Raw genomic sequence first — 110,654 nt, 5'->3', positions numbered from 1 at the left:
CTCGCGACTGGGTTTCACCGACCTGGACCGGCGGCTGCTGGGGCTGATCGCGCCGCGCGTGGCCAACGGCGAAGTGCGTCTGCTGGCCGTGCTGACCAAGTGCGACAAGCTCAACCGCCGCGAGGCCGATGCCGCGCTGGCGGGCGCGCAGCAGGTGCTCGGCGAGATCGCGACCGAGAACGCCGAGATCGGCGTCGTGCTGTTCTCGGCGCTGTCGCGGCGCGGTCTGGACGACGTCGCGACGACGCTGCGTGGCTGGATCGCGCCCGCGCCCTAACCGAGCTGGAAGGACCGCCGCATCACGCGTTTGGCGGCGGAGCGCACCAGCGAACGCGGCTTCAGCGTCGCCAGCAGGCCCTCGGTGCGCAGCGTCAGCAGCGCGCGCCGGCGCACGGCCCAGGTCTCGGGGCTTTCGGCGTCGCCGACGAGCCAGAGTTCGCCCAGTTCGCCCGGCCACAGCACCTGGGCCTTGACCCAGCGGCCCTGCAGGAAGACGTGCAGCCAGTCGGCGGGGCGCCGGGCCTGCAGCCAGGCCTGGGCGTCGCGGGGTTCGCCGGGGCCGTCGGCCGGCATCAGGTCGGCGGGCACGGTGTCGAGCTGGGCGATGTCGAGCGCGCCGCCCAGCGTCGAGGGCGGCGCGGCCGACGAGCACAGCCGTTCCTCGATGCGCTGCAGTTCGGCGATCTGCGCCGCGGCATCCGTGCAGCGGCGCGCGAAGCGGTGCTGGGCCTGGTGCTGCAGGCGCTCGCTGGCCCACTCGAACAGCGATGCGTTGGGCGCCGGTTCCGCCGCCAGGTGCTCGACCAGGCCTTGTGCGAAGCGCAGCGTCTGGCCGCGCTCCGGCTGGCCCGACGGCGGCAGCACCTCGCCGAGGTGGGCCAGATCGTCGAAGAAGCGCCACATCGTGTGCCCTTCGTCCTCCAGCGCCTTGGGTTCACGCAGCACCAGCCGCGTGGCGACCGATTGCAGCCGCGACAGCATCAGCGCGATGTCCTGCGCGATGCGGCGATCGGCCAGCATGGCGTCGAACAGGCCGGTGAGCAGCTCGATCGCGCGGCGTTCGGCGGGCGGCGCGTCGGTGGCGCCGGGCGGCACCGAGAGCGCGGGTTCGAGCGCGAGCGCGGGGGCGTCGTCGAAGCCCAGTTCCGCCGCCGGCGAGACCGCCGAGCGCACCAGGTCCAGCCCGGCGCCGAGGCTGATCTCGGGGCGGCGCGAACGCCGTGCACCCGAGGGCAGGATCATCGTGCGGTACGCCGCCGGCGTGACGCCCTGGCCCTCCAGGCGCGACGACGAGGCGGCGTAGGCCCGTCGCAGCGCCGCGGCCAGCGCCGGCGCGGCGTTGCGCATGAACAGCAGGTGGTGCCCGCGCGACAGCGGCAGGGCCTGCGCCGCGGCCCACAGCGCGCGTGCGTGCTGCGCCGGCCCGAAGGGGTTGTGGTCGCGTGCCAGGTCCATGTCGCCGACCAGCGCGGCGGTGAAGGTCTGCAGCTCGCGCAGCTCGTATTCGGCGGTGCTGCGGATCAGCTCGATGACGTGCGAGATCTCGACGTCGATCGCGACCGAGTCCTCGTCGACCAGCGACAGCGTGGCCGGCAGACCCGCGCCGCCCGCCGCCGAGCCGGTGGCCGAACGCTCGGCGAGCTGGCGCCTGAGCGAACGCAGGTAGTAGTCGGTGAGCGCGTCGCGCTGCGTGCCGATGGCCTGCAGCACGTCGGCGGCCGAGGCACGCGGCTGCGGCGAGAGCGTCGGCAGGCTCTGGCGCAGGTGGTCGACGGTACCGTCGATCGTCTGGTCGACGACCAGCGGCATGCGCAGCAGTTCATCGTCGATGAACTGCTGGAGCTCGGCTGGCGGGTTGAGGAACGGCATCTCTTGGAGATTATCGGCCGGCTGCGCCTGTGCAATAAGCCCGGGGCGGGGCCGAAATCCGGCTGGAAATGAAAAAAACCCGCCTCCTTGCGGAGACGGGTCCGGGTCCGGGGCGACAGACGCGCCACCGGCCGAGGCCGGCGGCGGCCGGTCGATACGGCGCACGAGGCGCCGTATCGCCGACTTACATGTCCATGCCCATGCCGCCCATGCCACCCATGCCGCCGCCGGCGGGCATCGGGGCTTCTTCCTTCGGCGCTTCGGCGACCATGCACTCGGTCGTCAGCATCAGGCTGGCGACGGAGGCGGCGTTCTGCAGCGCGGTACGGGTCACCTTGGTCGGGTCCAGGATGCCCATCTCGATCATGTCGCCGTAGGTGTCGTTGGCGGCGTTGTAGCCGAAGTTGCCGGCACCTTCGAGGACCTTGTTGATCACGACGCTGGGCTCGCCACCGGCGTTGGCGACGATCTCGCGCAGCGGCTGCTCGACGGCGCGCAGCACGATCTTGATGCCGGCGTCCTGGTCGTGGTTGTCGCCCTTCAGGCCACCGGCCACGGCGGCGCGGGCGCGCAGCAGCGCGACACCGCCACCGGCCACGATGCCTTCCTCGACGGCGGCACGGGTGGCGTGCAGCGCGTCTTCGACACGGGCCTTCTTTTCCTTCATCTCGACTTCGGTGGCGGCACCGACCTTGATGACGGCAACACCGCCGGCCAGCTTGGCCACGCGCTCTTGCAGCTTCTCGCGGTCGTAGTCGGAGGTCGCTTCCTCGATCTGGACGCGGATCTGCTTGACACGCGCCTCGATGTCGGCGGCTGCACCGGCGCCGTCGATGATCGTGGTGTTTTCCTTCGCGACTTCGACGCGCTTGGCCTGGCCCAGGTCGGCCAGCGTGGCCTTCTCGAGCGTCAGGCCGACTTCCTCGGCGATGACCTTGCCGCCCGTCAGGATGGCGATGTCCTCGAGCATGGCCTTGCGGCGGTCACCGAAGCCCGGGGCCTTGACGGCGACGACCTTCAGGATGCCGCGGATCGTGTTGACCACCAGGGTGGCCAGCGCTTCGCCTTCGACTTCCTCGGCGATGATCAGCAGCGGGCGGCCCGCCTTGGCGACTTGCTCGAGGATCGGGAGCAGGTCACGGATGTTGCTGATCTTCTTGTCGAACAGCAGGACGAACGGGCTCTCGAGCACCGCGACCTGCTTTTCCGGGTTGTTGATGAAGTACGGCGACAGGTAGCCGCGGTCGAACTGCATGCCCTCGACGACGTCGAGTTCGTTGTTCAGGCTCTTGCCGTCTTCGACGGTGATGACGCCTTCCTTGCCGACCTTGTCCATCGCGTCGGCGATGATCTTGCCGATCGACTCGTCGCTGTTGGCGGAGATCGAGCCGACCTGGCCGATTTCCTTGCTCGTCGTCGTCGGCTTGCTGGCCTTCTTCAGCTCTTCGGTCAGGGCCGTGACGGCCTTGTCGATGCCGCGCTTGAGGTCCATCGGGTTCATGCCCGCGGCGACGAACTTCATGCCTTCGCGCACGATCGACTGCGCCAGAACGGTCGCGGTCGTGGTGCCGTCACCGGCGTTGTCGCTGGTCTTGGAAGCGACTTCCTTGACCATCTGCGCGCCCATGTTCTGCAGCTTGTCCTTGAGCTCGATCTCCTTGGCGACCGAGACACCGTCCTTGGTGACGGTGGGGGCGCCGAACGAGCGCTCCAGGACCACGTTGCGGCCCTTGGGGCCCAGGGTGACCTTGACGGCGTTGGCGAGAACGTTCACGCCTTCGACCATGCGGTGGCGCGCGTCGGCGCCGAAAACCACGTCTTTAGCAGCCATGTGCTACCTCTTCGAATTCTGGGGGGAGGGGGATTACTTCTCGACGACGGCGAAGAGGTCTTCTTCGCGCATCACGAGCAGTTCGTCGCCGTCGACCTTGACGGTCTGGCCGCTGTACTTGCCGAACAGCACGCGGTCGCCGACCTTGATGTTCAGCACGACGAAGTCGCCCTTGTCGTTGCGCTTGCCCGGACCGACGGCCAGGACTTCACCCTGGTCGGGCTTCTCGGCGGCGTTGTCGGGGATGACGATGCCGGAGGCGGTCTTGGTCTCGTTCTCGAGACGCTTGACGATCACACGATCGTGCAGCGGACGAAGCTTCATTCACATCTCCTTGGGAGTCACGTTATGGCACTGGAGCGCCGCGCAGGCAGCGCTCGCTGACATGCGGCAACCGGGGGGCAGCGAATCTGCCTCGGTCGTTAGCACTCACCTGTGGCGAGTGCTAGCAGATGGATTATAGGGGCCGGTTCCGGCGCTTCAAGAGGCGGGAAATCGAGCCCCCACGCACGCGTCGGGGCCATGGCGGCGCGGCGCGCCGGCTTTAGAGCTTGCGCACCTCGATGCGGTGCTTCTGCAGCGCGTAACCGAGCTGGCGCGGCGTGATGCGCAGCAGCCTGGCGGCCTTGGCCTGCACCCAGCCGCACTGCTCCATCGCCCAGATCAGCCGCTCGCGTTCGCCGTCGGGAGCCGGGCCGGCCAGGCGCGAGACCGGCGGCGGCAGCTGCTGCGTCGGGCCGATGCGCGTGACGCCGTCGTGCACGATCTCGTCGTGCGCGCCGTCGGCCAGCGGTGGCGCCGGCGGTGGCGCCGGCGCCGCCCAGGACGCCTCGGGGGCCGGCGCCGCGTGGCCGTTGGTCGGCGGCAGCGCATGGCCGTTGAAGCCGTGGCCCGCGGCCGAGGCGGCCACGGCGTCGGCCTTGTCCAGGAAGTGCAGCGTCTGCGTCAGGCAGCGGTTGTTGCGGCAGGGGAAGGCGAGGTCGCGGATCAGGTCGCCCTGGACCATGGTCGCCGTGCGTTCGATGCAGTTCTCCAGTTCGCGCACGTTGCCCGGCCAGTAGCAGGCGGTCAGCACCTTCATCGCCTCGGGCGTGACCTTCAGGTTGCGCCGGTTCTCCTTGTTGAAGCGCTCGATGAAGTGCGTGACCAGCGGCGGGATGTCGCTGCGGCGCTCGCGCAGCGGCGGCAGGAAGATCGAGACGACGTTGATGCGGTAGTACAGGTCGGCGCGGTACTCGCCGCGCTGCACCATCTTCTCGAGGTCGCGGTTGGTGGCGCAGATCAGGCGCACGTCGACCTTGATCGGCTTGTTGCCTCCCACGCGCTCGAACTCGCGCTCCTGCAGCACGCGCAGCAGCTTGGCCTGGAAGCCCGGCGACACGTCGCCGATCTCGTCGAGGAACAGCGTGCCGCCGTGCGCGAGCTCGAAACGGCCCTTGCGCTCGCCGACGGCGCCGGTGAAGGCGCCGCGTTCGTGGCCGAAGAGTTCGCTCTCCAGCAGCGACTCGGTCAGCGCCGCGCAGTTGACCTTGACGAAGGCTGCGTCCTTGCGCGGCGACAGGAAGTGGATCGCGCGGGCGATCGCCTCCTTGCCGGTGCCGCTCTCGCCGCGCAGCAGCACCGTCGCGCGCGAGGGCGCGGCCTGGTGCACCTCGGTGAACACCTGCTGCATCGCACGCGACTCGCCGACCACGTTGTCCAGTGCCAGCCGGCCACGCGGCTCGCGCGCCAGCGCCTTCTGCAGCCGCGTCGTCTCCTGCAGCAGGCGCGAATGCTCCTCGGCCACCGCCAGGTGCAGCGCGGCCGACTGCGCCAGCAGCGTCGCGACCATCGTCAGCAGCCGCTGGTCGTCGGTGAGCCGCGCGCCGTCGTCCATCTCGCGCTGCGCGGCGAGCACGCCGACGGTGGCGCGGTCGGTCTTCATCGGCACGACGATGAAGGCCAGCGGCCGGTCGCCACGGGCGCCGAAGGCGCCGGTGCGGTCGAGGAACTCGGGCGAGTCCTGCACGTCGGGCACGACGGCGGCCATGCCGCTGGCGTAGACGCGGCCGATGACGCCTTCGCCGCTGCGCCAGTGGCCCCGTGCCGCCTGGTCGCGGTCCAGGCCGATCCAGCTGTGGATGCGCAACAGGTTGCCGCCATCCTCGGCCGGCATCACGACCATCGCGCGCTGCAGCCCGAGCTGCGACGCCAGCGTGTTCAGCGCCACGCGGAACGTGCGCGCGATGTCCAGCGACGCGCCCAGGACGCGGCAGACCTCGTAAACCGTGCTGAGCTGAACCTGGTAGCGCTCGCTCAGCGCCGTGCGACTCGACATCACGCACCTCCTGCGTCTGACGGGCGGGGCGAGGCGGTGCGGCGGGCCACCTCGGGGCGCCCGGCGCATCCTTGTCGGGCATTGCCCGCCATGCCGCCGCCGGTCGAGGATGCCAGTGCAAGAAGCACGCCGAATCGCGCCGACAGTCGAGGGAGGCCGTCGGTCGCTTGATGCAACGCAAAACGCCCGCGTCTCGTGCGCGGGCGAGGCTCAGCGGGCGGCGGCAGCGGCGAGCTTTTCCAGTTCGGCGACGTGCTGCGCCTCTTCGGCGGCGAACTCGCCGGCCAGTGCGCGCAGCTCGGCGTCGGTGCTGATCGCCGCGATCGCGGCGTAGAAGGCGTGGCCGCGGCGCTCGCTGTCCAGTGCCAGCGCCAGCGCGTCGGCGGCGCCCATCATCGGGTCGACGCCGGCCCAGTCGGCGGTCTCGGGCGGGATGCCGTCGGGCCACTCGAACTCGGCGGCCGACAGCTCGGGCAGCGTGCGCCAGCCCGCGCGCGCCTGGGCCTCGGCCAGGTGCAGGCGCGAGAAGTGCGCCATGCGGGCGAAGAAGGCACGCAGCTCGGCGTTGCCGTCGGTGCCCATCGAGGCCGCCAGGTCTTCGTAGCGGCGCGCCGCGTCGCGTTCGAGCGCGACGGCGTGGGCGAGGAATTTCTCGACGTCGTTCATGCCATGGGTCTTTCTGCTGTCACCGTCGGCGCACCCACCCCTTCGGGGACAGGTCGCCGCAGGCGACCAGGGGAGCGGCGTCGCCGGCGCGGGCCGGGCCCGATCCGGGTCCCCCGGTCGGGGCCGGTGCCCCCTCGGGGGGCGGCCGCCAGGCGGCCGGGGGCGAAATCATCCAAATTTGAAGAGGATGCCGTAGCCGCCGCGCGGCCAGTCCCACTCGACATTGGCGTGCTCGGTGCAGATCACGCGGCAACTGCCGCATTCCAGGCAGCCGTCGGTGATCAGCGTCACCGTGCCGTTGCCTTCGGCCTTGTAGCAGCTGGCCGGGCAGACGTAGGTGCAGGCCTGGGTCTGGCAGGTGTTGGCGCAGACCTCGGGCTTCCTGATCCGGATGTGCGGCCGGCCGTGGTCGACCTTGTAGCGGTTCTGGAACAGCTTCTCCTCGACGTTGACGACCGTCGTGCTCATCGCATCGCCCTCCACAGCTTGAACGCGTCGCCGAACAGCCCGGTGACGCGGCGGGCGGCCTTGAAGCTGCCCAGGATCTCGCGCTGCTTGGTCGACTTGTCGACGCCGTCGACCGTGAAGTAGGTCTTGGCGGCGCGGTTGACCAGCGCGGGGTAGGTGTCGAAGAAGTGCGGGCTGCGCTCCAGCACCTCGGGCAGGTGCTTGTACTTCTTCAGGTCCTTCATGACGAAGCTGGCGTCCAGCGCCGCCTTGTAGGCCGCGAGCGTTTGCGCCGTCATCGCCTTGCCGGCGGCCTTGGCCGCGGCGACGGTCTCGCCGGCCAGGCTGCCGCTGGTCATCGCCAGGTTGGAGCCTTCGCGGTGCACGGCGTTCACGAAGCCGGCCGAGTCGCCGACGATGAGCCAGCCGTTGCCGTAGAGCTGCGGCACGGCGCGCAGCCCGCCTTCGGGGATCAGGTGCGCGGCGTATTCCTTCATCTCGCCGCCTTCGAGCATCGGCGCGATGCTCGGGTGCTTCTTCAGCTTGTCCAGCAGCGCGTACGGCGTGGTGCGCTTGTCGTTGGCCTTGAAGTCCGACAGCAGGCAGCCGACGCCGATCGTCAGCGAGTCCTTGTTCGTGTAGAGGAAGCCGGTGCCGACCATGCCTTCGGTGACGCTGCCGACCATCTCGATGACGACGCCTTCCTCCTCCTTGACGTTGAAGCGCTGCTGGATCACCTCCTCGGGCATGAAGAGGATCTCCTTGACCGCCAGCGCCACGTTCTTGGCCTGGATCTCGCCGTGCAGCCCGGCCTTGCGCGCCAGCACCGAGTTGACGCCGTCGGCGAGCACGACGACGTCGGCGAAGACCTCGCCGCCGATGCGGTCGCAGCGCACGCCGACGCAGCGCTCGCCGTCCATCAGCAGCTCCTCGACGGTGGTCTCGCAGATCACCAGCGCGCCGGCTTCGCGCACCTTGGAGCTGAACCACTTGTCGAACTGGGCGCGGATGATCGTGTAGCGGTTGTAGGGCGGCTTGTTGTAGTCGTCGCTGCGGTAGTGGCTGCCGACGAAGCTGTTGTCGTCGAGCACCCACATGCGCTGCTCGATGATGTGGCGCTCCAGCGGCGCGTCGTCGCGGAAGTCGGGGATCAGCTTCTCCAGCGCGTCGGCGTAGAGGATCGCGCCCTGCACGTTCTTGCTGCCGGGGTATTCGCCGCGTTCGATCTGCAGCACCTTCAGCCCGGCCTTGGCCATCGTCAGCGCGGCCGCGTTGCCGGACGGGCCGGCGCCGACGACGATGGCGTCGAACTTCTCGTGGGACATCACTGCTCTCCTTGATCGTTTGACGGGCCAGGCGATGCCTGCACCGTCTGGCCTGAGCAAGCAGGCGCCGTGGAACCGGCTCTGCCGGGCCACTGGCGTCGCCCCCCTGGGGGGGAGGCGCCGAAGGCGCTTCGGGGGGGATTCATGCCACGCGGCGGACGCGCTTGGCCAGGTGGTTGCGGAAGACCTGGGTCAGCACCGGCAGCACCTGCATCGCGTTGCCGACGATGCCGTGGTGGGCGAAGTCGAAGATCGGCGCGTTCGGGTCGGTGTTGATCGCGACGATGCAGTCCGAGCTCTCCATGCCGACGCGGTGCTGGATCGCGCCCGAGACGCCGGCGGCGATGTAGAGCTTGGGCCGCACGGTCTTGCCGGTCTGGCCGACCTGGCGTTCGGTCTCGCACCAGCCGGCCTGGGTGACGGCGCGCGTGGCGCCGACCTCGGCGCCGAGCACACGCGCCAGCTCCCAGACGAGCTTGAAGTTCTCCGCCGTCTTCAGCCCCTTGCCGCCGCTGACGATGATGTCGGCGTAGGCCAGGTTGACGGTGTTGCGGCTGGCGTCGGGGATGAAGTCGAGCAGCTTGGTGACGATGTCGGTCTCGACCATGCCCAGCGCCATCTCGACGATGTCGCCGCTGCGCGTGTCGTCGCGGCGCGGCATGGCCATCACGCGCGGGCGCACGGTGGCCATCTGCGGGCGGTAGGCCAGCGTCATGATCGTGCACAGCAGCGAGCCGCCGAAGGTCGGCCGCGTCGCGGCCAGCGCGCGGCCGTCGATGCGCAGCTCGGTGCAGTCGGCGGTGAGGCCCGTGCCCAGCGTCGTCGCGACGCTGCCGGCGAGGTCGCGGCCCATCGTCGTCGCGCCCAGCAGCAGGATCTCGGGCTGGTGGGTGTTGACGAGGTCGGTCAGGCCCTTGGTGAAGGGCTCGTTGCGGTAGCCCTGCAGCACCGGGTCGCGCATGACGTAGCAGCGGTCGGCGCCGTAGGTGTAGGCCTCTTTCGCGTAGCGCTCCAGGTCGTCGGCCGGGCCGCCCATCAGCACGCCGCTGACGCTGACGCCCAGCGTGTCGGCGAGTTTTCGCGCCTCGCCCATCAGCTCCCAGCTGACGCTGTGCACGTGGCCGCGGTCGTGTTCGATGAAGACCCAGACGCCTTTGTAGGCCTTCAGGTGTTCGGGCAGTTCGGTGTTGCGCCCGGCGCGACCGGCCGGCTTGGCGGGCGCGGGCTTGGCGGCTTCGCTCATCTCGCGACTCCTTCAGGCAGACAGGCGCTCGACGGTCTCGTCTTCGAGCGTCGGATGCGTGGTGAAGATCTTCTGCAGCAGGTTCAGGCAGACGTCGTTGACGCTGGAGTCGGCGACGACCTGCATCTCGGCCTTGGTGGCGCGCGGCGTCGGGCCGAAGACCTTGCTGACGACGGTCGGCGAGCCCTTCAGGCCGATCTTGGAGACGTCCTCGATGCCGGCGTCGTCCTTGTTCCAGCGCCGCACCGGGCAGCGGCCGGCGCGCAGCATGTCGGCCATCGTCGCGAAGCGCATCTCGTTCGTGCCTTCGAGCATCGTGATCAGCGAGGGCAGCGACGTCTGCAGCAGCTGCACGCCGCCCTCGGCGCGGCGCTCGACGCGGATGCGGCGGCCGTCGAGGTCGACCTCGACGATGCGGCTGACGTAGGTCAGCAGGTTCACGCCCAGGCGTTTGGCGATGCCGGGGCCGACCTGGGCGGTGTCGCCGTCGATCGTCTGCTTGCCGGTGAAGATCAGGTCGACCGCCTGCTCCTGGCCGATCTTGCGGATCGCCGCGGCCAGCGCGTAGCTGGTGGCCAGCGTGTCGGCGCCGGCGAAGGAGCGGTCGGTGACCAGGATCGCGTCGGTGGCGCCGAAGCTGATGCACTTGCGCAGCGCGTCCTCGGCCTGCGGCGGGCCCATGCAGAGCACGGTGACGCGGCCGCCGAACTGGTCCTTCAGACGCAGCGCCTCTTCCAGCGCGAACAGGTCGTACGGGTTGACGATCGCCGGCACGCCCTGGCGCATGATGGTGTTGGTCACCGGATGGACGCGGATCTGCGCCGAGTCCGGCACCTGCTTGATGCAGACGACGATGTGCATGGCTGCTCCTTCGGTTTCAGACGCCGGCGCTGCGGCGCTCGGCCAGGCTCTGGCGCAGCGAGGCCAGCGGCACCGCGCGCACGCCTTCGGCGTCCTGGAAGACCTTGAACACCTTCTCGCGCTGGGCGCTGGAGGCGACGAAGTCGGCGTAGGCCTGCGTCAGCAGCTCGCGGTAGCGGCGGAAGGTCTCGAGTTCGTCGAGCCCCGCCAGCCCGGGCGTGGCGTTCAGGTACTGGTGGAAGCGCTTGAGGATGTGCAGGCGGTTCACCTGCACGACGCGCTCCTCGTAGGCGACACCGAAGAAGCGCAGGAAGTCCTCGGCGCTGGACAGGTGTTGCAGGCGATGGGTGAGGCTGATCATCGGCGTCTCCTCGGAGCGGTCAGGCATGGGCGTAGGCAGGCGTGTCCTCGCACAGGTCGAGGTAGAAGCGCGCCAGGTCGTCGGCGCTGGGTTCGAGCTTGGTGCAGGCGACGTGGGCGCGGATGCGCGCCAGCAGCCGCGGCACCTGGCGCGGCGCCACCGGCAGCCCCAGGCGCGCGTAGCGTTCGATGACCGCGGCGCTGCCCGAGTGCTTGCCCAGCACCAGGCGGTGCGTGCGGCCGAGTTCCTCGGGGGCGAAGTTCTCGTAGTTGCGGCGGTCTTTCAGCAGGCCGTCGACGTGGATGCCGCTTTCGTGGCTGAACACCGCGTCGCCGACGATGGACTTGCCCGGCGCCACCGGCCGCCCGGAGGCGTGGGCGACGAGCGCGCTGATCGTCGGCAGCGTCTCGGTGCGGATGCCGCATTCGATGCCGTGCACGTGGCGCAGCGCCATCACCACCTCTTCCATCGCCGCGTTGCCGGCACGTTCGCCCAGGCCGTTGACGGTGGTGCTGGCGTGCGTGGCGCCGGCCATCGCCGCGGCCAGCGTGTTGGCGGTGGCCAGGCCCAGGTCGTTGTGGGCGTGGATCTCGATCTCGAGGTCGACCTCGGCGCGCAGCGCGGCGATGCGCAGATGCGTCTGGAAGGGGTCGAGCAGGCCCAGCGTGTCGGCGTAGCGCACGCGGCGCGCGCCCGCGGCCTGGGCCGCGGCGGCGGCCGCGGCGAGGAAGCCGCCGTCGGCGCGCGAGGCGTCCTCGAAACCGACGCTGACCGAGACGCCGCCGTCGGCCAGACGGGTGACGTGGTGGCGGATCGTCTGCAGCACCCAGGCGCGGTCGCGCGCCAGCTTGCGCTCGATCTGCACGTCGGACACCGGCACCGAGACGTGCACGATGTCGGCGCCGCAGCGCAGCGCGGCGGCGATGTCGCTGTCGGCCATGCGCGCCCAGACCATGCTGCGTGCATGGCGCAGCGAACTCGCGATGTCGCGGATGAGTCCGACTTCGTGTTCGCCCATGGCCGGAATTCCGACTTCCAATTCCGGGACACCCGCCGCGTCCAATGCCGCTGCAATCGCGAGCTTTTCAGCGTCGGTGAACGCGACGCCGGCGGTCTGTTCGCCGTCGCGTAACGTTGTGTCATTGATGATGAGGCGCCCGGGCGCCAGCCTTGGCTGCATAGCGTGCTCCGACGATGTCGGGGCCATCGTCGCAAGCGCCGTGCCACTACCGCGGATGTTCCAAGTGATTGTTTTTTAAGAATATTTCTCCTCGTGAAATCCGGTGTTGGCCTCTTTGTCGCGTTGTCGACAGATCTCGGCGGCCGGCTGTCGGTCGTCGTCCGTGGGGCGCCTGCGGCCGTGAGACTGCCAAATAGCGGCGGAAACGGGCTGTTTTCTGCCCATGTCTGCCATGTCTGGGTTGCGTTGCGCGCATAGACTTCGTCCAGATCCTCCGTCAGAAATGAACGCCCACGTTCGAATGCCAATGCCGCGTCGCGCGGCATTGGCCGGCCGATTGGCGTCGCAGACCGAATAAAGAATGACGAACGACTCGCCCAACCACAGTTACCGACTCGTCTGGAACGAAAGTTCCCATTCCTATCAAGCCGTCCCCGAGACGGCACGCGGACGCGGCCGGTCCAGCGGAGGCCGCACGCGTCGCGCCCAGGGGGTCGCACTCGCCGCCGCTGCGGCGTTGGCGAGCAGCGCCTGGGCCGGGCCGACAGGCGGCAGCATCAGCGCCGGCAGCGGCAGCATCCACCACAGTGGCAACTCCACCACGGTGACGCAGGGCAGCCAGAATCTGGCGATCAACTGGACGAGTTTCAGCATCGGGGCCGGCGAGAGCGTCAGGTTCGTCCAGCCCAACAGCAGCGCCATCGCGCTCAACCGGGTCACCGGCCGCGAGAGTTCAGTCATCGACGGCGCGCTGACGGCCAACGGCCAGGTCTGGCTCCTCAACGCCAACGGCGTGCTTTTCGGCAAGACCGCGAGCGTCAACGTCGGCGGGCTGGTGGCCTCGACGCTGAGCCTCAGCGACGCCGATTTCATGGCCGGCAAGACCAGCTTGCGCGGCGACGGCAGCCAGGGCAGCGTGGTCAACCGAGGCAGCCTGACCGGCGGCTATGTGGCCCTGCTGGGCAAACAGGTCAGCAACGCCGGCACCATCACCACTAGGGGCGGCACCAGTGCACTGGCTGCGGGTGACGCCATCACGCTGAGCTTCACCGGCAACAAGCTGCTGTCCGTGCAGGTGAACGCCGGCACCTACAAGGCCCTGGCCGAAAACAGCGGCCTGATCCAGGCCGACGACGGCTCGGTGCTGCTCAGTGCCAGCGCCAAGGACGCGCTGCTCGACACGGTGGTCAACAACACCGGCGTGATCCAGGCGCGCGGCATCAGCACCGCCGGTGGGCGCATCGAGCTGATGGGCGGCTTCAACGGCGGCACGGTGAAGGTGGCCGGCACGCTGGATGCTTCCTCCACGGCACACGACGGCGGCTTCATCGAGACCAGCGGCGCCCATGTCTTGATCGGCGACGACGCCAAGATCAGCACCTTGTCCGCCACCGGCAAGACCGGCACCTGGCTGGTGGACCCGACCGACTTCACCATCAGCAGCGGCAGTGGCGCGCAGACGGACAGCGGCATCGGCGCCACGACACTGAGCAACAACCTGGCCAGCAACAACGTCACGCTGGTCACGGACAGCACGACCGGCAGCGACGTCGGCAACATCAACGTCAACGCCGCCGTCAGCTGGAGCGCCAACACCACGCTGACGCTCAACGCCTACAACAACATCAACGTCAACGCCGCCATCACCGCCACCGGCGCGAGTGCCGGGCTGGTGCTCAACTACGGCAACTACGCCACGGCCGGCAGCGTCACTTCGGGCACCGACTACAACATCGCCGCGCCCATCACGCTCAGCGGCGCAAATGCCAGCCTGTCCATCAATGGCAGCAGCTACACGCTGATCCACAGCATGGCGCAACTCGACGCCATCGACAGCACCGGCCCGTCGGGCAAATACGCGTTGGCGGAGGATCTGGACGCCTCGGGCACCACCTACTCGGAATCGGTGGTCTCCGGCACCTTCTCGGGCACCTTCGCCGGCCTCGGGCATACGGTGTCCAACCCGACCATCGTCGCGCCCACTACAGGGGACGTGGGCCTGTTCAGCATCAACTCAGGCACGATCCGCGACCTGGGCGTGGTCGGCGGCAGCGTCTCCGGTGCCAGCCGTGTCGGTGCGCTGGTGGGCAGCAGCACGGGCAGCGGCAAGCTGACCCACGTCTTCGCCAGCAGCGCCGTGCAAGGCAACGGCGCTGCCACCGCCATCGGTGGCTTGGTCGGCGCTCTCCAGGAAAGCAGCAGCTTGAGCGACGCCTACGCAACCGGAAACGTCAGCGGGAAATTGAACGTGGGAGGTCTGGTCGGCGCCTCCCAGAACGCCACGCTCAGTCGCGTTTACGCGACGGGTGCGGTGACCGCCCTATCCGAAAGCGCCGGCGGCCTCATCGGCTACATCCGCGCGAGCACCATCAGCAACGCCTATGCCACCGGGCAGGTGACTGCCAGCTCGCGCGCCGGTGGCCTCATCGGCAACAGCTACAGCGGTACCGTCAGCAACAGCTACTGGGACAGCAGCACGACCGGCAAGACCCAGGCTTATGGCAGCAGAAACAGCGCTAGCTTTACCAACGTCAGCGCCGTCACCAGCAGCAGCGCCTACAGCCATGCCAGCTACAGCAGCCTGGGCACCTGGACCCAGACCGTGACAGGCTCGGATGCGGACACCAGCTCGGGCGTGTGGGTGGCCACGGACGGCAGCGGCACCAAGCAATGGGTGATGATCGAAGGCTCGACCCGGCCCTTCCTCTACAGCGAATACAGCACCAGCATCAGCAACGCGCACCAGTTGCAGCTGATGGCGGTCAACCTGGGCGCCAGCTACACGCTCAGCCGCAACATCGACGCCAGCGAGACCAATGGCAGGAACGCCAGCGGCATGTGGACCACCCTGGGCTTCTCGCCGGTCGGCAAGGAGAATGCGATTTTCAGCGGCAGCCTGGACGGTAACAACCATACGGTCACGGGCCTGACGATCCATCGCATCGACAGCTCGAACTCCAACTACCTATTTACCGGCCTGTTCGGCAAGAGCTCGGGCAGCATCAGCAACATCGGACTGCTGGGGGGCAGCATCGCGGGTGGATGGGCCGTTGGCGCCCTGGTCGGCTGGAACGAAGGCAGCGTCAGCAATGCCTACGCCACGAGCGATGTCTCGGGTGTCGTCAATTACGTTGGTGGGCTGGTCGGCGGCAACAGCCGCCCTGGCAGCATCAGCAACTCCTTTGCGACGGGCAACGTGTCAGGTAGCGGCGTCGGCGGGCTGGTCGGCGGCAGCGACGGGAGCATCAGCAACTCCTATGCGACGGGCAACGTCACGGGCAGCGGCGACTACGCCGGCGGGCTGGTCGGCGACAACGAAGGGAGCCTCAGCAACGCCTATGCGACGGGCAGCGTCTCAGGCAGCGGCGACTACGTTGGCGGGCTGGTCGGCACCAACACCAGCACCGGCAGCATCACCAACGCCTATGCCACCGGCAGCGTCACGGGGGCTGGCGCCCATGTGGGCGCGCTGCTGGGCACCAATGATGGCGCTCTTGGTTCCTCGTTCTGGCTCACCTCGGTCTCCAGCACAGGCGTCGGCGGTGGAACCGGCACGATCGACACCGCCAGCCGCGGGCTCAGCGCCGCAGAAGCCAGCACGGCCAGTACCTTCAGCGACGCCGGCTGGAGCATTGCCAACGCAGGCGGCTCGTCCTCGATCTGGCGCATCTACGACGGCTACACGACGCCCTTGCTGCGCAGCTTCATGACCTCGCTGACCGTCGTGACCGACGATGTCAGCAAGACCTATGACGGCACCACCAGCCTCAGCGGCACAGGCTACCGCTACGGTGACACGAGCGCGGACACGAGCCTGATCTATGGCGCTGCCGTCACCAGCAGCACCAGCAGCAAGAACGTCGGCGACTACACGATCAGCACCAGCGGCCTGTACTCCGGCCAGCAGGGCTACGACCTTCAGTTCGTCGACGGCACCGCGACGATCACCGCGGCGACGCTGACTCTGAGCGGCACGACGACCGCGGCCAGCAAGGTCTACGACGGCACGACCACGGCCACCGTCAGCGGCGGCAGCCTCAGCGGCGTCATCACGGGCGACTCGGTCACCTTGACCCAGAGCGGCAGCTTTGCCGACAAGAACACCGGCACCGGCAAGACGGTGAGCTACACCGGGATGCTCTCGGGCGACGATGCTGGCAACTACGTGCTTAGCGGCGGCGCAGGCACGACGACAGCATCTATCACGGCCAAGGCGATCAGCGGCGCCATCGTGGCCGACGGCAAGGTCTACGACGGCACGAGGACGGCGGCGACTTCGGGCACGCTGTCGGGTGTGGTCGATGGCGACAGCGTGACGCTGGCGACCAGCGGCAGCTTTGCCGACAAGAACGCCGGTGCAGGCAAGACGGTCAACGTCGCCGCCGACCTGAGCGGTACCGACGCCGGCAACTACACGCTGAGCACCAACGCCACGACGACGGCGACGATCACCGCCAAGGCGATCAGCGGCGCCATCGTGGCCGACGGCAAGGTCTACGACGGCACGAGGGCGGCGGCGACTTCGGGCACGCTGTCCGGCGTGATCGACGGCGACAGCGTGGCGCTGGCGACCAGCGGCAGCTTTGCCGACAAGAACGCTGGTGTCGGCAAGACGGTCACCGTCGCCGGTGAACTGAGCGGCAACGACGCCGGCAACTACACGCTCAGCAGCACCAACGCCAGCACGACGGCGACGATCACCGCCAAGGCGATCAGCGGTGCCATCGTCGCGAACGGCAAGGTCTACGACGGCACGACGGCGGCGACGACCTCGGGCACGCTGTCCGGCGTCATCGACGGCGACAGCGTGACGCTGGCGACCAGCGGCAGCTTCGCCGACAAGAACGCCGGCGTCGGCAAGATGGTCAACGTCGCCGGCAGCCTGTCGGGCAGCGACGCCGGCAACTACACGCTCAGCAGCAGCAACACCACGACGACGGCGACGATCACGGCCAAGGCGATCAGCGGCACCATCGTCGCGGACGGCAAGGTCTACGACGGCACGACGGCGGCGGCGACCTCGGGCACGCTGTCCGGCGTCATCGACGGCGACAGCGTGACGCTGGCGACCAGCGGCAGCTTCGCCGACAAGAACGCCGGCGTCGGCAAGACGGTCAACGTCGCCGGCAGCCTGAGCGGTGGTGATGCCGGCAACTACACGCTGAGCAGCAACACCACGACGACGGCGACGATCACCGCCAAGGCGATCAGCGGTGCCATCGTGGCGAACGGCAAGGTCTACGACGGCACGACGTCGGCGACGACCTCGGGCACGCTGTCGGGCGTCATCGACGGCGACACCGTGGCGCTGGCGACCAGCGGCGCCTTCGCAGACAAGAACGCCAGCGTCGGCAAGACGGTGACGGTGTCGGGCAGCCTGAGCGGCAGCGACGCTGGCAACTACACGCTCAGCAGCAGCAACACCACGACGACGGCGACGATCACGGCCAAGGCCATTACCGGCGCCATCGTCGCCGACGGCAAGGTCTACGACGGCACGACGGCGGCGGCGACCTCGGGCACGCTGTCGGGCGTGATCGACGGCGACAGCGTGGCGCTGGCGACCCGCGGCAGCTTTGCCGACAAGAACGCCGGCGTCGGCAAGACGGTCACCGTCGCCGGTGAACTGAGCGGTACCGACGCTGGCAACTACACGCTCAGCAGCAGCAATACCACGACGACGGCGACGATCACGGCCAAGGCGATCAGCGGCACCATCGTCGCGGACGGCAAGGTCTACGACGGCACGACGTCGGCGACGACCTCGGGCACGCTGTCGGGCGTCATCGACGGCGACAGCGTGGCGCTGGCGACCAGCGGCAGCTTCGCCGACAAGAACGCCGGCGTCGGCAAGACGGTGACGGTGTCGGGCAGCCTGAACGGCAGCGACGCCGGCAACTACACGCTGAGCAGCAACGCCAGCACGACCGCCACCATCTCGCAGGCGTCCTTGACGATCACCGCCAACGACGCGCAGAAGACGGTCGACGGCCAGCCGTACGGTGGCGGCAACGGCATCACCGTGAGTGGCCTGGTGGGCGGCGACACGACCGGCGCCCTGGACGGCAGCCTGGTCTACGGCGGCAGTTCGCAAGGCGCGACGGCGGCCGGCAGCTACACGATCGCCGCTTCGGGCCTGAGCTCCGGCAACTACAGCATCCGCTACGTCGACGGCGTGCTGACGATCGAGTCGGCTGCGCCCACCGCATTGAGCGAGGCCCAGCAGCGGACCGTGCAACAGAATGCCGCGCCGCAGGCCGACGCGACCCTTGCCTCGACCGAACGGGTGTCCCGGGAGACCGACGGCAGCCTGCAGTTCTCCAACAGCGGCCGCCGTCTGCTGCGCATCGCCAACGGCGGCGTCGCGGTTCCTGCTGCCAACTGATCCGCCAGCCGGCACCGCGGCCGCCGCGGGGTGGCCGCGCCGTGCCGGCGCAGGGCCTCATCCACCGACATCGAACCTTGCCCAACGTGCACCGTCTCAAACCCCTCAACGACGCACTGATCGCCGGCGCTCTCGCGCTGGCTGCCGCCCAGGCCTGTGCCGCGACGCCCGATGCCGGCCAGATTTCGCGCGAGCCGCGCTCGCCGGTTCCGCTGGCTTCCCCGTCGTCGCCGGCGCTCAAGGTCGACAAGCCCACGACCGACTCGGTCCCCGAGGGCGGGCCCACGGTCGTGGTCAGCGCCTTCGAGCTGCAGGGCAACACCGTCTTCGACACGCCGACGCTGCAGGCGCTGCTGGCTGACGAACTGGGCCGCCCGCTCACCTTTGCCGACCTGACCCGCCTGGCCGCGCGCCTCACGCGCCACTACCGTGACGCCGGCTACCTGGTGGCCCGCGCCTATCTGCCGGCGCAGGAGGTCAACGACGGCGTGCTGCGCATCGCCGTGCTCGAAGGCCGGCTGAGCCAGGTCGAACTGATGAACGCCGCCGGCCTCAAGCCTTCGGCGCTGGCCGCGCTCGGGCAGCTGCCGGCCGATCAGCCGCTGCAAGCCCGGGTTCTGGACCAGACCCTGCTGACGCTGGCCGACCTCCCGGGATCCCAGGTGCAATCGACGCTGCGCCCGGGCCAGGCGCTGGGTGCGTCGGAACTGCTGGTCGAGGTCTCGAGGACGCGCGGTGTCGAAGGCAGCGCCGACCTGGACAACTTCGGCAGCACCTACACCGGCGAGTACCGCGCCGGCAGCAGCCTGTACTGGAACAACCCGCTGGCCCTCGGTGACCAACTGAGCCTGCGCGTTCAAGTCAGCAACGATCATCTGAACTACGAGCGTCTGGCCTACCAGCTGCCGCTGGGCGTGTACGCCACGCGGCTGGGGGTGGCGGTCTCGAACATGAGCTACCGGCTCGGCAAGGACTTCTCCTCGCTCGACGCCGACGGCCGTTCGCAGGTCAGCAGCGCCTATCTGCGCCAGGGCCTGCTGCGCAGCATCGACGCCAACTGGTACGGACAGTTGCAGTTCGACGCCAAACGCTTGCGCGACAGCGTCGACAGCACCGACACCACCACCCACCAGCGGCTTCGCAACTGGGTGCTGGGGCTGAACGGCGACTGGCGCGACGGCCTCGGAGCCGGCGGCAGCAACACGCTGCTGCTCAACCTCACCGTCGGCAAGCTGTCGCTGGATGCCGACAGTGCCGCGCTCGACGCCGTCAGTGCCCAGACGGCCGGCGACTTCAACAAGTTCGAGCTGGCGCTGCAGCGCGTGCAGTTCCTGAGACCGGGCTGGAGCCTGGCGCTGAACCTGCGCGGGCAAGCGGCCGACCACAACCTGCCCTCGGTAGAGAAGTTCGCGCTGGGCGGCAGCCAGGGCGTGCGCGCCTACCCGCAAGGCGAGGCGCTGGGCGACAGCGGTTGGCTGGCCAGCGCCGAGCTGCGCTGGAACCTGGCGCCGGGCTGGCAGCTGCAGGCCTTCGGCGACGCCGGCGGCGTCAAGCTGAACCGCCAGCCCTGGCTGGACGAGGACAACTTCCGCCACCTGTCGGGCCTCGGCCTGGGCGCGAGCTGGGGCACGCCGCGTCTGGCGGTCTCGCTCAGTTCGGCCTGGGCGACGAGCAGCGAGTCGTCGACGTCCCAGCCCGACCGCCGCCCGCGCCTGTGGGCGCAGGCGTCTTACGCGTTCTAGCCGGCGTCGCGAGGGAGCTCAGCGCTCTCTCGCGTGGTTCTTCGAGTAGCGCGGCAGCTCGATGATGAGTTCCGGCCCGCCGACCTTCACGCAGCACGACAGCCGCGAATCGGCTTCCAGCCCCCAGGCGTCGGAGAGCTGCTCGTCCTCGTCGTCGTCGACCGGGTTCACGTGTTCGGCGCCCTGGCGCAGGTAGACGTGGCAGGTGGCACAGGCGCCGACCTTGTCGCAGGCGTGTTCGATCGCGATGCCGTTCATCAGCAGCTCGTCGACCAGCGAGTTGCCGGCCTCGGCCTCGAAGCTGAGGCCGTCGGGGCAGAGCTGGGCGTGCGGCAGGACGGTGATGCGGGTGGTGTTGTCGTCGCTCATTCGGGCATCCTTAGTCCTGCGGCCGGTCCCGCCACGCGGGAATGAGCGCCGGACAAGTCCTGAGCGCTCACTGGAGCACCCTTCGGCCTGGCGGCCGGTCCCGCCAGGCGGGAATGAGCTCCGGACAAGTCCTGAGCGCTCATGCGGCCATCTGTTCGAGCGTGCGACCGGACAGCGCACTGCGCACGCGCTCGTCCATTCGGCGTGCCGCGAACGGCGTCGTGATCCGGTTGAGCTCGTCGCCCGCACGACGCAGGCGCTCTCGCAGCGCCCGGTGGGCTTCCGGCGTCGTGCCTTCACCCTCGGCGCATTCTGCCAGCGCGTCGATGACGTCCTGCATCGCACGCAGGATCTGGAACAGCTCGGGGCTGGACAGCAGGCGCTCGCCGTCTTCGTGCAGCGCGGCCTCGGTGGCGTCGAGCAGGCGGCGGGCGTCGATCTCGGCTTCGCGCAGCGCGCGTGCCGCGGCGTCCTCGGCGGCGTGGCCCAGCGCCTGCTGCAGCATGCCGGCCACCTGGGCGGTGTCCAGGCCGTAGCTCGGCTTGACCTCGACCTGGGCGTGCGCGCCCGAGGTCTGCTCGACGGCGCTGACCGACAGCAGCCCGTCGGCGTCGATCTGGAAGGTGACGCGGATGCGCGCCGCGCCCGCCACCATCGGCGGGATGCCGCGCAGCGTGAAACGCGCCAGCGACCGGCACTCGCTGACCAGCTCGCGCTCGCCCTGCACGACGTGCAGCACCATCGCCGTCTGGCCGTCCTTGAAGGTCGTGAAGTCCTGGGCGCGTGCCGTCGGCACGGTGCTGTTGCGCGGGATGATCTTCTCGACCAGCCCGCCCATCGTCTCCAGGCCCAGCGACAGCGGGTTCACGTCCAGCAGCAGCAGGCCGTCGGCGCCGCGGTTGCCGGCCAGCTGGTCGGCCTGGATTGCCGCGCCCAGCGCCACCGCCTCGTCGGGGTCGATGCCGGTGTAGGGCTCGCGGCCGAACAGCGAACCGACGGCGGCGCGCACCGCCGGCATGCGCGTCGCGCCGCCGACCAGCACGACGCCGTCGACCTCGGCGGGCTTGAGCTTCGCGTCGCGCAGCGCGCGTTTGACCGGGCCCAGCGTGCGTTCGACCAGCGGCCGCGTCAGGGTCTCGAACTGCGTGCGCGTGATCGTCGCCGTCGCCGGCGTGCCGTCGGCGCGCAGGCAGTGCATCACCACGCGGTCCAGCTCGCTCAGCGTCTCCTTGGCGTGGCGCGCCGCGGCGTGCAGCCGCGCCAGGTCGCCGGGGTGCCAGCCGCCGGTCTCGCCGGCGAACCACTGCGCCAGCGTGTGGTCGAAGTCGTCGCCGCCGAGCACCGCGTCTCCGGCGGTCGCGACGACCTCGAAGACGCCGCGCGACAGCCGCAGGATGCTGACGTCGAAGGTGCCGCCGCCCAGGTCGTAGACGACGTAGAGACCTTCGCTGGCCGACTCCAGCCCGTAGGCGATGGCCGCGGCGGTCGGTTCGTTGAGCAGCCGCAGCACGTTGATCCCGGCCAGCGCCGCGGCGTCCTTGGTCGCCTGGCGCTGGGCGTCGTCGAAGTAGGCCGGCACGGTGATCACCGCGCCGACGAGCTCGCCGCCCAGCGAGGCCTCGGCGCGTTCCTTCAGCACCTGCAGCACCTCGCCGCCGACGTCCACCGGGCTCTTGATGCCGGCACGCGTGCACACGCCGACGGCGCTGTCGCTCAGGCGCTCCAGCGCATAGGGCAGGGTGCCGGCGGCGATGTCCTCCAGCGCACGGCCGATCAGGCGCTTGGCCGAGGCGATGGTGTTGTGCGGGTCGGCGGCGGCAAAGGCCTTGGCCGCGGCGCCGACCGTCAGCACGCCGTCCTCGCCGTAGTGCACGACCGAGGGCACGAGGCGCCGGCCGTCGGCGTCGGGCAGCACGACGGCCTGGCCGCTGCGCACCGTGGCGACCAGCGAGTTCGTCGTGCCCAGGTCGATGCCGACGGCCAGCCGGTGCTGGTGCGGCGCGGCGGCGCGGCCCGGTTCGGCGATCTGCAGCAGCGCCATGGCGTTCTCAGACGGCGAACGACTCGCCGCAGCCGCAGGTGGCGGCGGCGTTGGGGTTGTCGAACTTGAAGCCTTCGTTCAGGCCTTCGCGCACCCAGTCCAGCCGCGTGCCGTCGAGCAGCGGCAGGCTGTGGGCGGCGACGAAGAGCATCACGCCTTCGGACTCGAAGCTCAGGTCCTCGGGCTCGGCAGCATCGGCGAACTCCAGTGCGTAGGCGTAGCCCGAGCAGCCGCTGGTCTTGACGTCCAGCCGCAGCCCGACGCCGCTGCCGCGTTTGTCCAGCGCCTTGCGGATCTGGGCCGCGGCCTTGGGGGTGACGCTGATGGCCATGGTCAGACCGAGAAGGACGAGCCGCAACCGCAGGTGCTGGTCGCGTTCGGGTTGCGGATGACGAAGCGTGCGCCGTCCAGGCGGTCCTCGTAGTCGATCTCGGCGCCGACGAGGTACTGCAGGCTCATCGCGTCGACGACAACGGTGATCGGCTCGCGCGCCACCTGCACGTCGTCTTCCTTCAGTTCGTCGTCGAAGGCGAAGCCGTACTGGAAGCCCGAGCAGCCGCCGCCGGTGACGTAGATGCGCAGCTGCAGGCTGGGGTCGCCTTCTTCGGCCAGCAGCTCGCTGACCTTGGCGACGACGGCGTCGCTGATGCGGATCGGCTGCTCGCCTTCGGGCAGCAGCGGCGGCTCGGCGCGCGGCACGAGTTCGGACGGGGCGACGTTTCCTTGGGACTGGCAGGCCATCGTGGACTCCTGGTGGTCGGCGCGGCGCTTCAGGCCGCTTCGCTGTGCTGTTGATCGGGCGACGAAGGCGAGCAGGCGCGCTCCTCGATCAGCCCGCCCGGGCCGGCGTGGCGCTGGCGGTAGTCGGCCACCGCGGCCTTGATCGCGTCCTCGGCGAGGATGGAGCAGTGGATCTTCACCGGCGGCAGCGCCAGCTCCTCGGCGATGGCGGTGTTCTTGATCGCCAGCGCCTGCTCCAGCGTCTTGCCCTTGACCCATTCGGTGACCAGCGAGCTCGACGCGATCGCCGAGCCGCAGCCGTAGGTCTTGAAGCGGGCGTCCTCGATGACGCCGGTGCTCGGGTCGACCTTGATCTGCAGCTTCATCACGTCGCCGCAGGCCGGCGCGCCGACCATGCCGGTGGCCACCGTGTCGTCGCCGGCGGCGAAGCCGCCGACGTTGCGCGGGTTCTCGTAGTGGTCGATGACCTTCTCGCTGTACGCCATGTCGGCCTCCGGGTGTGCAAGGAATTCAGTGCGCTGCCCACTGCACGGCGGCGAGGTCGACGCCGGCGCAGTGCAGGTCCCACAACGGGCTCAGCTCGCGCAGGCGCTCGACGGTGCGGCGCGTCTGCGCGACGGCGGCGTCGATCTCGGCCTCGGTCGTGAAGCGGCCGACGGAAAAGCGGATCGAGCTGTGCGCGATCTCGTCCGACAGGCCCAGCGCCCGCAGCACGTAGCTCGGCTCCAGGCTGGCCGAGGTGCAGGCCGAGCCCGACGAGACGGCGATGCCCTTCAGACCCATCAGCAGCGACTCGCCTTCGACGAACTGGAAGCTGACGTTGAGGTTGTGCGGCACGCGCGCTTCGAGCGAGCCGTTGACGCGGATCTCGGGGATGTCCGACAGCCCGGCCAGCAGCCGGTCGCGCAGCACGCGGATGCGTTCGTTCTCGGCGGCCATCGACACGCGCGCCAGGCGGTAGGCCTCGCCCATGCCGACGATCTGGTGCGTGGGCAGCGTGCCCGAGCGCATGCCGCGCTCGTGGCCGCCGCCGTGGGTCTGGGTCTCGATGCGCACACGCGGCTTGCGCCGCACGACCAGCGCGCCGATGCCCTTGGGGCCGTAGGTCTTGTGCGCCGACAGGCTCATCAGGTCCACCGGCCAGGAGGCGAAGTCGATCGCCACCTTGCCGGTGGCCTGGGCGGCGTCGACGTGCAGCAGCACGCCGCAGGCGCGGCAGATGCGGCCCAGCGTGGCGATGTCCTGCACGACGCCGATCTCGTTGTTGACCAGCATCACCGAGGCCAGCACGGTGTCGGGCCGCAGCGCGGCCTCGAAGGCCGCCGGGTCGACGAGGCCGTCGGCGCCGACGTCGAGGTATGTGACCTCCCAGCCGGCGCGTTCGAGCTCGCGCATCGTGTCCAGCACCGCCTTGTGCTCGGTCTTCACGGTCACGAGGTGGCGGCCGCGCGAGCGGTTGAACTGCGCCGCGCCCTTGATCGCGAGGTTGTTGCTCTCGGTGGCGCCAGAGGTCCAGACGATCTCGCGCGGGTCGGCGCCGACGAGCGCGGCGACGTGTTCGCGGGCGATCTCCACCGCCTCTTCCGCGGCCCAGCCGAAAGCGTGGCTGCGCGAGGCGGGGTTCCCGAACTGTTCATACAGATAGGGCAGCATCGCCTGCACGACACGCGGGTCGACCGGCGTCGTGGCCGCGTAGTCCAGGTAGATCGGCTTGGCGCTGGGATCCATCACGAGGCTCCGGCGGAAGTGGGCGAGGCATCCCCATAACGCAGGGACCGTGCCAACCCTCGGCGCGGGAAAAAGATGATCTGGATCAGACACTTGCGCCTTGCCGGGCCGATCGTCGGAACTGCGGTGCAAGAGGCTGCACCTGTCGGATTTGTCGCCATTGCGACGCGCGGCGCTGGCACCCGCCGTGCTTTCCTTGTCCCGCCCCGCCAGGGTGAACGCAGGAGATCGCAGATGAACCTGTTCACCGGCGTCGCGTCCGACGCCTTCTTCGGCGGCCCCGTGCCCGCCTCGCTCCACGGCCTGCTGCGCCAGGCCGCGGTGGCCGGGCCGGCGCAGCGCGGCGCCCTGCTGTGGACGGCGCAGGCCATCGCGCCGCAGACCCTGGTGCTGTACTTCGCGCTCGTCAAGCACCATGCGCAGCGGCGCGAGTTCGAACTCGCCGAGCGTGCCGCGCTGCGCGGGCTGCTGGAGGCGGGGCATGCCGCCGGCCTCGACGGCGATGGCCAGGCGCTCGACGGCTCGCCGCCCCCGGACTTCAACGCCGACGGCCCGGCGCGTTTCTGGCTCTTCATGCACAAGGCGCTGGCCTTCATCGCACTGCGCGCCGGCGACCTGGACACGGCGCGCGAGCACCTGGAGCTGATCGAACGTGTCGCGCCGGACGCTCGGCTGGGCGACGAGGTCGTCAGCGCGCTGCTGCGCGCCGCGCCCGACGAATGACTCAGGGCCGGTAGTCGAAGAGCTGCGGCGCCTCGCGCCGGTACAGCTTCAGCCAGCCCAGCGTGGCCGGCAGCAGCGAGATGGCGGCGAACCAGGCGGTGTCGTCGGCGCCGGGGCCGTCGTCGAGCACGGCGCGGGCGACGACACGCCAGCCGTCGAGGTCGATCTCGGGCATCGCGCTGCGCGCCTCGGGTGGCAGCGCGTCCAGCGTGCGGGCGACGACGAGCAGCAGCCGGCGTACCTCGGCGCGTGTCAGTCGCGAGTGCCGGAACTCGGGTTCATCGAGGCCGTCGACGAGGATCAGCACGCCTTCACCGGACTGCTGCACCAGGTCCAGCAGCGCGGCGGTGAACATCGCAGCCGGCTCAGGCGACCGCGGCCACGGCGCGGCGCGCGCCGTCCTCGGGGCCGAAACACAGCGCGTGGTCGCAGCAGACGGCGCAGCTCGGCGCCTTGCAGACGAAGAGCTGCTCGCGCTCGCACAGCTGCTTGTAGAGGAACTTCTTCCACTTCATGTCGGCGCTGTTCCTGCGCACCAGCGCCGGGAACCACCAGGTCATCAGCGCCGACAGCTCGGCGCGCGAGGCGAGCTGCAGGTCCTGCCAGAGGTGGTTGTCGCCCAGGCAGGCGACGGCCAGCGTCTCGGCGACGGCGGCCGCGGCTTCGCGCGGGCCCTCGGCGTGGTCGAGCAGCAGCGCGACCAGGTCCTCGACCTCGTCGGCGCGCGCCGCGCGTCGCGCCAGCGCCTCGGGCACCGGCCGCGGCGCCATCAGGCGGCCACCGGGGCGTGCGTGTAGCACTTCTTCGGGCAGATCTTCGAGCAGGCGGTGCAGCCGATGCACAGCTCGCCGTGCGCGATCGTCATGACCTTCTTCTCGTACTCCTCGTCGTCGTCGCCGTCCGGGTCCAGCGCGACACGCTCGCCGTCCTCGTCCAGGCCGATCAGCTCGAGCACGCCACGCGGGCAGACACGGAAGCAGCGGCCGCAGCCGATGCACTTGCCTTCGTCGATCTTCTGCACGAAGGAGGGCGTCCAGGTGGCGCCCGAGGGCAGGGTGATGCTGTAGTGGGACACGGTGTTCTCCGTCAGGCGGCCTGGGCCGCGGCGAGCTGCACGCGTGCGGCGACCAGCGCCGCATGCGCCTCGTGGGCGACCCGGGCGACCTCAGGGATGCGCTCCCAGTTCGTCGGCAGTTCCTCCGACAGGTCGTGCAGGTCCATCTTGGCCTGCGTCGCGCGGGCGTTGAGCTTCTTGATCTCGGCCTTCAGGGCTTCGAGGTCGGCCATCTCATGCTCCCCAGGTGGCGACGTCGCGGTGCTGCTCGATCATCGACACCCCCTCGGTGACCAGCTTGTTGCCGGCCTCGGCCAGCTTGGCGAGGCTCGGGTAGCCGAAGCGGTGCACGTCGCGCAGGTGGCGGTTGACGACGACCAGCCGGCCGGCGGTCAGCACCGTGCGGCCGAAGCCTTCGTGGCTGATCTTCGTCATCGGGCTGACCATGACGCCGGTGGCGCGTTCGATCGCCAGGCCGACGGCGTTGTGGAACAGGTCCAGCCGCCACAGCGTGTCGGGGTCGGGGTCGCCCATGATCGGCAGCGCGCGGCGCTGCTCGGCGCTGAGGATGAAGGGTTCGAGCAGCGTCGTGTCGCTCTTGCCGTCCCAGGTGCCGTGCGTGTCCTGGGCGCGGATCTGCTTGATCAGCTCGCGCACGAAGCCGTCCTGCAGCGCGGCCTCGTCGGCCACGGGGCTGTCGACGGCGGCGCTCATCGTTTCACCTCGGCATCGTCCTCGAAGTCGAAGGACCGTTCCTGGCCCTTCATCAGCGCCTTGCGCAGCCACGGCGGCGGCGTGCCGCGCAGCACGTTCTGCAGCTTGTCGAGGATGTCCAGGATGGGCTCGGGCTGCGTCACCTTGACCGGGTGGATGCGGCTGGCGACGACCCGCGCCGCCGCCGAGCCGCCGATCGCGGCGACGTAGACGATGGCGCAGTCGGCGATCGCGGCGAGCTTAGGCGTCAGCTTGTCCTCGTCGCCGTCTTCGTCCAGGCCGTCGCCGAAGGCGAAGTCCTGCACGAAGGCATAGCCCTCGGGGGTGACGTCGTAGACCGCCAGGTGCGGGGCCCAGCCGAAGTGCGCGTCGACGCGCTGCTGGTCCTGTGTGGCGAAGGCGACTTTCATGGTTCGCTCCGGGAAGTGACGGGATCGGTGGCCGCCGGGCGGCGGCGCGGGATGACGGCGCTGACGTGGGCGACGGCCGGCGGCACGGCCTGGGCGGCGGCCAGGCTGGCGGCCGGCAGCGGCCAGTCGTCGGGGCCGTGGTGGGCGATGCACTCGATCAGCGCATTGCCGACGGCGTTGACGAAGTCGCGTGTGCCGCGGTAGCCGACCATTCGCACGTGGGCGTTTCCGATGCGGTCGAACATCGGGATGCCCAGGCGGAACAGCGGCCGCCCCAGGCGCTCGGCGGCCTGGCGCCCGTGCGAATGCGTCATCAGCAGCTCGGCGCCGGTGGCTTCGGCCGAACGTTCGAAGTCTTCGAGGTCGCCGATCAGCACCTCGCTGGTCGGCAGGCGTTCGAGCAGCGGCGAACGCGTCGTCGTCACGCAGGTCACGAGCTCGGCGCCCATCTCGGCGAGAAAGCTGCCGGCGGCCCAGAGCAGGTCGGGCTCGGCGGCGAGCGCGATCTTCGCGTTGCCGGTGTGGAAGTGGGCGTCGAGCATCGCGTCGACGAGCTGGCTGCGCTGGCGGCGCAGCTTCGCCGGCACCTCGCGGCCGGAGAGTTCGGCCAGGCGGCGCACGAAGGCGTCGCTGGCGCCCAGCCCGGTCAGGCGGTCGAACAGCGTGAAGGGCACGCCGCAGCGCGCCTGCAGCGCCTCGGCGGCCGGGCGCATCTGCTCGCCGACGGCCAGCACTTCGATGACGCCGCCCAGGGCCTCGATGTCGGCGCGCGGCGTGCCGCCGATCGTCGTGCCCTGCCAGGTGTCGGGGATGTGGCCGTCGAGCGAACCGGAGATGTCGGGCACGACGACGGCCTGCAGGCCGAAGGCCTCGATCGTCTCGCGCAGCTCCTCCAGGTCGGCCGGCGTCAGATGGCAGCCGGGCAGCAGCGCGACGACGCCGTCGCGGCGCGGTTCATCGACGCGCGGCAGCGTCGACACCAGCGCCGTGACGGCGGCGGCCCAGCCGTCCTGGAAGGCGCCGACGTAGTCGGGTGTCGAGGCGTAGACGACGGCCGTGTCGGCCAGCTCGGGGTGCTGCTGGCGCGCGAGGCGGATCGTGCCGTCGACGTCGTCGCCCTTGGTCTCGGTGAGCCCGGTCGAGCAGATGCCGATGATCTTCGGCTGGGCGCGCTGGCGGATGTTGAGCAGCGCCTTCACGAGGTTGTCGTCGCCGCCCATGATGGTCGTCGCCTCGTTCATCGCCGTCGTCTGCAGCGGGATCGCCTCCTTGAAGTGGCGCACCAGCAGCACCAGGCCGAAGGAGGTGCAGCCCTGCGAGCCGTGCATCAGCGGCATGCAGGACTCCAGCCCCATGAAGGCGAAGCTGGCGCCCAGCGGCGCGCTCATCTTCAGCGGGTTGACGCTGCAGGACTTCTTGCTTTCGGTGACCAGGGCCATCGTCTGCTCCCGTTCAGGCCGCCAGCGCCACGGCCGGGGCTTCCCAGGGCGCGGGTGCGCGCACCTGCTGCCAGACCGGGTTGAAGATCGCCTTGTCGATCTCGGCGACCATGGTCACGATGCCCTCGTAGCCGGCGAAGGCCTGGTGGCGCTCCTGGTTGATGTCCATCCAGGGCATGCGCGCCTTCAGCGCGACGAACTGGCTGCGGCCGCCGGACAGCATGATGTCGGCGCGCGCCTCGCGCAGCATGCGGTACATCTCGCGCGGCGCGAGGTCCTCGATCATGTGCGTGTCGTCGCCCATGATCTCCTGGATGCGCTGCTTGTCTTCCTTGGTGCTCTTCTTGACGCTGGTGCCGACGATCTCCAGCCCCGCCTCCTGCAGCGCCGAGACCACCGACCAGCTCTTGACGCCGCCGGTGATCAGCAGCACGCGCTTGCCGGCCAGGCGCTCGCGGTAGGCGCGCAGGCGCTCGTAGGCGCGCGGCTCCTCGGCGGCGATCAGCGCCTCGGCGCGCTCGACGATGTCCGCCGGCGCGCCGGTCTGCACCAGCAGCCGGGCGATGTCGCGCAGCGTCCGGCTCATGTCGGCGATGCCGTAGAACGAGCCTTCGAAGTACGGGATGCCCCAGCGCTGCTGCATGCGCGTGGCGACGTTGATCATCGACTTCGAGCAGACCATCATGTTCGCCCGCGCCCGGTGCGCCGACGCGATCTCGCGGTAGCGGCCGTCGCCGGTGATGCAGGCCAGCACGCGCACACCCAGCGCGTCCAGCAGCGGCTTGACCTGCCAGAGCTCGCCCGACAGGTTGTACTCGCCGATGATGTTGATGTCGTAAGGCGTGCTGAGCTCGGGCTCGACGGTGCCGATGACGTGGTCGAGCAGCGCCTCGGCGCCGAGCTTGTTGCCCAGGTTCTTCGGCCCGGCGAAGCCCGGCACGTCGACCGGCACCACCGGCAGGCCGAAACGTTCGCTGGCGCGTTTGCAGACGGCCTCGATGTCGTCGCCGATCATCGCCGGCACGCAGGTCTGGTAGACGAAGATCGCCGGCGGGCGCACGGTTTCGGCGATCTCGCGGATGGCCTTGAACAGCCGCTTTTCGCCGCCGTAGACGACGTCGAACTCGTCGATGTCGGTCGTGAAGCCGGTGCGGTAGATGTGCGGGCCGGAGCTCGCGCTGTGGCGGTTATCCCAGCTGTTGCCTTCGCAGGCGATCGGCCCGTGCACGAGGTGGGCGACGTCGGCGATCGGCTGCAGCGCGATCTTGGCGCCGTCGAAGGCGCAGCCGCCGGCGGCGGCACCGGGCGTCAGCTGCTTGGTGCAGCCTTTCTTGCGCGCCTTCTCGCCCTTGGCCTGGTTGAGGTCGCAGCCGGGCTCGTCGAAGACCTGGGCGATCCTGGCGTTGAGCGATGCGGACATGCGGCGGGCTCCTGTGGGCGGCCCTGCCCGTGTTGCACGATCGATGCCAGTCCTTCGCTGTGCGCTTTTTCCTTTGCAGACAAGGGCTTGGAGCGCCCGGCGGGCGACGCCGGCCTTGGCGGGATCACGACAAACGCGACGCCTTCGCCTCGACCGCCGGGGCACCGAAGGCCGCTGCCAGGCCGTCCAGCACCTGCCGCAGTTCGGCTTCGAAGACCGGCAGTGCGCCGGCTATCGCGGCGCGGTCGCCTGAGCGCACCGCGGCTTCGAGCGCACGCGTGGCCTCGCGCAGGGCCGCGGCGCCGATCGTCGCCGACTCCGACTTCAGCATGTGCAGCGCCGAGGCCGCGGCCGCCAGGTCGCCGCCCCGGCACTGGTCGGCGATCAAGGCCGGCGTGCCGGCTCGCGACTGGGCGAAGAGATCCAGCACGCGCCGGTACAGCGCCGGCTGCCCGGCGGCGAAACGCAGGCCGGTGGCGAGGTCCAGCCCCGGCAGCGAGGCCGGCAGCACGGAGGCCGGCGAAGGGGGCGGGGGCGGCGCAGGCGGCGGCGCGGCTTCGACCGCCGGCGCCGCGTCGGCGCGGGTCCAGTGCCGCAGGCGCTCGATCAGCGTGTCGGGCTCGAAGGGTTTGGCCAGGTGGTCGTTCATGCCGGCGGCCAGGCAGGCTTCGCGGTCGCTGGCCATCGCGTGCGCGGTCATCGCGATCACCGGCAGCTTCTCCTGCCCCGGCAGGCGGCGCAGCCGGCGCGTCGCTTCCAGGCCGTCGAGGCCTGGCATCTGCACGTCCATCAGCACGGCGTCGAAACGTTCGCGCGCCAGCCAGGCCAGCGCCTCCCGGCCATCGCCGGCCAGCGCGGTGCTGGCGCCGGCCTGGCGCAGCAGCTCCAGCGTCAGCTCCTGGTTCACCGGGTTGTCTTCGGCGAGCAGCACGCGCAGCCCGTCCAGGCGGCGCGACGGCGGCGGCGGCAGCGGAGCGCCGGCCGCCGGGGCGTCGCGTCCGAACAGCGACTCCAGCAGCGCCTGCAGCGAAGCCGCGGTGACGGGCTTGGCCAGCAGCGTGTCGACACCGGCCGGCAGCGTGCGCGCGGCGTCATCGGCCCCGTAGGCCACGAGGGTGACCAGCCGGGCGTGCGCGCCGGCCAGCGCACGCAGCCGGCCCGGCAGCGCGCCGTCGGCGGCGATCAGCGCGGCGTCGATCAGCACCAGGTCCGCGCCGGCCGTGGCCAGGGCCGCGGCCGCCTCGTCGGCCCCCGCCGCTTCCAGGCCCTCGCAGCCGAGTTCGGCGGCGCGCCGCAGCACGGCCGCGCGAGAACGTTCGCCGGCGTCGGCCAGCAGCAGCTTCAGCCCGGCCCGCGGGGCCCGTCGTGCGGCGGCGCCCGCGGCCGGCGCGAGGCCGAAGACGGCTTCGAACAGGAAGTCGCTGCCGTGGCCGGGCATGCTGCGCACCTCGATGTCGCCGCCCATCGCCTGCACGAGCTGGCGGCTGATCGCCAGGCCCAGCCCGGTGCCGCCGTAACGCCGTGTCGTCGACGCGTCGACCTGGCTGAAGGGCCGGAACAGGCGCTCGAGGTCCTGCGGCGACAGGCCGATGCCCTCGTCGTGCACGCCGAAACGCAGCCGCACGCGGCCGTCGTCGTCGGGCGGCCCGGCGTCCACCGTGACGACGACTTCGCCGCGTTCGCTGAACTTCACCGCGTTGCCGCAGAGGTTGACGAGCACCTGCGACAGCCGCAACGCGTCGCCCACCAGGCCGCGCGGCACGTGTTCGGGCACGTCGAGCACGAAGCCCAGCCCGCGGTCGTGCGCCTGCAGCGCGACGATGGCGGCGACGCCGTCGAGCACCGCGTCGAGGTCGAAGGCGTCGTCCTCCAGTTCCAGCCGGCCGGCCTCGATCTTGGAGAAGTCGAGGATGACGTTGACGATGCCCAGCAGCGACTGCGCCGCCGCGCGCGTCTTTTCCAGGTAGTCGCGCTGGCGCACCTCGAGCTCGGTGCGCAGCGCCAGCGCCGTCATGCCGAGGATCGCGTTGAGCGGCGTGCGGATCTCGTGGCTCATGTTGGCCAGGAACTCGCTCTTGGAGCGGGTGGCCGCTTCGGCGGCCTCGCGCGCGGCCACCAGCGTGCGTTCGGTCTCGCGCCGGGCGCTGACGTCGCGCAGCACCAGCTGCACGCGCTCGGCCGACCCGTCGGCGGCGCGCGCGAGCACCGCGAAGCTCGCCTCGGCCGGCAGCGTGCGGCCGTCCGGGCGATGCAGCGCCAGGTCTTCGGCCGGCAGCGTGCCGCTGTCGGCGAGCCGGCGTGCGAGCGTCGGCCAGCCGGGTTCGGCAAGCCAGGCGGGCGCCTCGCGGCCCAGGGCCTGCTCCGGGCCGGGGGCGCCCAGCATCGCCGCCCAGGCCGGATTGCAGACCAGGATCGTGCCGTGCCCGTCGACGACGCCGGCGCCGTCGGCCATCTGGCGCAGCACTTCGTCGAACTGGCGCGCCTGGGCCGCGAGCTGGCGTTGCAGCGCGTGCTGCAGCCCGGTGATGCCGTCGGCCAGCGCGTGCAGTTCGTTGGCCGGGCCGGGCGGACGCGGCGCGGGTTCGGCCAGGCGCGCGAGGTCCAGCGCGCGCACGTGTTCGTGCAGGCGTTCGAGCGGCCGGGAGACGCTGCGCGCGACCAGCGCGTAGACCAGCGCCGCCAGCAGCAGCAGCTCGAGCAGCGCGGCGAAGGCGAACTGGCGCGACGCGCGCCAGACCTGCCCGGCGAGCCAGTCCTCGTCGAGCTGCAGCACCAGTTCGGCCACGATGCCCTGGCCGTCGGGCGCGGGCAGCGGGTGGCGGATGGTTTCGCCGGCGCGTGCGCCGGCAGCGCCCGCCTTGGCGTAGCGCTCGTCGATGCCGCGGCCGATGACCTCGGCCGACCGCAGCGCCGGATAGCTGCGCAGGCCGTCGAGCTGCAGCTGCACCGAGGCTTCGTCGAGTTCCCAGACCGCCTTGGCCAGCGAGGGCCCGTAGGCGCCGAGCACCGCCTGGACCTGTTCGCGCTGGCGTGCGCGTTCGTCGCGGTGGCTGAGCCAGGCGTTGGCCAGCGTCGCCAGCAGCGCCAGCACGACGCTGGCCGCGGCCACGCGCACCAGCAGTTCGCGCGACAGGCGTCGCAGCGGCGGCTGGGCCGGCTTGGGCTTCACAGGCCCTGGCGCACGACGGCGCCGATGCGGATCGAGGGCTCCACCGCGTGACCGGTGGCCAGGCGTTTCATCGCCCGGTAGGCATAGCGGCCCATCAGCTCGTAGTCGAGCGAGACGAAACCATGCACCTGGCCGTCGGCGAGCAAGGCCTTCTGCGCCGGCGACAGCGCGCCGGTCGCGGCGACGACGACGCGGCTGCGGCCCTGCAGCCGCAGCGAAGCGACGGCGGCGCGGTAACGCGGCGGGTCGGCGAAGGGCCAGGCGCCCAGCGAGACGACGGCGTCGGCGCCTTCCTCGCTGAAGGCCAGCTGGAGCTGGCGAACCGCGCGCCGGGTGTCGTCGCCGTTGAACCACGGGCAGCGTGCGACCTCGCGCCAGCCGCGCTCACCCGCCAGGCGGGCGCCTTCGGGTAGCTTCGGGTCCTGCGCCAGCGCGCGCCGCAGCGCGGTGACGCGCGCGGCGATGCCCGGGTCCTGGCTGTCACCGGCCAGCAGGCAGAGCTGGCCGCCTTCGGGGCGCCGTGCGATGACCAGGGAGGCGAGCTGGCGGCCGATCTCCTCGTCGTCGGCGCCGATGTGCACGCGCCGCAGCGTGCGCTGCGCGCCCTCCACGTCGGTGTCGAAGGTGACGACCGGCACGCCGCGCTGCGCGGCCAGCGCGAGCGCCGAATCGGCCAGATAACGCGAGTTCGTCACCGCCACCGCCAGCCCCGCCAGCCCGCGTTGCAGCGCGGCGACGACGGCGGCGTCCTGTGCCCGGGCACGGGCCGGGCCGGGCGTGCCGATGGCTTCGCAGCGGTCGCCCCAGACCTGCGCCTCGGCGGCGCAGCCGCGCCAGGCGGCAACGTAGTTGGGGTCGTCGGTACTCTTGCCGGCCAGCCCGTAAACCTGCCCCTGGGCCTGGGCTCCGGCGGCCCACAGCAGCCCGATCAGGAACCGCCATGGCAAACGCATGCGTTCTCGTCTCCCTCGGGAGCCGCCGCGTGCGCCGGGGTGGGCGACATCGGCCCGGCGGCCACCTTTTCGTGGTCGATGATGCGCCGACGCCGGATGGCGTCAAGCGCAGTTACCGAACGCGGGGGCTTGTCACGAGTCGGCCAGTGCCTCGGTGGCGATCAGCTGGTCGCGCAGCGCGTGGCGTGCGCGCCAGCCGGCCCCGTGCCACAGCGGCTCGGCCTCGTGTTCGAAGGCGTGGATGGCGCTCGTTTCGTCGGGCCAGATGCGCACCGCCGTCCCGTCGGCCGCCAGCACGGCGCCGCAGGCCTGCAGCGGGCGGACCTCCTGTGCCGCCAGCACGCCGCGGCCGAGCAGGGCGTCGGCGCGGTACAGCGCCGTGTCCCAGCCGTGTTCGGCCCCCAGCGCACACAGTGCGGGCAGGCGCTCGCCGACGCCGGGCGCGTCAGGCTGTTCGCCGCACATCGCGAGCAGCTCGCGTGCGCTGCGCCGGTCCCAGACCTCCCAGGGCTTCAGGCCGCGACGGTCGGCGACACGCTCCACCAGGTCTTCGGCGTCGTAGGCGAACCAGGCGCGTGGTGTCCCGGCCGGCGGGCATTCGAGCACGTAGATCATTCGTCGACGCCCTGGCCGACGATGGTGCGCTGCCAGACGGCCTGGCGCAGGCGCTCGCGTACCGCGGCCTCGCTGCCGTCGAAACGGTCCTGCGCGCGGCGCAGCGCGGCCTGCGCGACCGAGGTCTCGGCCAGCGTCAGCGCCAGCCGGCCGGCCATGTGGCTGGCGTCGGGACACAGCGCGAGCACCGCGCTGCGGTTGGGGTGTTCGGAGAGCGGCACCAGCGTGTGCGCCTCGGGGCGGCCGTCCAGGCAGACGGCGCCGGCGATGACCTCGACGCGGCGGCCGTCGTGCGTCACGCGCACGAGCACGGGGTTGTCGCGGTCGGTGTCGGTCATCGCAGGTCCTCTTCGCGTGGGGGCGGCGGGGCCGGCGAACCGGCTCCGCCGCAGCCGTCAGCGGATGATGTCGAACGAGATGTCGGTCTTGCCGGGGATGTTGGTGTTGGCGTCCAGCTTCTCGAAGAACTCGTCGAGCAGCATCGTCAGCAGCCGCATCCCGCCCTCGTAGCCCCAGGTGGGGTAACGGTGGTAGTGGTGGCGGTCGAAGATCGGGAACACCAGGCGCACCAGCGGCGCACCGGCGTCACGTTCGAGGTACTTGCCGTAGGTGTTGCCGATCAGGAAGTCCACCGGCTCGGTGAACAGCAGGCTGCGCAGGTGCCAGAGGTCGCGCTTCGGGTAGACCTTGCAGTCATTGCCGTAGGGCGAGGCGGCGAGCACCGCGCGCACCTTCTGGGCCCAGTCCTCGTTGCCGTTGGTCGACAGCACGTGGGTCGGCTCGGCGCCCAGCTCGAGCAGGAACTTCGTGTAGCCGATCAGCTGGTCGGGGTCACCGTACAGCGCGTACTTCTTGCCGTGCAGGTGCGCCTGGCTGTCGGCGATGGCGTCGACGAGCTGGCCGCGTTCGAGCTCCAGCTCGGCCGGCACCGGCTTGCCGGTGAGGCGGCTGATGGCCATCAGCAGCTCGTCGGTGCCGCCCACGCCCACCGGCGCGTTCAGCACGACGACCTCGTGGCCCTTCTCGCGCAGGTACTTGGCGGTCTTCTCGCTGCTGTATTCCTGGAAGACGATGGTCGCCTTGGCGTGCAGTGCACGCTCGACCTCGGCCTTGGTCGTGCCGCCGGAGAACATGCGGAACTCGCCGTCGGTCGGGGTGTTCCAGACTTCGGACGGGTCGCAGAGGATGGTCGCCTCGACGCCGAACAGCGCGAAGATGCGCTTGATCTCCTTCATGTTGCCGACGACGAAGCCGTCGAAGCCGCCGATGAAGTTGATGCTCTCGTCGGGCACACGCTCCAGCGGTGCGCTGACGCCGGCCTTGCCTTCCCAGAAGTGCTGCAGCACGCCCAGCAGCGCGTTGTCGTAGCCGGTGACGTGGCTGCCGACGAAGGCCGGGGTGTGCGCGAACGGCACGTCGAAGTCGGCCGGGATGCTGCCCTTCTCCTTGGCCGTCTTGATGAAGGCGTTCAGGTCGTCGCCGATGACTTCCGCCATGCAGGTCGTCGACACCGCGATCATGTCGGGCTTGTACAGGTTGAAGCTGTTGGCCAGGCCGTCGACCATGTTGGTCAGGCCGCCGAAGACCGCGGCGTCCTCGGTCATCGACGAGCTGACGCAGGACGTCGGCTCCTTGAAGTGGCGGCTGAAGTGGCTGCGGTAGTAGGCCACGCAGCCCTGCGAGCCGTGCACGAAGGGCAGCGTCTTGGCGAAGCCGTTGGCGACGAAGACGGCGCCCAGCGGCTGGCAGGCCTTGGCCGGGTTGACGGTCAGCGCCTCGCGGGCGAAGTTCTTCTCGCGGTACTCCGGCGTCTTGGTCCAGTTGCGGATCTCTTCGATCCTGACGTCGGCGTGCTTGTATTCGAAGTTCGCCTTCTTGTCGGCGAAGAGCTTCTGGTACTCCGGCTCGCGGAACAGCAGCTCGTGGTCGATGATCTTGTCGGCGTTTTGGGGCATGTCGCGCTCCTTGTCGAACGGTGGGCAAGGGCGGCCGGCCCGCGCCGGGCCGCCCCAAGCGGGCCGCTCCCCCTCGGGGGGACGACGCCGCAGGCGTCTAGGGGGTCAGGTCTTCCAGGGGGCGCCCTTGGCGAGACCCCAGACCGGCGAGCTGATCGCGATGTCCATGTCACGGGCGAAGATGGCGAAGCCGTCGTAGCCGTGGTAGGGGCCGGAGTAGTCCCAGCTGTGCATCTGCCGGAACGGCAGGCCCATCTTCTGGAAGACGTACTTTTCCTTGATGCCCGAGCCGATCAGGTCCGGCTGCACGCGCTCGACGAACTTCTCGAACTCGTAGCCCGTCACGTCGTCGTAGATCAGCGTGCCGTCCTTGATGTAGTGGGTGGTGCGCTGGTAGTCGTCGTTGTGGGCGAACTCGTAGCCGGTGCCGCAGATCTCCATGCCCAGGTCCTCGTAGGCGCCGATGACGTGGCGCGGACGCAGGCCGCCGACGTAGAGCATCACCTTCTTGCCTTCCAGGCGCGGCTTGTACTTGGCGATGACGGCGTCGACCATCGGCCGGTACTTGGCGATCACGCGTTCGGCGTTGGCCTTGATCGTGTCGTCGAAGTGGCTGGCGATCTCGCGCAGGCTCTTCTCGATCTGCGTCGGGCCGAAGAAGTTGTATTCGACCCAGGGCACGCCGTACTTCTCCTCCATGTGCCGGCTGATGTAGTTCATCGACCGGTAGCAGTGCAGGACGTTGAGCTTGGCCTTGGGCGTGTTCTCCAGCTCGGCGATCGTGCCGTCGCCGGACCACTGGGCGATGACGCGCAGGCCGATCTCCTCGAGCAGGATGCGGCTGGACCAGGCGTCGCCGCCGATGTTGTAGTCGCCGATGATCGCGACGTCGTAGGGCGTGGAGACGAACTCGGCGTACTTGCCCGGGTCGGTCTTGTCGAAGACCCAGTCGCGGATCGCGTCGTTGGCGATGTGGTGGCCCAGCGACTGGCTGACGCCGCGGAAGCCTTCGCAGCGCACCGGGATGATGGTCTTGCCGTCCATCTCCTTGCTCTTCTTCTTGCTGACGGCCTCGATGTCGTCGCCGATCAGGCCGATCGGGCATTCGCTCTGGATCGAGATGCCCTTGTTCAGCGGGAACAGCTCCTCGATCTCGTCGATGAGCTTCTCGAGCTTCTTGTCGCCGCCGAAGACGATGTCCTTCTCCTGGAAGTCGGACGTGAACTGCATCGTGCCGAAGCTGTCGACGCCGGTGATGCCGACGTAGTAGTTGCGGCGCGAGGCCCAGGAGTACTGGCCGCAGCCGACCGGGCCGTGGCTGATGTGCACCATGTCCTTGATCGGGCCCCAGACCACGCCCTTGGAGCCGGCGTAGGCGCAGCCGCGGATCGTCATCACGCCGGGAAGCGACTTGATGTTGGACTTCACGCCGCAGTCGGGACGGCCTTCTTCGTAGGCGTTCAGGTGCTTGGCGCGCTTCTTGGCCATCTTGTCCGGATAGGCCTTCAGCACTTCGTCGATCAAGGCCTTGTTGGTTGCCTTGCGCTCTTCAGCGGTCATGGTCATGGGTCGTTCTCCGTGGGCAGGGTGGGCGGCCCGGCACCGGGGCGTGCCCGGTGCCGCAGGGCCTGTGTCAGGCCGCTGCTTGGGCCGCGGTCTTGCCGACGATGGACTCGTCTTCCTTGCTCATGATCCCGAACTCCATCAGCAGGTCTTCGAGCTCGTCCATCGTGATCGGGGTCGGGATGACGCCGTTGCCGGCGTTGGCGTGCACCTTGTTGGCCAGGGTGCGGTACTCCTGGGCCTGGGCGCTGTTCGGGTCGTACTCGACGACCGTCATGCGGCGCAGCTCGGCGTGCTGCACGACGTTGTTGCGCGGCACGAAGTGGATGAGCTTGGTGCCCAGGCGCTTGGCCAGCGCTTCGGCGAGCTCGTATTCCTTGTCGGTCTTGCGCTCGTTGCAGATCAGGCCGCCCAGGCGCACGCCGCCCGAGTTGGCGTACTTCAGGATGCCCTTGGAGATGTTGTTGGCCGCGTACATGGCCATCATCTCGCCGGACATGACGATGTAGATCTCCTGCGCCTTGTTCTCGCGGATCGGCATCGCGAAGCCGCCGCAGACCACGTCGCCCAGCACGTCGTAGCTGACGTAGTCGACGTCGTCGTAGGCGCCGTTCTCTTCCAGGAAGTTGATCGAGGTGATGACGCCGCGGCCGGCGCAGCCGACGCCCGGTTCCGGGCCGCCGGATTCCACGCACTTGATGCCGCGAAAGCCGATCTTCAGGACGTCCTCGAGCTCGAGGTCCTCCACCGAGCCGGCCTCGGCGGCCAGCGACAGCACCGTGTCCTGCGCCTTGGCGTGCAGGATCAGGCGGGTCGAGTCGGCCTTGGGGTCGCAGCCGACGATGAGGATCTTCTGGCCCATCTCGGCCAGGGCCGCGAGGGTGTTCTGCGAGGTGGTGGACTTGCCGATGCCACCCTTGCCGTAGAAGGCGATCTGCCGAAGCTTGCTCATGGGTTGAACTCCGTTAGGTAGTGAGCTTGGGGTCGAGACGAATCAACGAGTGGCTGCGAAAGCCTGATCGCGAATTCCTTGCCGCCTTCGACTGCTGGGTTTTCTTCTAGGAAGTGCCATCGGGTCGGGTCGGGCATTCAGCGCCAGCAGCACTTCGCAACCCCCGTGCCAGCCTCGGCTGATTGCGTTAAGTGATTGTCATGAAAAGGAAAAGTGGCTCGATTCGGGCATTCTGGGCGGCCGGTGTCGAATGTCCGAAACACGACAAAGCCGGGTGTCGGCGGCATCCGGATGTGGCGCCGCAGCGCCCCGGCGCGTGAGGTTCACGACGAAATCGGGGGCGAATCGGCGTGGTACGGGTGTTGCTGTCCTGTGGGTGATGCGGTGTCCGCCGAAGGCGCCGCCGGTGCTTCCCGTTCGCCACCTTCCATTGCGGAGACCCCGATGACCCTCTCGATCCAAGACACCGCTTTCGCCCGCCTCGAAGCCGAAGGCCGCCTGTTCAACAGCGTGCTGAAGGCGCCGACGCACAAGGCCGGCCGTTTCGGCTTTCGCGGTGACCTGGCGCTGAAGTTCCAGGCCAAGCTGGCCGACGAGGCGCGCCCGCCCGAGATCGCCTGCGAGCAGGTCATCGCCGCGGCCAACGCCGGCGAGCCGCAGATCGGTTTCCTCTGCGGCTTCCTGCTGTCCTTCGAGTCGCTGAAGCTTGTCGCCGAAGTGCTGGGCGAGGCGCTGTCGCCCCAGGGCAAGTACTTCCTGTTCTGCGACAACATCGACCTGTCCAAGCGCTACCAGGTCGAGTACGGCGGCGCCACGTTCTACGTGCTGCCGATCGACGAGGCCACGGTCTACAACGAGATGCTCGAGCTGCTGTACCTCGAGAAGACCGAACTGAAGCGCCTGGACACGGCCGGCAAGACCGACGCCGTCACCGAACGTGCGCTGGCCTTCAAGGACAGCTTCCCGAAGATCAGCTACGAGGAAGGCCTGGCGCTGATGGGCCCGGTGCGCAACCCGTACGAGAACCGCCCGGTCTGACCGGGGGCGGCGGTGACCGCCCCCGAGGGCCACGATCCGCACCCCGAGCGCTGGTACACGACCAACCTGGTCGGCATCCCGGCGCCAGTGCTGGCCAGCCTCGCCTTCAACACGCACCCGCAGCCACTGCGCATCGCCGGGGCGCGCGAGACGCAGCCGGGGCTGTTCGCGCTGCTCGGCCGCTGCCCCGACGCCGAGCAGGCGCGCGAGGTCTTCCAGCACTACATGAGCCTGGGCTTCGGCCTCGGCGCGCCGGCGGCCGACGCCGGCGAGGCCGAGCGCCACCGCTGGCGCACCAGCTACCTGAAGCTGATGCAGGGCTGGGTGCTGGACAGCAACAGCCCGGCCGGCGCGGTGCTCAAGGGCTGGGTCGAGAGCCGCTTCGGCCTGGTGCCGACCTACCACCGCGAGCCGCTGGCGCGTTACCCCTCGCCGGCCTGGATGCGCTACCTGGAGGAGAAGGCCGGCAGCCGCTTCCACAACAACTGCATCTGGCAGCAGCTGGACCTGGTGTTCGAGTACTGCCAATGGATGCTGGCGCGTTTCGAGCCGATGGGCGCCGGCCCGCACGTCACGCTGTGGCGCGGCAGCTCCAACGTCGAGGAGCAGATCGTCGCCGGCTCGCTGCGCGAGCGCCGCTGCACGGTGCGGCTGAACAACATCGTCTCGTTTTCGCGTTCGCGCGAACAGGCCGGCTGCTTCGGCGACTGGGTGTTCGAGGCGCGGGTGCCCTTGTGCAAGCTGCTGTTGGTGCCCGGCGTGCTGAGCACGCGTTCGCTGCAGGCCGAAGGCGAGGTGCTGGCCATCGGCGGGCTCTACGAGCTGAAGGTGAGTTATGAGTGAGGCCCTGGCCGGGCGCATCACCGCCGCCGGTGGCCTGGCCGCGGTGGCCGACCGTGCGCTCGGCGCCTACCTCGGGCTGGCGCTGGGCGACGCGCTGGGCGCGACGGTCGAGTTCATGACGCCGCGCGAGATCGTGCACCGCTGGGGCGTGCACCGGCGCATCGTCGGCGGCGGCTGGCTGAAGCTGAAAGCCGGCGAAGTCACCGACGACACGACGATGAGCCTGGCGCTGGGTGCGGCGCTGCTGCGCGGCGCCGCCGAAGGCCGGCCCTGGGACACGCGGCTGGTCGCCGAGGCCTTCGTCGGCTGGCTGCGCTCCAGGCCGGTGGACTGCGGCAACACCTGCCGCCGCGGCATCCAGCGTTTTCTGGCCGACGGTTCGCTCGAAGGCCCGTACAACGAAGGCGACGGCGGCAACGGCGCGGCGATGCGCAACCTGCCGGTGGCGCTGGCGACGCTGGGCGACGACGCCTTGTTCGAGCGTGTCTCGCTGGCCCAGGCGCGAGTCACCCACCACCACGCGCTGTCCGACGCCGCGACGCTGGCGCTGGGCCGGCTGCTGCAGGGCCTGCTGCTGGGCGACCGCCCGGCGCAGAGTGCCGAACGCATCGCCGCGATCGTCGACGCGCACCCCAAGTTCCGCTTCACGCCCTACCGCGGTCGCGCCAGCGCCTACGTCGTCGACACGATGCAGACCGTGCTGCACTTCTTCAGCACGCGCGAAGGCTTCGAGGACGCGCTGGTCGACTGCGTCAACCAGGGCGAGGACGCCGACACCAACGGCGCGCTGGTCGGCATGCTGGCCGGCGCACGCTGCGGCGCGAGCCGCCTGCCGCGTGAGTGGCTGACACGTCTGAAACCCGACATCCGCCACGCGGTCGTCGAACAGGCCAGCGCGCTCGTCGCGCTGGCGCTGGACGCGCCGCGCTGACCCGAGGACCGAACATGGCCCGCATCACCTTCTTCGAGAAACCCGGCTGCGGCGGCAACGCCCGCCAGCGCGCCGCGCTGGAGGCCGCCGGCCACACGCTGGAGCGCCGCAACCTGCTGGCCGAACCCTGGACACGCGAGACGCTGCTCGCCTTCCTGGCGCCGCTGCCGCCGGCGGCGTGGTTCAACCGCTCGGCGCCGCGCATCAAGAGCGGCGAGCTCGACTGCGACACGCTGGACGCCGAGGCCGCGCTGGCGCTGCTGCTGGCCGAGCCGCTGCTGATCCGCCGCCCGCTGCTGCGCCGCGAAGACGGCGCGACGCTGGTCGGCTTCGACACCGCCGAGGTACACGCCTTCGTCGGCCTGCCCGACGCGCCGCCCGGCCGGCTGGACGTCTGCGTCTCGCCCGGCGGCCACTGCGCCAGCCCCGAATCCTGATCCTGGAGACCACGATGCCGATCTACGAATACCGCTGCCCCGCCTGCAGCCACGAGTTCGAACTGCTGGTGCGCAGCAGCACCGTGCCGCAGTGCCCGCAATGCGGCGCCGGCGAACCCGAACGCCTGGTGTCGCGCATCGCGCCGCACGGCCAGACCGCCGGCAAGCTGGCGCTGGCGCGCCGGGCGGCGGCGAAGGAGGGGCACTTCAGCCACTACAGCGCGGGGGAGAGGGCGAAGTTGGTGAAGTGAAGGGGCGGTGGACGTGTGACCGCTGTCCTCGCGGACAGTGGGGAGGACAGCGTGGGGGCACTCTCCGATTGCAATGTGCTTCGGATTAACAGAAACACATCACCTGTTGCGCCATCGGGACCGGCAGTTTCTGATTTTCCGATACTCTTGGGGATGAATGGCCGCAAAGCCGCTAATATTTCGGAGTGGCAGAAATTCCGTCACGGAGGCCCGCTCGCCGGGGCTCCCAACTGGAACTCCGAAATGAGCGACACCTCCAGCCGCAGCCCGACCCTGCTGAACTCCGCTCCCGAGCTGGGCCCGGTCGTGCGCGAGCGCCGCAAGTCGCAGTCGCTGCGCATCGACGATGCCGCCGGTCTGTTGGGCGTCTCGGTGGACCTGATGTCCCGGCTCGAGAACGGCCAAGGCTCGGTGCGCCTGGACAAGGCGCTGGCCGTGCTCGACGGTCTGGGCCTGGCGCTGATGGTGCTGCCCAAGGAGCACCCCTGGGCCCGCGAGGCGGCAGGCCACTGCCCGCCGGCGCCGGCCGGCGACGGCAAGGCCTGAGGTGGAGGGCATGAGCCACGCACTGCAGGTCTGGGCCGACGACAGCCGAGTTGCCACCCTCGAACACGAGGGACGCGACGACCGCTGGAGCCTGAGTTATGCCGCGCCTTGGGTCGCCGACGCCCAGTCCTACCCGCTGTCACCGGCGCTGCCTTTGACGCGTCCGCCGGCCGACTACCCGTCCGCGTCCATCAAGCGTTTCATCGAGCACCTGCTGCCCGAAGGCCGGGCCCTGGACGTGGCGGTCGCCTACAACGGCCTGGCCAAGACCAACGTCTTCGGTCTCATCTGGGCCCTGGGCGCCGAGACGGCGGGCGCTCTGCGCTTCACGGGCGATGCTGCTGCGGCGCAGCCGGCGGGCGAACCCGTGCTGCGAGAAGTCTCCCGACAGGAACTCGACCGGCGCATCGCAGAGCGCGCGCACGTGCCGCTGACGGTGTGGGACGGCAAGGTCCGCATGTCGGTGGCCGGCCTGCAGGACAAGCTGCTGGTCTACCTCGACCGGCCGCTCGACGACGGCGGGCGGCTCTTCCTGGTGGAGGGGCACCGCCTGGCCTCGACGCACATCCTCAAGCCCGACACCGACAACCCGAAGACGCCGCACCTGGCGGTCAATGAACACTTCTGCATGTCGCTGGCCCGACGCATGGGTCTGCCGGCGGCCGAGGTGGGGCTGCTGCGCACGCCCCGGCCGGTGCTGGTGGTGCGGCGCTTCGACCGCGAGCTCGAAGACGCCGGTGGCCAGCCCCAGGTCCGCCGTCGGCACATCATCGACGCCTGCCAGGCCTGCGACCTGCCGGTCGCCTACAAGTACGAGCGCAACCTGGGCAGCGCCGAGGCGGTGCGCCACATCCGCGACGGCGTCGGCTTCGAGCGCCTGTTCGGCTGCGCCGAGCTCACGGCCAACAAGGCGGCCGCCAGACTGGCCATGCTGCGTTGGGCGCTGTTCCAGTTCCTGATCGGCAACAGCGACGCACACGGCAAGAACTTCTCGTTCTTCGTGCGCCCGGGCGGCCTGCTGGAACCGACGCCCTGGTACGACCTGGTGAGCGTCCTGCAGTACGACGGGCTCGACACCGAGCTGGCCATGGCCTACGGCGACGTGTTCAGCCACGCCGAGCTGTCGCCCTTCGCCTTGGCGGACTTCGCCGCACGCTGCGGCATCGACCGCAAGCTGATGCGCCGGGAAGGCCAGCGGCTGGCCAGGCTGGCCGAAGCCGCGGCGGCGACTCAGGCCGAAGACGCCGCCTACGAAGGCACGGCCGAGCGTGCCTTCGTCCAGGGCATCGCCGGCTTCGTGGCGGGACAGGCCCGGCGGCTCACGCGGCTGGTGGCGGACGCCGCGGTCCTGAAGGACGAGTACCTCTGAGCGCCGCGGGGAGGCGCCTCGCAGCTGACGAAGCGCCCCGCCTCAATACCCGTTCTCGAACCACACCGGCTCCCGCCGCCGCAGCGCCGCCAGCAGCCCCATCGTCTGCGGCACCAGCGCGCTGACCGCGTACCAGACGGCTTCGCGCCGCGGCTCGTGGCCATTGCGCAGCGCCGTATGCAGCGCCTGCCAGCCGGCCCAGTCGGCGAGCGCCAACTTGTCGCGCAGCACCGGCGTCAGGTTGCCCAGCGTGTGGGCCATCGTCAGCAGCTGGGCCTCGACGGCGGCCAGCGTGCGCGGGCTGGCGAAGAGTTCGTCTTCGCCCTGCATCGCACGCGTCAGCTCGCCGACCGCGGCGCCGGCGTCCATCACGATGGCGTACAGCGCCTGGTGGTACACGGCTCAGGCCGGCTGCGGCACGCCGGTCAGCGCCTCGGCCACCTCGGCCAGCGGCAGCGCGATGCGCACGATGCCCTGCTCGTCCAGGAAACGCTGCTCCATGCGTGTCGGCGGCTCGGGCAGCACGGCGTAGTGCGGCCCGGCGCTGCGCTTCATCACCTGGCGCGCGAAGGCGCGCGGCAGCTGGTCGTCGAAGCGGCAGCCGAGGAAAACGAAACCCAGCGCCGCGCGGCGCTGCTGCACGACGGCCGGGATCGGCGTCTGGATGTCGATCTCGGTCAGCACCTCGACGAAGTCGGAGTCCGAGATCAGGTAGTTCGACGCCGGCGAGCGAGCGCCCCAGGGTTTGTAGAACACCGTCGGCGCGTCCAACGGCTGTGCCGCCGCCGTGCCGTCGGCCTGGTACCAGCCGGTCCAGGTGCCGAAGTGCTCGCTCTGCGCCAGGCCCTGCACCTCGGCCCAGTCCTCGCGAGCGGCGAGCGCGCGGCGCAGCGTGTCGTCGTACCAGCAGTCGACGATCAGCGGCGCCGGCAACGCCGCCAGCCAGCGGTGCAGCGCCGACGGCGCGGCCGGCGCGGCGAAGGCCTGGTCCATCGCGTTGACCAGCGTCTTGCGGTGCTTGAAGTTCTCGATGAACTGCGCCGCGGCGGTGAGCCGGTTGCGGATCTTGGCCGGCACCGAGACGCGCGCCGTCAGCACCGCCGCCAGCGCCAGCGTGTCGGCCGGCGGGCGCGGGCCGTCGCACAGTGCCAGCATCCCGGGGCCGAGGTAGGGGCACAGCGTGCCGGCGGCCAGGCCGGCGGCGACGGCCTCGGGCAGCGTGTCGATCGTCGTGTGGGTCATCGCGGATCTCCGGTTCAGCGCCGTGCGGCGACGAAGACGGCGGCGGCCTCGGCCGGGTCGGCGGTGACCTGCCAGCAGTGGCCGTCGGAGGCGCCGAGAAACAGCGCGCAGCGTTCGCCGGCGGCCGCCGGCGTCTCGTCGCGCAGGTCGACGGCGTCGACGACGACGACCCGCAGCGGCGCCAGGCGCTCGCGCAGCCGCGTGGCGGCGGCCCGCAGGTCGGGCGCCGCCTCGGCCAGCGCCAGCGCGTCGGCGAGCGTGGCGGCGTCCATCAGTCCTCCGCCAGCTTCTTGGCTTCGACGGTGATCGGCAGCGTCGTCGTCTCGGCCATCTCGGGCAGCGACAGCACCCAGCCGTTGCCCAGCGTCACGGTGCCGCCCCACAGGCCCGGCTTCTCCTGCGCGACCACGGGCTCCTCCAGGTCCTTCTTGGGCACGTAGGCCGAGAGGACCCCGGCGGAATTGCGGCGCATCATCACTTTCATCGTCGGCTCCAGTCGTGGAATCGTGGATTCAGGGGCAGGCCGCCGCCACGGCGTCCTGCAGCAAGGGGGCGATGGCGGTGTGCACGGCGTCCAGCGCCTGCTGCACCTGGGCCTCGGTGCTGTCGCGGCCGAGCGAAAAACGCAGCGCGGCGCGTGCGTGCAGCGCCGGTTCGCCCATCGCCAGCAGCACGTGCGACGGCTGGGTGCCGCCGGCTGCGCAGGCCGCACCCGACGAGGCGACGACGCCGGCGCGCTCCAGCCGGCCGAGCACGACTTCGGCGTCCAGCGTGCTGAAACGCAGGCAGCAGGTGTTGGCGACACGCGCGGCGCGCCGGCCGTAGATCTGCACGCCGGGCAGCGTGGCGCAGCCGGCCTCCAGCCGGTCGCGCAGCGCGGCGATACGTTCGACGTCGGCGGCCAGCGTCGCCGCGGCGCGGTCGCAGGCGGCGGCGAAGCCGGCGATGCCGGGCAGGTTCTCGGTGCCGCCGCGGCGGTGGCGCTCCTGGCGCCCGGGCAGCAGCGGCGCCAGCGCGAAGCCCTTGCGCACCACCAGCGCGCCGACGCCCTTGGGCCCGTACAGCTTGTGCGCCGAGACGCTCATCAGGTCGGCGCCCAGCGCCGCGAAGTCCAGCGCCGCCTTGCCGGCGAGCTGGGTGGCGTCGACGTGCATCCGGGCGCCGGCGGCGTGCGCCAGCTCGGCCAGTTCGGCCACCGGCATCAGCACGCCGGTCTCGTTGTTGGCGCCCATCACGCTGACCAGCGCGACGTCGGCGGCGATCGCCTCTTGCGCCGCGGCCAGGTCGACGCGGCCGTCGGCGTCGACCGGCAGCCGTGTCACCGGCACGCCTTCGACCTCCAGCCGTGCGGCCAGTGCCATCAGGCCCGGGTGTTCGACGCTGCTCAGCACCAGCCGCTGGCGCCCGGTGCCGCGTGTCGCCGCCAGCGCGGCGTGCACGGCGGCGTGGTTGGCCTCGGTCGCGCCGCTGGTGAAGACCAGCTCCGCCGGCTGGCAGCCGAGGAAGGCGGCGACGCGGGCGCGGGCGTCGGCCAGCAGCCGGCGCGCCTGCTGGCCGGGCTCGTGCGTCGACGAGGGGTTGGCCCAAGCGACTTCGAGCGCGTGCAGCATCGCCGCGACGGCCTCGGGCGCCGGCGCGGTGGTCGCGTTGTGGTCGAGGTAGACGCTCACGGCCAGAAGACCCGCGTCTCGTCGTGGCAGACCTGGGCCAGCGCGGCCTCCAGCGTCAGGCCCTCGCCGACCAGCGTCCAGCGGCCCTCGACGTGGTCGCGTGCGTGCAGCCGCCAGCGGCCGCTGGCGTCGGGCTCGAACCAGGCGATGGCGATCTCGCCGCCTTCGGGGTCGACCTTGCGCGAGCAGTTGGCGCTGAGGATCTTCCAGCCCGCGCCTTCGGCCACCAGGCGCGGGCGCACGTAGCGGTAGCGGCTGCGGGCGGCCAGCGCACGTTCGATGCGTGCGGCGTCCAGCGCGACGACGGCGGCACGCGGGCCGCGCTCGACGGGCGGGCGGCGCACGGCGGCGTTCATCCGCCGGCCTCGGCCTCGGTGACCGGCACGATCTCCTCCTCCAGGCAGCCGAGCACGCACAGGCCGAAGTCGACCATGTACAGCGGCACGTTGGCCTCGGCGTGGTGGCCGACCTGGACGATCTCGCCCGGGCCGCCCTGCACGATCAGCAGCTGGTCCTCTTCGGCTTCGGGCACCGAGCCGTCGTTGTAGAGGTCGACGGCGGCCAGGACTTCCTGGCCCCATTGGTAGCGCGGCAGGCGGGGATCGAGCATCGTGGGTCCTCAGCGCAGGTCGTCGAGTTGCCCGGCGCGCTCGCCCAGCCGGGCCAGCACCTCGGGCGGCAGATGGTCGAGCGTGCACAGCTCCTTGGCGCGCATGCCGACCTGCCGGCCGCTGGCCACGAACTCGACGGTGTAGATGTAGTACTGCTGCAGGAAGCTGCCGATCGAGCGCACGTAGCCGACGTCGCCACGCTCGACCAGCACCTCGCCGATGTCGCGGCCGCCGAAGGTGCCGTCGTTGCGCACCTTGATGCGGGCGGCGACACGTTCGCCGATCTCGAAGCGCGGCGGCCCCGCGAGTTCGACCTCGTCGTCGTCGCGCACGATGTCAGCCATGGCGGCGGCCCTCCAGTTCCTGCAGGCGTTCGGCGGCGCGTTCGCGCACCGGCGGCTCGGCGTCGAGCAGCAGGCGCTGCAGCACCTCGCCGACGGCGCGGCCGGCGGCGGTATGGCGCACCAGCCAGTCCTCGTCGCGCGCCAGCGGCTCCAGCAGCGCGGCCGGCAGGCGCTCGGCGGCGATGCTGCGCACCTCGGGCTCCGCGTCCTCGGCCAGGCGCCACAGCGCCGGCATGGGCACACGTTCGGCGACGATGCGCCGCACCTGCAGGTCGGCGTCGCCCATCATCAGCGGCAGCAGGGCCTCGGGCAGGCGGCGCGCGACGGTGGCGCGGACCTCGTAGTCGGGGTCGTGCATCAGCGTCGGCAGCTCGGCTTCGGCCAGGCGCTGGGCGACGCGGATGCGCACCTCGCGGTGCGGGTCGTCGCGCAGCCGTCCCAGCAGGCGCTGCGGCAGGCGCAGCGCGGCCTGCAGGCGCACCGTCTCGTCGGGGTCGGCCATCAGCGCCGGCAGGTGGAAGACGTCGGCGTGGCGCGCGGCGATCGCACGCACCTCGAAGTACGGATGGCCCAGCGAGCCGTTGGCCAGGCCGGGGTGGCGGCGCAGGAAGCGGTCGATGCGGCGCGCGTAGGCGTCCTGCAGGCAGGCGTGGCCGGGCTCGCAGCCGCCCGCGGCGCGCAGCGTGGTGTGCGGGCAGGCGGCGCAGTCGATGGCCTGGCCGTCCCAGCGGCGGGCGGGGATGTCGCTCCCGGCGCGCTCGGCGGCGTTCATCGCGCGGTTCCGGCGCTCTCGCCTGCGGCGCGCGCCCAGGCGGCGGCGCCCGTGGCCGGCGGCAGGCCGTCGGCGTCGGGGTCTTCTCCGACCAGCGCACGCACGCGCACGGCTTCCAGCAGGGCGCCGCCGACGTGGTCCTCGGGGTCCAGCGCGCGCAGCACGGCGAGCGCGTCCCGCGCTTCGAGCGGGTCGTCCAGGCGCAGGCTGAGGTAGGCGTAAGCCTTCAGCAGGAAGAGCAGGAAGCGTGTGCCGGCGTCGTCGCGGGCGCCGGGCAGCGGGCGGCGCGGCAGTTCGCGCCACACCGGCGGCAGGCCCAGCGCACGTGCCGCGACGACCAGCGCGCGGCGCGCGACGTCGCGCGCCGCGGCCGGGCGGTGGCCGAAGAAGTGGTGGCGGTAGAAGGCGATCAGCACCGCCGGATGCCCCGGCGCCAGCGTCAGGGCGCGCATCAGCGCGGCCATCGCGCCCGGCGGGTCCAGGCTGCGCAGGCGGCCGGCCTCGGCCAGCGCGGCCTCGGTGGCGGCGTCGAGGCCGCGGCCGAGCACCGCGTCGTCGAAGCCGTCGGCCGTCATCGCCATGCCCACCTAGGCGCGCTGGATGCGGCGCAGCGAGTCCAGCGAGACGCTGGCCTGGGCCGGCGGCGCCGCGCCGGCGCTGGAGCAGCCGCAGGCGGCCTGCTTCGGGTCGTGGAAACGCAGGCCGCTGGAGGTCGGCGTGTCGGCGAAGTCGACCGTCACGCCCTCCAGCAGCGCGGCGCTGGCCGCCGGCAGGAAGACACGCAGGCCGTTGACCTCGAGCACCGCGTCGCCGTCCTGCGGCGCGGCGTCCAGGCTGAAGCTGCTCGACAGCCCCGAGCAGCCGCCCGGCGTCACCGTCAGCCGGAACCCGCCGGCCGGATGTTCCGACAGGCGCAGCAGCCGCCGCATGAACTTCTCGGCGGCCGGGGTGACGACGACGTTCGCCGCGCCCATCGTCAGACCTTCTTGATGCAGTTGTCCACCGGGCACACCGCGATGCACTGGGGAGCGTCGAAGTGGCTCTCGCACTCGGTGCACTTGGCCGGGTCGATGATGAAGGTGCCACCCTTTTCGCGGATGGCGTTGTTCGGGCATTCGGCTTCGCAGGCCGAGCAGCCGGAGCACATGGAGGCGATGATCTTCAGGGCCATGGGGTTCTCCTCGTGGGGCAGGGATCAGGCCGCGGCGGCGCCGGTACCGGTGAAGGCGCCCTGGCGGATGCGCGCGTCGCCGCGCGGCTGGTGGACGACGGCGCCGCTGGCGATGCGTTCGCGGTAGTCGGCGAACCAGGCCAGCGCGGCCTTTTCGATGAACTCGTGGGCGTAGCGGTCCACCGGCTCGATGCCGGCGGCTTTCAGCTCGTCACGCGGGCAGGCGCCGATCTTGGCGACCAGCACCGCGTGGCAGTCGGCCAGCGCCTGGACGATGGACGGCAGCTGTTCGTCCTCGCCGTAGCCGCCCTGGCAGTACAGGTCGACGCGGCGGTGGCCGACGAAAGTCGCGGCACCGGCGCCGACCTCGTAGATCTGGAACTCGGTGGCGTGGCCGAAGTGCTGGTTGACCCGGCCCTGGCTCTCGCTGGCGACGGCCACCAGCACCTTCAGCCCGTCGTCGGCCAGCCCGGCGTCGAAAGCCTCGGCCAGCGCGTCGACCTTGGCCTGGTGCTGGGCCTGGCGCTGCAGTTCGACCTGCTGCTGGTAGGCGCGGCGCTTGTCCAGGTCGTAGACGACGGCCAGGTCTTCGATCTTCTCCAGCGTGAACTCGTCGCTGCGGTCCTCGCCGAGCATGCCGACGGCGTCGGCGCGGCACTGGCGGCAGTGGCGCATCAGGTTGGCGCCGCCGGCGCAGGCGTCCTGCACCGCCTTCAGCTCCTGCGCTGTCGGGCCGCGCTGGCCGGTGAGGCCGTAGAAGGTGCCGTGCTCGGCCTCCGAGATCAGCGGCATGATGTTGTGCAGGAAGGCGCCGCGCGCCTTGACCGCCCGGTTCACCTCGATCAGGTGCTCGTCGTTGACGCCGGGGATCAGCACCGAGTTCACCTTCACCAGCACGCCGCGCGCGCTGAGCATCTCCAGGCCGAGCATCTGGCGCTCGTGCAGGATGCGCGCCGCCTCGCGGCCGGTGATGCGGCGGTGGTCGTGGAAGATCCAGGGGTAGATCTGCTCGCCCACCGCCGGGTCGACCATGTTGATCGTGATCGTGACGTGGTCGACGTTGTACTGGACGATCTCGTCGACCCAGTCGGGCAGCGCCAGGCCGTTGGTCGACAGGCAGAGCTTGATGTCCGGCGCGTGCTGCTGCAGCAGGCGCATGGTCTCGAAGGTCTTCTTCGGGTTGGCCAGCGAGTCGCCCGGGCCGGCGATGCCCAGCACCGTCATCTGCGGGATCGCGCTGGCCACCGCCAGCACCTTCTTCACCGCCTGCTCGGGCGTCAGCTTCTGGCTGACGACACCCGGGCGGCTCTCGTTGCTGCAGTCGTACTTGCGGTTGCAGTAATGGCACTGGATGTTGCAGGCCGGGGCGACCGCGACGTGCATGCGCGCGAAGTGGTGGTGCGCTTCCTCGGAGTAGCAGGGATGGTTCTTGACCTTCTCCCAGACGGCCGCCGGCATGTCCTCGGGGCCGGCCGAGGAGCCGCAGCCGGACTTGCCGGCACCGCCGCTGCTGCTGCAGCCGCCAGCGCTGGCGGGCACGGCGTCGCCGAGGGCGGGCCGACCGCGGCGCAGGTCACCGATCGAGATGAAGGCTGTGTGGCTCATGGCGGGCCCGTCGGTTGAGGACGAGCCTGCACTGCGAGAGCCGTGCCATGCCTCGATCCCTTATGGATCAAGGACTTGCGGCAGGTGTGGGGCGTCGGTCGGCTGTGCTCTTCGCGACAAAACCGACAGCGGGGGCCTTAGCCCTCGCGCGTGAAATCGCGCTCGAGCCTGAGTCTGGCGTGCGAGGCCTTCCGGCCTTGCACGTCCCGTCTCAGTGGCTTGTCGGCGGGTTCGGCGTGTCGTCGCCGGCGTCGGGCGGCGCCGCGGCGGCGACGCGGTAGCTCTCGCTGGCCCAGGCGCCCAGGTCCAGGCTGCGGCAGCGTTCGCTGCAGAACGGGCGCCAGCGGTTCTCCGGCGCGTACGGCGCCGGTTGTTTGCAGGCAGGGCAGGGGACGAGGCGGGCAGCGGTCACGGGAGAAGGGCAGGAAAACGGGTCAGGCGCAGAGGGTGAGTTCGAAGTCGCGGTCCTCGGCGGCCAGGCGCAGCCGGCCGTCGGCGTCGGGACGCATCAGGCGCACGCCGACCATCAGCCGGTGGCCGGTCATCTCGGGCACCAGGCCGTCGGCGGCGTCCAGGCGCACGCGCATCAGCTGGTAGGTGCGGCCGGCCGGCAGGCTCTGCTGGTACTGGCCGCTGGCGGCGACGACACGCTGGGCCACGCCGCTGTCGCGCAGCAGCCCCAGCAGCACCTGCAGCGCCTCGGCCAGCGGCGACAGCGTCGCGATCCAGCCCATCAGGTCGGCGCGGCGCTTGGCCGGGTCGAGCTGCTGCCAGGCGTAGTACGAGGGCAGGTCGAACTCGCAGGTGCCGCCGGGGATGCCGATGCGGCTGCGGATGCCCATCAGCCAGTCGTTGCCCTGCAGCGCCTGGCCGGCCTTGCCCTGGAGCTGGTTGAGGCCGCTGAAGGCGGTGTCGATGCGGCCGACGATCTGGTCGAGCGCGGCCTCGGAGATGTACGGGTTGCCGCGGTAGGACTGCAGCTGGCTGCGGTGGCGCTCGAGCTCCTTCAGCAGGTCGCTCTTGAGATCGGCGCGCGAAGCGACGTCCATGATCTCGAAGATCGTCGCCAGCGCGAAGTGGTGGTCCACCGGCGCGTCGCGCGCGACGAGCTGCCCGAGCCGGTCGAACAGGTGTTCGAGCCGCAGCATCGTGCGGATGCCCTCGTTGAACGGGTACTCGTACAGGACCAAAGGCGGCGCTCTTCGTGGAGGGAATGCTCAGTGCGGGCCATTGTTCCACAGCGCCCAAAGCGCCCGGACTTCGGCCGCCAGTTCCCCGAGCGCCATCCCGTCATTGAAGATGACCGCGTCGGCGATGCGCCGGCGCGCGGCGCGGCTCGCCTGCTGGGCGATGACGCGGCGCACGGCGTCTTCGCTCCAGCCCGAACGGCGTTTCACGCGCTCCACCTGGGTGTCCTCGTGGCAGTCGACGACGAGGATGCGGTCGCAGCGTGCGCGCCAGTGCGCCGATTCGGCGAGCAGCGGCACGTCGAAGACGACCGGCGCGGCGCCGGCCGCGGCGGCTCGCGCCAGCGCCTCGGCGCCGATCATCGGGTGCAGCACGGCTTCGAGCCGGCGCTTGGCGCCGGGATCGGCGAAAGCGATGGCGCGCATGCGCTCGCGGTCCATCGCGCCGTCGGCGCCGACGATCTCCGGCCCGAAGGCCGCGGCCAGCGCCGGCAGCGCGGCGCCGCCGGGTGCCGTGAGTTCACGCGCGATCGCGTCGGTGTCGACGATGACGGCGCCGAGCCCGGCCAGCAGCGTCGCGACGGTGCTCTTGCCGCTGCCGATGCCGCCGGTCAGGCCGAAGCGGCGTGGCCCGGGCGTCAGGCCCAGCCGATCCACGAGAGCACGGTCTCGCGGCCGGCCAGCAGCACGACGAGGCCGCCGCCGGCCAGGAAGGGCCCGAAGGGCACGAAACGGCCTTCGCGCAGCGAGCCGGTGGCCTTCATGCCCAGGCCGACGACGGCGCCGATGACCGAGGCCATCAGCACGATCGGCACGATGGCCTGCCAGCCCAGCCAGGCGCCGAGCGCGGCCAGCAGCTTGAAGTCGCCGTAGCCCATGCCTTCCTTGCCGGTGGCGAGCTTGAACAGCCAGTAGACCGACCACAGCGAAAGGTAGCCGACCGCCGCGCCGGCGATCGCCTCGGCGAGCGTCTGCCCCGGCAGCCAGCCGAGCGCGGTGGTGGCCAGCCCGGCCCACAGCAGTGGCAGCGTCAGGCCGTCGGGCAGCACCGTCGTGTCCCAGTCGATCAGCGCCAGCGCCAGCAGCACGGCGACGGCGCCGCACCACAGCAGCACCGCCGGCTGCGCGCCCAGGCGCCAGGCGACGAGGCCGAACAGCGCCGCGGTCGCCAGCTCGACCAGCGGGTAACGCACCGGGATGCGCGCCTTGCAGGCCGAGCAGCGGCCGCGCAGCGCCAGCCAGCTGACCAGCGGCACGTTCTCGTACCAGCGGATCTGATGCGCGCAGGACGGGCAGCGTGAACGCGGTCGCGAGATCGTCAGCGGCGCCAGGCCTTCGAGCTTCTTCTCCAGCCCCAGCCCGGCCTGCGCCAGCCCGGCCGGTGCGTCGGCGCCGAAGACGCGGCGGAACGAGTCGCGGTCGGTCAGCTGGCCGGCGACGTCGGCCCACCACTGGCGTTCCAGCATCAGCGGCACGCGGTGGATGACGACGTTCAGGAAGCTGCCCACCGCCAGCCCGAACAGGGCCAGCAGCCAGGGGCTCAGCAGCAGCTCCAGCGGCAGCGCCGCGCTCCAGTCGGCGGGGATCAAACGACGGCGCCCAGCTTGAAGATCGGCAGGTACATCGAGACCACAATGCCACCGATCAGCACGCCCAGGATGACGATGATGAAGGGCTCCATCAGGCTGGACAGGCCCTTGACCATGTCGTCGACCTCTTCCTCGTAGAACTCGGCCGCCTTGCCCAGCATGTGGTCCAGCGAGCCGGACTCCTCGCCGATGGCCGACATCTGCAGCACCATCGTCGGGAATACCGAGGTCGCGGTCATCGAGGTGGTCAGCGCCGAGCCGGTGGAGACGTCCTTCTGGATCTGCTCGGTGGCCCGGGCGTAGACCGCGTTGCCCGAGGCGCCGCCGACGGAGTCGAGTGCCTCGACCAGCGGCACGCCGGCGGCGAACATCGTCGCCAGCGTGCGTGTCCAGCGTGCGATGACCGACTTCTCGATCAGCGCGCCGAACACCGGCAGGCGCAGCAGCAGCCGGTCCATGACCATCTGCATCTTCTCGGAGCGTTTCCAGGACTGGAAGAAGAAGTAGGTGCCGCCGAAGATCAGGCCGAAGATCGCCCACCACCACGCGACGAAGAACTCGGACATCGCGATGACGAACAGCGTCGGTGCCGGCAGGTCGGCGCCGAAGGAGCGGAAGACCTCCTTGAACGCCGGGATCACCCAGATCATGATGACCGTCAGCACGACGAAGGCGACGACCATCACGGCGATCGGGTACATCAGCGCCGACTTGATCTTCTGCTTCAGCGCCATCGTCTTCTCCTGGTAGATCGCCAGGCGCTCGAGCAGCGCCTCCAGGATGCCGCCGGCCTCGCCGGCCTCGATCAGGTTGCAGTACAGCGAGTCGAAGTACTGCGGCTGCTTGCGGAACGCGGCCGACAGGCTGGTGCCGGTCTCGACGTCCGGGCGGATGTCCGTCAGCAGCTTGGTCATGCGCGGGTTGGCCGCCCCGCGCGCGACGATGTCGAAGGCCTGCAAGAGCGGCACGCCGGCCTTCATCATCGTCGCCAGCTGGCGCGTGAAGATCGCGATGTCCTTCTGCTTGATCGAACGGCCGCCCGAGGTGCGGCGCTTCTTGACCTTGGTGACCAGGATGCCCTGGCGGCGCAGGCTGGCGTTGACGACGGCCTCGCCCCCGGCGCGGATCTCGCCGCGCACGAGCTTGCCGTTCTTGTCCTTGCCCTCCCACTCGAAGATCTGTTCCTTGGCGGCGCTCTTGGCGCGCGCTGCGGATGCTGCTGTGACCATGGATCGTGTCGGGAGGCGGTTGGTTATTCGTTGGTGACGGTGATGACTTCCTCGAGCGAGGTGACGCCCTGGCGCACCTTCACGAGACCGGACTGGCGCAGGTCGCGCACGCCTTCGCGCTTGGCCTGCTCGGCGATGTCCAGCGCGGTGCCCTCGGAGAGGATGACGCGCTGGATGGACTCGGTGATCGGCATCACCTGATAGATGCCGACGCGGCCCTTGTAGCCGTTGTTGCAGGCGGAGCAGCCGACCGCACGATACGGCTTCCAGCTTCCGTCCAGATCGGCGTCGGTATACCCCGCCTTGAGCAGCGCCTCGCGCGGATACTCGGCCGGTTTCTTGCAGACTTCACACAAACGGCGCGCCAGACGCTGCGCGGTGATCAGCAGCACGCTGGCGGCGATGTTGAACGGTGCCACGCCCATGTTCAGCAGCCGCGTCAGCGTCGTCGGCGCGTCGTTGGTGTGCAGCGTGCTCATCACCAGGTGGCCGGTCTGCGCCGCCTTGATCGCGATGTCGGCGGTTTCCAGGTCGCGGATTTCGCCGACCATGATGATGTCCGGGTCCTGGCGCAGGAAGGCCTTCAGCGCCGCGGCGAAGGTCAGCCCCGCCTTGTCGTTGACGTTGACCTGGTTGATGCCCGGCAGGTTGATTTCGGCCGGGTCCTCGACGGTGGCGATGTTCACGCCGGGCTGGTTGAGGATGTTCAGGCAGGTGTAGAGCGACACCGTCTTGCCGCTGCCGGTCGGCCCGGTGACCAGGATCATCCCGTAGGGGCGCTGGATCGCGGCGAGCAGCCGGTCCTTCTCGACCTTCTCGTAGCCCAGGGCCTCGATGCCGAGCTTGGCCGAGGACGGGTCCAGGATCCGGATCACGACCTTCTCGCCGAACAGCGTGGGCAGCGTGCTGACGCGGAAGTCGATCGCCTTGCTGCCGAACTTCAGCTTCATCCGGCCGTCCTGCGGGACCCGCTTCTCGGCGATGTCCATGCGCGAGATGACCTTGATGCGCGAGGCGAGCTTGTCCTTGATGGCGATCGGCGGCTGGGTGATCTCGCGCAGCTCGCCGTCGATGCGGAAACGCACCCGGTAGTTGTATTCGTAGGGCTCGAAGTGCAGGTCGGAGGCGCGCGCGTTGATCGCGTCGATCAGCATCTTCTGCAGGAAGCGCACGACCGGGGCGTCCTCCACCTCGGTGGAGACCTCGGCCTCGGCGGTGGTCGTGGTGTCGTCGCTGACGTCGAAGTCGAAGTCCTCGCCGGCCAGCGACTCGAGCACCTCGTTGGCGCTCTGGCCCTGGGCGTCGAGCTGGCGCATCAGCTTGTCGTACTCGACGATGACCCATTCCGGCGTCAGCTGGGTCGCGAACTTGATGCGTTCGACCGCTTCCTGGTCGGTCGGGTCGGCGGCGCCGATGAACAGCCGGTTGCCGCGTTTGCCCAGCACGATGACCTGGTACTGGGCTGCGGTCCGGGCGTCGAGCAGGTTGCGCGGCAGCTTCTGCAGGTCGACCGCGTTGAGGTCCAGCAGCGGCAGGGCCAGCGCGCCCGACAGCGCATGCGCGAGCTCGTCGGGCTTGAGCGCGCCGGCGGCGACGACGGCCGAGACGAAGCTCGTCTTGCGCTCGCGCGCGCTGCGCGCCAGGTCCTCGGCGGTGCGGGCGTTGAGCTTGCCGGCATGCACCAGGACGCGGGCGACGCCGGACAGTGCGGTCTGCTGCGTCTCGACGGTGGTGTCGGCGGCCATGAAGTTCAGTCCGGACGGGGCATAACCGGTCGATCATCGCCGATACGCCCCCCCCCTGTAAACGCCGAACAACGGCCGCGCTCGGGCCGTTTGTGACCGGCCTTGATCAGCCCGGCAGCAGCGCGGCCAGCGCCACCCCGACCGGGATCGACACATAGGGCGGCTGACGCCAGCGCAGCACGAGCAGCGCGGCGGCTGCCGTCAGCAGCGCGCAGGCCAGCGGCTGGGCCGCCAGCGGCAGTTTCCACCACAGCATCGCCGCCGCGCCGGCGATCAGCCCGACGACGGCGCAGCGCACGCCGATCATCGCGTGCTGGAAGCCGCGCTGGCCGCGCAGCCGGTCGGCCGCGCCGTCGACGCCGACGGCGATGACGGCCGTCGGCGTGTACACGCCGATCGTCGCCGCCAGCGCGCCCGCGAGGCCGGCGATCTGCATGCCGGTGAAGGTGGCGATGCCGACGATGGGCCCCGGCGTCAGCTGGCTGGCGGCCAGGCCGGCGGTGAAGCCGGCGTGGTCCAGCCAGCCGAGGCGGTCGACGATCAGGCCCTCGAGCAGCGGCACCATCACCAGCGCGCCGCCGAACAGCGTTGTCGCGATGCCGCCGAAGGCCAGCGCCAGGCGGGCGATGGTGTCCTGCGGCAGCAGCGACGGCACCAGCTGGAACACCGCCAGCGCCGCCGGCGCCAGGCACAGCAGGATGCGCGACGGCGCCATCGGCGGGCTGCTGGGCGCGGGCGCCGGCGGCGGCGCGGGCCAGAAGAGCCGGCTCGCCAGGCCGCCCGCGGCCAGCACCAGGATCGACGCCGACCAGAACGGCAGCGCCAGCAGCGCGACCGCCGCGGCCGCCGCCAGCGCCTTGTCGCGTGGTGCCGGCGTCGCCTTCTTCGACTGGTTCCAGGCCGTCTGCAGGAGGATCATCGCCAGCGGCGGCAGCACGCCGACGATGAATGCCCGCAGCAGTGCCGGATGCCCGGCCAGCAGGGCGTAGCCGGCCCACAGCGCGACGAGGATCACGAAGCTGGGCAGCACGATGCCGGCCAGCGCGGCGGCAAAACCCAGCCAGCCGCCGAGCCGGTGGCCCATCACCGCCAGTGCGTTGACGGCCTGCGGCCCCGGCAGCATCGCGACCAGCGCGATCAGGTCGAGGAAGTCCTTCTCTGCGATCCAGCCGCGGCGCTGCACGAAACGCTGCTGCGCCTGCGCCAGCAGCGCCATGAAGCCGCCCCAGGCGGTGAGCCCGAGCACGGCGCAGTCGGCGAACAGGCGTGGCGCGCTGTAGCCCGGCGGTGCGGCCGGGACGGAGGCTTGGCGGGTGTCGGGCATCAGGCGGTGACGGCGCGGCTGCGGATCTCGGCCAGCAGGTCCTCCTGCGGTTTGCGGGCTGCGGCGTCGGCCGGCGGCAGCGTCTCGCGGGCCTGGGTCTTGCGGCGCCGGTTCTCGGCGTCGAGCGCGGCCAGCGCCGCCGCATCGTAGCGCCGGGCCTCGCGGTCCTGGCCGACGAAGTGCAGCTCGTAGCCGAGATCGGTCAGCGAGGCGCCGGCCACCGACTCGAAGTCGACGATGTCGTCCGTGCGCATCTCGGCGAGCCACTTGCGGCTGTTGCCGGCGATCACCGGCTTGCGCACGTTCTCCCACATGCGGCCCGAGGCGGCGGTGCGGTCGGCTTCCTCGGAGCCGTGGTAGTCGAGCATCGAGGCGTGGAACTCGATGCCCAGCCAGGCACACAGGCGGCGCAGCGACGGCTCGGGCTCGGTGGTCAGCGACTCGTAGGACAGCGCGAGGAAACGTTCGGCCGGCACGCGCCGGCCGCAGTCCAGCGCGAGCTGCTGCTCGGCATGCCACTGGCGCGCGACGTGGAAGGCGGTCTTCTCGCCGACCACGGCCTTCATGAACGACAGGCAGACGTCGCGCCCGTCGCGGTACAGGTAGAGGTAGCGTGCGTCGGCGCCGAAGTAGCGTTCGATCTCGGGCAGGAAGTGCACGTTGGCGAGCGACTTGCACACCCAGTCGGGTTTGCCGGCGGCTTCGGCCATGCGGTCCATGACCGCGCCGAAGACCGCGACCAGGCTGCGCTCGCGGCACCGGTGCCGCAGGTCGGCACGATCGAGCGACACCGGCCACGGCACCGGGTTGGTCTCGACGAGGCGGGCGACGTCGTCGACCAGCGTCTCGAAGGCGCTGTCGTTCTGCAGGTCGCCGTACAGCGACAGCAGCGGGGCGAAACGTTCGAGCACGTGCGGCGGATGCGGCGCCGCGAGGCTGGGCGCCTGGTTGAGCATCAGGCGCAACAGGTTGGATCCGGAACGCTGGGTTCCGACCATGAAGATCTTCACGTGGGGGCTCTCCGATGACGGCGCGAAGGCAAATGGGCGCAGCCCGCGCCGTGGCCGCGCCCGAAGGAAGGACCGCCCCCTGGTGTCAGGCAGTCGTGGCGACGCGGAAGACGCGCACCGCGTCGACCAGCGTCTGGGCCTGTTGTTTCAGGCTCTCGGTGGCCGCGGTCGTCTGCTCGACCAGTGCGGCGTTCTGTTGGGTCACCTGATCGAGCTGGGTCACCGCGTCGTTGACCTGGCCGATGCCGCTGGTCTGCTCGACGGTGGCCTGGCTGATCTCCTGGATCAGCTGCGAGACGCGCTGCACCTGGGTGACGATCTCGGTCATCGTGCTGCCGGCGTCGGCCACCAGGCGCGAGCCGGTCTCGACCTTCTCGACCGAGTTGCCGATCAGGGCCTTGATCTCGCGCGCCGCGCCGGCGCTGCGCTGGGCCAGCGAACGCACCTCGCCGGCGACGACGGCGAAGCCGCGGCCCTGCTCGCCGGCGCGTGCCGCCTCGACCGCGGCGTTGAGCGCCAGGATGTTGGTCTGGAACGCGATGCCGTCGATGACGCCGATGATGTCGGCGATCTTGCGCGAGCTCTCGGTGATCTCGTGCATCGTGCTGACGACCTCGGTGACCACCTGGCCGCCGCGCGTGGCCGCGGCGCTGGCCGAGCCGGCCATCTGGGCTGCAGCGCGGGCGGTGTCGGTGTTGTTGCGCACCGTCGAGTTCAGCTGGTCCATGGACGCGGCCGTCTGCTGCAGGTTGGACGCCTGCTGCTCGGTGCGCTGGCTCAGGTCGGCGGTGCCGGTGGCGATCTCCTCGGAGGCCGTCTGCAGCGTCTCGGCCGCGTGGCGCACCTGGTCCATGGTGCGGCTGAGGTTGGCGTTGACGGTCTCCAGCGCATTCAGCACGCGGCCGACCTCGTCGTTGGCGTCGACCTGGATGCGCCGCGTCAGATCGCCCTCGGCGACGGCCTGCGCGACCTCGACGGCCTGCTCCAGCGGCCGCGTGATGCCGCGCTGGATGCGCCAGGCCACCACCGAGCCGAAGATCAGCGCCGTGGCCGCCAGACCGACGATCAGCGCCACCGCGTGGCGGTAGGCCTCGTCGGCGGCCAGGTTGCGCTGGCGCGAGGATTCCTTGATCGCGTCGACCACCTCGCCCAGCGCCGCGATGAGCGCCAGCTGGGCCGGGCGCAGCTCGGCGCGCACGACTTCCGCGGCGCCCGCGAGGTCGTCGGACATCGAACGTTCGACGGCTTTCTCCGCCGGCGCCCGCGTGGCCGCCATGGCGACCTGGGCCTTGTCGAACGCGGCCTTGATCTGCGGCTCTTCGGTCAGCAGCTCGGCCAGTGCCTTGGCGGTGCGCTCGTAGTCCTCGCGCGACTTGCGCATCAGGTCGATTTCCTTCTTCTTGAAGGCCATGTCGTCCTGGAGCACGACGTCGCGGATCGCCATGCCCTGGAAGCGCGCGAGGTCGCGCAGGTTGCCGGCCAGGCGCTCGGGCGCCTCGCCGGTGACGGCGGCCAGATCGGCCTTGATGGCCGACAGCCGGGTCAGCGAGATCGTGCTGATGACGACCATCAGGCCCAGCACGGTGGCAAATCCGAGGGCGAGCCGGACGCCGACCTTCATGTTCTTGAACATCGGTACTCCCAACGTGGGGCCATTCGAGGCGGCCTGCCGGCGCTGCGGCAGACCGAGCGGGGAATCAGTTCGCGCTGACGCCGGCTTGGATCACGCCGATCGGCTTGCCGCCATCGAGCACCGGCGCGGCCACGTGCACGCTCGGGATCTGCGTCGTCGTGTCGGGCTTGATTTCGCCGGCCGACCAGGGCTGGCCCTTGATGGGGTTGGCGAACACCGGGCGCGAGGCGTTGTTGTAGATCAGCGGCTTGGTGCTGCCGGCGACGATGTTGCCCTTCTGGTCGCGCAGCAGGATCTTGTTGATCGTCGGTTCGGCCTTCTCCCACTTGGCGATCTGCTGGCTGGCCTTGTTCGACAGCATCGCCTTGACGGCGGGATCGTCCTCGGTGAGGTCGACCCACTTGCCGTTGTTCATGCCGCCGGTGTCGCGCGCGTTCGCCTCGCGCACGGCGGCCACGAGCAGCGGATCGGCCGCCATCTCGACCAGGCGCTTCTTGGCCTTGTCGACCTTGGCCTGGACGTCCGCCGGAAGGTCGGCTGCCGACACGAAGCCGGTGCCCAGGGCAAGCAGGGCGGAGACGATCACGAGGCGGCGTGCGGGACGGAAGCAATGCATGACGGGGCTCCTTGCAGTTTTGGGGCCCGAGACGGGCCGGAATTCAAGCTCATTCATCGGCAGGAACCGGGGCCGGATTGAGTGCATTCCGGGTGTGAGGATTTCACGTTCTTCGATCCCTGTTCGCGGCGTCGAAACAGAAATGACCTTATTGCCACTTCGGCCTCATTAGCCATCGAACGGCGAATTGTGTTCGCTGCGCTGTCGATATTTCGCGGCCCTGCGGAAGCCGATCTGAGATGGTGCGCAGCACGTCACGGCGCAAGGCGCCAGTCGACGGGCGTCTGATCCTGGACAAGGCGGTGGCGGGATCCCCCGGCGCACCCGGGAATGGAATGCGCCCCGCGGGGCGCTTGATCGGACGATCGGGGTCGAACTTGAGTCGTTCGAGTTCGGGGTTTCATTCCTTCGGTGGAACGGCTGACGAAACAATTTCGTCACATCCTCTCGAGGGTGGAAGGGTTATCCCTTGTTAGCGAATCGAACGTAATGCCTGTAATGGCTTCAGGGCCGGCAGGCGGCAGGCGGCAGGCGGGCGTTGCGGCTGCCAAACCCTGCAGGCGTGGCGGCGCCCCGCTGCTGCCGTATCGGCACAGCTGGCGGTGCTGGTGCGCAGAGGGGCCCAAAGCAAGATGCCCCAGCCGCCTTGCGGCGCTGGGGCATCTTGGGAGATCGTCGCCGCGCTCATGTCGAGCGCAACCGGCTTGCCGTAGCAGCCGTCAGTGTTGGCGAAGAAGGAAGTCTGGTCGGGGTGAGAGGATTCGAACCTCCGGCCTCTACGTCCCGAACGTAGCGCTCTACCAGGCTAAGCTACACCCCGATTTGGCACCGATCACAAGAGCGGGTCTTGCACTGTGCCTGTCGTTTCGGCTGCTCGGGTCAAGAAGACCGGTGAACAGCGCGAAAACAAAATTCTAGCAGAGCTTCGCGGGCTTTGGAAACTGGCAGCAGCTCAAGCGTTGCGCGGGCCATGTCGGCCTGGGTCTGGGCGGCCTCGCGTGTGGCCTCCAGCGCCCCGGTGCGGCGCACGATCTCGATGATCTGGGGCAGGCGTTCGAGCTCGCCGTGCTCGATGGCGTGGCGGATCAGCTCGCGCTCGTCGGCCGTGCCGCGTTCCATCGCGATCAGCAGCGGCAGCGTCGGCTTGCCTTCGCGCAGGTCGTCGCCGACGTTCTTGCCGAGTTCGTCGCTGTTGCCTTCGTAGTCGAGCAGGTCGTCGACGAGCTGGAAGGCGGTGCCCAGCGAGCGGCCGTAGTCGGCGCAGGCTTCCTCCACCTCGGGCGTGGCGCCGGCGAGCACGGCGCCCAGGCGGGCGCTGGCCTCGAACAGCTTGGCGGTCTTGAAGCGGATGACACGCAGGTACTCGTCGACCGCGAGGTCGGCGTCATGCATGTTCATCAGCTGCAGCACCTCGCCCTCGGCGATGACGTTGGTCGCTTCGGCCAGCACCTCGAGCACCCTCATGCTCTTGACCGAGACCATCATCTGGAAGGAGCGCGAGTACAGGAAGTCGCCGACCAGCACCGCCGCGGCGTTGCCGAACATCGAGTTCGCGGTCGCGCGGCCGCGGCGCAGCGCGGACTCGTCGACGACGTCGTCGTGCAGCAGCGTCGAGGTGTGGATCAGCTCGACAACAGCCGCCAGCTCGTAACGCTCGGGGCCGCGGAAGCCCAGGGCTTCGGAAAACAGCAGCAGCAACCGCGGGCGCATGCGCTTGCCGCCGGCGCCGATGATGTAGCTGGCGATCTGGTCGATCAGGGCGACCTTGGACGACAGCCGGGCGCGGATGACCGCGTCCACCTGGCGCATCGCGGCGTCCATCGGGTCGTCGACGTTGGGGGGGGAAGCGGTGGTCTGGAGCACGGGACGCGCCGGTTGATTCGGTCGGATTATAGGAAGGCGCCCCCGTCGCCGTCCGGCGGGCCTCTCATTGCCGCCCTGGCCGGCTGCGTGCGGACATGCACGCGCGGGATCGGCTCGGGGCGGGCGGACATGCTATACTGAAAGGCTCTGCGTGGTTTGTGGTCTGTCACAGGGCGTCATGCACGCGGAGATCTCAACGTAAGGAAGGCACACATGTACGCGGTCATAAAAACCGGCGGCAAGCAATACAAGGTTGCTGCGGGCGAAAAGATCAAGGTAGAACAGATTGCTGCGGACGTGGGCCAGGAAATCGTGATCGAGCAGGTGCTGGCCGTCGGGAACGGCGCCGACCTGCAGATCGGGGCTCCCTGGGTCGCGGGTGCAAGCGTCAAGGCCACCGTCGTGGCGCACGGCCGGCACGACAAGGTCCGCATCTTCAAGATGCGTCGCCGCAAGCACTACCAGAAGCACGGCGGCCACCGCCAGAACTACACCGAGCTGGAAATCGGCTCCGTGAACGTCTGAAGGAGCAGTAAACCATGGCACAGAAAAAGGGCGGCGGCTCAACCCGCAACGGTCGCGACTCCAAGCCGAAGATGCTCGGCGTGAAGGTGTTCGGCGGCCAGGTCATCTCGGCCGGCTCGATCATCGTGCGCCAGCGCGGCACGCGTTTCCACGCCGGCGTCAACGTCGGCATGGGCCGTGACCACACGCTGTTCGCGCTCGTCGACGGCAACGTTTCGTTCGCGATCAAGGGCGAGAAGAATCGCCAGACGGTGAACGTCACGCCGGTCTAAAGGCCGACGCGACCTTCGATCCCGAAGCCCCGGCCCGCCGGGGCTTCGTCTTTTCTATCATCTCGCACCATGAAGTTCGTAGACGAAGCCACCATCGACATCGCCGCAGGCAACGGCGGCGCCGGCTGCGTCAGCTTCCGGCGCGAGAAGTTCATCCCGTTCGGCGGCCCCAACGGCGGCGACGGCGGGCGCGGCGGCAGCGTCTGGGCGCAGGCCGATCGCAACATCAACACGCTGATCGACTACCGCTACGCGCGCCGCCACGAGGCGCGCAACGGCGAGTCCGGCCGCGGCGCGGACCAGTTCGGCGCGGCCGGCGAAGACATCGTGCTGCGCATGCCGGTCGGCACCATCATCACCGACATGGACAGCGGCGAGGTGCTGTGCGAGCTGCTCGAGCACGACCAGCGCGTGCTGATCGCCAAGGGTGGCGACGGCGGCTTCGGCAACCTGCACTTCAAGACCAGCACCAACCGCGCCCCGCGCCAGAAGACGCCCGGCTGGCCCGGCGAGGCGCGCAAGGTCAAGCTCGAGCTGCGTGTGCTGGCCGACGTCGGCCTGCTGGGCATGCCCAACGCCGGCAAGAGCACGCTGATCTCGGCGATCTCCAACGCGCGGCCGAAGATCGCCGACTACCCGTTCACGACGCTGCACCCGAATCTCGGCGTCGTGCGTGTCGGCCCGGAGCGCAGCTTCGTCGTTGCCGACATCCCCGGCCTGATCGAAGGCGCCAGCGAAGGCGCGGGCCTCGGTCACCGCTTCCTGCGCCACCTGCAGCGCACGCGGCTCTTGCTGCACATCGTCGACATCGCGCCCTTCGACGAAGGTGTCGACCCGGTGCAGCAGGCCAAGGCCATCGTTGCCGAGCTGAAGAAGTACGACCCCGAGCTGCACGCCAAGCCGCGCTGGCTGGTGCTCAACAAGGTCGACATGCTGCCGGCCGAGGAACGCGAGGCGCGCGTGAAGGACTTCGTGCGCCGGCTGCGCTACAAGGGCCCGGTCTACGTGATCTCGGCGCTGGCGCGCGAGGGCCTGGAGCCGCTGGTCGAGGGCATCTGGAAACACGTCGCCAGCTACCAGCAGGAAGCCCCGCTGCCCGATCCGCGCTTCGACAATCCGCCAGCCGAATGAGCACCGTCCTCGCGTCCGCCCGCCGCATCGTCGTCAAGGTCGGCTCCAGCCTCGTCACCAACGAAGGCCGGGGTGTCGACGCCGAGGCCATCGGCAACTGGTCGCGGCAGCTCGCGGCGCTGGCGCGCGATGGCCGCGAGGTCGTGATGGTGTCCAGCGGCGCGATCGCCGAAGGCATGAAGCGCCTGGGCTGGACGACGCGGCCCAAGGAGCTCAACGAGCTGCAGGCCGCGGCCGCCGTCGGCCAGATGGGGCTGGCGCAGATGTACGAGACTCGGCTGTCCGAGCAGGGCCTGCGCAGCGCGCAGGTGCTGCTGACGCACGCCGACCTGGCCGACCGCGAGCGCTATCTCAACGCGCGCTCGACGCTGCTGACGCTGCTCGCGCTGGGCGTCGTGCCGGTGATCAACGAGAACGACACCGTCGTCACCGACGAAATCAAGTTCGGCGACAACGACACGCTGGGCGCGCTGGTCGCCAACCTGATCGAGGCCGACGCGCTGGTGATCCTGACCGACCAGCGCGGCCTGTACTCGGCGGATCCGCGCAAGGACCCCGAGGCACGTTTCATCGACGTCGCCACCGCCGGCGATCCGGCGCTGGAGCAGATGGCCGGCGGCGCCGGTTCGAGCATCGGCCGCGGCGGCATGATCACCAAGGTGCTGGCGGCCAAACGTGCGGCCGGCAGCGGCGCCTCCACCGTCATCGCCTGGGGCCGCGAGCCCGAGGTGCTGCTGCGCCTGGCGCGCGGCGAGGCGATCGGCAGCGCGCTGGTCGCCGGCACGCCGAAGTTCGCGGCACGCAAGCAGTGGATGATCGACCACCTGCAGCTTCGTGGCGCGGTCGTCGTCGACGCCGGCGCGGCGCTGAAGCTGCGCGAGGACGGCAAGAGCCTGCTGCCGATCGGTGTCGTCGAAGTGCAGGGCGAATTCGCACGCGGCGACGTCATCGCGGTGCTGGCGCCGGGCGGCGAGGTGATCGCACGCGGGCTGGCGAACTATTCGTCGGCCGAGGCGCGGCTGATCGCGCGCCACGCGTCGTCGCAGATCGAGTCACTGCTGGGCTACGCCAACGAGCCCGAGATGATCCACCGGACCAACCTGGTCCTCGTCTGAGCCTTCAGCGGGGCGCGGCCGGTACCGGAGCGGGCGCCGCACGCGGCGCTTCGTCGTCGTCACGGTGGGTGCGCAGGCCTGCTCTCAGGAACCGGTTGTGGGCGTTCGGCCTGGGCAGGTAACGCGCGAGTTCTGTCAGCGCCATCTCGTAGACACCGCGCTTGAACTCGATGACGACGTCCAGCGGCACCCAGTACTCGTTCCAGCGCCAGGCGTCGAACTCGGGGTGATCGGTGGCGCGCAGGTTCATGTCGCTGTCGCGCCCGACCAGGCGCAGCAGGAACCAGATCTGCTTCTGGCCTCGGTAGTGGCCGCGCGCGTCGCGCCGGATGTAGTGCTCGGGCACCTCGTAGCGCAGCCAGTCGCGCGTGCGGCCCATGATCTGCACGTGCTCGGGCTTGAGGCCCACCTCTTCGTGCAACTCACGGAACATCGCCTGCTCGGGCGACTCCCCGTGCTTGATGCCGCCCTGCGGAAACTGCCAGGAGTGGGTTCGCAGGCGCTTGCCCCAGAACACCTGGTTTTTCGCATTCAGCAGCACGATGCCGACGTTGGGCCGGAAGCCCTCCCGGTCGAGCATAATCGGACCCCGAATCTGTGACTCAGATCATTATTGCACCGGGCAGGTGCGGCACAAAGGCTCTCGGTTTCCCGCACGCGGGCTGCAGCCGTCCCGCACGGCCCGCACCGCGCCCATGAAAGCCTCCCAGACCTTCATCTCCACCCTCAAGGAAGCTCCCGCCGACGCGGAAATCGTCAGCCACAAGCTGATGATGCGTGCCGGGATGATCAAGCGCCTCGGCGCCGGCATCTACAACTACATGCCGATGGGCCTGCGGGTCATCCGCAAGGTCGAGGCCATCATCCGCGAGGAGATGAACCGTGCCGGCGCCGTCGAGCTGCTGATGCCGGTGGTGCAGCCGGCCGAACTCTGGATGGAGACCGGCCGCTTCCAGGCCTACGGCGCCGAGCTGCTGCGCGTGAAGGACCGCCACGACCGCGACTTCGTCATCCAGCCGACGAGCGAAGAGGTCATCACCGACATCGCGCGCCAGGAGCTGCGCAGCTACAAGCAGCTGCCGCGCACCTTCTATCACGTGCAGACCAAGTTCCGCGACGAGCGCCGCCCGCGCTTCGGCGTCATGCGTGGCCGCGAGTTCACGATGAAGGACGCCTATTCCTTCGATCGCGACAAGGCCTCGGCGCTGAAGAGCTACGACACGATGTACCGCGCCTACTGCGCGATCTTCGACCGCTTCGGCCTGACCTACCGCGCGGTGGCGGCCGACACCGGCGCCATCGGTGGCGACGCCTCGCACGAGTTCCAGGTCATCGCCGACACCGGCGAGGATGCGATCGTCTACTGCCCGACGAGCGACTACGCCGCCAACATCGAGCTCGCCGAAGCGCTGTCGCTGATCGCCGAACGTGCCGCGCCGGCGCAGGCCATGGCCAAGACGCCGACGCCGGGCAAGAGCACCTGCGAAGACGTCGCGGCGCTGCTCGGCCTCCCGCTCGCGAGCACCGTCAAGTCGCTGGTGCTGGCCACCGACGAGAAGGACGAGGCCGGCGACATCGTCAAGACGACGGTCTGGCTGCTGCTGGTGCGTGGCGACCATGCGCTCAACGAAGTGAAGGCCGGCAAGCTGCCGGGCCTGAAGAGCGGCTTCCGCTTCGCGACCGTCGCCGAGATCGAAGACCACTTCGGCTGCAAGCCGGGCTACCTCGGCCCGATCGGCCTGAAGAAGCCGGTCAAGGTGGTGGCCGACCGCACCGTCGCGGCGATGAGCGACTTCGTCTGCGGCGCCAACGAGCCCGACTTCCACATCACCGGCGTCAACTGGGGCCGCGACCTGCCTGAGCCGGACGTCGTCGCCGACATCCGCAACGTCGTCGCCGGCGACCCCTCGCCCGACGGCCAGGGCGTGCTCGCGATCCAGCGCGGCATCGAGGTCGGCCACGTCTTCTACCTCGGCACGAAGAAGTACAGCGAGCCGATGGGCGCGACCTACCTCGACGAAAACGGCAAGCCGCAGCCCTTCGAGATGGGCTGCTACGGCATCGGCGTGACGCGCATCCTGGGCGCGGCGATCGAGCAGAACCACGACGAGCGCGGGATCATCTGGCCGGATGCGATCGCGCCGTTCACGGTCGCCGTCTGCCCCATCGGCTACGACCGCAGCGCCGAGGTGAAGGCCGCTGCCGACCAGCTGCACGACGAACTCGTGGCACTGGGCATCGACGTCGTGCTCGACGACCGTGGCGAGCGCCCGGGCGCGATGTTCGCCGACTGGGAGCTGATCGGCGTGCCGCACCGCGTCGTCGTCTCCGACCGCGGCCTGAAGGCCGGCACGGTCGAGGTCCAGGGCCGGCGCGAGACGGCGGCCCACACGGTGCCGCTGGCCGAGGCCGTCGCCTTCGTGAAGGGCCGCCTGAAGGCATGATCGGCCGCCGCGCGCTGCTGGCGCTGCCGCTGGCGGCGGCCTGCGGCGCGGCGCGGGCCGGGGCGCAGAAGGAAGAGCCGCTGGCCGACGCCGTGCGCGGCGCGCTGGCCGCGGCCGTGGCCGACGGCGCGCCGCCCAAGCCGAGCTTCGGGCGCATCGAGGACCGGCTGGCCTATCTGCGCTGGCTGGGCGCGGCCAGCGAGAAGCTGAAGCGCCGCAAGAGCGAACACCGCACCCGCGTCGAGTTCCTCGAGACCGTCTGGTACGAGAGCCGCCGCGCCGGGCTGGAGACCTCGCTGGTGCTCGGCCTGGTCCAGGTCGAGAGCGGTTTCCGCAAGTACGCGATCAGCCGTGCCGGCGCACGCGGCTACATGCAGGTGATGCCGTTCTGGGCGCGCCTGATCGGCGACGGCGACGCCAGCCGGCTGTTCCACATGCAGACCAACCTGCGTTTCGGCTGCGTGATCCTGCGCCACTACCTCGACGTCGAGCGTGGCGACCTGTTCATGGCGCTGGGCCGCTACAACGGCAGCCGCGGGCGGCCGGAGTACCCGGGCATGGTGTTCGGCGCGCGCCGGAGCTGGGACCTGAAGGCCTGAGGCGCAGCGGCTAGAGGCCGCGCCACTCGCGCGGCGCCGCGCCTTCGAGCTGCAGCAGCGAGAGCACGCGTTCGACGCCGTCGTCGACGATCTCGGCCACCGTCTGCGGCCGGTGGTAGAAGGCCGGCAGCGGCGGGAAGACGATCGCGCCCATCTCAGTGGCGGCCGTCATGTTGCGCAGGTGGGCCAGGTTCAGCGGCGTCTCGCGCACCATCAGCACGAGGCGGCGGCGCTCCTTCAGCGCGACGTCGGCGGCGCGTGTCAGCAGGTTGTCGGCCAGGCCGTGGGCCACGGCGGCCAGCGTCTTCATCGAACACGGCGCGACGACCATCGCCGCGGTGCCGAAGCTGCCGCTGGCGACGCAGGCGCCGACGTCGCCGGGCGCGTACGAATGGTCGGCCAGCGCCTCCAGGTCGCCGCGCGACAGGCCCAGCTCGTGGTGGGCGTTGAGCACGCCGGCCGGCGTCGCGACGAGGTGGGTCTCGACGCCGAGCGCGCGCGCCCGCTCCAGCAGCCGCACGCCGTAGACGGCGCCGCTGGCGCCGGTGATGCCGACGACGAGCCGCTGGCGCGGCATCAGGCCTTGGCCAGCAGCTGCTGCAGCTCGCCCGACTGGTACATCTCCATCATGATGTCCGAGCCGCCGACGAACTCGCCGTCGACGTAGAGCTGCGGAATCGTCGGCCACTGGGCATAGTCCTTGATGCCCTGGCGCACTTCCTCGTCCTCAAGGACGTTGAAGGTCTGGAACTCTTCCACGCCGCAGGCCTTCAGCACCTGCACCGCACGGCCCGAGAAACCGCACATCGGGAACTGCGCCGTGCCCTTCATGAAGAGCACCACGCGGTTGCCCTTGACCAGTTCATCGATGCGTTGTTGAACGTCGCTCATGGCTGTCCTGCCGCCGTCTGTCTCGGTAAGGCGGCAAGGATAAGCGATCGGGCGCGAGCGTCCGGAGAGGCGGCGGCAAGCCCGCACGCCTCAGAACGAGTAGCGCACGCCGAGCTGCAGTACCGGTGCCAGCTGCATCTCGCGCAGCGCGCCGTCGAGCCACTGCTCGCCCAGCCGGACCCGGCCGCTGCGCCACTCGACCGAAGAGTCGCCGACCAGACCGACGTCCGCGCTGAAGGTCCAGGCGCCGTCGCGCGTGCCGGCGCTGTAGCCCAGGCCGAGATAGGGTTGAGTCGCCGACTCGTCGCCCAGACTGGGGCCCGTCGGCACGCTGCCCAGGCGCACCACTGTCGGCGACCCCAGCGGCAGACCACGGCCGCTGAAGGCCACGCCGCCGGTCGCGCGCAGGCCGCCGGTCCAGGATCGGATGCGCAGGCCGGGCGCGTCGAAGTAGTAGTCGCCGAGCAAGGAGCCGGCTTCGCGGGTGCCGCCGGTCAGCGTCACCGGTGCCAGCGTCGTCGCACCGAGCTGGGCGCGCGCCTGCCAGTGTGGCCACACCCGATCGGTGTCCGGCGGCGTGAGGCCTTCGGCGGCGACCGCTGCGCCCGCCAGAGCGAGGCCCGCGAAGGTCACGGGAGCAGAACGCGTGCGCATGGCAGGACTCCTCGTGCAGAGGACTTCATCATGCTCCGATGCGTGCGCCGCTGCAGGAATCCACGCGACGAATCGTGACATCCGCGGCGCTCGCGCGCCGACGCTGGTTTCAGCGTCGGCCGCCGGTGCAGCGCGGCTGGCCGCCGAGGTCGCGATGGGTTGCGATCTCGCGGAAACCGGCGTCCGCGAGCAAGACCTGCACCGGCTCGGCCTGGTCGTAACCGTGCTCCAGCAGCAGCCAGGCGCCGGGCTGCAGATGCGCTGCCGCGCCGGCGACGATCTCGCGCAGCGCGTCCAGGCCGTCGCCCTCCGGTGTCAGCGCGCCGCGCGGTTCATGCGTCAGCGCGGCCAGGTGCGGGTCGGCGCCGGCGATGTAGGGCGGGTTCGACAGCACCAGGTCGAACTGCCGGCCTGCCAGCGGCTGCCACCACGGGCCGTGCACGAGATCGATGTCCAGGCCGAGGCGGTGCGCGTTGTCGGCGGCCACCGCCAGCGCCTCGGCGCTGCGGTCGGTGGCGGTCACCGCCACCTGCGGCCGGGCGTGCTTGACGGCGAGCGCGATGGCGCCGCTGCCGGTGCCCAGGTCGGCCACACGCGCCGGCGCGCCGGGGGGCAGCAGCGCGAGCGCCCAGTCGACCAGCACCTCGGTGTCGGGCCGTGGCACGAGCACGTCGGGCGTGACGCGCAGCGTCAGCCCGTGGAACTCCCGTTCGCCGACGAGGTAGGCGAAAGGCACGCCGGCGGCACGGCGCGCGAGGTCGGCGGCGAAGGCGGCGGCGCTGGCCGGGCTCAGCAGGTCTTCGTCGTGCGCCAGCAGCCAGGCGCGCGAACGCCCGAGGCGGTGCGCCAGCAGCAGCTGCGTATCCAGCCGGTCGACACCGAGCTCGCGTCCGGCGGCCAGCGCGTCGGCGATGCGCATCAGCGGTCCCCGGTCTCGAGCTGGGCGAGCTGCTCGGCCGCGCGGGCGGCCTTCAGCGCCGCGACGACGTCGTCGAGCTCGCCGTCCATGATCTGGCCGAGCTTGTACAGCGTCAGGTTGATGCGGTGGTCGGTCAGCCGCCCTTGCGGGAAGTTGTAGGTGCGGATGCGGTCGCTGCGGTCGCCGCTGCCGACTAGGCTCTTGCGCGTCGCGGCCTCCTTGGCGGCGCGCTCGGCGCGGTCCTTTTCGCGCAGGCGAGCGGCCAGCACGGCCATCGCCTTGGCCTTGTTGCGGTGCTGCGAGCGGTCGTCCTGGCACTCGGCGACGATGCCGGTGGGCAGATGGGTGATGCGGATTGCGCTGTCGGTCTTGTTGACGTGCTGGCCGCCGGCGCCGCTGGCGCGGAAGGTGTCGATGCGCAGCTCGGCCGGGTTGAGCTGCACGTCCTCGGCCTCGTCGGCCTCGGGCATCACCGCCACCGTGCAGGCGCTGGTGTGGATGCGGCCCTGGGCCTCGGTGGCCGGCACGCGCTGCACGCGGTGGCCGCCGGACTCGAAACGCAGCGTGCCGAAGACCTCGGTGCCGTCGACCTTCAGCACCAGTTCCTTGTAGCCGCCGAGTTCGGACTCGCTGGCGCTCATGACCTCGACGCGCCAGCCCTGGCGCTCGAAGTAGCGCAGGTACATGCGCGCCAGGTCGCCGGCGAACAGCGCCGACTCGTCGCCGCCGGTGCCGGCGCGGATCTCGACGAAGGCGTTGCGCGCGTCGTCGGGGTCGCGCGGGATCAGCGCCAGCTGCAGCTCGTGCTCCAGCCGCGCCAGGTCGGCTTCGGCGTCGACGACCTCCTGCTGGGCCATCGCCGCCATCTCGGCGTCGCTCTCGGCGACGACCATCTCGCGCGCCGCGGCCAGGTCCTGCTCGCGCTGCAGGTAACTCCGCCAGCGGCCGACGACGTCGGCGACCTCGGACTGCTCGCGCGACAGCGTGCGCAGCCGCTTCACGTCGGCGGCCACCTGCGGGTCGGCCAGCAGGGCGTCGAGTTCGGCGAGTCGCATCCCCAGGCGCTCGAACCGTTGCCGAAGCGAATCGTTCATCGTCGTTCCAACGTGAAAACGCCCGGGCCCGCCGACAGCGGGCCCGGGCGAGGGGGATGGGGATCTAGCGCTCGGCGCTGGTGGCGCGCGAGCTCTGGCGCAGGAACAGGCGCGAGACGGTCTCGGCGAGGTGCGCGCGCTCGCTGCCGTCGGCGGCGTGCAGTTCGGCCAGCGTGCCGTGCAGCATCTTGTGCGTCAGCCCGCGCGACAGGGCTTCGAGCACGCTGTCGATCGGTTCGCCGCGCGCCAGCAGGCGGCGCGCACGCTGCATCTCGATCGCGCTCCAGTCCTCGGCCTGGCGGTTCAGCGCCTGGATCAGCGGCACCGCGGCGCGCTGGTCCAGCCAGTGCGCGAAGCTCTGCACGCCGGCGTCGATGATGGCCTCGGCCTGCTCGACGGCGGCCTGGCGCTTCTCGCCGGCGGACTGCACGACCGCCGACAGGTCGTCGACCGTGTACATGTAGACGTCGCGCAGCTTGGCGACCTCGGGCTCGATGTCGCGCGGCACGGCCAGGTCGACCATGAACATCGGGCGATGGCGGCGCTGCTTCAGTGCGCTCTCGACCGCGCCCAGGCCGATGATCGGCAGCGAGCTGGCGGTGCAGGAGATGACGGCGTCGAACTCGTGCAGGCGCTGCGGCAGGTCGGCCAGGCGCAGCGCCTGGGCGCCGAAGCGGCTGGCGAGGTGCTCGCCGCGTTCGAGCGTGCGGTTGGCGATCGCCATGCTGCGCGGCGTGCGCGCCGAGAAGTGCGTCGCCACCAGCTCGATCATCTCGCCGGCGCCGACGAACAGCACGTGGATGTCGGCCAAGTCTTCGAAGATCTGCGCCGCCAGGCGCACGGCCGCGGCGGCCATGCTGATCGAGTGCGAGCCGATCTCGGTGGCGGTGCGCACTTCCTTGGCGACCGAGAACGAACGCTGGAACAGCTGGTGCAGCGTCGTGCCCAGCGTGCCGGCTTCGTCGGCCTGGCGCACGGCCTGCTTCATCTGGCCGAGGATCTGGGGCTCGCCGAGCACCATCGAATCCAGGCCGGAGGCGACGCGGAAGGCGTGGCGTGCGGCGTCGCGGTCCTCGCGCACATAGGTGTGCGACTGCAGGTGGCCGCCGCTGACGCCGCCCTGTTCGGCCAGCCAGTCCATCGTCGGCCGCACCAGCTCGTGCACGGTCTTCGGATCGGCTGCGACGTACAGCTCGGTGCGGTTGCACGTCGACACCAGCGCCGCCTCGGGCGTCGCCAGGTGCAGGCGCTCACGCAGTGCACGCAACGCCGTCGGCATCTGTTCCGGCGCGAATGCGAGCCGCCCACGCAGGTCCAGCGGGGCGGTGTTGTGGTTGAGGCCGAGGGTGAAGACGCTCACGGGGCAGGATTGTAGGAGGCGGCCGACAGGAAGCGAGGGGTCAGGCTTGAGCAGGGTCAAAGCCGGCGTCCGGGGCAGAATCGATGTCGATGGAACCCCTGGATGCTTTCTGGCATTTGCTCAATTTCGTGCTCCCTGCGCTGGCCGTCGCCGCTTTGGCGGCCGGCGCGGCAAAACTGCTGTGGCGTCGCGAACTGAGAACGGTCGCCTGGACCCGGCTGGCGCGCGACGCCGCGATCGCCAACCTTCTGGTGCTCGTTGCCGGCCTGGTGCTCACGCGCCACGACGGCCGTATCCTGACCTACGCCGCGATGGTGCTGGCCTGCGCCATCGCCTTGTGGTGGCGCGGGTTCGGGCCCGGCCGCCGCTGATCCATTCTTTCAGTCCGCCAGCACCGGCGTGCCGCGCAGCGAGTGCGGCAGCGCCTCGGTGATCGTCACGTCCAGCATCCGGCCGATCAGTCGTGACGGGTTCGGCCCGCCGTCGAAGTTGACGATGCGGTTGCATTCGGTGCGGCCCATCAGCTCCTGCGGGTTCTTCTTCGACGGGCCTTCGACGAGGATGGTCTGGCGCGTGCCGACGCGCGAGGCGCTGATGCGGCGCACGTTGGCCTCGATCGCCGCCTGCAGCGTCTGCAGCCGCGCGAGCTTGAGCTCCTGCGGCGTGTCGTCGTCCAGCGCCGCGGCCGGCGTGCCCGGGCGCTGGCTGTAGACGAAGCTGAAGCTGGCGTCGTAGCCGACGTCGTCGATCAGCTTCATCGTCTTCGCGAAGTCGTCCTCGGTCTCGCCGGGGAAGCCGACGATGAAGTCCGAGGACAGGCTGATGCCCGGGCGCTGCTCGCGCAGCTTGCGGATCGTGCTCTTGTATTCGAGCGCGGTGTAGCCGCGCTTCATCGCCGAGAGGATGCGGTCGCTGCCGTGCTGCACCGGCAGGTGCAGGTGCGAGACGAGCTTCGGGATGCGGCCGTAGGCCTCGATCAGGCGCTGCGTGAACTCGTTCGGGTGGCTGGTCGTGAAGCGGATGCGCTCGATGCCCGGCACCTCGGCCACGTACTCCAGCAGCAGCGCCAGGTCGGCGATCTCGCCGGATTCGCCCATCGCGCCGCGGTAGGCGTTGACGTTCTGGCCCAGCAGCGTCACTTCCTTGACGCCGCGGTCGGCGAGGTCGGCGACTTCGGTCAGCACGTCCTCGAACGGGCGGCTCACTTCCTCGCCGCGCGTGTAGGGCACGACGCAGTAGGTGCAGTACTTGGAGCAGCCTTCCATGATCGAGACGAAGGCGCTGGCGCCCTCGACGCGCGGCGGCGGCAGATGGTCGAACTTCTCGATCTCGGGGAAGCTGATGTCGACCTGCGGCCGGCGCTCGGCGCTGCGCGCGGCGATCATCTGCGGCAGCCGGTGCAGCGTCTGCGGGCCGAAGACCATGTCGACGTAGGGCGCGCGTTCGATGATCGCGGCGCCTTCCTGGCTGGCCACGCAGCCGCCGACGCCGATCAGCACGCCCTTCTTCTTCAGGTGCTTGACGCGGCCGAGGTCGCTGAAGACCTTCTCCTGCGCCTTCTCGCGCACCGAGCAGGTGTTGAACAGCACGAGGTCGGCCTGCTCGGGGTCGTCGGTCGGCTCGTAGCCGCCGGCGGCGTTGAGCACGTCGGCCATCTTGGCCGAGTCGTACTCGTTCATCTGGCAGCCGAAGGTGCGGATGTAGACCTTTTTCATGTCACTTGGTCCAGGTCTGGGACACGGGCTCGTAGCGCCAGGCGGCGGCCTGCTCGGCGTTGGTGGGCCAGAGCTTGGCGCGTTCGGCGGCGTTGAGGATCCAGACGTCGAGCAGTTCGCCGTGCAGCTCGCGCGTGTAGTTCACGACGAGTTTCTGCCCGCTGAGGCTGGCCGACAGCACGATGAGGTTGTTCTCGCCGCGGATGCGCGCGCCCGGGGCCAGGAGCGCCGGCTGCCCGTTGAGCAGCACCGCGGGGGCCTGGGTGACGACGAGTTCGCCACGCAGCGAGTTCGGGGCCAGCTTGCGCTGCACGATGTTCTGCGCGGCGGCCGGCAGCGCGAGGGCGGCGGCCAGGGCCGCCAGCGTGACACAGCGGAGCATGGTGTGGATCCAGTGGCCGTGAAACGTAAAACGGCCCGAGGCGGTGAACCTCGGGCCGGTATCTGGTGGCGCTTCAGGGACTTGAACCCCGGACCTGCGGATTATGATTCCGTCGCTCTAACCAACTGAGCTAAAGCGCCTGAGCCCAGCAGTATAACAAGGCTCTCGCCAACTCGTCACCTCCGATGTTCAGCTTTTTCAAGAAGAAGGTCACACCGGCCCCGGCCGCCCCCGTGGAGCCCACGCCGGCCGAGGCCTCCGACCAGGCCCCGGTGCTGTCGGACGACGAGCTGGAGCGTGCCGCGCTCGCCGCTGCGCCGGAGCCCGAGGCCCTGCCCGAACCGGCACCGTTGCCGCTCGACGCCGCTCCAGTGGCCGAGGTGCCGGCCGCTGCCGAGCCGCGTTCGCGCTGGCTCGACCGGCTCAAGCTCGGCCTGCGCAAGACCGGCAGCAGCCTGACGCAGGTCTTCACCGGCACGAAGATCGACGACGCGCTGTACGAAGACCTGGAGTCGGCGCTGCTGGTGGCCGATGCCGGTGTCGGCGCGACGGAGTACCTGCTGCAGGACCTGAAACGTCGCGTGAAGGAGGCCAAGGCCACCGAGCCCGCGGTGGTCAAGGCGCTGCTCGCCGACGCCGTGGCCGAGCTGCTGGCGCCGCTGCAGAAGCCGCTCGCGATCGGCCAGGCGATGCCGACGGTGGTGATGGTCGCCGGCGTCAATGGCGCCGGCAAGACGACGACGATCGGCAAGCTGACGCGCCATCTGGCCGAGTCCGACCGGCGCGTGCTGCTGGCCGCGGCCGACACTTTCCGCGCCGCGGCGCGCGAACAGCTCGCGGTCTGGGCCGACCGCAACCGCGTCGAGATCGTCAGCCAGCAGGGCGGGGATCCGGCGGCGGTGAGCTTCGACGCCGTCACCGCCGGCCGCGCGCGCGGCTGCGACGTCGTCATCGCCGACACCGCCGGGCGCCTGCCGACGCAGCTGCACCTGATGGACGAGCTGAAGAAGATCAAGCGCACGATCGCCAAGGCGCAGGACGGCGCGCCGCACGAGGTGCTGCTGGTCATCGACGGCAACACCGGCCAGAACGCGCTGGCGCAGGTGAAGGCCTTCGACGCCGCGCTGGGCCTCACCGGCCTGATCGTCACCAAGCTCGACGGCACCGCCAAGGGCGGCGTGCTGGCCGCGATCGCGCGCTGGTGCGCCGAGCAGGGCCGCGTCGTGCCGGTCTACTTCATCGGCGTCGGCGAGCGGCTGGAAGACCTGCAGACCTTCGACGCCCGCGAGTTCGCGAACGCGCTGCTGGGGTGAGCCCGGACGTGAACGGTCCGGTGGACCGTTCACGCTTGGCGAACGGCCGGGCTAGCGGCCCGGCCCGGGTGGGATGAAAACCCCTGCGCGCTGAGGCTGCGGCAGGCCATGGCCGCCGGGCGGCCGGCTGGCTCCATGTCCCCCGGCCCGGCGTTGCCGGGCCTCCTCCTTTACTTCCGCCAGCCGGCCACCCGACGTCCGTGGCTGGCGATGTCGTCTGCACGCCTCCTGGAATGCAGTGGGCCGGCGGGCGCGCAAGAGCCCGCATGAAGCTGAGCCTGTCAGCCGCCCATCCCCGGCGGCAGCATGCCCTTCATGCCGCCCATGCGCTTCATCATCTTCATCAGGCCACCGCCCTTCATCTTCTTCATCACGCCCTGCATCTGCTCGAACTGGTTGAGCAGGCGGTTGACTTCCTGGACGTGAACGCCGGCGCCGGCGGCGATGCGGCGCTTGCGGCTGGCCTTGATCAGCTCGGGCTTGCGCCGCTCCAGCGCCGTCATCGAGTTGATGATGCCTTCCATGCGGCGGACGTCGCGTTCCGCCTTGTCCATGTCGGCGCCCTTGGCCTTGGCGGTGATCTGGCTGGGCAGCTTGTCCATCAGCCCGGCCAGGCCACCCATCTTCTTCATCTGGCTGATCTGCGAGAGGAAGTCGTTGAGGTCGAAGCCGCCGGACTTGACCTTGTCGGCGAGCTTCTGCGCCTCCTTCAGGTCGACGCCCTTCTGCACCTCCTCGACCAGGGCGACGATGTCGCCCATGCCGAGCACGCGCCCGGCGTGGCGTTCGGCGTCGAAGACCTCCAGGCCGTCGATCTTCTCGGACACGCCGGCGAACTTGATCGGCGCGCCGGCGACCTGGCGCACCGACAGCGCCGCGCCGCCGCGCGAGTCGCCGTCGAGCTTGGTCAGCACGATGCCGGTCAGCGGCAGCGCCTCCTTGAAGGCGCGCGCGGTGTTGATCGCGTCCTGGCCCTGCATCGCGTCGACGACGAACAGCGTCTCGACCGGCTTGAGCGTGGCGTGCAGCTCGCGGATCTCGGCCATCAGCGCCTCGTCGATCGCCAGCCGGCCGGCCGTGTCGACGAGCAGCACGTCGAAGTAGTGCCGCCGGGCGTGGTCCAGCGCGGCCAGCGCGATGTCGCGCGGCTTCTGCTCCGGCGCGCTCGGGAACCACTCGGCGCCGGCCTGCTTCGTCACCGTCTTCAGCTGCTCGATGGCGGCCGGGCGGTAGACGTCGGCGGAGACCGTCAGCACCTTCTTCCTGCGCCGCTCGATCAGGTGCTTGGCCAGCTTGGCGGTGGTCGTCGTCTTGCCGGCGCCCTGCAGGCCGGCCATCAGGATGACCGCCGGCGGCTGCACCGCGAGGTCCAGGTCGGCGACGCCGTCGCCCATCGTCGCGGCGAGTTCCTTGTGGACGATGCCGACCAGCGCCTGGCCCGGGTTCAGCGAGCCGGCGACCTCCTGGCCGAGCGCCTTGTCCTTGACGCGGGCGATGAAGTCGCGCACCACCGGCAGCGCGACGTCGGCCTCGAGCAGGGCCATGCGCACTTCGCGCAACATGTCCTGCACGTTGCCTTCGGTGATGCGGGCCTGGCCGCGCATCGTCTTGACCAGCCTCGAAAGCCGGTCGGATAGGGTCGAGGCCATCGCCGCTCCAGGCCGGGAAGGGCCTGCAAAAAGTACACTGTCTGCATGATTCTATCGAGTGCCTCTCCCGTGGTGAGCGGTGGCCTGCCGCTGTTCGTCGCGCTGCTGGCGATCGCCGGCTATGCCGTCGCTGCGCTGCCCCTGGCCAAGTCGGGCCGCATCTGGATTGCCGCGCTGCACGTCGGCTGGCTCGCCCACCTCGCCGCGCTGGTGCTCGACATCGGCGGCATCGGCCAGGAAGTGCCCGGCGCACGGGTCGGTTTCGGCCCCGTGCTGTCGCTGACGGTCTGGCTGGTGATGGCGGTGCACACCGTCGAGAACCGCTTCATGCCGCTGCCCGCGGTGCGGCGCTGGCTGGCGGTCTGCGGCGCCGTGGTCGTCGTGCTGGCGGCGCTGTTCCCGGGCGAGCCGCACCAGTACCACTCGCCGCTGGCGCCGCTGCACTTCGCGCTCGGCGTCGGCTCGTACAGCCTGTTCGGTGCCGCGGTCGTGCACGCGATGATGCTCGACGCCAGCGAGCGCCGCCTGCGCGAGCGTGCCGGCATCCACCAGCCGCGCGCCGGCATGCCGCTGCTGCTGCTCGAGCGCCTGACCTTCCGCTTCGTCGAAGCCGGCTTCTCCGTGCTCACGGCGACGATCGCGCTGGGGGCGCTGACCTCGGTCGGCTGGCGCTGGGACCACAAGGTGGTGTTTTCGCTGCTCGGCTGGGCGGTGTTCGCGGCGCTGCTCGTGGGCCGTCACCGCCAGGGCTGGCGCGGCCGCCAGGCCACGCGCTGGGTCTACGTCGGGGCGGTGCTGCTGCTGCTCGCCTACGCCGGTTCGCGCTTCGTCTTCGAGGTGCTGCTGGGGCGGCCTCCGGCGTGAAGTACCTGCTCGTCATCGCCGTCGTCGGCATCGTGCTCTGGCTGATGTTCGGCCGCGGCCGCCGTGCGGCCAGACCTGCGGAGCGCAGCCGCGCAGCCGCCCGCGCCGAGCCCGCCGAGATGGTGGCCTGCGCCCACTGCGGCGTGCACCTGCCGGCCGACGAGGCCGTGGCCGATGCCGCCGGGCGCCGCTACTGCGGCGAGGCGCACCGGCTCGCCGGGCCGCGCTAGGGCGGCGGCGATGGACGCGTCGCCGCAGGATCGTCGATCGGGCGAGCGGCGGCACGGCGACCGGCGTGCCACGCCGCCGCATGCCGAGTCCTCGTGGTTCGGCCACGAGTCCAGCTTCGACCCGGGTTGGAGCGCCAGCGGCAACGTCGAGCTCGACCAGCGCCTGCGGGCGCTGTGGTCGCAGCGCGTCGTCGGCAGCGAGGACAGCGCGCTGGCGCGCATCCACCGCACCTACGCCGCGGTGCGTGCGGCTTTCGGGCTGGCGCTGGTGGCCGCGCAGGGCGCCGGCAACCTGCTCGGCGCGCGCGTCTCGCTGCCGCTGACGCTGATCTGCATCGCCTATGCGGTGCAGGCGATCGCGCTGTGGCTGCTGCCGCGGTTCCAGCCGCTGACGACGCCGGTGGCCTCGCCGATGCTGCGCCGGCGCCAGTGGCTGGCGACCGTCGGTGTCGACCTCGTCGCCTTCGGCTCGCTGCATCTGGGTGGCAGCGGCGGGCCGATCAACTATTCGGCGCTGCTGGTGCTGCCGGTGCTGATGGCCGGTGTCATGGGCCCGCGGCTGGTGGCGCTGGGCACCGCCGCGGGCGTCGCGCTGCTGCTGCTGGCCGGCGTGTCACGCGGCGGCTGGGACGAGCTCGAGCTGGCCGGCCCGCTGCTGCAGTCCGGCCTGGCCGGGCTGGGCCTGTTCGTCATCGCGCTGCTGTCGGGCGAGCTGTCGGTGCGGCTGGCGCGCGAGGAGAAGGCGGCACGCGGCAGCCTGGAGCTCGCGCGCCAGCAGGCCCAGCTCAACCGTCTGGTCATCGAGGAGATGGTCGACGGCGTGCTGGTCGTTGACGGCCGCTTGCGTGTTCGTGCGGCCAACCCCGCGGCGCGGGCGCTGCTGGTCGACGCCGGGCTGAGCCCGCCGGCGCCTTTCGGCCTGGAGTCGCGGCCGGGCTGGGTGCCGCTGGCGCGTGCCGTCGCCCGTGCGCTCGCCGAACGCGACTGGCCCGAGGCCGGCCGCGAGCTGACGCTGGCCTTCGAGGGCAGCGCGCCGCGCACGCTGCGGCTGAGGGTGCGGTTCGTGCGCGGCCGCGCGCCGGGCGACGAGCACCGCGACGAGCCGCTTTGTGTCCTGCTGCTGGAGGACGTGCGCATCGCCCAGGCCCGGCTGCAGCAGGAGAAGCTGGCGGCGATGGGGCGTGTGTCGGCCGGCATCGCGCACGAGATCCGCAACCCGCTGGCCGCGATCTCCCAGGCCAACGCGCTGCTGCTGGAAGACGAGCTCGGCCCGGCGCAGCGACGCCTGGCGCGCATCGTTGCCGACAACGTGGACCGCCTCAAGCGCATCGTCGACGACGTCATGGAACTCGCGCCCGGCGGTCCGCACGCGCCGCCGGTGCCGCTGGACGCGACGGCCGAGGTCGGCTGCGCGGCAGCGGACTGGGCGGCCACCGTGGAACTGCCGCTGGGGCGCAACAGCCGGCTGCGGGTCGAACTGCCCGATGCGCCGATCGGCGTGAGCTTCGACCCCGAGCATCTGCGCCGCGTGCTCGTGAACCTGCTGGACAACGCGCGCCGCCATGCGAGCGAGGCGCCGGCGGCGATCCGGCTGCAGCTGTTCGCGCTGTCGGACACGCAGGCCCAGATCGTCGTCGCCAGCGACGGGCCGGCGATCGCGCCCGAGGTCGAGCCCTACATCTTCGAGCCGTTCTTCTCGACGCGCAGCCGCGGCGCCGGCCTCGGCCTGTATATTTGCCGCGAACTCTGCGAGCGCTACGGCGCGGGCATCGGCTACCGCCGGCGCGACGCCGACATCGGCGCCCGCAACGAGTTCGTCGTCACGATGAAGCGCTGCCCGCTGCCGGCGGCCGACTCTCCCCTGCCACTGAACCCGTGAGCGCTGCCACGACGCCCCGTCTGCTCGTCGTCGACGACGAGCCCGACCTGCGCACGCTCTACGAGCTGACGCTGCTGCGCGAGGGCTACGACGTCGAAAGCGCGGAGACCGTCGAGGAGGCCTGGGCGGCCCTGCAGTCGCGCCGCTTCCAGCTGCTGATCACCGACATGCGCCTGCCCGACGGCACCGGGCTGGACCTGCTGCGCCGGCTGGAGGACGCCGGGCGCGGCGAGAAGGGCATCGTCATCACCGCCTACGGATCGGCCGAGAACGCCGTCGAGGCGCTGAAATCGGGCGCCTACGACTATCTGACGAAGCCGGTGGACCTGCGCCAGTTCCGCGCCGTGGTGGCGTCGGCGCTGGGGCGCACGCCGGCGCCCGATGGCGCCCCCCGTGCGGCGCGGCCGGCCGAGGCGCGCCACACGCTGCCGGCGCGCCGTGCGCTCGAGCGCATGGCCGGCGACTCGGCGGCGCTTCAGCAGGTGCGCAGCCTGGTCGGCAAGGTGGCGCGCAGCATGGCGCCGGTGCTGGTGCACGGCGAGTCGGGCACCGGCAAGGAGCTGGTCGCGCGTGCGATCCACGAACTCTCGCCGCGCCACGCGATGCCATTCGTCGCTGTCAACTGCGGGGCGATCCCCGAGTCGCTGCTCGAGGCCGAGTTCTTCGGCTACCGGCGCGGCGCTTTCACCGGCGCCGTCGAGGACCGCGAAGGCTTCTTCCAGGCCGCGCAGGGCGGCACGCTCTTCCTCGACGAGATCGGCGACCTGCCGCTGGCCATGCAGAGCAAGCTGCTGCGTGCCGTTCAGGAGCGTGCGGTGCGACCGCTCGGTGCCCCCACAGAACAGGCGGTCAACGTGCGCATCGTCAGCGCCACGCACAAGGACCTTGCCGTCGAAGTCCATGCGGGCCGTTTCCGCCAGGATCTGTTTTACCGCCTGAACGTCATCGAGATCGTCGTTCCGCCGCTGCGCGAGCGCCTGGAGGACCTGCCGGCGATCGCCGCGGCGGTGCTCGAGCGCATCGCCGGTGATGCCGGGGTGTCGCCGCCGCCCGTGCTGTCGGCCGAGGCGCTGGCGCACCTGTCGCGTTACGCCTTCCCGGGCAACGTGCGCGAACTGGAGAACCTGCTGCACCGCGCGGTCACGCTGGCCGGCGGCAGCGTTGTCGAGTGCCGTGACCTGGGGCTGCCCGAGGTCGCTTTCGCCGATTCGGCGCACCTCGAACTCGACGCCCCCCTGTGCGAGCCCGTGCGTGCCGCGACGAGCGAGGCGCCGCTGCCTGCGGACCTCGCCGCCCACCTCGACCAGGTGGAGCGCGAGATCCTCGAGCGCGCGCTCGAGCGTCACCGCTACAACCGCACCGCCGCCGGCGCCAGCCTGGGGCTGTCGCTGCGCCAGATGCGCTACCGCATGGCGCGGCTGGGCATCGGCAGCGGCGACGACTGAGTTGGCCGGTTCGCCACGCCACTGGCGCGACGGCTGGTATGCCGGCGCGCGCGCCCTCCCGTCGCCCAACTTCGGGCCGCGGCCGGCGGACGCCGAGATCACGCTCGTGGTGCTGCACTCGATCAGCCTGCCGCCCGGCGAGTACGGCGGCGACGCGATCGAACGCCTGTTCACGAACACGCTGGACTGCGACGCCCATCCCTATTACGAACGCTTGCGCGGGCTGCAGGTGTCGGCGCACTTCGTCATCCGCCGCGGCGGCGAACTGCTGCAGTTCGTGTCCTGCGACGAGCGCGCCTGGCATGCCGGGCGTTCGGCCTGGCGCGGACGCGAGAACTGCAACGACTGGTCGATCGGCATCGAGCTCGAAGGCCTCGAAGGCGAGCGTTTCGAGACCGCGCAGTACGCCCGCCTGGCGCGGCTGCTGCCGGCGCTGGCGCGCGCCTATGCGCTGGCCGAGGTGGCCGGCCACGAGCACGTCGCGCCGGGGCGCAAGCACGACCCCGGCGCGGGCTTCGACTGGCCGCGCCTGGCGCGGCTGCTGGCGCCGCGGGCGCCAGCGCTGCGGGTCGTGCCGGCCGCCGGCTGAGCCGGCTCCGCTTTCACTGCAGGCCTGCCTCAGGAACGCGCAGCGGTTGCGCCGCGCGGGTGCCTCGTGGCCCGGTTCTGGTGCGGGATTTCACGCATCCGAACGCTATTCCTAGTGCGTTGCAGGCTTTGATGGCGCTAGATATAGTGTCCGCTCGCGTCGTGCTCCGCCGCCGTCGGCCGCTTCCCCAGCGGCCCCGGCGTTCGGCCCGTGCCGCGGTCCTCCCCGGCCGCGCCGCGCCGAAAGCGCGCCCAGCCTTCCGCCCACCACACCGACAGGGGAACCCCATGCAAGCAGTCCAGTCGTCCGCGACCGAGGCCGTCGTGCCCGCTCGAAGCGCCGCCGTCGCACCGGCCGCCGCGTCCGTCAGCGGCTACCAGATCATCCGCCGCAACGGCTCGGTCGTCGCCTTCGAGCCCAACAAGATCGCCGTCGCGCTGATGAAGGCCTTCCTGGCCGTGCACGGCGCGCAGGGCGCGGCTTCGGCCAGCGTGCGCGAGACGGTGGACCAGCTGACCGAAGGCGTGGTGCGCGCGCTGGTGCGCTCGCGCCCGGGCGGCGGCACCTTCCACATCGAGGACGTTCAGGACCAGGTCGAGCTCGGCCTGATGCGCGGCAGCCACCACGAGGTCGCACGCGCCTACGTGCTCTACCGCGAGCGCCGTGCGCAGGAGCGCTCGCGTCAGGCCGCGGCGCCCCGACCGGCGGCGCCCGAGCTGCATGTGCTCGACCGCGGCCAGCGCGTGCCGCTGGACCTTCCGGCCCTGCGGTCGCTGGTCGAGCAGGCCTGCGCCGGGCTGGGCGAGGACGTGCGTGCCGAGCCCATCCTCGCCGAGACGCGCCGCAACCTCTACGACGGTGTGCCGCTGGACGAGGTCTACAAGGCGGCGATCCTCGCCGCGCGCACGCTGATCGAGAAGGACCCGGCGTACACGCGCGCCACCGCGCGGCTGCTGCTGCACACCATCCGCCGCGAGATCCTCGGCGCCGACGTGCGCCCCGAGGCGATGGCCGCGCGTTATGCCGAGTACTTCCCGCAGTACGTGCGCGAAGGCGTGCAGGCCGAACTGCTCGACGAGGAGCTGCAGCGCTTCGACCTCGCCCGCCTGGGTGCGGCGCTCAAGCCCGAGCGCGACCTGCAGTTCGACTACCTCGGCCTGCAGACGCTGTACGACCGCTACTTCCTGCACGTCGACGGCCGGCGCATCGAGCTGCCGCAGGCCTTCTTCATGCGTGTCGCGATGGGGCTGGCGCTGAACGAGATCGACCGCGAGGCGCGTGCGATCGAGTTCTACGACGTGCTCTCCAGCTTCGACTTCATGTCCTCGACGCCGACGCTGTTCAACAGCGGCACGCGGCGTTCGCAGCTGTCGTCTTGCTACCTGACGACGGTGGCCGACGATCTCGAAGGCATCTACGAGGCGCTGAAGGAGAACGCGCTGCTGTCCAAGTTCGCCGGCGGCCTGGGCAACGACTGGACCCCGGTGCGTGCGCTGGGCAGCCACATCAAGGGCACCAACGGCAAGAGCCAGGGCGTCGTGCCCTTCCTGAAGGTCGTCAACGACACCGCGGTGGCCGTCAACCAGGGCGGCAAGCGCAAGGGCGCGGTCTGCGCGTATCTCGAGACCTGGCACCTGGACATCGAGGAGTTCCTGGAGCTGCGCAAGAACACCGGCGACGACCGCCGGCGCACGCACGACATGAACACCGCGAACTGGATCCCGGACCTGTTCATGAAGCGCGTGATGGAAGGCGGCGACTGGACGCTGTTCTCGCCTTCTTCGTGCCCCGACCTGCACGACAAGTTCGGCGCCGCCTTCGAAGAGGCCTACGTCGCCTACGAACGCCGGGCCGACCAGGGCGAGATCCGTCCGTTCAAGCGCCTGCCGGCCCGCGACCTGTGGCGCAAGATGCTGACGATGCTCTTCGAGACCGGGCATCCGTGGATCACCTTCAAGGACGCCTGCAACCTGCGCAGCCCGCAGCAGCACGTCGGCGTCGTGCACTCCAGCAACCTGTGCACCGAGATCACGCTGAACACCAGCGCCGGCGAGATCGCGGTCTGCAACCTCGGCTCGATCAACCTCGCCCAGCACGTCGCCGGCGGCGGCATCGACCAGGCCAAGTTGAAGCGCACGGTGTCGACGGCGATGCGCATGCTCGACAACGTCATCGACATCAACTACTACGCGGTGAAGAAGGCGCGCGACGCGAACCTGCGCCACCGTCCGGTGGGCCTGGGCCTGATGGGCTTCCAGGACTGCCTGTACCAGCTGCGCCTGCCCTACGCCAGCGACGCGGCGGTCGAGTTCGCCGACCGCTCGATGGAAGCGCTGTGCTACCACGCCTACTGGGCGTCGAGCGAGCTGGCCGAGGAGCGCGGCCGCTATTCCAGCTACCGCGGCTCGCTCTGGGACCGCGGCGTGCTGCCGCAGGACACGCTGGACCTGCTGGCCGCGGCGCGTGGCGGCCACGTCGAGGTCGACCGCAGCGAGACGCTGGACTGGGCGGCGCTGCGCGCGCGCATCGCCGTGCACGGCATGCGCAACTCCAACTGCGTGGCCATCGCGCCGACGGCGACGATCTCCAACATCATCGGCGTCGATGCCTCCATCGAGCCGTGCTTCGGCAACCTCTCGGTGAAGAGCAACCTGTCGGGCGAGTTCACCGTCGTCAACGAGTACCTGGTGCGCGACCTCAAGCGCCTGGGGCTGTGGGACGACGTGATGGTGATGGACCTGAAGCACTTCGACGGCTCGCTGCGCGCCGTCGACCGCGTGCCCGACGAACTCAAGCAGCTCTACGCCACCGCCTTCGAGGTCGACGCGCGCTGGCTGGTCGAGGCCGCCGCGCGGCGCCAGAAGTGGATCGACCAGGCGCAGTCGCTGAACATCTACATGGCCGGCGCCTCGGGCAAGAAGCTCGACGAGATCTACAAGCTGGCGTGGACACGCGGCCTGAAGACCACCTACTACCTGCGCACGATGAGCGCGACGCACGCCGAGAAGAGCACCGTCGCGCCGGGCGCGATGAATGCCGTGCCGCGCCACGGCGGGCTGGAGGCCGCCGCGGCCGCCGAGCCCGCGAGCGACGTGCGCTTCTGCTCGATCGACAACCCCGATTGCGAGGCCTGCCAGTAGGGCTTCGGAGCATCTAACGCGCGAAGTGCGCATTCCTCGACACCTAATGCGTCGATCGAATGCGCGCCCATGTCAACTAGTGCTTGGTGATACCGAGCAAGCCCTCGATAATTCAAGAACAGGACGTCCACACATGCTGGTCTGGGAAGACGAAGTACGCAGCACCCCGGCGATCGCCCCCGTGGCGATGACGCCCCAGTCGGACACCGCCGCACGAATCGCCACGGCAACGAATGCCGAGCAGGCTTCGCGCCCTGCCACTGCGGCGAACACGCGTCGCGTCAACGTCGCCGACAAACGCATCATCAACGGCCAGACCGACGTGAACCAGCTGGTTCCGTTCAAGTACAAGTGGGCCTGGGAGAAGTACCTCGCCACCTGCGCCAACCACTGGATGCCGCAGGAAGTGAACATGAGCCGCGACATCGCGCTCTGGAAGGACCCGAACGGCCTGACCGACGACGAGCGCCGCATCGTCAAGCGCAACCTGGGTTTCTTCGTCACCGCCGACTCGCTGGCCGCCAACAACATCGTGCTCGGCACCTACCGGCACATCACCGCGCCCGAGTGCCGCCAGTTCCTGCTGCGCCAGGCCTTCGAGGAGGCGATCCACACCCACGCCTACCAGTACATCGTCGAGTCGCTGGGGCTGGACGAAGGCGAGATCTTCAACGCCTATCACGAGGTCGCGGCGATCCGCGACAAGGACGAGTTCCTGATCCCGTTCATCGACGCGATCATGGATCCGGCCTTCAGCACCGGCACGCCCGAAGCCGACCAGACCTTGCTCAAGAGCCTGATCGTCTTCGCCTGCCTGATGGAAGGCCTGTTCTTCTACGTCGGCTTCACGCAGATCCTGGCGCTGGGGCGGCAGAACAAGATGACCGGCGCCGCCGAGCAGTACCAGTACATCCTGCGCGACGAGTCGATGCACTGCAACTTCGGCATCGACCTGATCAACCAGATCAAGCTCGAGAACCCGCAGCTCTGGACGCCGTCGTTCAAGGCCGAGATCCGCGCGCTGTTCGAGCGGGCGGTCGAACTCGAATACCGCTACGCCGAGGACACGATGCCGCGCGGCGTGCTCGGCATGAACGCGTCGATGTTCAAGGGCTACCTGCGCTACATCGCCAACCGGCGCGCGACGCAGATCGGGCTGGAGGCGCTCTTCCCGAACGAGGAGAACCCGTTCCCCTGGATGAGCGAGATGATCGACCTGAAGAAGGAGCGCAACTTCTTCGAGACCCGCGTCATCGACTACCAGAGCGGTGGCGCTCTCTCATGGGATTGAGCGGAAGAAGCCGCTCCTCGAACCCGGCGGGCCACGGCCCGCTGCCGTCGCACGGTGCCTTCGCGGGGCCCGTGCGACGTTTCACATCCGCGGTCCGGGAGCAGCGCCGCCAGACGCGCCGCCCCGTGGCCGCCACCCCATTCGTCGTACCGGGGCGAGTGCCCGGCTTCAGCCGGGCGTCAGAACGCCGGACGACGGATTGCCGTGCCGCTCATGACGGCGCGGTGCTCTTTGCAACTTGATCAAGGAGATCGTGATGGCAACTGCGAAGAAGGCGCCGGCCAAGAAGGCTGCGCCGGCAAAGAAGGCGGCTCCGGCCAAGAAGGTCGTGGCTGAGAAGAAGGCCGCTGCGCCGGCCAAGAAGGCTGCGCCGGCGAAGAAGGCCGCCGCGGTCAAGAAGGCGGCGGCGCCCGCCAAGAAGGCGGCCCCGGCGAAGAAGGCCGCGGCGCCGGCCAAGAAGGCGGCCCCGGCGAAGAAGGCTGCCGTGCCGGCCAAGAAGGCGGCTCCGGCGAAGAAGGCTGCGGCGCCGGCCAAGAAGGCGGCCCCGGCGAAGAAGGCCGCGGCGCCGGCCAAGAAGGCGGCTCCGGCGAAGAAGGCTGCCGTGCCGGCCAAGAAGGCGGCTCCGGCGAAGAAGGCTGCAGCCCCGGCCAAGAAGGCGGCGGCCCCGGCGAAGAAGGCCGCGGCGCCGGCCAAGAAGGCCGCTCCGGCGAAGAAGGCGGCGGCCAAGAAGGCCGAGCCTGCGCCTGCTGCCGCTGCCCCGGCAGCCGCCGCGAAGACGACGCTGAGCCCCGCGGCCGCCTGGCCGTTCCCGACCGGCAACAAGCCCTGACGAAGAACCGGCCGCTCGAGGCGGCCGGTGTTCTTCTGGAGCCCGGCCTTGGCCGGGCTTTTTCATGCCTGCGTCGCGGGCTTCAGAGGCCCAGCGCGGCGCGGTCGACGACGTGGTTCTGGCCGCCGCGCGAGGCGATCTTCAGCGCGCCGACGCGGTTGCCCAGCGCCGCGCAGCGCTCCAGGTCCCAGCCGCGCTCCAGGCCGTAGAGCAGGGCGGCGCGGAAGGAGTCGCCGCAGCCGGTGGGGTCGACGATGCCGGCCGCCGCGACGCCCGGGACCTCGCGGCGCTCGCCGTCGGTCCAGATCTCGCAGCCGCGTTCGCCCAGCGTGACGACGACGCCCTTCAGGCCCAGGCGCGACAGGCCGGCGAGGTCGGTGCCGATGCGTTCGCAGAGGATGCGGCCTTCGTAGTCGTTGACCGCGACCCAGCTCGCGATCTCGACCATGCGGCGCAGCGCCGGGCCGTCGAACATCGGCAGCTGCTGGCCCGGGTCGAAGATGAACGGGATGCCGGCGGCGTGCATCTGCTCGGCGTGTTCGCCCATCGCCTCGCGGCCGTCGGGCGAGATGATGCCGATCTTCAGGTCGGCACGCGCCGGCACCTGGGCCAGGTGCGCGTTCTGCATCGCGCCCGGGTGGAAGGCGGTGATCTGGTTGTTCTGGACGTCGGTGATGATCATCGCCTGCGCCGTGTACGCGCTCTCGTCGACCCTCACCAGCGAGGTGTCGGCGCCCCAGCCCTTCATGCGCGCCAGGTAGTCGGCGCCGTCGCTGCCGAGCGCGGCCATGACGACCGCCTCGCCGCCCAGCGCCTGCAGCGTGTACGCGATGTTGCCGGCGCAGCCGCCGAACTCGCGCCGCAGCGTCGGCACCAGGAACGACAGATTCAGGATGTGCATCTGCTCGGGCAGGATCTGCTCGGCGAAGCGGCCAGGGTAGGTCGTGATGGTGTCGAAGGCGAGCGAACCGCAGATCAGCGCGGGCATAGGGAACTCCGGGGATGGCGCGCGACCGGCGCGCGGGGTCAGGGGTAGAAGATCTCGATCGTATAGCCCGCCACCGGCTTGCCGGCGGCCGTCAGCGTGACCTGGATCTGCATTTCGGCCGCCGGTGCCACGGCCTGTGCGGAGATGCCGGCTTCGGCGGGCGTGAGAACCCTGCGTGCGATCGTGCCGCCGCGGCTGTCCGACAGCGTCAGGTCCAGCGACGGCACCGCCAGCGGCAGCGCCGAGCGGTTGCGCAGCAGCACCTGCAACTGGTACATCGCCGTGCCTTCGACGCGCACCAGGCCGCTGCTCTCGACGCTCAGGCCTTCGATGGAACGTGGTGCCCCGATCGTGCAGGCCGGCGCCTGGCACAGCGCCTCGAACACCGGGCGTGCGCCGGGCCAGCGTGCGACGACGAGATCGCGGTACTCGTAGGCCGCCTGGGCGAACAAGGAGACGCCGGCAAGCGCGCAGGCCGCGGCCAGCAGGGCGCGCACCCGAGGTTGGCGCCAGCGTTCGCGGCGTTCGGCGTGGCGCAGGAAGGCAGGTTGGGGCTCGGGTGCCGGTGCCGCCGCGGCGGCCGGCGCCACGGGCGGCGGTGGATCAAACGGCAGTTCGGCCTCGGGCGCGCGCAGCGGCCCGTCGCCGGGAGCCGGCTCCGGCGTCCGGGCCGACGTCGCGGACGGCGGCAGGTCCCAGGCGGGGCCGGGATCGTCGGGTTCGCGTTCCAGCAGCACGGTCTCGGCATGGCCGTCTTCGGCTGCGTCGTCGCGCGACGGCGTGGCGGCCAGCGGCGGCGGCGGGAACTCTATCCCGCCGTCCCGGGCGGGGTGCTGCCCGGGCCCTGGCCCGGGTTCGTCAGCCGAGGGCTCGTGCTGCGGCGGCGGGCCCGGTGTCTCGACGTCGAGGTCGACGAGGTTCTGGATGGCGTTGAAGACCTCGCCGCAGCGGCCGCAACGAACCCAGCCGTCGGAGACCCGAAGCTGGTCCTGCACCACACGGAAAACGGTACCGCAGGACGGGCACCGGGCGGCGAGCGTCATGCGCCGATCATGCCATGCGCGATGCCGTCATCAGGATCCAGCCGTCCTCGCGGTCGCTCACTTCGAGCGTCAGGAACGGGGCGTAGGCCGCCTTCAGCTCGTCGGCCTGGCGCTCCAGGATGCCGGCCAGCACCAGCGAGCCGCCCGGCGCGACGAAGCCGGCCAGCAGCGGCGCCAGCAGCTTCAGCGGCGTGGCCAGGATGTTGGCCAGCACCAGCGGATACACGCCACCGGCCGCGTCCGGCAGGCCCGGGGTCAGCGTCACGCCGTTGGCCACGGCGTTGGCGCAGGTCGAGTCGACGGCGGCCGGGTCGATGTCGACCGCGTCGACCGCCGCCGCGCCGTGCAGCGCCGCGGCGATGGCCAGGATGCCCGAGCCGCAGCCGTAGTCGAGCACGCGGCTCCAGGGCTGGGCGTGGGCGGCGATCCAGCGCAGGCACATGCGCGTCGTCGGGTGCGTGCCGGTGCCGAAGGCCAGCCCCGGGTCGAGCCGGATCACGCGCTCGGCGGTCGCCGGCGGTTCGTGCCAGCTCGGCACGATCCAGAAGCTGGGCGTGATCTCGACCGGGCCGAACTGCGCCTGCGTGATGCGCACCCAGTCCTGCTCGGCCACCGGCTCCAGCGCCTGCAGCGACAGGCCCTCGGTCCAGTCCTGGGCCAGCAGCAGCGTCGCGGCGCGTTCGGCGGCGGCCTCGTCCTCGAACAAGGCGCGCAGCGTCGAGCGGTCCCAGCCCGGGCGCGGCGCCGGCATGCCCGGCTCGCCGAACAGCGCCTGCTCGGCCTCGGTGCCGGCGTCGGCGTCCTCGACCGAGACCGACAGCGCGTCCAGGTCGTCGGACAGCGCGTCGGAGACAGTTTCCACCAGCGCCTCGGGGGCGCGCAGGACCAGTTCAAACATCATCAGCGGATCATCGCTTGTGTTGCGCGAGCCAGCCTTCGAGATAGTGGATGCTGGTGCCGCCTTCGATGAACTTGGCGTCCAGCATCAGCTCGCGGTGCAGCGGGATGTTGGTCTGGATGCCCTCGACCACCGTCTCGCTGAGCGCGCTGCGCATGCGCGCCAGCGCCTGCTCGCGCGTGTCGCCGTGCACGATGACCTTGCCGATCATCGAGTCGTAGTTCGGCGGCACGTAGTAGTTCGTGTAGGCGTGCGAGTCGACACGCACGCCCGGGCCGCCCGGCGGGTGCCACATCGTCACGCGGCCCGGCGAGGGCGTGAACTTGTACGGGTCCTCGGCGTTGATGCGGCATTCGATCGCGTGGCCGCGCAGCTGGATGTTGCGCTGGGCGAACGGCAGCTTCTCGCCGGCGGCGATGCGGATCTGCATCTGCACGATGTCGATGCCGGTCACGAGCTCGGTCACCGGGTGCTCGACCTGCACCCGCGTGTTCATCTCGATGAAATAGAACTCGCCGTTCTCGTAGAGGAACTCGAAGGTGCCCGCGCCGCGGTAGCCGATCTTCTTGCAGGCCGCAGCGCAGCGCTCGCCGACGCGCTCGACGATGCGCCGCGGGATGTTCGGCGCCGGCGCCTCCTCGATGACCTTCTGGTGGCGCCGCTGCATCGAGCAGTCGCGCTCGCCCAGCCACACCGCGTTGCGGTAGTTGTCGGCCAGGATCTGGATCTCCACGTGGCGTGGGTTCTCCAGGAACTTCTCCATGTACACGGCCGGGTTGCCGAAGGCGGCGCCGGCTTCGGTGCGTGTCGTCTGCACGGCGTTGAGCAGCGCGGCTTCGGTGTGCACGACCCGCATGCCACGGCCGCCGCCGCCGCCGGCGGCCTTGATGATCACCGGGTAGCCGATGGCGCGCGCCTGGCGGATGATCTCCTTCGGGTCCTCGGGCAGTGCGCCTTCGGTGCCGGGCACGCAGGGCACGCCGTTCTTGATCATCGCCTGCTTGGCCGACACCTTGTCGCCCATCATGCGGATCGCCTCGGGCGTCGGGCCGATGAAGACGAAGCCGCTCTTCTCCACACGTTCGGCGAAGTCGGCGTTCTCGCTCAGGAAGCCGTAGCCGGGGTGGATCGCCTCGGCGTCCGTCACCTCGGCCGTCGAGATGATCGCCGGCATGTTGAGGTAGCTCTGGGCCGACGGCGCCGGGCCGATGCACACCGCCTCGTCGGCGAGCTTGACGTACTTGGCCTCGCGATCCGCCTCGGAATAGACGACGACCGACTTGATGCCCATCTCGCGACAGGCCCGCTGGATGCGCAGGGCGATCTCGCCCCGGTTCGCAATGAGGATCTTCTTGAACACGGCGGTCGCGCTTACTCGACGATGAACAGCGGCTGGCCGAACTCGACCGGCTGGCCGTTCTCGCACAGGATGCGCAGGATGCGGCCGGAGCAGTCGGCTTCGATCTCGTTCATGATCTTCATCGCCTCGATGATGCAGACCGCCTCGCCTTCCTTGATCTGCTGGCCGACGTCGGCAAACGGCTTGGCGCCCGGGCTGGCGGCGCGATAGAAGGTGCCGACCATCGGCGACTTGATGACCTTGCCTGCGGGCTCGGCCGGGGCGGCCGGTTCGGCGGCAGCCGGCGCGGTCGTGGCGGCCGGCGCGGCTGCGGGGGCCGCCGGCGCGGCGGCGACCGGGGCCATCGCGACCGTCGCGACGCCACCCTTGACGATTCGGACCTTGCCCTCGGCTTCGGTGATCTCGAGTTCGGAAATGTTCGACTCGGAAACGAGGTCGATGAGCGTCTTGAGCTTTCTCAGGTCCATGTCGGTCCTCTTCTGACGGAGCGGGGGTGTCCCGCGCGGTAACTTGGGTGATCGGCGTAGCCTGAACCCGTGTCGGGCCCGGCTGGCTGCGGCCGGTCAATAAGTCTGGTCGATCGGCGCGCTTCTGAAGCCTATTTTGCAGAACTGCAAACCCCTGCCGTTCTGATGATCGGGGCAGGCCGCCTTGCGGAAAGGGCGCACTCTACGCCAAATTCGTTGCAGATGGAGGCAAATTGTCGAAGATCGGCCTTTGCTGACCGCTTGAACGGGTGCCGGATCAGTCGAGCCAGGACTCGAGCTCGGTGTCGCTGGTCTCGCCGAACTTGTGCCGCACCTGACGCCCCGAGGGCGCCATCAGGACCGTGTACGGCAGCCCGCTGCCCGGATTGCCGAGCTGCTGGGACAGCCCGACGCCGGCAAAACCGGCGACGACGATCGGATAGGAGACCGGGCTGCGCTCGAGGAACCGGCGCACCGGCTCGGCTTGATCGACGGCAATTCCGAGCAAGGTGATGTCGGGCCGCCGCCGCTGCAGCCGGTCCAGTGCCGGCATCTCCTGGACGCAGGGCGGGCACCACGGCGCCCAGAAGTTGACGATCAGCGGGCGGCCGCGAAGCTCGGCCAGCGCCAGTTCGCTGCCGTCCGGACGCGGGTAGCGCGCGGCCCACAGCGCTTCGTCGCCTGGCGTGAGCCGGCGGCTCTCGAACCAGCGCCAGCCGACACCGGCGCCGACGCCGCCGACCGCGGCGGCCAGCAGGGCGCGCCGGATCATGCGCCGTCCTCCGCCAGCACACGCTCCAGCGCCGCCAGGTCGCCGCGCCAGCTGCGCCCGCGCGCGTCGGGTTTCAGCGCACCGCGCAGCGCGTCGTGTTCGTTGACGACGAGATGCAGCGTGACGATCTCGCCCAGCTCGGCGTTGCGGCTGCCGACGATCAGCACCGAGGTCTCGGGCGCGCCCGGGCGCTCGATGCTGGCGACGTCGTAGTCGACGCCGGCGTTGATCAGCGCGATCTCGGCAGCCTTGGAGTCGTCGCAGTACAGGTCGATCAGCACGGCCGAACGCCGTGTCGCGGTCCCGCGCCAGACGGCGCCGGCCAGATGCGGGCGGAACTCCGCCAGCCGCCGCATCCAGAGGCGTGCTGTGTCGCGCAGCGCGCGCAGTTCGGCCGGCTGGGTGTCGGCGCAGAACAGCTCGAGATAGGCGCGGACCTCGTCCTCGACTTCTTCGTTGCTAGGCAGCTCGCCGGCGCGCCCGCCGCGGCGGCCCAGGTCGCGCGCCGCCTTGCGTTTGGCGGCGGCGTACTCCAGGCCGTCCTCGACGACCAGGCGCGCGGCGGCGGCGGCGATCTCGGCCTGCAGGCTCACTGGGGCACCCTTAGTCCTGCGGCCGGTCCCGCCAGGCGGCAATGAGCCCCGGACAATTCCTGCGGGCTCATGGCAGCTCCACCGCGCCCATGCGCGCGACGATGGTCTGCGCGCGCCCGGCGACGTAGCCCGAGTTCGGGCGTTTCTCGAAACGTTTGGGCGCCGGCAGCATCACCGCCAGCCGCGCCGCCTGCATCGCCGTCATGCGCTGGGCGTCGACGCGGAAGTAGTGGCGCGCGGCGGCCTGCGCGCCGAACACGCCTTCGCCCCATTCGACGTTGTTCAGATAGATCTCCAGGATGCGCTGCTTGGACAGGAAGGTCTCCAGCATCATCGTGATCGCCAGTTCCTGCGCTTTGCGCAGGGCTGTTCGTTCGCCCGACAGCAGCAGGTTCTTGGCCAGCTGCTGCGTGATCGTCGAGCCACCGACGATCTTCGCGGTCTTCGCCCGGCCGGCCTCGAGGCGCGCCACGGAGCGCTGGTTGCGCTCCCAGGCCTGCTCGATCGCGTCCCATTCGACGCCCGAGTGCTCGGCGAAGCCGGCGTCCTCGCTGGCGATGACGGCGCGCTGGATGTGGGTGCCCAGGCGTTCGCGCGGCACCCAGTCCTGCGTCCAGTCGATGCGGTGCTGCTCGACGAGCAGCCGCCAGGCTTCGCTGCGCTGGAAGGCGGTGGACTGTGGATCGAACACCGCCATCGCCGCCACACGCAGCGCGAAGAAGGCCTGCAGCGCCAGGCCGCAGACGACAACGAGCACGGCCAGTCGCCAGGCGTGGCGCTTCACGCCTTGGCCTCCACACGCGCGCGCAGCGCGGCCAGCACCGGCGCGGTGTCGGGGCGCACCCCGCGCCAGAACCAGAAGGCTTCGGCCGCCTGCTCGACCAGCATGCCCAGCCCGTCGCGTGCGCGGGCGCCGGCGCCGCGCGCCCAGGCGAGGAAGGGTTCGGCGGCCGGCCCGTACATCAGGTCGACGGCCAGCGCGCCCGGCGCCAGCACCGACGCCGGCACCGGCACGGCCGAGCCGGCCAGGCTGCTGGCGCTGGCGTTGAGCACGATGTCGTAGCCGGTGCCGGGGGCGTCCAGCCCGCCGGCGGCGAGCGTGCAGCCGTGTCCGGCGGCGAGCGCGGCGTGTCGCACCACCAGCGCGGCGGCGCGCTCGGGGCTGCGGTTGACGACGGTGATGGCGGCCGCCCGGGCCTCGATCAGCGGCCCCAGCACGCCGGCGGCGGCGCCGCCGGCGCCGACCAGCAGCACACGCCGCCCGGCGACCGGCTGGCCGGCGTGCAGCTCCAGGTCGCGCACCAGGCCGATGCCGTCGCTGTTGTCGGCGCTCCAGCCGTCGGCGTCGAAGCGCAGCACGTTGGCCGCCTCGGCCAGCGCGGCGCGCGGCGTCACGCGGGCGGCCAGCCGCGGGGCCTCGAACTTGAACGGCACGGTGACGTTGCAGCCGCGGGCGCCGCCGGCGGCGAAGGCGCGCAGCGTGGCCTCGAAGCCGTCGAGCGGGCATTCGACGCGGCCGTAGTCGACGGCCTCGCCGGTCTGGCGCGCGAACTCGGCGTGGATGAAGGGCGACTGGCTGTGCGCCACCGGGTGGCCGAGCACGGCGTAGCGGTCGGATGCGGGCATGGTGTCAGCGGGCGAGCGGGATCGTTTCCAGGCCTTCCTCGCGCGTGAAGCGGAAACGCGAGGTGACGACGATCTGGTCGGCCTGGCGGCGCATCGCAGCGGTGAAGGGGCCGAACGGCGCGGCGGCGCGCACGATGGCCATGGCCTGCTGGTCGAGCACGCGCGACGGGCTGGGCCGCACGATCTCGGTGTCGACGACGCGGCCGGCGGCGTCGACGGTGACGTTCATCACCAGCTCGCCGTAGAGCTTGACGCCGTTGCGTTCGGGGAAGTTGCGCGTGCCGCGGTCCTCGATGCGCCGGCGCAGCAGGTCGTAGTACAGCGCGTAGACCTCTTCGCGCGTGGCCGGGCTGATGTAGCGCTTGCGCGGCCGCGCGTTCTCTTCGTTGATGCGCTTCTCGATCTCGGCGAGCATCTGCAGCAGCTGGCGGCGGTGCTGCTCACGCTCGCGTTCCTGCGGGTCGCCGGTGTCGCGTCGCGGGTCCGGCGGCGGCAGCGCGGCCAGCTCGCGCCGCAGCTGGGCCAGCAACTGCTGCTGCTGCTCCTGCAGGTCCTCGATGCGCCGGCGTGCCTCGTCGGCGGCGTCGCCGGCCTGGGTGCGCGGCGCACGCGGCAGCGGCGAGGTCGCGCGGCCACGTGCCGCATCGCCGCCGCCGGCCAGCCGGACCTGGGCGATGGCCTGGGCCTCGGCGGGCTCCTCGTTGGAACGCGCGTTGACGAGGATGACCTCCAGCGGCGTGTCGCGGAACACGCGGTTGAAAGCCTCCGGGTCGACGAAACGCACCGTCAGCAGCACCGCGTGCAGGCCCACGGACACCAGCAGCGCTGCCTGCAGCGCCGTCAGCCTGGCCAGCAGCGCCGGCAGCGACAGCTTAAGCGGCAGCATCTCCGGCAGGGGCGTCGTTGACGTCGATGGCCAGCGTCAGCGGGCCGACGGCCTCGGCCTCGTCGTCGACTTCGGCCACCGCTTCGGGCGGCTCGTCCTCGATGCGCGCGACGAGCGTGGCGTGCAGGTCCAGCGTCAGCAGGTCGATGCCGGCGACACGCGCACGCAGCCGTGCGCCGCGCGGCCAGTCCTCGGTGCCGGGCACGCGGAACACCAGCGGCAGCGTCTCGGCGCGCACCAGCCCGCCCTTCATCACCGCGGCCTCGAGCTCGGTGACGCCGTTCTGCTCGATCCAGCGCAGCGTCCAGAAACGTTCGACGCCGTGCTGGAAGTCGTTGTAGGCCGAGTAGGCGGCGTCGAAGCCCGAGATGATCGAGAACAGCGACGCGTCCTTGGGCCGGAACGGCGCGGCCAGCGCCGCGGTGCGGCCGTGGCGTGCGCAGGCGATGATCTGCCACTGGTTCACGAGGTCGACGTAGCGCCGCAGCGGCGACGTGGCCCAGGTGTACTGCGCCACGCCCATGCCGGCGTGCGGCGCCGGCTTGGTGCCCATGCGCACCTTGATGCCCGGCAGCAGGCTGGCCTGGCTGCGGTAGATGCCGGGCACGCCACATTCGGCCAGCCAGCCGCCCCAGCGGCTGTTGGCCAGGATCATCGCCTCGGAGACGATCAGGTCCAGCGGCGCGCCGCGCCGGCGCGTCGTGATCTGCACGCGTTCGCTGCCGTCGGGTTCGGCCGCGTTGCCTTCGAGGCGGAAGTTGTAGTCCGGCCGGTTGAAGTTCTCGGGTTTGCCGCGCACGACCTCGCGCGCCGCCTTCAGCGCCTTCGCGAAGCGCCAGCAGAAAGCCAGTTCGGCGGCGAAGGCGTAGTCGGCCGGCGCCTCGCCGGCGAGCGTCGCCTCGGTGATGACGTCGTCGAGCTGGTCGTGGCGCAGGTTGGCGGCGATCGGCACGCGTTCGAGCTTCGTCTCGACCGCGCGGACCTCGAACGTGGCCTCGTCGACCGTCGCGTACAGGCTGACGGCGGGGCAGTCGCGGCCTTCGATCAGCGTGTAGGCCTGCACGACCTCGTCGGGCAGCATCGTGATCTTCCAGCCCGGCATGTAGACGGTGGACAGGCGGTCGCGCGCGACCTTGTCGACCGGCGACTCGGGCTGGATCGCCAGCCCCGGTGCGGCGATGTGGATGCCGAAGACCACGGTGCCCGTGCCCAGGCCCTGCACCGACAGCGCGTCGTCGATCTCGGTCGTCTGCGAGTCGTCGATCGAGAAGGCCTGCACGGCGGCCAGCGGCAGCTCTTCCTTGATCGCCGGCGCGGCCAGCGCCGGGAAACCCGTGCCCTGCGGGAAGACCTCGAAGAGGAAACGCCGCCAGTGGAACTGGTAGGGGCTGTCGATCGCGCCGGCGTCCTTCAGCAGGTCCAGCGGCGCGCGCTGGCTGCGCCGGGCGGCCTCGACGACGGCCTTGTACTCGGGCGCGTTCTTGTCGGGCTTGAAGAGGATCCGGTAGAGCTGCTCGCGCACCGGCGGCGGGCACTGGCCGGCAGCGATCTCGCCGGCCCAGGCCTCGATCTGCGCGGCGATCTGCTTCTTGCGCTCGATGCCCAGCAGCGCGGCCTTCACCGTCTCCTCGGGCGCCTTGCGGAACAGCCCCTTGCCGAGGCGGCGGAAGTAGTGCGGCGCCTCGAACAGGCGGAACAGCGCCGCGGCCTGCTTGTCCGTGCCGGCCGAGGCCTCGAAGTAGTCGCGCGCCAGGTCGGCGAAGCTGAACTCGCCCTCGGGCGCGAACTCCCAGGCGAGGTCGAGGTCGATCTCCGCCGCCAGCGCCTGCGCCTGGCCGATCAGCTCGGCCGGGGCCGGCTTCTCGAAGCGCAGCAGCACGTTGGCCGCCTTCACCTTCACGCGTTTGCCGGAATCGAGCTCGATCTGCATCGAGCTCTCGGCTTCGGACATCACGCGGCCGGCGTGGAATTTCCCGGCGTCGTCGAACAGGGCATAAGTCACCGGGCGATTGTCCACCAGCGGCCGGGGCGCCGGGCTCGCCGGATCGCCGGGTTTCGATCGGTGTCATGTCCTGTGTGCACGGGCTGGCCCTCGGCGTTGCTGCCGCACAGGCGGGCCACGGCCACCGGGCGGCCGGCTCGCTCCATGTCCCCCGGCCGGGCTGCGCCCGGCCTCCTCCTAATACTTGCGCGATCCGGCCGCCCGGCGTCGCGCCTCCGCTTGCGCGAAAACCGTGCGTGTGGCCCGCTACACCGTCATCCCGCCCGAGACCTCGAGCACCGCGCCGTTGACGTAGCTGGCCTCGTCGCTGGCCAGGAAGGCGTAGACGGCGGCGATTTCCTCCGGCCGGCCCAGGCGCTGCAGCGGCACCTGAGCGCGCATGTGCTCCAGCACCTTGGCCGGGATCGTCTCCAGGATCGGCGTGGCGACGAAACCCGGCGCGACGGCGTTGACGCGCACGCCCTTGGGGCCGAGCTCGCGGCTCCAGGTCTTGGTGAAGCCGATGACACCGAACTTGGACGCGGCGTAGTTGGTCTGGCCGAAGTTGCCGTAGATGCCGACGACGCTGCTGGCGTTGAGGATCACACCCGAACCCTGCTCGATCATCAGCGGCGCCACCGCCTGCGCGCAGTGGAAGACGCCGCGCAGGTTGACGTCGATGACGGCGTCGAACTGTTCCTCGGTCATCTTCACCAGGCGCGCGTCGCGCGTGATGCCGGCGTTGTTGACCAGCACGTCGATGCGGCCGTGTTTCGCCTTCACCGCGGCGACCATCGCGTCGACCTGGGCACGCACCGTGACGTCGACGGCCAAGCTCTCGGCGGCGCCGGGCACGGTGTCGGCGTGCCGGTCGCAGGCGACGACGACGGCACCTTCGGCGGCGAACTTGGCGACGGTGGCCGCGCCGATGCCTTGCGCCGCGCCGGTGACGATGCAGACCTTGTCCTTCAATCGCATAGCCGCAGGAACCTCAGCAGGTGGGGAAGGTGGTCGTCGAAATCGGACAGCGCGTGGTCGCTGCCCTCGACGAGGCGGATCGTCGCGCCGGCATAACGCGCGTGCATCTCGCGCCAGTCCAGCAGTTCGTCGCCGGTGGCGACGACGGCGAAATAGCGCTCGGGCCGGCTGATCGCCGCCGGCCGCAGCGCACGCAGCTCGTCGACGTACTCGGGCAGGAAGTAGAAGCTCTCTTCGGGCGCGTGGTACTGCCGGTTCTCGCCGATGTACGCGGCCAGGTCGCGTGCCGGATCGACGGCGGGGTTCAGCACCCCGGCGGCCCAGCCACGGGCTTCGGCGACCGCGGTCGTGTAGAAGCCGCCGAGCGAGCTGCCGACGACGGCTGAGGTCACCGGCCAGTCGGCCGTGCCGTCCAGCACCAGCGCCAGCGCGGCGCGCGGCGACGGCGGCAGCTGCGGGCACCAGAGCCTGACCTCGGGCCGGTGTTCGGCCAGCCAGGCGGCGACGCGCCTGGCCTTGGCCGACTGCGGCGACGAGCGGAAGCCGTGCAGGTACAGCAGGTGCGTCGGCGCGCCGCTCACGAGCGGCCCTGCAGCGCGGCCAGCAGCTGGGCGTGGATGCCGCCGAAGCCGCCGTTGCTCATGCAGACCACGTGGTCGCCCGGGCGCGCGTTGCGCACGATGGCGGCCACCAGCGCGTCCACCGTGTCGGCCGTCGCCCCTCTGGGGCCCAGCGGCGCCAGCGCTTCCTTGACGCTCCAGCCCCAGTCGCCCTGCAGGCCGAAGGCGAGGTCGGCGTCTTCCAGCGCCCAGGGCAGCTGGGCCTTCATCGTGCCGAGCTTCATCGTGTTCGAGCGCGGCTCGAAGACGGCGAGGATGCGCCCCGCGCCGACCTTGCGGCGCAGGCCGTCGATCGTCGTGCGCATCGCCGTCGGGTGGTGGGCGAAGTCGTCGTAGACCTTGACGCCGCCGGCCTCGCCGCGCAGTTCGAGCCGCCGGCGCACGTTCTGGAACGTCGCCAGCGCGGCCGCCGCGGCCTCGGGCGCGACACCGGCGTGTTCGGCCGCGGCGATCGCGGCCAGCGCGTTGAGCTGGTTGTGCTCGCCCAGCAGCGCCCAGTCGACGCGGCCGATCTTCAGGCTGCCGCGCAGCACGTCGAAGGCGTGCGGCTCGCCGCGTGCGCGCAGTGCGCCGGGCTCCTCGCGTTTCGGGCCGAAACGCTGCACCTCGCTCCAGCAGCCGCGCTGCAGCACCCGCTGCAGCGCCTCGTCGCGTGCGTTGACGACGATGCGGCCGCTGCCCGGCACGGTGCGCACCAGGTGGTGGAACTGGGTCTCGATCGCTGCCAGGTCCGGGAAGATGTCGGCGTGGTCGTGTTCGAGGTTGTTCAGGATCGCGGTGCGCGGCCGGTAGTGCACGAACTTGCTGCGTTTGTCGAACAGCGCGGTGTCGTACTCGTCGGCCTCGATGACGAAGAACCTGCCGCCGCCCAGGCGCGCCGAGACGCCGAAGTTCAGCGGCACGCCGCCGACCAGGAAGCCCGGCTCCAGCCCGGCCTGCTCCAGGATCCAGGCCAGCATCGAGGTCGTCGTCGTCTTGCCGTGGGTGCCGGCGACGGCCAGCACGTGGCGGCCGAAGAGCACGTTCTCGGCCAGCCACTGCGGCCCGCTGGTGTAGGCGGCGCCGGCGTCGAGGATGGCTTCCATCAGCGCATTGCCGCGCGTGACGACGTTGCCGACGACGAAGACGTCGGGTTTCAGCGCCAGCTGCTCGGCGCCGAACCCTTCGATCAGCTCGATGCCGAGCGAGCGCAGCTGGTCGCTCATCGGCGGGTAGACGTTGGCGTCGCAGCCGGTCACGCGGTGGCCGGCTTCGCGGGCGAGGGCGGCGATGCCACCCATGAAGGTGCCGCAGATGCCGAGGATGTGGAGGTGCATCCGGGCATTCTAGGCAGCCGGCCCAGGGGGGCCGGCTGCGGGTTGGCGCCTGGGCGTCAGGGTTTCAGCACGCGGTCGATGAAGGCCGCGCTGCGGTCGGCGAAGTCGGCGATGTTCTTCACCTCGATGAAGCTGTGGTACTCGTCGGGGTAGTCCACGCGCTCGATCTTCACCCCGGCCTTGCGCGCGGCGGCTTCGAAGTCGTCGGCGTGTTCCTTGGGCACGCGGCGGTCGCGTCCGCCCTGCACCAGCAGTACCGGCACCTTGATGTCGGCGGCACGGGCCACCGGCGAGTTCTCGCGCAGCATCGCGGCGTCCTTGTCGGGGTCGCCGACGAGCCTGGGCATGCTGTAGAGCAGCGAGTTGCGCGTGGCGTCGGCGCGTGCGCTGGTGAACATCAGCTGGATGTCGGTGACGCCGTTGACGCTGACCGCGCAGCGGTAGGCGTCCGGATGCTTCACCGGGCCCATCAGCGCCGCGTAGCCGCCGTAGCTGCCGCCGAAGATGCAGACGCGCTTGGCGTCGATCAGGCCTTCCTTGGCGGCCCATTGCACCGAGTCGGCCAGGTCGTCCTGCATCGACTGGCCCCACTGTTTGATGCTGGCGTTGAAGGCGCGCCTGCCGTAGCCGGTGGTGCCGCGGAAGTTGGGCTCGATGACGCGGTAGCCGCGGCTGGCGAAGAACTGCGCGAAGCCGGACCAGCTGCGGTCCGAACCCTCGGCCCAGGGCCCGCCGTGCACGACGACGATGGCCGGCAGCGCCTCCTTGCCGTCATGGCCGGCCGGGTGCGTGACCACCACCGACAGCGGCAGGCCGTCGCGCGCCTGGGTCCAGTGGAAGCTGCGCCGGCCCTGCCTGGACGGGTCGATCCACGGCCGCATCGAGCCGATCGGCGACAGCGACTTCTTCTCGTGGTCGTAGAGGATGAACTCGCCCGGCAGCTTGTCGGTCTGCGAGAACACGACGTAGAAGCGCGAGCTCTCGCAGCGGCCGCAGGCGATGGTGTTGAAGCGCTCGGGCAGCGCCAGGTCGACCGATTTCTGGATCGCCGTCATGCGCTCGCTGAACCACACCGTCATCGGGCGTCCCGCGGTCAGCTGGGCGCCGACGACGCGGCCCGCCCGCTTGTCGACGATGGCGGACTCGATGTCGTAGCGCGCGACGCGCAGCAGCGGCTCCGGGTCCACCTTGCCCGTCAGGGTGTCCAGCACGTGCAGGCCGCTGGTGTCGCCACCGACCGAGGACTGGACGATCAGCTCGTGGTCGTTCTCGAACTGCACCGGCGACAGCGTGTCGTCGGCCAGCAGATCGCGGTCCCAGAGGGTCTTCCATTCGTCCTGCGGCGAGCGGCGTGTCAGCAGCCGGTCGCGGCCCTGGGTCCGTGTGCGGATCGCGCGCATCGTCCCTTGGCGGTCGAACTCCCATTCGATGCCGTTGTACGAGGCGTCGGTGCCCGCCGTCAGCGCCTGCAGGACGCCGGTCTTCGAGTCGACGCGGCCCAGGCGCCTGCCGATCGGGTCGCGGAGGGCGTCGTAGATGACCTCCTCCAGGATGACGTCGTCGCTGCCGTCGTCCAGCGTGTCGTGCAGGGACCAGTTGTAGGGCAGCACGCGCGAACGCACGCGTGACTCGGTCACGTTGTTGCCCAGGCGACGCGAAGTCAGCATCACCTCGTCGGCGCCGTCGTGATCGATGGCGAAGATGCCGCTGCCGTCCTCGCGCATGTCGGTGCGCGGCTCGGTGACGCGGAACACGAGCCGCTGATCGTTGACCCAGTTGACATCGGTCACGTGCGCCGTGGGATACGACTGCAGCACACGCGGCGGCTGGGTCGGCGGCAGGTCCATCACGGCCAGAGCCTCGAAACCCTCGTCGTTCTTCACGACCAGGGCGAGGCGGTTGCCCGAAGGCGACAGCTTCGCGGACGCGAACTTCGGCGGGTTGAAATAGCCCGCGGTGTCGCTGGCGGCCGTCGCCGGCACCGTCGCGCCGAGCAGCAACGCTGCGGCCAGACCGGCGCCCCAGCGGCGCACGGTGAATTGCAATGACATGAAGACTCCCCTCGGTGGGCCGGTTTACCGATCCGGCTCGCCAGCGAGTCTAGGCCGGCGCATCGCCGTTGCCGCGACCCGCCTCAAGGATCGTCACCCCGGAACAGGCGGGGCGGCAGGGCGTGCCGCGGCGCCGGATGCCGTGCGCGCTGCTACGCTGCGCCGATGGAGCCCGCCGTCCCCGCATCAGCGTTCGGCTGGATCGCGACCAGCGCCTGGGCCTACCCGGCGCTCGAAGCGCTGCACATCGCCGGCATCGGCCTGCTGGTGGGCAGCCTGGTGGTGCTGGAACTGCGCCTCTGGGGCCTGGCGCACGAGATTCCGGTCCGCCCGCTGGCGCGTGTGGCGCTGGGCACCACCCTCGGCGGCTTCGCCGTCGCGGCGGCCAGCGGCCTGCTGATGTTCGCTTCGGCCCCGGGCGATCTGCTGGCCAACCGCGCCTTCTTGCTCAAGCTGGCGCTCATCACGCTGGCCGGGCTGAACGCGGTCTGGTTCCACGCGCGTGACGGCCTCGGACGCCTGGATCGCCGTGCGCGCTGGCAGACCGTGGTCTCGCTGGGGCTTTGGGCGGCGGTCATCGGCTGCGGACGCTGGATCGCCTACGTTTGAGCCGGCGCGCGTGCGCGCGGATCCGGGTTCCAGCCGACAGGAGTTCGACATGCAACGACGTCTCTTCGTCGCCGCGGGCGCTTTTGTCGCGCTGCGTCCGGCGTACGCCCATCACGGCTGGAGCGGTTTCGACACCACGAAGCCGCTGTGGCTGGAAGGCCGCGCACTGCGCGTGGCCTGGCGCAACCCGCACGCCGAATTCGAGCTGCAGCCGGCCGGCGATCTGCGTGTGCCCGAGGATCTGGCGCGCCGCCGGCTACCCGCGCAGACGAGCGCGGTGGACGGCCCGGGGCTGCTGGCCGAGGCGCGGGTGCCCGAGCGGCGCGCCGCGATGTGGCGCGTCGAACTCGCGCCGCTGTCGCGCCTGCAGGCCTGGCAGGTCGAGGAGATCAAACCCGGCGACTCGGTCGCGGTGCTCGGCTACACGACGAGCACGCCGCGCGACGAGCCGGTGCTGCGCGCCGAGTACCTGTTCGTCGGCGACAAGGTCTACGGCCTGCGCTCGTCGCCGGCCTGATCGAATAAACGGCCGCCCGCAGGCGGCCGTTCCGTCAGCTGACGGCGATTCAGCCGCGCAGCGCCTCCAGCGCCGCCGCCTTCGTCGCCGCCAGGTCGGCGTCGGTGTGCGCGGCGCTGACGAAGCCGGCTTCGTACATCGCCGGCGCCAGGTACACGCCGCGGTCCAGCATGCCGTGGAAGAAGCGGTTGAAACGCTCCTTGTCGGTGGCCATCACCTCGGTGTAGTTCTGCGGCAGCCTGTCGGCGAAGAAGAAGCCGAACATGCCGCCTTCGCTGTCGGTGACGATCGGCACGCCCGCCTCGCGGCCGGCGTCGGCGATGCCCTGGACCATCTTCTGCGTCTTGGCCGCCAGCGCCTCGTAGAAGCCGGGCTTGGTGATCTCGGCCAGCGTCGCCAGGCCGCAGGCCGTGGCCACCGGGTTGCCCGACAGCGTGCCGGCCTGGTAGACCGGGCCCAGCGGCGCGAGCTGCTTCATCACGTCCTTCTTGCCGCCGAAGGCCGCCAGCGGCATGCCGCCGCCGATGACCTTGCCGAAGACCGTCATGTCGGGCTCGAAGCCGGGGATCAGCTTGGCGTAGACGCTCTGCGCGCCGCCCAGCGCGACGCGGAAGCCCGTCATCACCTCGTCGAAGACCAGCAGCGCGCCGTGCTTGCTGCACAGCTCGCGCAGCTTGGTCACGAACGGCACCGAGGCGCGCACGAAGTTCATGTTGCCGGCGATCGCCTCCAGCATCACGCAGGCGATCTCGCCGCCCTGGGCGGCAAAGGTCTCCTCGAGCTGCTCGACGTTGTTGTATTCGAGCACCAGCGTGTGCTGCACGACCTCGGCCGGCACGCCGGCGGAGGTCGGGTGGCCGAAGGTCGCCAGGCCCGAGCCGGCCTTGACCAGCAGCGCGTCGGCGTGGCCGTGGTAGCAGCCCTCGAACTTGATGATCTTGCTGCGGCCGGTGACGCCGCGCGCCAGGCGCAGCGTGCTCATGCCGGCTTCGGTGCCGCTGGAGACCAGGCGCACCTGCTCGATGCTCGGCACCTGGGCGATGATGGCTTCGGCGAGTTCGATCTCGCGCTCGGTCGGCGCGCCGAAGCTGAAGCCTTCGAGCAGCGCCTTCTGCACCGCTTCGAGCACCGCCGGGTGGCCGTGGCCGAGGATCATCGGGCCCCAGGAGCCGATGTAGTCGATGTAGCGCTTGTCCTCGGCGTCCCAGATGTAGGCGCCCTGGGCGCGCGAGATGAAACGCGGCGTGCCGCCGACGGCGCGGAAGGCGCGCACGGGCGAGTTGACGCCGCCGGGAATGACGGCCTGGGCGCGGGCGAAAAGCTGTTCGTTGGTGGTCATCGAGAAGAGTGTTTCAGTGCACGCGCCGCGGGGCGCCTTGGGTCTTGGGATCGTCGAAACCGGGATCCGGCTCGTCGGGGCCGGGTTCGGGCTCGCCGTCCTCGGCCGGCGGCAATGCCCAGAAGAAGCGGTCGGGCACGACGTTGCCCATGCCGGGGCGGAAACCCGCGTCCAGGCTCTGGTCGAGGAAGGACAGGGCTTCGCCCACTGCCGCCTGCAGCTCGCTGCCGGCGGCCAGGAGTGCGGCCAGGGCCGCGGACAGCGTGTCGCCCGCGCCGACGAACGCGGTTTCGAAACGCTCGAACTTCTCGCCGGTCAGTGCGCCCTGCGGCGACGCCAGCACGTTGTCGATGTACTGCTCGTGCCCCTTGCTGGCCAGCATCACGCCGGTGACGAGCACGTAGCGTGTGCCGTGTTCGCCGGCGGCGACGGCAAGCTCGCGCGCCGACGGCGGCCGCTCGCTGTCCCAGTCGGGCAGCAGGAAGTCCTGCAGCGTCTTGTGGCTGCCCACCAGCACCTCGGTGGCCGGCAGGATCAGCTCGCGGAAGGCGTCCAGGTAGGGCTGCAGCTGCTCCTCGTCGAGCCAGGACAGGCCGGGCAGGTAGGCCACCAGCGGCACGTCGGCGTAGTCCGAGAGCACCTCGGCGACGGCGCTCACCGTCTCGGCGTTGCCCAGGAAGCCGACCTTCCAGCCGGAGATCGTGACGTCCTCGAGGATGGTGCGCGCCTGCTCGACGACGGCGTCGTCGTCGATTTCGTGGTGATCGAAGACCTCGGCCGTGTCACGCATCACGATCGAGGTCACGACGGGCAGCGCGTGCGCGCCCATCGCCGCTATCGTCGAGACGTCGCCGGCCAGCCCGCCGGCACCACTGGGATCGCTGGCGTTGAAGCTGATCACGCACGCCGGCGGCGGCGGCTCCTGCGCGGGATCCTGCAGCTCCGTGGCGGGGTGGGGGTCGGGGGTCATCTCGGTGCCTTTGCCTGCGCGTGTCCGGTGGGTGTCCAGAACCTCGAGCGAAGCCTGAAGAATGGTGCGTATGTCCTCACAAATCCTTGATTTTTCTTGGATATGCGTGACTACAATCGTCCTGATTAGCAACGTGCCTCAGCAGTCTCACGCAGTGAGCCAGTGAACTTCTACGCTGGCAGCACCGCTCACGAGGAGACGCTGATGGCGA

112 protein-coding genes, 2 tRNA genes and 1 pseudogene (1 of these 115 running past the window's edge) are annotated in these 110,654 nt (G+C 70.5%); 30 read left to right on the top strand and 85 right to left on the bottom strand.

Features of this window, described 5'->3' with window-relative positions:
- Positions 1 to 277, top strand: partial view of a ribosome biogenesis GTP-binding protein YihA/YsxC gene (gene yihA, locus EV684_RS18255; protein WP_132648722.1) — the end only. It extends 404 nt beyond the left edge of the window; the window shows 277 of its 681 coding nt (coding positions 405-681); its start codon lies beyond the left edge, outside the window; the stop codon is at positions 275 to 277.
- Here yihA and EV684_RS18250 read toward each other — a convergent pair.
- From EV684_RS18250 to nifV, 11 genes are all read right to left on the bottom strand, one after another.
- Positions 274 to 1,869, bottom strand: coding sequence for a DUF1631 family protein (locus tag EV684_RS18250; protein WP_132648721.1), 1,596 nt, complete (start codon positions 1,867 to 1,869; stop codon positions 274 to 276). The genes yihA and EV684_RS18250 overlap by 4 nt on opposite strands.
- A 184-nt stretch (positions 1,870 to 2,053) precedes the next feature.
- Entirely contained in the window at positions 2,054 to 3,700 is a 1,647-nt protein-coding gene (groL, locus tag EV684_RS18245; RefSeq protein ID WP_132648720.1) for a chaperonin GroEL, read from the bottom strand.
- A 33-nt stretch (positions 3,701 to 3,733) separates the two neighbouring features.
- Positions 3,734 to 4,024, bottom strand: coding sequence for a co-chaperone GroES (locus tag EV684_RS18240; RefSeq protein WP_029672911.1), 291 nt, complete (start codon positions 4,022 to 4,024; stop codon positions 3,734 to 3,736).
- Between the two features lie 220 nt (positions 4,025 to 4,244).
- Complete coding sequence (gene nifA, locus EV684_RS18235) at positions 4,245 to 6,017, bottom strand: nif-specific transcriptional activator NifA (RefSeq protein ID WP_132648719.1); 1,773 nt, start codon at positions 6,015 to 6,017, stop codon at positions 4,245 to 4,247.
- Positions 6,018 to 6,227: 210 nt separating this feature from the next.
- Entirely contained in the window at positions 6,228 to 6,683 is a 456-nt protein-coding gene (locus tag EV684_RS18230; protein WP_132648718.1) for a ferritin-like domain-containing protein, read from the bottom strand.
- A gap of 168 nt (positions 6,684 to 6,851) precedes the next feature.
- A complete protein-coding gene (locus EV684_RS18225; RefSeq protein WP_132648717.1) occupies positions 6,852 to 7,151 on the bottom strand; it encodes a ferredoxin family protein in 300 nt (99 codons plus the stop codon).
- Positions 7,148 to 8,455 (bottom strand): FAD-dependent oxidoreductase, encoded by a 1,308-nt coding sequence (locus EV684_RS18220; protein ID WP_132648716.1) that lies wholly within the window; start codon positions 8,453 to 8,455, stop codon positions 7,148 to 7,150. The genes EV684_RS18225 and EV684_RS18220 overlap by 4 nt, the downstream gene beginning before the upstream one ends.
- Before the next feature lie 142 nt (positions 8,456 to 8,597).
- On the bottom strand, positions 8,598 to 9,698 hold the full coding sequence (locus tag EV684_RS18215; RefSeq protein ID WP_132648715.1) for an electron transfer flavoprotein subunit alpha/FixB family protein: 1,101 nt from the start codon (positions 9,696 to 9,698) through the stop codon (positions 8,598 to 8,600).
- Between the two features lie 12 nt (positions 9,699 to 9,710).
- Entirely contained in the window at positions 9,711 to 10,559 is an 849-nt protein-coding gene (locus tag EV684_RS18210) for an electron transfer flavoprotein subunit beta/FixA family protein (RefSeq protein WP_132648714.1), read from the bottom strand.
- Positions 10,560 to 10,575: 16 nt separating this feature from the next.
- Positions 10,576 to 10,920, bottom strand: a complete 345-nt coding sequence (nifW, locus tag EV684_RS18205; protein ID WP_132648713.1) for a nitrogenase-stabilizing/protective protein NifW — start codon at positions 10,918 to 10,920, stop codon at positions 10,576 to 10,578.
- A gap of 19 nt (positions 10,921 to 10,939) precedes the next feature.
- Positions 10,940 to 12,100 (bottom strand): homocitrate synthase, encoded by a 1,161-nt coding sequence (gene nifV / locus EV684_RS18200; RefSeq protein ID WP_132648712.1) that lies wholly within the window; start codon positions 12,098 to 12,100, stop codon positions 10,940 to 10,942.
- A gap of 361 nt (positions 12,101 to 12,461) precedes the next feature.
- Between nifV and EV684_RS24705 the strand changes: the two are divergent.
- The 3 genes and pseudogenes from EV684_RS24705 to EV684_RS18190 all read left to right on the top strand — a co-directional run.
- Positions 12,462 to 12,611: pseudogene (locus EV684_RS24705) on the top strand (ESPR-type extended signal peptide-containing protein); the annotation flags it as partial.
- A gap of 6 nt (positions 12,612 to 12,617) precedes the next feature.
- Entirely contained in the window at positions 12,618 to 18,485 is a 5,868-nt protein-coding gene (locus EV684_RS18195; RefSeq protein ID WP_242478459.1) for a YDG domain-containing protein, read from the top strand.
- Positions 18,486 to 18,571: 86 nt separating this feature from the next.
- Positions 18,572 to 20,227, top strand: a complete 1,656-nt coding sequence (locus EV684_RS18190) for a ShlB/FhaC/HecB family hemolysin secretion/activation protein (RefSeq protein WP_200222313.1) — start codon at positions 18,572 to 18,574, stop codon at positions 20,225 to 20,227.
- A gap of 18 nt (positions 20,228 to 20,245) precedes the next feature.
- On the opposite strand, the gene EV684_RS18185 is transcribed toward EV684_RS18190, so the two are convergent.
- The 6 genes from EV684_RS18185 to EV684_RS18160 form a co-directional block, all read right to left on the bottom strand.
- Entirely contained in the window at positions 20,246 to 20,596 is a 351-nt protein-coding gene (locus EV684_RS18185; RefSeq protein WP_132648709.1) for a 2Fe-2S iron-sulfur cluster-binding protein, read from the bottom strand.
- 139 nt (positions 20,597 to 20,735) lie between these two features.
- Positions 20,736 to 22,637 carry a Fe-S protein assembly chaperone HscA gene (hscA, locus tag EV684_RS18180; protein WP_132648708.1) on the bottom strand — a complete coding sequence of 634 codons (1,902 nt, stop codon included), beginning with the start codon at positions 22,635 to 22,637 and terminating at the stop codon, positions 20,736 to 20,738.
- 7 nt (positions 22,638 to 22,644) lie between these two features.
- Complete coding sequence (locus EV684_RS18175) at positions 22,645 to 22,968, bottom strand: HesB/IscA family protein (RefSeq protein WP_132648707.1); 324 nt, start codon at positions 22,966 to 22,968, stop codon at positions 22,645 to 22,647.
- A gap of 2 nt (positions 22,969 to 22,970) precedes the next feature.
- On the bottom strand, positions 22,971 to 23,378 hold the full coding sequence (gene erpA, locus EV684_RS18170) for an iron-sulfur cluster insertion protein ErpA (protein ID WP_132648706.1): 408 nt from the start codon (positions 23,376 to 23,378) through the stop codon (positions 22,971 to 22,973).
- 29 nt (positions 23,379 to 23,407) lie between these two features.
- Positions 23,408 to 23,863, bottom strand: a complete 456-nt coding sequence (gene iscU, locus EV684_RS18165; RefSeq protein WP_009856108.1) for a Fe-S cluster assembly scaffold IscU — start codon at positions 23,861 to 23,863, stop codon at positions 23,408 to 23,410.
- Between the two features lie 25 nt (positions 23,864 to 23,888).
- Positions 23,889 to 25,106 carry an IscS subfamily cysteine desulfurase gene (locus EV684_RS18160; protein WP_132648705.1) on the bottom strand — a complete coding sequence of 406 codons (1,218 nt, stop codon included), beginning with the start codon at positions 25,104 to 25,106 and terminating at the stop codon, positions 23,889 to 23,891.
- Positions 25,107 to 25,340: 234 nt separating this feature from the next.
- On the opposite strand from EV684_RS18160, the gene EV684_RS18155 reads away from it, so the two are divergent.
- The gene (locus EV684_RS18155; protein WP_132648704.1) at positions 25,341 to 25,829 is read left to right on the top strand and encodes a hypothetical protein; all 489 of its coding nucleotides are present in this window, start codon (positions 25,341 to 25,343) and stop codon (positions 25,827 to 25,829) included.
- A 1-nt stretch (position 25,830) separates the two neighbouring features.
- Here the strand turns inward: EV684_RS18155 and EV684_RS18150 are convergent, their stop codons facing one another.
- The 15 genes from EV684_RS18150 to nifH all read right to left on the bottom strand — a co-directional run bounded on the left by EV684_RS18150 (position 25,831) and on the right by nifH (position 40,073).
- Positions 25,831 to 26,184, bottom strand: coding sequence for a hypothetical protein (locus tag EV684_RS18150; protein ID WP_132648703.1), 354 nt, complete (start codon positions 26,182 to 26,184; stop codon positions 25,831 to 25,833).
- Between the two features lie 10 nt (positions 26,185 to 26,194).
- Positions 26,195 to 26,599 carry a nitrogen fixation protein NifQ gene (locus EV684_RS18145; protein ID WP_132648702.1) on the bottom strand — a complete coding sequence of 135 codons (405 nt, stop codon included), beginning with the start codon at positions 26,597 to 26,599 and terminating at the stop codon, positions 26,195 to 26,197.
- Entirely contained in the window at positions 26,599 to 26,904 is a 306-nt protein-coding gene (gene fdxB, locus EV684_RS18140; protein ID WP_132648701.1) for a ferredoxin III, nif-specific, read from the bottom strand. The genes EV684_RS18145 and fdxB overlap by 1 nt, the downstream gene beginning before the upstream one ends.
- A gap of 11 nt (positions 26,905 to 26,915) precedes the next feature.
- Positions 26,916 to 27,116, bottom strand: coding sequence for a CCE_0567 family metalloprotein (locus EV684_RS18135; RefSeq protein ID WP_132648700.1), 201 nt, complete (start codon positions 27,114 to 27,116; stop codon positions 26,916 to 26,918).
- 1 nt (position 27,117) lies between these two features.
- Entirely contained in the window at positions 27,118 to 27,597 is a 480-nt protein-coding gene (locus tag EV684_RS18130) for a NifX-associated nitrogen fixation protein (RefSeq protein WP_132648699.1), read from the bottom strand.
- A complete protein-coding gene (gene nifX / locus EV684_RS18125; protein WP_132648698.1) occupies positions 27,594 to 28,007 on the bottom strand; it encodes a nitrogen fixation protein NifX in 414 nt (137 codons plus the stop codon). The genes EV684_RS18130 and nifX overlap by 4 nt, the downstream gene beginning before the upstream one ends.
- Positions 28,004 to 29,446 carry a nitrogenase iron-molybdenum cofactor biosynthesis protein NifN gene (nifN, locus tag EV684_RS18120; RefSeq protein ID WP_132648697.1) on the bottom strand — a complete coding sequence of 481 codons (1,443 nt, stop codon included), beginning with the start codon at positions 29,444 to 29,446 and terminating at the stop codon, positions 28,004 to 28,006. The genes nifX and nifN overlap by 4 nt, the downstream gene beginning before the upstream one ends.
- Positions 29,447 to 29,459: 13 nt before the next feature.
- Positions 29,460 to 30,866 (bottom strand): nitrogenase iron-molybdenum cofactor biosynthesis protein NifE, encoded by a 1,407-nt coding sequence (nifE, locus tag EV684_RS18115; RefSeq protein ID WP_132648696.1) that lies wholly within the window; start codon positions 30,864 to 30,866, stop codon positions 29,460 to 29,462.
- Positions 30,867 to 30,990: 124 nt separating this feature from the next.
- Positions 30,991 to 34,035 carry a hybrid sensor histidine kinase/response regulator gene (locus EV684_RS18110; RefSeq protein ID WP_132648695.1) on the bottom strand — a complete coding sequence of 1,015 codons (3,045 nt, stop codon included), beginning with the start codon at positions 34,033 to 34,035 and terminating at the stop codon, positions 30,991 to 30,993.
- Positions 34,032 to 34,988 (bottom strand): substrate-binding domain-containing protein, encoded by a 957-nt coding sequence (locus EV684_RS18105; RefSeq protein WP_132648694.1) that lies wholly within the window; start codon positions 34,986 to 34,988, stop codon positions 34,032 to 34,034. The genes EV684_RS18110 and EV684_RS18105 overlap by 4 nt, the downstream gene beginning before the upstream one ends.
- 132 nt (positions 34,989 to 35,120) lie before the next feature.
- Positions 35,121 to 35,603 carry a hypothetical protein gene (locus EV684_RS18100; protein ID WP_132648693.1) on the bottom strand — a complete coding sequence of 161 codons (483 nt, stop codon included), beginning with the start codon at positions 35,601 to 35,603 and terminating at the stop codon, positions 35,121 to 35,123.
- Positions 35,600 to 35,941, bottom strand: coding sequence for a hypothetical protein (locus tag EV684_RS18095; RefSeq protein WP_132648692.1), 342 nt, complete (start codon positions 35,939 to 35,941; stop codon positions 35,600 to 35,602). The genes EV684_RS18100 and EV684_RS18095 overlap by 4 nt, the downstream gene beginning before the upstream one ends.
- A 57-nt stretch (positions 35,942 to 35,998) precedes the next feature.
- Complete coding sequence (nifK, locus tag EV684_RS18090; protein ID WP_132648691.1) at positions 35,999 to 37,558, bottom strand: nitrogenase molybdenum-iron protein subunit beta; 1,560 nt, start codon at positions 37,556 to 37,558, stop codon at positions 35,999 to 36,001.
- A 105-nt stretch (positions 37,559 to 37,663) separates the two neighbouring features.
- Positions 37,664 to 39,124, bottom strand: a complete 1,461-nt coding sequence (gene nifD, locus EV684_RS18085) for a nitrogenase molybdenum-iron protein alpha chain (protein ID WP_132648690.1) — start codon at positions 39,122 to 39,124, stop codon at positions 37,664 to 37,666.
- A 67-nt stretch (positions 39,125 to 39,191) separates the two neighbouring features.
- Positions 39,192 to 40,073 (bottom strand): nitrogenase iron protein, encoded by an 882-nt coding sequence (gene nifH / locus EV684_RS18080; RefSeq protein WP_014430473.1) that lies wholly within the window; start codon positions 40,071 to 40,073, stop codon positions 39,192 to 39,194.
- 444 nt (positions 40,074 to 40,517) lie between these two features.
- Between nifH and EV684_RS18075 the strand changes: the two genes are divergently transcribed.
- From EV684_RS18075 to EV684_RS18045, 7 genes are all read left to right on the top strand, one after another.
- Positions 40,518 to 41,111 (top strand): hypothetical protein, encoded by a 594-nt coding sequence (locus tag EV684_RS18075; protein ID WP_132648689.1) that lies wholly within the window; start codon positions 40,518 to 40,520, stop codon positions 41,109 to 41,111.
- A 12-nt stretch (positions 41,112 to 41,123) separates the two neighbouring features.
- Positions 41,124 to 41,954, top strand: coding sequence for an NAD(+)--dinitrogen-reductase ADP-D-ribosyltransferase (locus tag EV684_RS18070; RefSeq protein WP_132648688.1), 831 nt, complete (start codon positions 41,124 to 41,126; stop codon positions 41,952 to 41,954).
- On the top strand, positions 41,947 to 42,885 hold the full coding sequence (gene draG, locus EV684_RS18065) for an ADP-ribosyl-[dinitrogen reductase] hydrolase (RefSeq protein ID WP_132648687.1): 939 nt from the start codon (positions 41,947 to 41,949) through the stop codon (positions 42,883 to 42,885). Before EV684_RS18070 ends, draG begins: the two co-directional genes overlap by 8 nt.
- A 14-nt stretch (positions 42,886 to 42,899) precedes the next feature.
- Entirely contained in the window at positions 42,900 to 43,322 is a 423-nt protein-coding gene (locus EV684_RS18060) for an ArsC/Spx/MgsR family protein (RefSeq protein WP_132648686.1), read from the top strand.
- A 14-nt stretch (positions 43,323 to 43,336) separates the two neighbouring features.
- Complete coding sequence (locus EV684_RS18055; protein WP_132648685.1) at positions 43,337 to 43,573, top strand: FmdB family zinc ribbon protein; 237 nt, start codon at positions 43,337 to 43,339, stop codon at positions 43,571 to 43,573.
- 243 nt (positions 43,574 to 43,816) lie between these two features.
- On the top strand, positions 43,817 to 44,119 hold the full coding sequence (locus EV684_RS18050) for a helix-turn-helix domain-containing protein (protein WP_132648684.1): 303 nt from the start codon (positions 43,817 to 43,819) through the stop codon (positions 44,117 to 44,119).
- 10 nt (positions 44,120 to 44,129) lie between these two features.
- Positions 44,130 to 45,488: a HipA domain-containing protein gene (locus EV684_RS18045; protein ID WP_132648683.1), complete on the top strand. Its 1,359-nt coding sequence runs from the start codon at positions 44,130 to 44,132 to the stop codon at positions 45,486 to 45,488.
- Between the two features lie 42 nt (positions 45,489 to 45,530).
- On the opposite strand, the gene EV684_RS18040 is transcribed toward EV684_RS18045, so the two are convergent.
- From EV684_RS18040 to EV684_RS17920, 25 genes are all read right to left on the bottom strand, one after another.
- Positions 45,531 to 45,887 carry a hypothetical protein gene (locus tag EV684_RS18040; protein ID WP_132648682.1) on the bottom strand — a complete coding sequence of 119 codons (357 nt, stop codon included), beginning with the start codon at positions 45,885 to 45,887 and terminating at the stop codon, positions 45,531 to 45,533.
- A gap of 3 nt (positions 45,888 to 45,890) precedes the next feature.
- Entirely contained in the window at positions 45,891 to 46,730 is an 840-nt protein-coding gene (locus tag EV684_RS18035; RefSeq protein ID WP_132648681.1) for an SIR2 family NAD-dependent protein deacylase, read from the bottom strand.
- Between the two features lie 14 nt (positions 46,731 to 46,744).
- Positions 46,745 to 47,002: a hypothetical protein gene (locus tag EV684_RS18030; protein ID WP_132648680.1), complete on the bottom strand. Its 258-nt coding sequence runs from the start codon at positions 47,000 to 47,002 to the stop codon at positions 46,745 to 46,747.
- Complete coding sequence (gene nifT, locus EV684_RS18025; RefSeq protein ID WP_132648679.1) at positions 47,002 to 47,214, bottom strand: putative nitrogen fixation protein NifT; 213 nt, start codon at positions 47,212 to 47,214, stop codon at positions 47,002 to 47,004. The genes EV684_RS18030 and nifT overlap by 1 nt, the downstream gene beginning before the upstream one ends.
- Positions 47,215 to 47,242: 28 nt before the next feature.
- On the bottom strand, positions 47,243 to 48,400 hold the full coding sequence (locus EV684_RS18020; protein WP_132648678.1) for a cysteine desulfurase family protein: 1,158 nt from the start codon (positions 48,398 to 48,400) through the stop codon (positions 47,243 to 47,245).
- Positions 48,397 to 48,756 carry a DUF3024 domain-containing protein gene (locus EV684_RS18015; protein WP_132648677.1) on the bottom strand — a complete coding sequence of 120 codons (360 nt, stop codon included), beginning with the start codon at positions 48,754 to 48,756 and terminating at the stop codon, positions 48,397 to 48,399. The genes EV684_RS18020 and EV684_RS18015 overlap by 4 nt, the downstream gene beginning before the upstream one ends.
- A complete protein-coding gene (locus EV684_RS18010; protein WP_132648676.1) occupies positions 48,753 to 49,010 on the bottom strand; it encodes a nitrogen fixation protein NifZ in 258 nt (85 codons plus the stop codon). The genes EV684_RS18015 and EV684_RS18010 overlap by 4 nt, the downstream gene beginning before the upstream one ends.
- 9 nt (positions 49,011 to 49,019) lie before the next feature.
- Positions 49,020 to 49,355 (bottom strand): nitrogen fixation protein NifZ, encoded by a 336-nt coding sequence (locus EV684_RS18005; RefSeq protein ID WP_132648675.1) that lies wholly within the window; start codon positions 49,353 to 49,355, stop codon positions 49,020 to 49,022.
- Complete coding sequence (locus EV684_RS18000) at positions 49,348 to 50,127, bottom strand: 4Fe4S-binding leucine-rich repeat protein (RefSeq protein ID WP_132648674.1); 780 nt, start codon at positions 50,125 to 50,127, stop codon at positions 49,348 to 49,350. Before EV684_RS18000 ends, EV684_RS18005 begins: the two co-directional genes overlap by 8 nt.
- Complete coding sequence (locus EV684_RS17995; RefSeq protein WP_242478458.1) at positions 50,124 to 50,708, bottom strand: hypothetical protein; 585 nt, start codon at positions 50,706 to 50,708, stop codon at positions 50,124 to 50,126. The genes EV684_RS18000 and EV684_RS17995 overlap by 4 nt, the downstream gene beginning before the upstream one ends.
- A 6-nt stretch (positions 50,709 to 50,714) precedes the next feature.
- A complete protein-coding gene (locus EV684_RS17990; RefSeq protein ID WP_132648673.1) occupies positions 50,715 to 51,101 on the bottom strand; it encodes a HesB/IscA family protein in 387 nt (128 codons plus the stop codon).
- Between the two features lie 2 nt (positions 51,102 to 51,103).
- A complete protein-coding gene (locus EV684_RS17985; RefSeq protein WP_132648672.1) occupies positions 51,104 to 51,298 on the bottom strand; it encodes a 4Fe-4S binding protein in 195 nt (64 codons plus the stop codon).
- Positions 51,299 to 51,322: 24 nt separating this feature from the next.
- Entirely contained in the window at positions 51,323 to 52,903 is a 1,581-nt protein-coding gene (nifB, locus tag EV684_RS17980; RefSeq protein WP_132648671.1) for a nitrogenase cofactor biosynthesis protein NifB, read from the bottom strand.
- 211 nt (positions 52,904 to 53,114) lie between these two features.
- The gene (locus EV684_RS17975) at positions 53,115 to 53,315 is read right to left on the bottom strand and encodes a DNA gyrase inhibitor YacG (RefSeq protein ID WP_132648670.1); all 201 of its coding nucleotides are present in this window, start codon (positions 53,313 to 53,315) and stop codon (positions 53,115 to 53,117) included.
- 22 nt (positions 53,316 to 53,337) lie between these two features.
- Positions 53,338 to 54,093 (bottom strand): cell division protein ZapD, encoded by a 756-nt coding sequence (gene zapD, locus EV684_RS17970; RefSeq protein WP_132648669.1) that lies wholly within the window; start codon positions 54,091 to 54,093, stop codon positions 53,338 to 53,340.
- Between the two features lie 27 nt (positions 54,094 to 54,120).
- The gene (coaE, locus tag EV684_RS17965; RefSeq protein WP_132648668.1) at positions 54,121 to 54,747 is read right to left on the bottom strand and encodes a dephospho-CoA kinase; all 627 of its coding nucleotides are present in this window, start codon (positions 54,745 to 54,747) and stop codon (positions 54,121 to 54,123) included.
- A complete protein-coding gene (locus EV684_RS17960; RefSeq protein WP_132648667.1) occupies positions 54,729 to 55,679 on the bottom strand; it encodes a prepilin peptidase in 951 nt (316 codons plus the stop codon). Before EV684_RS17960 ends, coaE begins: the two co-directional genes overlap by 19 nt.
- Positions 55,676 to 56,908 (bottom strand): type II secretion system F family protein, encoded by a 1,233-nt coding sequence (locus EV684_RS17955; protein WP_132648666.1) that lies wholly within the window; start codon positions 56,906 to 56,908, stop codon positions 55,676 to 55,678. Before EV684_RS17955 ends, EV684_RS17960 begins: the two co-directional genes overlap by 4 nt.
- 23 nt (positions 56,909 to 56,931) lie before the next feature.
- Entirely contained in the window at positions 56,932 to 58,653 is a 1,722-nt protein-coding gene (gene pilB, locus EV684_RS17950; protein ID WP_132648665.1) for a type IV-A pilus assembly ATPase PilB, read from the bottom strand.
- Positions 58,654 to 58,759: 106 nt separating this feature from the next.
- Entirely contained in the window at positions 58,760 to 59,977 is a 1,218-nt protein-coding gene (gene chrA / locus EV684_RS17945; RefSeq protein ID WP_132648664.1) for a chromate efflux transporter, read from the bottom strand.
- Positions 59,977 to 60,987 (bottom strand): sulfotransferase family protein, encoded by a 1,011-nt coding sequence (locus EV684_RS17940; RefSeq protein ID WP_132648663.1) that lies wholly within the window; start codon positions 60,985 to 60,987, stop codon positions 59,977 to 59,979. Before EV684_RS17940 ends, chrA begins: the two co-directional genes overlap by 1 nt.
- A gap of 85 nt (positions 60,988 to 61,072) precedes the next feature.
- Positions 61,073 to 62,620, bottom strand: a complete 1,548-nt coding sequence (locus tag EV684_RS17935) for a methyl-accepting chemotaxis protein (RefSeq protein WP_132648662.1) — start codon at positions 62,618 to 62,620, stop codon at positions 61,073 to 61,075.
- A 64-nt stretch (positions 62,621 to 62,684) separates the two neighbouring features.
- The gene (locus tag EV684_RS17930) at positions 62,685 to 63,236 is read right to left on the bottom strand and encodes a cache domain-containing protein (protein WP_132648661.1); all 552 of its coding nucleotides are present in this window, start codon (positions 63,234 to 63,236) and stop codon (positions 62,685 to 62,687) included.
- A gap of 743 nt (positions 63,237 to 63,979) precedes the next feature.
- A tRNA-Pro gene (locus tag EV684_RS17925) sits at positions 63,980 to 64,056 on the bottom strand.
- Positions 64,057 to 64,115: 59 nt separating this feature from the next.
- The gene (locus EV684_RS17920; RefSeq protein ID WP_132648797.1) at positions 64,116 to 65,057 is read right to left on the bottom strand and encodes a polyprenyl synthetase family protein; all 942 of its coding nucleotides are present in this window, start codon (positions 65,055 to 65,057) and stop codon (positions 64,116 to 64,118) included.
- A gap of 255 nt (positions 65,058 to 65,312) precedes the next feature.
- On the opposite strand from EV684_RS17920, the gene rplU reads away from it, so the two are divergent.
- From rplU to proB, 4 genes are all read left to right on the top strand, one after another.
- Entirely contained in the window at positions 65,313 to 65,624 is a 312-nt protein-coding gene (rplU, locus tag EV684_RS17915; protein ID WP_009857536.1) for a 50S ribosomal protein L21, read from the top strand.
- Between the two features lie 14 nt (positions 65,625 to 65,638).
- Positions 65,639 to 65,896, top strand: coding sequence for a 50S ribosomal protein L27 (gene rpmA / locus EV684_RS17910; protein WP_132648660.1), 258 nt, complete (start codon positions 65,639 to 65,641; stop codon positions 65,894 to 65,896).
- Between the two features lie 69 nt (positions 65,897 to 65,965).
- Positions 65,966 to 67,027: an Obg family GTPase CgtA gene (gene cgtA / locus EV684_RS17905; protein ID WP_132648659.1), complete on the top strand. Its 1,062-nt coding sequence runs from the start codon at positions 65,966 to 65,968 to the stop codon at positions 67,025 to 67,027.
- A complete protein-coding gene (proB, locus tag EV684_RS17900; RefSeq protein ID WP_132648658.1) occupies positions 67,024 to 68,142 on the top strand; it encodes a glutamate 5-kinase in 1,119 nt (372 codons plus the stop codon). Before cgtA ends, proB begins: the two co-directional genes overlap by 4 nt.
- A 4-nt stretch (positions 68,143 to 68,146) precedes the next feature.
- On the opposite strand, the gene EV684_RS17895 is transcribed toward proB, so the two are convergent.
- Complete coding sequence (locus tag EV684_RS17895; protein WP_132648657.1) at positions 68,147 to 68,722, bottom strand: RNA pyrophosphohydrolase; 576 nt, start codon at positions 68,720 to 68,722, stop codon at positions 68,147 to 68,149.
- Between the two features lie 115 nt (positions 68,723 to 68,837).
- Here EV684_RS17895 and EV684_RS17890 point away from each other — a divergent pair, with 115 nt between their 5' ends.
- Together EV684_RS17890 and EV684_RS17885 are read left to right on the top strand one after the other, a co-directional pair.
- Positions 68,838 to 70,586 (top strand): proline--tRNA ligase, encoded by a 1,749-nt coding sequence (locus EV684_RS17890; protein WP_132648656.1) that lies wholly within the window; start codon positions 68,838 to 68,840, stop codon positions 70,584 to 70,586.
- Positions 70,583 to 71,185 carry a lytic transglycosylase domain-containing protein gene (locus tag EV684_RS17885; protein WP_132648655.1) on the top strand — a complete coding sequence of 201 codons (603 nt, stop codon included), beginning with the start codon at positions 70,583 to 70,585 and terminating at the stop codon, positions 71,183 to 71,185. Before EV684_RS17890 ends, EV684_RS17885 begins: the two co-directional genes overlap by 4 nt.
- Positions 71,186 to 71,195: 10 nt before the next feature.
- Here EV684_RS17885 and EV684_RS17880 read toward each other — a convergent pair whose 3' ends face one another.
- From EV684_RS17880 to hemA, 6 genes are all read right to left on the bottom strand, one after another.
- A complete protein-coding gene (locus EV684_RS17880) occupies positions 71,196 to 71,762 on the bottom strand; it encodes a UbiX family flavin prenyltransferase (protein WP_132648654.1) in 567 nt (188 codons plus the stop codon).
- Positions 71,762 to 72,076, bottom strand: a complete 315-nt coding sequence (gene grxD, locus EV684_RS17875) for a Grx4 family monothiol glutaredoxin (RefSeq protein WP_132648653.1) — start codon at positions 72,074 to 72,076, stop codon at positions 71,762 to 71,764. Before grxD ends, EV684_RS17880 begins: the two co-directional genes overlap by 1 nt.
- 90 nt (positions 72,077 to 72,166) lie before the next feature.
- On the bottom strand, positions 72,167 to 72,730 hold the full coding sequence (locus EV684_RS17870) for a hypothetical protein (RefSeq protein ID WP_132648652.1): 564 nt from the start codon (positions 72,728 to 72,730) through the stop codon (positions 72,167 to 72,169).
- A 109-nt stretch (positions 72,731 to 72,839) separates the two neighbouring features.
- Complete coding sequence (gene prmC, locus EV684_RS17865) at positions 72,840 to 73,649, bottom strand: peptide chain release factor N(5)-glutamine methyltransferase (protein ID WP_132648651.1); 810 nt, start codon at positions 73,647 to 73,649, stop codon at positions 72,840 to 72,842.
- Positions 73,649 to 74,743: a peptide chain release factor 1 gene (gene prfA / locus EV684_RS17860; protein WP_132648650.1), complete on the bottom strand. Its 1,095-nt coding sequence runs from the start codon at positions 74,741 to 74,743 to the stop codon at positions 73,649 to 73,651. Before prfA ends, prmC begins: the two co-directional genes overlap by 1 nt.
- A 64-nt stretch (positions 74,744 to 74,807) precedes the next feature.
- A complete protein-coding gene (hemA, locus tag EV684_RS17855; protein WP_132648649.1) occupies positions 74,808 to 76,103 on the bottom strand; it encodes a glutamyl-tRNA reductase in 1,296 nt (431 codons plus the stop codon).
- 89 nt (positions 76,104 to 76,192) lie between these two features.
- On the opposite strand from hemA, the gene EV684_RS17850 reads away from it, so the two are divergent.
- Positions 76,193 to 76,474, top strand: coding sequence for a hypothetical protein (locus EV684_RS17850; protein ID WP_132648648.1), 282 nt, complete (start codon positions 76,193 to 76,195; stop codon positions 76,472 to 76,474).
- A gap of 9 nt (positions 76,475 to 76,483) precedes the next feature.
- On the opposite strand, the gene miaB is transcribed toward EV684_RS17850, so the two are convergent.
- The 3 genes from miaB to EV684_RS17835 form a co-directional block, all read right to left on the bottom strand.
- On the bottom strand, positions 76,484 to 77,818 hold the full coding sequence (miaB, locus tag EV684_RS17845; protein WP_132648647.1) for a tRNA (N6-isopentenyl adenosine(37)-C2)-methylthiotransferase MiaB: 1,335 nt from the start codon (positions 77,816 to 77,818) through the stop codon (positions 76,484 to 76,486).
- 1 nt (position 77,819) lies between these two features.
- Complete coding sequence (locus EV684_RS17840; protein WP_132648646.1) at positions 77,820 to 78,200, bottom strand: hypothetical protein; 381 nt, start codon at positions 78,198 to 78,200, stop codon at positions 77,820 to 77,822.
- Positions 78,201 to 78,263: 63 nt separating this feature from the next.
- A tRNA-Met gene (locus EV684_RS17835) sits at positions 78,264 to 78,340 on the bottom strand.
- A gap of 45 nt (positions 78,341 to 78,385) precedes the next feature.
- Here EV684_RS17835 and ftsY point away from each other — a divergent pair.
- Positions 78,386 to 79,513 (top strand): signal recognition particle-docking protein FtsY, encoded by a 1,128-nt coding sequence (gene ftsY, locus EV684_RS17830; RefSeq protein ID WP_132648645.1) that lies wholly within the window; start codon positions 78,386 to 78,388, stop codon positions 79,511 to 79,513.
- Between the two features lie 281 nt (positions 79,514 to 79,794).
- On the opposite strand, the gene ffh is transcribed toward ftsY, so the two are convergent.
- Positions 79,795 to 81,162, bottom strand: coding sequence for a signal recognition particle protein (gene ffh / locus EV684_RS17825; protein ID WP_132648644.1), 1,368 nt, complete (start codon positions 81,160 to 81,162; stop codon positions 79,795 to 79,797).
- Between the two features lie 45 nt (positions 81,163 to 81,207).
- Between ffh and EV684_RS17820 the strand changes: the two genes are divergently transcribed.
- The 8 genes from EV684_RS17820 (at position 81,208) to EV684_RS17785 (ending at position 91,429) form a co-directional block, all read left to right on the top strand.
- The gene (locus tag EV684_RS17820; RefSeq protein ID WP_132648643.1) at positions 81,208 to 82,026 is read left to right on the top strand and encodes a cytochrome C assembly family protein; all 819 of its coding nucleotides are present in this window, start codon (positions 81,208 to 81,210) and stop codon (positions 82,024 to 82,026) included.
- Complete coding sequence (locus EV684_RS17815; RefSeq protein WP_132648642.1) at positions 82,023 to 82,256, top strand: PP0621 family protein; 234 nt, start codon at positions 82,023 to 82,025, stop codon at positions 82,254 to 82,256. The genes EV684_RS17820 and EV684_RS17815 overlap by 4 nt, the downstream gene beginning before the upstream one ends.
- Before the next feature lie 10 nt (positions 82,257 to 82,266).
- Positions 82,267 to 84,135: a sensor histidine kinase gene (locus EV684_RS17810; protein ID WP_132648641.1), complete on the top strand. Its 1,869-nt coding sequence runs from the start codon at positions 82,267 to 82,269 to the stop codon at positions 84,133 to 84,135.
- Entirely contained in the window at positions 84,132 to 85,580 is a 1,449-nt protein-coding gene (locus EV684_RS17805) for a sigma-54-dependent transcriptional regulator (RefSeq protein ID WP_132648640.1), read from the top strand. Before EV684_RS17810 ends, EV684_RS17805 begins: the two co-directional genes overlap by 4 nt.
- Position 85,581: 1 nt before the next feature.
- Complete coding sequence (ampD, locus tag EV684_RS17800; protein ID WP_132648639.1) at positions 85,582 to 86,169, top strand: 1,6-anhydro-N-acetylmuramyl-L-alanine amidase AmpD; 588 nt, start codon at positions 85,582 to 85,584, stop codon at positions 86,167 to 86,169.
- 287 nt (positions 86,170 to 86,456) lie between these two features.
- Entirely contained in the window at positions 86,457 to 89,309 is a 2,853-nt protein-coding gene (locus EV684_RS17795; protein ID WP_132648638.1) for a ribonucleoside-diphosphate reductase subunit alpha, read from the top strand.
- Between the two features lie 133 nt (positions 89,310 to 89,442).
- Positions 89,443 to 90,600: a ribonucleotide-diphosphate reductase subunit beta gene (locus EV684_RS17790; protein ID WP_132648637.1), complete on the top strand. Its 1,158-nt coding sequence runs from the start codon at positions 89,443 to 89,445 to the stop codon at positions 90,598 to 90,600.
- A 256-nt stretch (positions 90,601 to 90,856) separates the two neighbouring features.
- On the top strand, positions 90,857 to 91,429 hold the full coding sequence (locus EV684_RS17785; RefSeq protein ID WP_132648636.1) for a histone: 573 nt from the start codon (positions 90,857 to 90,859) through the stop codon (positions 91,427 to 91,429).
- An 82-nt stretch (positions 91,430 to 91,511) separates the two neighbouring features.
- Here EV684_RS17785 and EV684_RS17780 read toward each other — a convergent pair whose 3' ends face one another.
- From EV684_RS17780 to EV684_RS17710, 15 genes are all read right to left on the bottom strand, one after another.
- Entirely contained in the window at positions 91,512 to 92,417 is a 906-nt protein-coding gene (locus tag EV684_RS17780) for a carbohydrate kinase family protein (protein ID WP_132648635.1), read from the bottom strand.
- Between the two features lie 38 nt (positions 92,418 to 92,455).
- Complete coding sequence (locus tag EV684_RS24070; RefSeq protein ID WP_165908528.1) at positions 92,456 to 93,460, bottom strand: DUF3426 domain-containing protein; 1,005 nt, start codon at positions 93,458 to 93,460, stop codon at positions 92,456 to 92,458.
- Positions 93,461 to 93,467: 7 nt separating this feature from the next.
- Positions 93,468 to 94,358, bottom strand: coding sequence for a 50S ribosomal protein L11 methyltransferase (gene prmA / locus EV684_RS17770; RefSeq protein ID WP_165908532.1), 891 nt, complete (start codon positions 94,356 to 94,358; stop codon positions 93,468 to 93,470).
- A gap of 10 nt (positions 94,359 to 94,368) precedes the next feature.
- Entirely contained in the window at positions 94,369 to 95,718 is a 1,350-nt protein-coding gene (gene accC, locus EV684_RS17765) for an acetyl-CoA carboxylase biotin carboxylase subunit (RefSeq protein WP_132648633.1), read from the bottom strand.
- A gap of 11 nt (positions 95,719 to 95,729) precedes the next feature.
- Entirely contained in the window at positions 95,730 to 96,185 is a 456-nt protein-coding gene (accB, locus tag EV684_RS17760) for an acetyl-CoA carboxylase biotin carboxyl carrier protein (RefSeq protein WP_132648632.1), read from the bottom strand.
- A gap of 277 nt (positions 96,186 to 96,462) precedes the next feature.
- Positions 96,463 to 96,957, bottom strand: coding sequence for a TlpA family protein disulfide reductase (locus EV684_RS17755; protein ID WP_132648631.1), 495 nt, complete (start codon positions 96,955 to 96,957; stop codon positions 96,463 to 96,465).
- Complete coding sequence (locus EV684_RS17750; RefSeq protein WP_132648630.1) at positions 96,954 to 97,550, bottom strand: hypothetical protein; 597 nt, start codon at positions 97,548 to 97,550, stop codon at positions 96,954 to 96,956. The genes EV684_RS17755 and EV684_RS17750 overlap by 4 nt, the downstream gene beginning before the upstream one ends.
- Before the next feature lie 67 nt (positions 97,551 to 97,617).
- Positions 97,618 to 98,334, bottom strand: a complete 717-nt coding sequence (gene mtgA, locus EV684_RS17745) for a monofunctional biosynthetic peptidoglycan transglycosylase (protein ID WP_132648629.1) — start codon at positions 98,332 to 98,334, stop codon at positions 97,618 to 97,620.
- Positions 98,331 to 99,176 (bottom strand): shikimate dehydrogenase, encoded by an 846-nt coding sequence (gene aroE / locus EV684_RS17740; RefSeq protein ID WP_132648628.1) that lies wholly within the window; start codon positions 99,174 to 99,176, stop codon positions 98,331 to 98,333. The genes mtgA and aroE overlap by 4 nt, the downstream gene beginning before the upstream one ends.
- Before the next feature lie 4 nt (positions 99,177 to 99,180).
- Complete coding sequence (locus tag EV684_RS17735; RefSeq protein ID WP_200222311.1) at positions 99,181 to 100,062, bottom strand: energy transducer TonB; 882 nt, start codon at positions 100,060 to 100,062, stop codon at positions 99,181 to 99,183.
- Positions 100,049 to 102,064: a ribonuclease catalytic domain-containing protein gene (locus tag EV684_RS17730; RefSeq protein WP_132648627.1), complete on the bottom strand. Its 2,016-nt coding sequence runs from the start codon at positions 102,062 to 102,064 to the stop codon at positions 100,049 to 100,051. Before EV684_RS17730 ends, EV684_RS17735 begins: the two co-directional genes overlap by 14 nt.
- Before the next feature lie 246 nt (positions 102,065 to 102,310).
- Complete coding sequence (locus EV684_RS17725; RefSeq protein WP_132648626.1) at positions 102,311 to 103,021, bottom strand: beta-ketoacyl-ACP reductase; 711 nt, start codon at positions 103,019 to 103,021, stop codon at positions 102,311 to 102,313.
- Entirely contained in the window at positions 103,012 to 103,602 is a 591-nt protein-coding gene (locus tag EV684_RS17720) for a YqiA/YcfP family alpha/beta fold hydrolase (protein WP_132648625.1), read from the bottom strand. The genes EV684_RS17725 and EV684_RS17720 overlap by 10 nt, the downstream gene beginning before the upstream one ends.
- A complete protein-coding gene (gene mpl / locus EV684_RS17715) occupies positions 103,599 to 104,957 on the bottom strand; it encodes a UDP-N-acetylmuramate:L-alanyl-gamma-D-glutamyl-meso-diaminopimelate ligase (protein WP_132648624.1) in 1,359 nt (452 codons plus the stop codon). Before mpl ends, EV684_RS17720 begins: the two co-directional genes overlap by 4 nt.
- 56 nt (positions 104,958 to 105,013) lie before the next feature.
- Positions 105,014 to 107,008 (bottom strand): alpha/beta hydrolase family protein, encoded by a 1,995-nt coding sequence (locus tag EV684_RS17710; protein ID WP_132648623.1) that lies wholly within the window; start codon positions 107,006 to 107,008, stop codon positions 105,014 to 105,016.
- Between the two features lie 165 nt (positions 107,009 to 107,173).
- On the opposite strand from EV684_RS17710, the gene EV684_RS17705 reads away from it, so the two are divergent.
- Entirely contained in the window at positions 107,174 to 107,617 is a 444-nt protein-coding gene (locus EV684_RS17705; RefSeq protein ID WP_132648622.1) for a hypothetical protein, read from the top strand.
- A gap of 49 nt (positions 107,618 to 107,666) precedes the next feature.
- Entirely contained in the window at positions 107,667 to 108,134 is a 468-nt protein-coding gene (locus EV684_RS17700; protein ID WP_132648621.1) for a DUF6152 family protein, read from the top strand.
- 49 nt (positions 108,135 to 108,183) lie between these two features.
- Here the strand turns inward: EV684_RS17700 and hemL are convergent, their stop codons facing one another.
- Together hemL and thiD are read right to left on the bottom strand one after the other, a co-directional pair.
- Positions 108,184 to 109,473: a glutamate-1-semialdehyde 2,1-aminomutase gene (hemL, locus tag EV684_RS17695; protein WP_132648620.1), complete on the bottom strand. Its 1,290-nt coding sequence runs from the start codon at positions 109,471 to 109,473 to the stop codon at positions 108,184 to 108,186.
- Between the two features lie 13 nt (positions 109,474 to 109,486).
- Positions 109,487 to 110,443 carry a bifunctional hydroxymethylpyrimidine kinase/phosphomethylpyrimidine kinase gene (gene thiD, locus EV684_RS17690; protein ID WP_132648619.1) on the bottom strand — a complete coding sequence of 319 codons (957 nt, stop codon included), beginning with the start codon at positions 110,441 to 110,443 and terminating at the stop codon, positions 109,487 to 109,489.
- Positions 110,444 to 110,654 lie beyond the last annotated feature (211 nt).

It is taken from the genome of Rubrivivax gelatinosus (assembly GCF_004340905.1).
Taxonomy (GTDB): Bacteria; Pseudomonadota; Gammaproteobacteria; order Burkholderiales; family Burkholderiaceae_C; genus Rubrivivax; species Rubrivivax gelatinosus.
The sequence above is the reverse complement of the archived record's forward strand: the minus strand, read 5'-3'. Positions and strand labels throughout refer to the sequence as shown.

Bases quoted from the DNA above. Each gene is read 5' to 3' on its own strand.
- EV684_RS18240 (WP_029672911.1), bottom strand. From the start codon at position 4,024: ATGAAGCTTCGTCCGCTGCACGATCGTGTGATCGTCAAGCGTCTCGAG.
- prmC (WP_132648651.1), bottom strand. From the start codon at position 73,649: ATGCGCATCGCCGACGCGCTGGCCGCCGGACGCGAGCTCGGTGTCGAC.
- EV684_RS17935 (WP_132648662.1), bottom strand. From the start codon at position 62,620: ATGTTCAAGAACATGAAGGTCGGCGTCCGGCTCGCCCTCGGATTTGCC.
- EV684_RS18185 (WP_132648709.1), bottom strand. From the start codon at position 20,596: ATGAGCGACGACAACACCACCCGCATCACCGTCCTGCCGCACGCCCAG.
- EV684_RS18175 (WP_132648707.1), bottom strand. From the start codon at position 22,968: ATGGCCATCAGCGTCACCCCCAAGGCCGCGGCCCAGATCCGCAAGGCG.
- EV684_RS18210 (WP_132648714.1), bottom strand. From the start codon at position 10,559: ATGCACATCGTCGTCTGCATCAAGCAGGTGCCGGACTCGGCGCAGATC.
- EV684_RS17920 (WP_132648797.1), bottom strand. From the start codon at position 65,057: ATGGACGCCGCGATGCGCCAGGTGGACGCGGTCATCCGCGCCCGGCTG.
- EV684_RS17735 (WP_200222311.1), bottom strand. From the start codon at position 100,062: ATGCTGCCGCTTAAGCTGTCGCTGCCGGCGCTGCTGGCCAGGCTGACG.
- EV684_RS17755 (WP_132648631.1), bottom strand. From the start codon at position 96,957: ATGATCCGGCGCGCCCTGCTGGCCGCCGCGGTCGGCGGCGTCGGCGCC.
- nifT (WP_132648679.1), bottom strand. From the start codon at position 47,214: ATGAAAGTGATGATGCGCCGCAATTCCGCCGGGGTCCTCTCGGCCTAC.
- nifB (WP_132648671.1), bottom strand. From the start codon at position 52,903: ATGAGCCACACAGCCTTCATCTCGATCGGTGACCTGCGCCGCGGTCGG.
- EV684_RS17850 (WP_132648648.1), top strand. From the start codon at position 76,193: ATGGAACCCCTGGATGCTTTCTGGCATTTGCTCAATTTCGTGCTCCCT.
- miaB (WP_132648647.1), bottom strand. From the start codon at position 77,818: ATGAAAAAGGTCTACATCCGCACCTTCGGCTGCCAGATGAACGAGTAC.
- EV684_RS17780 (WP_132648635.1), bottom strand. From the start codon at position 92,417: ATGCCCGCGCTGATCTGCGGTTCGCTCGCCTTCGACACCATCACGACC.
- iscU (WP_009856108.1), bottom strand. From the start codon at position 23,863: ATGGCGTACAGCGAGAAGGTCATCGACCACTACGAGAACCCGCGCAAC.
- EV684_RS18160 (WP_132648705.1), bottom strand. From the start codon at position 25,106: ATGGATCCCAGCGCCAAGCCGATCTACCTGGACTACGCGGCCACGACG.
- EV684_RS17990 (WP_132648673.1), bottom strand. From the start codon at position 51,101: ATGGGCGCGGCGAACGTCGTCGTCACCCCGGCCGCCGAGAAGTTCATG.
- nifX (WP_132648698.1), bottom strand. From the start codon at position 28,007: ATGAAAGTCGCCTTCGCCACACAGGACCAGCAGCGCGTCGACGCGCAC.
- EV684_RS18045 (WP_132648683.1), top strand. From the start codon at position 44,130: ATGAGCCACGCACTGCAGGTCTGGGCCGACGACAGCCGAGTTGCCACC.
- EV684_RS18060 (WP_132648686.1), top strand. From the start codon at position 42,900: ATGGCCCGCATCACCTTCTTCGAGAAACCCGGCTGCGGCGGCAACGCC.
- EV684_RS17880 (WP_132648654.1), bottom strand. From the start codon at position 71,762: ATGCCGCGCCAGCGGCTCGTCGTCGGCATCACCGGCGCCAGCGGCGCC.
- EV684_RS17930 (WP_132648661.1), bottom strand. From the start codon at position 63,236: ATGCATTGCTTCCGTCCCGCACGCCGCCTCGTGATCGTCTCCGCCCTG.
- EV684_RS17840 (WP_132648646.1), bottom strand. From the start codon at position 78,200: ATGCTCCGCTGTGTCACGCTGGCGGCCCTGGCCGCCGCCCTCGCGCTG.
- EV684_RS18155 (WP_132648704.1), top strand. From the start codon at position 25,341: ATGAACCTGTTCACCGGCGTCGCGTCCGACGCCTTCTTCGGCGGCCCC.
- hemL (WP_132648620.1), bottom strand. From the start codon at position 109,473: ATGACCACCAACGAACAGCTTTTCGCCCGCGCCCAGGCCGTCATTCCC.
- EV684_RS18030 (WP_132648680.1), bottom strand. From the start codon at position 47,002: ATGGACGCCGCCACGCTCGCCGACGCGCTGGCGCTGGCCGAGGCGGCG.
- EV684_RS18010 (WP_132648676.1), bottom strand. From the start codon at position 49,010: ATGCTCGATCCCCGCCTGCCGCGCTACCAATGGGGCCAGGAAGTCCTG.
- EV684_RS18050 (WP_132648684.1), top strand. From the start codon at position 43,817: ATGAGCGACACCTCCAGCCGCAGCCCGACCCTGCTGAACTCCGCTCCC.
- rplU (WP_009857536.1), top strand. From the start codon at position 65,313: ATGTACGCGGTCATAAAAACCGGCGGCAAGCAATACAAGGTTGCTGCG.
- EV684_RS17810 (WP_132648641.1), top strand. From the start codon at position 82,267: ATGGACGCGTCGCCGCAGGATCGTCGATCGGGCGAGCGGCGGCACGGC.
- chrA (WP_132648664.1), bottom strand. From the start codon at position 59,977: ATGCCCGACACCCGCCAAGCCTCCGTCCCGGCCGCACCGCCGGGCTAC.
- grxD (WP_132648653.1), bottom strand. From the start codon at position 72,076: ATGAGCGACGTTCAACAACGCATCGATGAACTGGTCAAGGGCAACCGC.
- EV684_RS18150 (WP_132648703.1), bottom strand. From the start codon at position 26,184: ATGTTCACCGCCGCGCTGCTGGACCTGGTGCAGCAGTCCGGTGAAGGC.
- EV684_RS17890 (WP_132648656.1), top strand. From the start codon at position 68,838: ATGAAAGCCTCCCAGACCTTCATCTCCACCCTCAAGGAAGCTCCCGCC.
- accB (WP_132648632.1), bottom strand. From the start codon at position 96,185: ATGGACCTGAGAAAGCTCAAGACGCTCATCGACCTCGTTTCCGAGTCG.
- EV684_RS18215 (WP_132648715.1), bottom strand. From the start codon at position 9,698: ATGAGCGAAGCCGCCAAGCCCGCGCCCGCCAAGCCGGCCGGTCGCGCC.
- EV684_RS18225 (WP_132648717.1), bottom strand. From the start codon at position 7,151: ATGAGCACGACGGTCGTCAACGTCGAGGAGAAGCTGTTCCAGAACCGC.
- EV684_RS17700 (WP_132648621.1), top strand. From the start codon at position 107,667: ATGCAACGACGTCTCTTCGTCGCCGCGGGCGCTTTTGTCGCGCTGCGT.
- rpmA (WP_132648660.1), top strand. From the start codon at position 65,639: ATGGCACAGAAAAAGGGCGGCGGCTCAACCCGCAACGGTCGCGACTCC.
- EV684_RS18135 (WP_132648700.1), bottom strand. From the start codon at position 27,116: ATGGCCGACCTCGAAGCCCTGAAGGCCGAGATCAAGAAGCTCAACGCC.
- EV684_RS17820 (WP_132648643.1), top strand. From the start codon at position 81,208: ATGATTCTATCGAGTGCCTCTCCCGTGGTGAGCGGTGGCCTGCCGCTG.
- EV684_RS18015 (WP_132648677.1), bottom strand. From the start codon at position 48,756: ATGAACGCCGCCGTGCGCCGCCCGCCCGTCGAGCGCGGCCCGCGTGCC.
- aroE (WP_132648628.1), bottom strand. From the start codon at position 99,176: ATGCCCGCATCCGACCGCTACGCCGTGCTCGGCCACCCGGTGGCGCAC.
- EV684_RS17995 (WP_242478458.1), bottom strand. From the start codon at position 50,708: ATGGCGATGACGGCCGACGGCTTCGACGACGCGGTGCTCGGCCGCGGC.
- nifH (WP_014430473.1), bottom strand. From the start codon at position 40,073: ATGAGCAAGCTTCGGCAGATCGCCTTCTACGGCAAGGGTGGCATCGGC.
- nifE (WP_132648696.1), bottom strand. From the start codon at position 30,866: ATGTCCGCATCGCTCAACGCCAGGATCGCCCAGGTCTTCGACGAGCCC.
- nifD (WP_132648690.1), bottom strand. From the start codon at position 39,124: ATGACCATGACCGCTGAAGAGCGCAAGGCAACCAACAAGGCCTTGATC.
- EV684_RS17985 (WP_132648672.1), bottom strand. From the start codon at position 51,298: ATGGCCCTGAAGATCATCGCCTCCATGTGCTCCGGCTGCTCGGCCTGC.
- nifN (WP_132648697.1), bottom strand. From the start codon at position 29,446: ATGGCCCTGGTCACCGAAAGCAAGAAGTCCTGCAGCGTCAACCCGCTG.
- EV684_RS18230 (WP_132648718.1), bottom strand. From the start codon at position 6,683: ATGAACGACGTCGAGAAATTCCTCGCCCACGCCGTCGCGCTCGAACGC.
- prmA (WP_165908532.1), bottom strand. From the start codon at position 94,358: ATGTTTGAACTGGTCCTGCGCGCCCCCGAGGCGCTGGTGGAAACTGTC.
- erpA (WP_132648706.1), bottom strand. From the start codon at position 23,378: ATGGCCTGCCAGTCCCAAGGAAACGTCGCCCCGTCCGAACTCGTGCCG.
- EV684_RS24070 (WP_165908528.1), bottom strand. From the start codon at position 93,460: ATGACGCTCGCCGCCCGGTGCCCGTCCTGCGGTACCGTTTTCCGTGTG.
- EV684_RS17885 (WP_132648655.1), top strand. From the start codon at position 70,583: ATGATCGGCCGCCGCGCGCTGCTGGCGCTGCCGCTGGCGGCGGCCTGC.
- EV684_RS18000 (WP_132648674.1), bottom strand. From the start codon at position 50,127: ATGAACGCCGCCGAGCGCGCCGGGAGCGACATCCCCGCCCGCCGCTGG.
- EV684_RS17710 (WP_132648623.1), bottom strand. From the start codon at position 107,008: ATGTCATTGCAATTCACCGTGCGCCGCTGGGGCGCCGGTCTGGCCGCA.
- EV684_RS18005 (WP_132648675.1), bottom strand. From the start codon at position 49,355: ATGGCTGACATCGTGCGCGACGACGACGAGGTCGAACTCGCGGGGCCG.
- EV684_RS17725 (WP_132648626.1), bottom strand. From the start codon at position 103,021: ATGCGATTGAAGGACAAGGTCTGCATCGTCACCGGCGCGGCGCAAGGC.
- pilB (WP_132648665.1), bottom strand. From the start codon at position 58,653: ATGGCCGCCGACACCACCGTCGAGACGCAGCAGACCGCACTGTCCGGC.
- prfA (WP_132648650.1), bottom strand. From the start codon at position 74,743: ATGAACGATTCGCTTCGGCAACGGTTCGAGCGCCTGGGGATGCGACTC.
- EV684_RS18075 (WP_132648689.1), top strand. From the start codon at position 40,518: ATGACCCTCTCGATCCAAGACACCGCTTTCGCCCGCCTCGAAGCCGAA.
- EV684_RS18250 (WP_132648721.1), bottom strand. From the start codon at position 1,869: ATGCCGTTCCTCAACCCGCCAGCCGAGCTCCAGCAGTTCATCGACGAT.
- nifA (WP_132648719.1), bottom strand. From the start codon at position 6,017: ATGTCGAGTCGCACGGCGCTGAGCGAGCGCTACCAGGTTCAGCTCAGC.
- EV684_RS17795 (WP_132648638.1), top strand. From the start codon at position 86,457: ATGCAAGCAGTCCAGTCGTCCGCGACCGAGGCCGTCGTGCCCGCTCGA.
- EV684_RS17895 (WP_132648657.1), bottom strand. From the start codon at position 68,722: ATGCTCGACCGGGAGGGCTTCCGGCCCAACGTCGGCATCGTGCTGCTG.
- EV684_RS18145 (WP_132648702.1), bottom strand. From the start codon at position 26,599: ATGGCGCCGCGGCCGGTGCCCGAGGCGCTGGCGCGACGCGCGGCGCGC.
- hscA (WP_132648708.1), bottom strand. From the start codon at position 22,637: ATGGCGCTGCTGCAGATCGCCGAACCGGGCCGCGCCGCCGCGCCGCAC.
- EV684_RS18035 (WP_132648681.1), bottom strand. From the start codon at position 46,730: ATGACCCACACGACGATCGACACGCTGCCCGAGGCCGTCGCCGCCGGC.
- cgtA (WP_132648659.1), top strand. From the start codon at position 65,966: ATGAAGTTCGTAGACGAAGCCACCATCGACATCGCCGCAGGCAACGGC.
- EV684_RS18130 (WP_132648699.1), bottom strand. From the start codon at position 27,597: ATGAGCGCCGCCGTCGACAGCCCCGTGGCCGACGAGGCCGCGCTGCAG.
- EV684_RS18100 (WP_132648693.1), bottom strand. From the start codon at position 35,603: ATGATCTACGTGCTCGAATGCCCGCCGGCCGGGACACCACGCGCCTGG.
- mpl (WP_132648624.1), bottom strand. From the start codon at position 104,957: ATGCACCTCCACATCCTCGGCATCTGCGGCACCTTCATGGGTGGCATC.
- EV684_RS18055 (WP_132648685.1), top strand. From the start codon at position 43,337: ATGCCGATCTACGAATACCGCTGCCCCGCCTGCAGCCACGAGTTCGAA.
- proB (WP_132648658.1), top strand. From the start codon at position 67,024: ATGAGCACCGTCCTCGCGTCCGCCCGCCGCATCGTCGTCAAGGTCGGC.
- groL (WP_132648720.1), bottom strand. From the start codon at position 3,700: ATGGCTGCTAAAGACGTGGTTTTCGGCGCCGACGCGCGCCACCGCATG.
- EV684_RS17705 (WP_132648622.1), top strand. From the start codon at position 107,174: ATGGAGCCCGCCGTCCCCGCATCAGCGTTCGGCTGGATCGCGACCAGC.
- ftsY (WP_132648645.1), top strand. From the start codon at position 78,386: ATGTTCAGCTTTTTCAAGAAGAAGGTCACACCGGCCCCGGCCGCCCCC.
- EV684_RS18220 (WP_132648716.1), bottom strand. From the start codon at position 8,455: ATGTCCCACGAGAAGTTCGACGCCATCGTCGTCGGCGCCGGCCCGTCC.
- EV684_RS18105 (WP_132648694.1), bottom strand. From the start codon at position 34,988: ATGCGTTTGCCATGGCGGTTCCTGATCGGGCTGCTGTGGGCCGCCGGA.
- thiD (WP_132648619.1), bottom strand. From the start codon at position 110,443: ATGACCCCCGACCCCCACCCCGCCACGGAGCTGCAGGATCCCGCGCAG.
- EV684_RS17790 (WP_132648637.1), top strand. From the start codon at position 89,443: ATGCTGGTCTGGGAAGACGAAGTACGCAGCACCCCGGCGATCGCCCCC.
- nifW (WP_132648713.1), bottom strand. From the start codon at position 10,920: ATGATCAGCCTCACCCATCGCCTGCAACACCTGTCCAGCGCCGAGGAC.
- EV684_RS17785 (WP_132648636.1), top strand. From the start codon at position 90,857: ATGGCAACTGCGAAGAAGGCGCCGGCCAAGAAGGCTGCGCCGGCAAAG.
- EV684_RS18095 (WP_132648692.1), bottom strand. From the start codon at position 35,941: ATGACCGACACCGACCGCGACAACCCCGTGCTCGTGCGCGTGACGCAC.
- ffh (WP_132648644.1), bottom strand. From the start codon at position 81,162: ATGGCCTCGACCCTATCCGACCGGCTTTCGAGGCTGGTCAAGACGATG.
- nifK (WP_132648691.1), bottom strand. From the start codon at position 37,558: ATGCCCCAAAACGCCGACAAGATCATCGACCACGAGCTGCTGTTCCGC.
- EV684_RS17955 (WP_132648666.1), bottom strand. From the start codon at position 56,908: ATGGTCACAGCAGCATCCGCAGCGCGCGCCAAGAGCGCCGCCAAGGAA.
- EV684_RS17870 (WP_132648652.1), bottom strand. From the start codon at position 72,730: ATGCGCACGCGTTCTGCTCCCGTGACCTTCGCGGGCCTCGCTCTGGCG.
- nifV (WP_132648712.1), bottom strand. From the start codon at position 12,100: ATGCAGCCAAGGCTGGCGCCCGGGCGCCTCATCATCAATGACACAACG.
- draG (WP_132648687.1), top strand. From the start codon at position 41,947: ATGAGTGAGGCCCTGGCCGGGCGCATCACCGCCGCCGGTGGCCTGGCC.